General features: G+C 68.8%; 124 protein-coding genes, 3 tRNA genes and 1 pseudogene (2 of these 128 cut by a window edge). 27 read left to right on the top strand and 101 right to left on the bottom strand.

Features of this window, described 5'->3' with window-relative positions; translation table 11 throughout:
• The 5 genes from rpsK to GEV27_RS03650 all read right to left on the bottom strand — a co-directional run.
• Positions 1 to 162, bottom strand: partial view of a 30S ribosomal protein S11 gene (gene rpsK / locus GEV27_RS03670; protein ID WP_108579682.1) — the start only. 234 nt of this gene lie to the left of the window's left edge; 162 of the gene's 396 nt are visible here — the first part of the coding sequence; the start codon lies at positions 160 to 162; its stop codon lies off the left edge, out of view.
• Positions 163 to 168: 6 nt separating this feature from the next.
• Entirely contained in the window at positions 169 to 537 is a 369-nt protein-coding gene (rpsM, locus tag GEV27_RS03665) for a 30S ribosomal protein S13 (protein WP_153654312.1), read from the bottom strand.
• A 173-nt stretch (positions 538 to 710) separates the two neighbouring features.
• Positions 711 to 824, bottom strand: a complete 114-nt coding sequence (gene rpmJ / locus GEV27_RS03660) for a 50S ribosomal protein L36 (RefSeq protein ID WP_008361054.1) — start codon at positions 822 to 824, stop codon at positions 711 to 713.
• 39 nt (positions 825 to 863) lie between these two features.
• Positions 864 to 1,085 (bottom strand): translation initiation factor IF-1, encoded by a 222-nt coding sequence (gene infA / locus GEV27_RS03655; RefSeq protein ID WP_007078610.1) that lies wholly within the window; start codon positions 1,083 to 1,085, stop codon positions 864 to 866.
• Between the two features lie 168 nt (positions 1,086 to 1,253).
• Complete coding sequence (locus GEV27_RS03650; RefSeq protein WP_153654314.1) at positions 1,254 to 1,721, bottom strand: Lrp/AsnC family transcriptional regulator; 468 nt, start codon at positions 1,719 to 1,721, stop codon at positions 1,254 to 1,256.
• A 156-nt stretch (positions 1,722 to 1,877) separates the two neighbouring features.
• Between GEV27_RS03650 and ddaH the strand changes: the two genes are divergently transcribed.
• Complete coding sequence (ddaH, locus tag GEV27_RS03645) at positions 1,878 to 2,741, top strand: dimethylargininase (RefSeq protein WP_228764916.1); 864 nt, start codon at positions 1,878 to 1,880, stop codon at positions 2,739 to 2,741.
• 128 nt (positions 2,742 to 2,869) lie between these two features.
• A complete protein-coding gene (locus GEV27_RS03640) occupies positions 2,870 to 4,954 on the top strand; it encodes a CHAP domain-containing protein (protein ID WP_153933476.1) in 2,085 nt (694 codons plus the stop codon).
• Here the strand turns inward: GEV27_RS03640 and GEV27_RS03635 are convergent, their stop codons facing one another.
• From GEV27_RS03635 to GEV27_RS03470, 34 genes are all read right to left on the bottom strand, one after another.
• Positions 4,955 to 5,404: a hypothetical protein gene (locus GEV27_RS03635; RefSeq protein WP_153933475.1), complete on the bottom strand. Its 450-nt coding sequence runs from the start codon at positions 5,402 to 5,404 to the stop codon at positions 4,955 to 4,957.
• Between the two features lie 4 nt (positions 5,405 to 5,408).
• Positions 5,409 to 6,224: a type I methionyl aminopeptidase gene (map, locus tag GEV27_RS03630; protein WP_153655112.1), complete on the bottom strand. Its 816-nt coding sequence runs from the start codon at positions 6,222 to 6,224 to the stop codon at positions 5,409 to 5,411.
• A 13-nt stretch (positions 6,225 to 6,237) separates the two neighbouring features.
• Positions 6,238 to 6,801: an adenylate kinase gene (locus GEV27_RS03625; protein ID WP_153654319.1), complete on the bottom strand. Its 564-nt coding sequence runs from the start codon at positions 6,799 to 6,801 to the stop codon at positions 6,238 to 6,240.
• Between the two features lies 1 nt (position 6,802).
• Positions 6,803 to 8,107: a preprotein translocase subunit SecY gene (gene secY, locus GEV27_RS03620; RefSeq protein ID WP_153654321.1), complete on the bottom strand. Its 1,305-nt coding sequence runs from the start codon at positions 8,105 to 8,107 to the stop codon at positions 6,803 to 6,805.
• A gap of 124 nt (positions 8,108 to 8,231) precedes the next feature.
• On the bottom strand, positions 8,232 to 8,675 hold the full coding sequence (gene rplO, locus GEV27_RS03615) for a 50S ribosomal protein L15 (RefSeq protein WP_108579696.1): 444 nt from the start codon (positions 8,673 to 8,675) through the stop codon (positions 8,232 to 8,234).
• A 2-nt stretch (positions 8,676 to 8,677) separates the two neighbouring features.
• A complete protein-coding gene (rpmD, locus tag GEV27_RS03610) occupies positions 8,678 to 8,860 on the bottom strand; it encodes a 50S ribosomal protein L30 (protein ID WP_153654323.1) in 183 nt (60 codons plus the stop codon).
• Positions 8,860 to 9,474, bottom strand: coding sequence for a 30S ribosomal protein S5 (gene rpsE, locus GEV27_RS03605; RefSeq protein WP_153654325.1), 615 nt, complete (start codon positions 9,472 to 9,474; stop codon positions 8,860 to 8,862). The genes rpmD and rpsE overlap by 1 nt, the downstream gene beginning before the upstream one ends.
• 43 nt (positions 9,475 to 9,517) lie before the next feature.
• A complete protein-coding gene (gene rplR / locus GEV27_RS03600; RefSeq protein WP_153654327.1) occupies positions 9,518 to 9,901 on the bottom strand; it encodes a 50S ribosomal protein L18 in 384 nt (127 codons plus the stop codon).
• 3 nt (positions 9,902 to 9,904) lie between these two features.
• Positions 9,905 to 10,447, bottom strand: coding sequence for a 50S ribosomal protein L6 (gene rplF, locus GEV27_RS03595; protein ID WP_153654329.1), 543 nt, complete (start codon positions 10,445 to 10,447; stop codon positions 9,905 to 9,907).
• A gap of 14 nt (positions 10,448 to 10,461) precedes the next feature.
• Entirely contained in the window at positions 10,462 to 10,869 is a 408-nt protein-coding gene (gene rpsH, locus GEV27_RS03590; protein ID WP_108579704.1) for a 30S ribosomal protein S8, read from the bottom strand.
• 78 nt (positions 10,870 to 10,947) lie between these two features.
• Positions 10,948 to 11,133 (bottom strand): type Z 30S ribosomal protein S14, encoded by a 186-nt coding sequence (locus tag GEV27_RS03585; protein WP_056209415.1) that lies wholly within the window; start codon positions 11,131 to 11,133, stop codon positions 10,948 to 10,950.
• Between the two features lies 1 nt (position 11,134).
• The gene (gene rplE / locus GEV27_RS03580; protein ID WP_153654331.1) at positions 11,135 to 11,695 is read right to left on the bottom strand and encodes a 50S ribosomal protein L5; all 561 of its coding nucleotides are present in this window, start codon (positions 11,693 to 11,695) and stop codon (positions 11,135 to 11,137) included.
• 2 nt (positions 11,696 to 11,697) lie between these two features.
• Complete coding sequence (rplX, locus tag GEV27_RS03575) at positions 11,698 to 12,060, bottom strand: 50S ribosomal protein L24 (protein ID WP_153654333.1); 363 nt, start codon at positions 12,058 to 12,060, stop codon at positions 11,698 to 11,700.
• 1 nt (position 12,061) lies between these two features.
• On the bottom strand, positions 12,062 to 12,430 hold the full coding sequence (rplN, locus tag GEV27_RS03570; protein WP_056209423.1) for a 50S ribosomal protein L14: 369 nt from the start codon (positions 12,428 to 12,430) through the stop codon (positions 12,062 to 12,064).
• 10 nt (positions 12,431 to 12,440) lie between these two features.
• Positions 12,441 to 12,728 carry a 30S ribosomal protein S17 gene (rpsQ, locus tag GEV27_RS03565; protein WP_153654335.1) on the bottom strand — a complete coding sequence of 96 codons (288 nt, stop codon included), beginning with the start codon at positions 12,726 to 12,728 and terminating at the stop codon, positions 12,441 to 12,443.
• Entirely contained in the window at positions 12,725 to 12,964 is a 240-nt protein-coding gene (gene rpmC / locus GEV27_RS03560) for a 50S ribosomal protein L29 (RefSeq protein ID WP_153654337.1), read from the bottom strand. Before rpmC ends, rpsQ begins: the two co-directional genes overlap by 4 nt.
• Entirely contained in the window at positions 12,964 to 13,383 is a 420-nt protein-coding gene (rplP, locus tag GEV27_RS03555) for a 50S ribosomal protein L16 (RefSeq protein ID WP_153654339.1), read from the bottom strand. Before rplP ends, rpmC begins: the two co-directional genes overlap by 1 nt.
• Positions 13,383 to 14,213 carry a 30S ribosomal protein S3 gene (gene rpsC / locus GEV27_RS03550; RefSeq protein WP_153654341.1) on the bottom strand — a complete coding sequence of 277 codons (831 nt, stop codon included), beginning with the start codon at positions 14,211 to 14,213 and terminating at the stop codon, positions 13,383 to 13,385. The genes rplP and rpsC overlap by 1 nt, the downstream gene beginning before the upstream one ends.
• A complete protein-coding gene (gene rplV / locus GEV27_RS03545) occupies positions 14,213 to 14,671 on the bottom strand; it encodes a 50S ribosomal protein L22 (protein ID WP_153654343.1) in 459 nt (152 codons plus the stop codon). The genes rpsC and rplV overlap by 1 nt, the downstream gene beginning before the upstream one ends.
• Entirely contained in the window at positions 14,668 to 14,949 is a 282-nt protein-coding gene (gene rpsS / locus GEV27_RS03540; RefSeq protein WP_056209436.1) for a 30S ribosomal protein S19, read from the bottom strand. Before rpsS ends, rplV begins: the two co-directional genes overlap by 4 nt.
• A 17-nt stretch (positions 14,950 to 14,966) precedes the next feature.
• Complete coding sequence (gene rplB / locus GEV27_RS03535) at positions 14,967 to 15,794, bottom strand: 50S ribosomal protein L2 (RefSeq protein ID WP_153654345.1); 828 nt, start codon at positions 15,792 to 15,794, stop codon at positions 14,967 to 14,969.
• A 13-nt stretch (positions 15,795 to 15,807) separates the two neighbouring features.
• Positions 15,808 to 16,113 carry a 50S ribosomal protein L23 gene (rplW, locus tag GEV27_RS03530; protein WP_153654347.1) on the bottom strand — a complete coding sequence of 102 codons (306 nt, stop codon included), beginning with the start codon at positions 16,111 to 16,113 and terminating at the stop codon, positions 15,808 to 15,810.
• Entirely contained in the window at positions 16,110 to 17,105 is a 996-nt protein-coding gene (gene rplD / locus GEV27_RS18200) for a 50S ribosomal protein L4 (RefSeq protein ID WP_153933474.1), read from the bottom strand. Before rplD ends, rplW begins: the two co-directional genes overlap by 4 nt.
• Positions 17,106 to 17,109: 4 nt before the next feature.
• The gene (gene rplC, locus GEV27_RS03520; protein ID WP_153654351.1) at positions 17,110 to 17,766 is read right to left on the bottom strand and encodes a 50S ribosomal protein L3; all 657 of its coding nucleotides are present in this window, start codon (positions 17,764 to 17,766) and stop codon (positions 17,110 to 17,112) included.
• Positions 17,767 to 17,782: 16 nt separating this feature from the next.
• Complete coding sequence (rpsJ, locus tag GEV27_RS03515; RefSeq protein WP_007078637.1) at positions 17,783 to 18,091, bottom strand: 30S ribosomal protein S10; 309 nt, start codon at positions 18,089 to 18,091, stop codon at positions 17,783 to 17,785.
• A 316-nt stretch (positions 18,092 to 18,407) separates the two neighbouring features.
• On the bottom strand, positions 18,408 to 19,322 hold the full coding sequence (locus GEV27_RS03510; protein ID WP_153910064.1) for a cation diffusion facilitator family transporter: 915 nt from the start codon (positions 19,320 to 19,322) through the stop codon (positions 18,408 to 18,410).
• 128 nt (positions 19,323 to 19,450) lie between these two features.
• Entirely contained in the window at positions 19,451 to 20,644 is a 1,194-nt protein-coding gene (gene tuf, locus GEV27_RS03505) for an elongation factor Tu (protein ID WP_153654355.1), read from the bottom strand.
• 91 nt (positions 20,645 to 20,735) lie between these two features.
• The gene (fusA, locus tag GEV27_RS03500) at positions 20,736 to 22,847 is read right to left on the bottom strand and encodes an elongation factor G (RefSeq protein WP_309222009.1); all 2,112 of its coding nucleotides are present in this window, start codon (positions 22,845 to 22,847) and stop codon (positions 20,736 to 20,738) included.
• Positions 22,848 to 22,915: 68 nt separating this feature from the next.
• Positions 22,916 to 23,386: a 30S ribosomal protein S7 gene (rpsG, locus tag GEV27_RS03495; protein ID WP_153654359.1), complete on the bottom strand. Its 471-nt coding sequence runs from the start codon at positions 23,384 to 23,386 to the stop codon at positions 22,916 to 22,918.
• Entirely contained in the window at positions 23,386 to 23,760 is a 375-nt protein-coding gene (rpsL, locus tag GEV27_RS03490; protein ID WP_056606137.1) for a 30S ribosomal protein S12, read from the bottom strand. The genes rpsG and rpsL overlap by 1 nt, the downstream gene beginning before the upstream one ends.
• A gap of 223 nt (positions 23,761 to 23,983) precedes the next feature.
• Positions 23,984 to 24,733, bottom strand: a complete 750-nt coding sequence (locus tag GEV27_RS03485; RefSeq protein ID WP_153933473.1) for a maleylpyruvate isomerase family mycothiol-dependent enzyme — start codon at positions 24,731 to 24,733, stop codon at positions 23,984 to 23,986.
• Between the two features lie 5 nt (positions 24,734 to 24,738).
• The gene (locus GEV27_RS03480; RefSeq protein WP_309222008.1) at positions 24,739 to 27,570 is read right to left on the bottom strand and encodes an FAD-linked oxidase C-terminal domain-containing protein; all 2,832 of its coding nucleotides are present in this window, start codon (positions 27,568 to 27,570) and stop codon (positions 24,739 to 24,741) included.
• Positions 27,567 to 28,856 (bottom strand): hydroxyacid-oxoacid transhydrogenase, encoded by a 1,290-nt coding sequence (locus GEV27_RS03475; RefSeq protein ID WP_153933472.1) that lies wholly within the window; start codon positions 28,854 to 28,856, stop codon positions 27,567 to 27,569. Before GEV27_RS03475 ends, GEV27_RS03480 begins: the two co-directional genes overlap by 4 nt.
• Positions 28,857 to 28,895: 39 nt before the next feature.
• Positions 28,896 to 29,633 carry a GntR family transcriptional regulator gene (locus GEV27_RS03470; protein ID WP_194944114.1) on the bottom strand — a complete coding sequence of 246 codons (738 nt, stop codon included), beginning with the start codon at positions 29,631 to 29,633 and terminating at the stop codon, positions 28,896 to 28,898.
• Between the two features lie 141 nt (positions 29,634 to 29,774).
• Here GEV27_RS03470 and GEV27_RS03465 point away from each other — a divergent pair, with 141 nt between their 5' ends.
• Complete coding sequence (locus tag GEV27_RS03465) at positions 29,775 to 30,920, top strand: hypothetical protein (protein ID WP_153933471.1); 1,146 nt, start codon at positions 29,775 to 29,777, stop codon at positions 30,918 to 30,920.
• Here GEV27_RS03465 and GEV27_RS03460 read toward each other — a convergent pair.
• Positions 30,899 to 31,360: an NUDIX hydrolase gene (locus GEV27_RS03460; RefSeq protein WP_153910059.1), complete on the bottom strand. Its 462-nt coding sequence runs from the start codon at positions 31,358 to 31,360 to the stop codon at positions 30,899 to 30,901. The two genes, GEV27_RS03465 and GEV27_RS03460, sit on opposite strands and share 22 nt — an antisense overlap.
• 48 nt (positions 31,361 to 31,408) lie before the next feature.
• Between GEV27_RS03460 and GEV27_RS03455 the strand changes: the two genes are divergently transcribed.
• Together GEV27_RS03455 and GEV27_RS03450 are read left to right on the top strand one after the other, a co-directional pair.
• Positions 31,409 to 32,512: an acyltransferase family protein gene (locus tag GEV27_RS03455; protein ID WP_153654371.1), complete on the top strand. Its 1,104-nt coding sequence runs from the start codon at positions 31,409 to 31,411 to the stop codon at positions 32,510 to 32,512.
• Positions 32,509 to 33,282 (top strand): cutinase family protein, encoded by a 774-nt coding sequence (locus GEV27_RS03450; protein ID WP_153654373.1) that lies wholly within the window; start codon positions 32,509 to 32,511, stop codon positions 33,280 to 33,282. Before GEV27_RS03455 ends, GEV27_RS03450 begins: the two co-directional genes overlap by 4 nt.
• A gap of 60 nt (positions 33,283 to 33,342) precedes the next feature.
• On the opposite strand, the gene GEV27_RS03445 is transcribed toward GEV27_RS03450, so the two are convergent.
• The 20 genes from GEV27_RS03445 to GEV27_RS03350 all read right to left on the bottom strand — a co-directional run bounded on the left by GEV27_RS03445 (position 33,343) and on the right by GEV27_RS03350 (position 56,401).
• A complete protein-coding gene (locus tag GEV27_RS03445) occupies positions 33,343 to 37,164 on the bottom strand; it encodes a DNA-directed RNA polymerase subunit beta' (RefSeq protein WP_153654375.1) in 3,822 nt (1,273 codons plus the stop codon).
• 71 nt (positions 37,165 to 37,235) lie between these two features.
• Complete coding sequence (rpoB, locus tag GEV27_RS03440; protein ID WP_153654376.1) at positions 37,236 to 40,697, bottom strand: DNA-directed RNA polymerase subunit beta; 3,462 nt, start codon at positions 40,695 to 40,697, stop codon at positions 37,236 to 37,238.
• Between the two features lie 196 nt (positions 40,698 to 40,893).
• Positions 40,894 to 41,721 carry a hypothetical protein gene (locus GEV27_RS03435; RefSeq protein ID WP_153933469.1) on the bottom strand — a complete coding sequence of 276 codons (828 nt, stop codon included), beginning with the start codon at positions 41,719 to 41,721 and terminating at the stop codon, positions 40,894 to 40,896.
• Positions 41,718 to 42,281: a hypothetical protein gene (locus GEV27_RS03430; protein ID WP_153910054.1), complete on the bottom strand. Its 564-nt coding sequence runs from the start codon at positions 42,279 to 42,281 to the stop codon at positions 41,718 to 41,720. Before GEV27_RS03430 ends, GEV27_RS03435 begins: the two co-directional genes overlap by 4 nt.
• Complete coding sequence (locus tag GEV27_RS03425; protein WP_153910053.1) at positions 42,278 to 43,495, bottom strand: MCE family protein; 1,218 nt, start codon at positions 43,493 to 43,495, stop codon at positions 42,278 to 42,280. Before GEV27_RS03425 ends, GEV27_RS03430 begins: the two co-directional genes overlap by 4 nt.
• Complete coding sequence (locus GEV27_RS03420; RefSeq protein ID WP_153933468.1) at positions 43,492 to 44,904, bottom strand: MCE family protein; 1,413 nt, start codon at positions 44,902 to 44,904, stop codon at positions 43,492 to 43,494. The genes GEV27_RS03425 and GEV27_RS03420 overlap by 4 nt, the downstream gene beginning before the upstream one ends.
• Positions 44,901 to 46,076, bottom strand: coding sequence for an MCE family protein (locus tag GEV27_RS03415; protein ID WP_153933467.1), 1,176 nt, complete (start codon positions 46,074 to 46,076; stop codon positions 44,901 to 44,903). The genes GEV27_RS03420 and GEV27_RS03415 overlap by 4 nt, the downstream gene beginning before the upstream one ends.
• Positions 46,073 to 47,071: an MCE family protein gene (locus GEV27_RS03410; RefSeq protein ID WP_153654387.1), complete on the bottom strand. Its 999-nt coding sequence runs from the start codon at positions 47,069 to 47,071 to the stop codon at positions 46,073 to 46,075. Before GEV27_RS03410 ends, GEV27_RS03415 begins: the two co-directional genes overlap by 4 nt.
• Positions 47,068 to 48,165 (bottom strand): MCE family protein, encoded by a 1,098-nt coding sequence (locus GEV27_RS03405; protein WP_243838777.1) that lies wholly within the window; start codon positions 48,163 to 48,165, stop codon positions 47,068 to 47,070. The genes GEV27_RS03410 and GEV27_RS03405 overlap by 4 nt, the downstream gene beginning before the upstream one ends.
• A complete protein-coding gene (locus GEV27_RS03400; RefSeq protein ID WP_153910051.1) occupies positions 48,162 to 49,640 on the bottom strand; it encodes an MCE family protein in 1,479 nt (492 codons plus the stop codon). Before GEV27_RS03400 ends, GEV27_RS03405 begins: the two co-directional genes overlap by 4 nt.
• Positions 49,641 to 49,643: 3 nt before the next feature.
• On the bottom strand, positions 49,644 to 50,489 hold the full coding sequence (locus tag GEV27_RS03395; RefSeq protein WP_153654391.1) for an ABC transporter permease: 846 nt from the start codon (positions 50,487 to 50,489) through the stop codon (positions 49,644 to 49,646).
• 2 nt (positions 50,490 to 50,491) lie between these two features.
• On the bottom strand, positions 50,492 to 51,199 hold the full coding sequence (locus GEV27_RS03390) for an ABC transporter permease (protein ID WP_153655114.1): 708 nt from the start codon (positions 51,197 to 51,199) through the stop codon (positions 50,492 to 50,494).
• Between the two features lie 65 nt (positions 51,200 to 51,264).
• Entirely contained in the window at positions 51,265 to 52,227 is a 963-nt protein-coding gene (locus GEV27_RS03385) for an ABC transporter ATP-binding protein (RefSeq protein WP_153654393.1), read from the bottom strand.
• A gap of 295 nt (positions 52,228 to 52,522) precedes the next feature.
• Positions 52,523 to 52,909, bottom strand: a complete 387-nt coding sequence (gene rplL, locus GEV27_RS03380) for a 50S ribosomal protein L7/L12 (RefSeq protein ID WP_153654395.1) — start codon at positions 52,907 to 52,909, stop codon at positions 52,523 to 52,525.
• A 55-nt stretch (positions 52,910 to 52,964) separates the two neighbouring features.
• Entirely contained in the window at positions 52,965 to 53,627 is a 663-nt protein-coding gene (gene rplJ, locus GEV27_RS03375; RefSeq protein ID WP_153654396.1) for a 50S ribosomal protein L10, read from the bottom strand.
• A 301-nt stretch (positions 53,628 to 53,928) separates the two neighbouring features.
• On the bottom strand, positions 53,929 to 54,642 hold the full coding sequence (rplA, locus tag GEV27_RS03370; protein WP_153654398.1) for a 50S ribosomal protein L1: 714 nt from the start codon (positions 54,640 to 54,642) through the stop codon (positions 53,929 to 53,931).
• A gap of 89 nt (positions 54,643 to 54,731) precedes the next feature.
• Positions 54,732 to 55,160 carry a 50S ribosomal protein L11 gene (gene rplK / locus GEV27_RS03365; RefSeq protein WP_153654400.1) on the bottom strand — a complete coding sequence of 143 codons (429 nt, stop codon included), beginning with the start codon at positions 55,158 to 55,160 and terminating at the stop codon, positions 54,732 to 54,734.
• A gap of 62 nt (positions 55,161 to 55,222) precedes the next feature.
• Positions 55,223 to 56,035, bottom strand: a complete 813-nt coding sequence (gene nusG / locus GEV27_RS03360; protein ID WP_243838779.1) for a transcription termination/antitermination protein NusG — start codon at positions 56,033 to 56,035, stop codon at positions 55,223 to 55,225.
• A 21-nt stretch (positions 56,036 to 56,056) separates the two neighbouring features.
• Complete coding sequence (gene secE, locus GEV27_RS03355) at positions 56,057 to 56,278, bottom strand: preprotein translocase subunit SecE (RefSeq protein ID WP_173490728.1); 222 nt, start codon at positions 56,276 to 56,278, stop codon at positions 56,057 to 56,059.
• A gap of 50 nt (positions 56,279 to 56,328) precedes the next feature.
• Positions 56,329 to 56,401 (bottom strand) — tRNA-Trp (locus GEV27_RS03350).
• A 146-nt stretch (positions 56,402 to 56,547) separates the two neighbouring features.
• Here GEV27_RS03350 and GEV27_RS03345 point away from each other — a divergent pair.
• The 3 genes from GEV27_RS03345 to GEV27_RS03335 are packed head-to-tail and all read left to right on the top strand — an operon-like array spanning position 56,548 to position 58,466.
• Positions 56,548 to 57,597, top strand: a complete 1,050-nt coding sequence (locus GEV27_RS03345) for an adenosine deaminase (RefSeq protein ID WP_309222007.1) — start codon at positions 56,548 to 56,550, stop codon at positions 57,595 to 57,597.
• Positions 57,594 to 57,902 (top strand): DUF4190 domain-containing protein, encoded by a 309-nt coding sequence (locus GEV27_RS03340; protein ID WP_153910048.1) that lies wholly within the window; start codon positions 57,594 to 57,596, stop codon positions 57,900 to 57,902. The genes GEV27_RS03345 and GEV27_RS03340 overlap by 4 nt, the downstream gene beginning before the upstream one ends.
• Positions 57,903 to 57,929: 27 nt before the next feature.
• Positions 57,930 to 58,466 carry a DUF4190 domain-containing protein gene (locus GEV27_RS03335; protein ID WP_153933466.1) on the top strand — a complete coding sequence of 179 codons (537 nt, stop codon included), beginning with the start codon at positions 57,930 to 57,932 and terminating at the stop codon, positions 58,464 to 58,466.
• A gap of 3 nt (positions 58,467 to 58,469) precedes the next feature.
• On the opposite strand, the pseudogene GEV27_RS03330 reads toward GEV27_RS03335, so the two are convergent.
• The 4 genes and pseudogenes from GEV27_RS03330 to GEV27_RS03315 form a co-directional block, all read right to left on the bottom strand.
• Positions 58,470 to 59,513: pseudogene (locus GEV27_RS03330) on the bottom strand (UDP-N-acetylmuramate dehydrogenase); the annotation flags it as partial.
• An 83-nt stretch (positions 59,514 to 59,596) separates the two neighbouring features.
• Positions 59,597 to 59,767: a 50S ribosomal protein L33 gene (gene rpmG / locus GEV27_RS17640; protein WP_108579795.1), complete on the bottom strand. Its 171-nt coding sequence runs from the start codon at positions 59,765 to 59,767 to the stop codon at positions 59,597 to 59,599.
• Between the two features lie 52 nt (positions 59,768 to 59,819).
• Positions 59,820 to 59,893 (bottom strand) — tRNA-Met (locus tag GEV27_RS03320).
• Between the two features lie 54 nt (positions 59,894 to 59,947).
• Positions 59,948 to 60,020 (bottom strand) — tRNA-Thr (locus GEV27_RS03315).
• 73 nt (positions 60,021 to 60,093) lie between these two features.
• Here GEV27_RS03315 and GEV27_RS03310 point away from each other — a divergent pair.
• A complete protein-coding gene (locus tag GEV27_RS03310; protein WP_153933465.1) occupies positions 60,094 to 60,621 on the top strand; it encodes a hypothetical protein in 528 nt (175 codons plus the stop codon).
• 64 nt (positions 60,622 to 60,685) lie between these two features.
• On the opposite strand, the gene GEV27_RS03305 is transcribed toward GEV27_RS03310, so the two are convergent.
• From GEV27_RS03305 to GEV27_RS03295, 3 genes are all read right to left on the bottom strand, one after another.
• Complete coding sequence (locus tag GEV27_RS03305) at positions 60,686 to 61,711, bottom strand: quinone-dependent dihydroorotate dehydrogenase (protein WP_309222006.1); 1,026 nt, start codon at positions 61,709 to 61,711, stop codon at positions 60,686 to 60,688.
• A gap of 20 nt (positions 61,712 to 61,731) precedes the next feature.
• Positions 61,732 to 62,292 (bottom strand): SAM-dependent methyltransferase, encoded by a 561-nt coding sequence (locus GEV27_RS03300; RefSeq protein ID WP_208430738.1) that lies wholly within the window; start codon positions 62,290 to 62,292, stop codon positions 61,732 to 61,734.
• An 85-nt stretch (positions 62,293 to 62,377) separates the two neighbouring features.
• Entirely contained in the window at positions 62,378 to 62,788 is a 411-nt protein-coding gene (locus GEV27_RS03295; protein ID WP_194839885.1) for a cyclic nucleotide-binding domain-containing protein, read from the bottom strand.
• Between the two features lie 88 nt (positions 62,789 to 62,876).
• On the opposite strand from GEV27_RS03295, the gene GEV27_RS03290 reads away from it, so the two are divergent.
• From GEV27_RS03290 to GEV27_RS03265, 6 genes are all read left to right on the top strand, one after another.
• Complete coding sequence (locus GEV27_RS03290) at positions 62,877 to 64,469, top strand: adenylate/guanylate cyclase domain-containing protein (protein ID WP_309222005.1); 1,593 nt, start codon at positions 62,877 to 62,879, stop codon at positions 64,467 to 64,469.
• A gap of 65 nt (positions 64,470 to 64,534) precedes the next feature.
• On the top strand, positions 64,535 to 65,335 hold the full coding sequence (locus GEV27_RS03285) for an SGNH/GDSL hydrolase family protein (RefSeq protein ID WP_153654418.1): 801 nt from the start codon (positions 64,535 to 64,537) through the stop codon (positions 65,333 to 65,335).
• A gap of 80 nt (positions 65,336 to 65,415) precedes the next feature.
• Positions 65,416 to 65,592 (top strand): hypothetical protein, encoded by a 177-nt coding sequence (locus tag GEV27_RS03280; protein ID WP_153654420.1) that lies wholly within the window; start codon positions 65,416 to 65,418, stop codon positions 65,590 to 65,592.
• A gap of 31 nt (positions 65,593 to 65,623) precedes the next feature.
• On the top strand, positions 65,624 to 66,553 hold the full coding sequence (locus GEV27_RS03275) for a hypothetical protein (RefSeq protein WP_153933464.1): 930 nt from the start codon (positions 65,624 to 65,626) through the stop codon (positions 66,551 to 66,553).
• A gap of 73 nt (positions 66,554 to 66,626) precedes the next feature.
• Positions 66,627 to 66,776, top strand: coding sequence for a hypothetical protein (locus GEV27_RS03270; RefSeq protein WP_153654424.1), 150 nt, complete (start codon positions 66,627 to 66,629; stop codon positions 66,774 to 66,776).
• Entirely contained in the window at positions 66,773 to 67,000 is a 228-nt protein-coding gene (locus tag GEV27_RS03265) for a hypothetical protein (RefSeq protein WP_153654426.1), read from the top strand. The genes GEV27_RS03270 and GEV27_RS03265 overlap by 4 nt, the downstream gene beginning before the upstream one ends.
• Here the strand turns inward: GEV27_RS03265 and GEV27_RS03260 are convergent.
• Positions 66,934 to 67,191 (bottom strand): Rho termination factor, encoded by a 258-nt coding sequence (locus GEV27_RS03260; RefSeq protein WP_228764915.1) that lies wholly within the window; start codon positions 67,189 to 67,191, stop codon positions 66,934 to 66,936. The genes GEV27_RS03265 and GEV27_RS03260 overlap by 67 nt on opposite strands.
• An 86-nt stretch (positions 67,192 to 67,277) precedes the next feature.
• Between GEV27_RS03260 and GEV27_RS03255 the strand changes: the two genes are divergently transcribed.
• The 3 genes from GEV27_RS03255 to GEV27_RS03250 all read left to right on the top strand — a co-directional run bounded on the left by GEV27_RS03255 (position 67,278) and on the right by GEV27_RS03250 (position 70,641).
• The gene (locus GEV27_RS03255; protein ID WP_153654429.1) at positions 67,278 to 68,147 is read left to right on the top strand and encodes an SDR family oxidoreductase; all 870 of its coding nucleotides are present in this window, start codon (positions 67,278 to 67,280) and stop codon (positions 68,145 to 68,147) included.
• Positions 68,148 to 68,150: 3 nt separating this feature from the next.
• Positions 68,151 to 68,282: a hypothetical protein gene (locus GEV27_RS18010; RefSeq protein ID WP_255489025.1), complete on the top strand. Its 132-nt coding sequence runs from the start codon at positions 68,151 to 68,153 to the stop codon at positions 68,280 to 68,282.
• A 70-nt stretch (positions 68,283 to 68,352) separates the two neighbouring features.
• The gene (locus tag GEV27_RS03250; protein ID WP_153654432.1) at positions 68,353 to 70,641 is read left to right on the top strand and encodes a catalase; all 2,289 of its coding nucleotides are present in this window, start codon (positions 68,353 to 68,355) and stop codon (positions 70,639 to 70,641) included.
• A 54-nt stretch (positions 70,642 to 70,695) separates the two neighbouring features.
• Here GEV27_RS03250 and GEV27_RS03245 read toward each other — a convergent pair whose 3' ends face one another.
• From GEV27_RS03245 to GEV27_RS03235, 3 genes are all read right to left on the bottom strand, one after another.
• Entirely contained in the window at positions 70,696 to 71,013 is a 318-nt protein-coding gene (locus GEV27_RS03245) for a hypothetical protein (RefSeq protein ID WP_153933463.1), read from the bottom strand.
• A gap of 146 nt (positions 71,014 to 71,159) precedes the next feature.
• Positions 71,160 to 71,405, bottom strand: a complete 246-nt coding sequence (locus tag GEV27_RS03240; RefSeq protein ID WP_153933462.1) for a hypothetical protein — start codon at positions 71,403 to 71,405, stop codon at positions 71,160 to 71,162.
• 395 nt (positions 71,406 to 71,800) lie between these two features.
• Positions 71,801 to 72,742, bottom strand: coding sequence for a DMT family transporter (locus tag GEV27_RS03235; RefSeq protein ID WP_153933461.1), 942 nt, complete (start codon positions 72,740 to 72,742; stop codon positions 71,801 to 71,803).
• Between the two features lie 72 nt (positions 72,743 to 72,814).
• Between GEV27_RS03235 and GEV27_RS03230 the strand changes: the two genes are divergently transcribed.
• Entirely contained in the window at positions 72,815 to 73,720 is a 906-nt protein-coding gene (locus GEV27_RS03230; RefSeq protein WP_153933460.1) for a LysR substrate-binding domain-containing protein, read from the top strand.
• A gap of 6 nt (positions 73,721 to 73,726) precedes the next feature.
• Here GEV27_RS03230 and GEV27_RS03225 read toward each other — a convergent pair whose 3' ends face one another.
• Positions 73,727 to 74,332, bottom strand: a complete 606-nt coding sequence (locus GEV27_RS03225) for a class I SAM-dependent methyltransferase (protein ID WP_309222004.1) — start codon at positions 74,330 to 74,332, stop codon at positions 73,727 to 73,729.
• Positions 74,333 to 74,369: 37 nt separating this feature from the next.
• On the opposite strand from GEV27_RS03225, the gene GEV27_RS03220 reads away from it, so the two are divergent.
• Complete coding sequence (locus GEV27_RS03220) at positions 74,370 to 74,807, top strand: VOC family protein (protein WP_153933459.1); 438 nt, start codon at positions 74,370 to 74,372, stop codon at positions 74,805 to 74,807.
• Between the two features lie 6 nt (positions 74,808 to 74,813).
• Here GEV27_RS03220 and GEV27_RS03215 read toward each other — a convergent pair whose 3' ends face one another.
• Positions 74,814 to 76,229 (bottom strand): DUF4389 domain-containing protein, encoded by a 1,416-nt coding sequence (locus GEV27_RS03215; RefSeq protein ID WP_153933458.1) that lies wholly within the window; start codon positions 76,227 to 76,229, stop codon positions 74,814 to 74,816.
• A gap of 225 nt (positions 76,230 to 76,454) precedes the next feature.
• Between GEV27_RS03215 and GEV27_RS03210 the strand changes: the two genes are divergently transcribed.
• Both GEV27_RS03210 and GEV27_RS03205 read left to right on the top strand, forming a co-directional pair.
• Positions 76,455 to 77,639, top strand: a complete 1,185-nt coding sequence (locus GEV27_RS03210) for an HNH endonuclease signature motif containing protein (RefSeq protein WP_153933457.1) — start codon at positions 76,455 to 76,457, stop codon at positions 77,637 to 77,639.
• Positions 77,640 to 77,803: 164 nt separating this feature from the next.
• Positions 77,804 to 78,352 carry a hypothetical protein gene (locus GEV27_RS03205; RefSeq protein WP_153910032.1) on the top strand — a complete coding sequence of 183 codons (549 nt, stop codon included), beginning with the start codon at positions 77,804 to 77,806 and terminating at the stop codon, positions 78,350 to 78,352.
• Positions 78,353 to 78,358: 6 nt separating this feature from the next.
• On the opposite strand, the gene GEV27_RS03200 is transcribed toward GEV27_RS03205, so the two are convergent.
• The 12 genes from GEV27_RS03200 to GEV27_RS03145 form a co-directional block, all read right to left on the bottom strand.
• Positions 78,359 to 79,951, bottom strand: coding sequence for an NAD(P)/FAD-dependent oxidoreductase (locus tag GEV27_RS03200; protein WP_153933456.1), 1,593 nt, complete (start codon positions 79,949 to 79,951; stop codon positions 78,359 to 78,361).
• The gene (locus GEV27_RS03195; RefSeq protein ID WP_153654446.1) at positions 79,948 to 80,895 is read right to left on the bottom strand and encodes an SDR family oxidoreductase; all 948 of its coding nucleotides are present in this window, start codon (positions 80,893 to 80,895) and stop codon (positions 79,948 to 79,950) included. The genes GEV27_RS03200 and GEV27_RS03195 overlap by 4 nt, the downstream gene beginning before the upstream one ends.
• On the bottom strand, positions 80,892 to 82,073 hold the full coding sequence (locus GEV27_RS03190; protein WP_153933455.1) for a zinc-dependent alcohol dehydrogenase: 1,182 nt from the start codon (positions 82,071 to 82,073) through the stop codon (positions 80,892 to 80,894). Before GEV27_RS03190 ends, GEV27_RS03195 begins: the two co-directional genes overlap by 4 nt.
• A 13-nt stretch (positions 82,074 to 82,086) precedes the next feature.
• Positions 82,087 to 82,527, bottom strand: coding sequence for an SRPBCC domain-containing protein (locus GEV27_RS03185; protein WP_153654448.1), 441 nt, complete (start codon positions 82,525 to 82,527; stop codon positions 82,087 to 82,089).
• Between the two features lie 36 nt (positions 82,528 to 82,563).
• On the bottom strand, positions 82,564 to 83,436 hold the full coding sequence (locus tag GEV27_RS03180; protein WP_153654449.1) for an NAD(P)H-hydrate dehydratase: 873 nt from the start codon (positions 83,434 to 83,436) through the stop codon (positions 82,564 to 82,566).
• Positions 83,426 to 84,151, bottom strand: a complete 726-nt coding sequence (locus GEV27_RS03175) for a histidine phosphatase family protein (protein ID WP_153933454.1) — start codon at positions 84,149 to 84,151, stop codon at positions 83,426 to 83,428. Before GEV27_RS03175 ends, GEV27_RS03180 begins: the two co-directional genes overlap by 11 nt.
• Before the next feature lie 93 nt (positions 84,152 to 84,244).
• Positions 84,245 to 84,775, bottom strand: coding sequence for a DUF3618 domain-containing protein (locus GEV27_RS03170; RefSeq protein ID WP_309222003.1), 531 nt, complete (start codon positions 84,773 to 84,775; stop codon positions 84,245 to 84,247).
• The gene (locus GEV27_RS03165) at positions 84,772 to 85,176 is read right to left on the bottom strand and encodes a phage holin family protein (RefSeq protein ID WP_208430735.1); all 405 of its coding nucleotides are present in this window, start codon (positions 85,174 to 85,176) and stop codon (positions 84,772 to 84,774) included. Before GEV27_RS03165 ends, GEV27_RS03170 begins: the two co-directional genes overlap by 4 nt.
• Positions 85,173 to 85,880: a hypothetical protein gene (locus GEV27_RS03160; protein ID WP_153654452.1), complete on the bottom strand. Its 708-nt coding sequence runs from the start codon at positions 85,878 to 85,880 to the stop codon at positions 85,173 to 85,175. The genes GEV27_RS03165 and GEV27_RS03160 overlap by 4 nt, the downstream gene beginning before the upstream one ends.
• Before the next feature lie 28 nt (positions 85,881 to 85,908).
• Positions 85,909 to 86,103 carry a hypothetical protein gene (locus GEV27_RS03155; protein ID WP_153654453.1) on the bottom strand — a complete coding sequence of 65 codons (195 nt, stop codon included), beginning with the start codon at positions 86,101 to 86,103 and terminating at the stop codon, positions 85,909 to 85,911.
• Positions 86,100 to 86,963 carry a manganese catalase family protein gene (locus GEV27_RS03150; RefSeq protein WP_153933452.1) on the bottom strand — a complete coding sequence of 288 codons (864 nt, stop codon included), beginning with the start codon at positions 86,961 to 86,963 and terminating at the stop codon, positions 86,100 to 86,102. Before GEV27_RS03150 ends, GEV27_RS03155 begins: the two co-directional genes overlap by 4 nt.
• Before the next feature lie 212 nt (positions 86,964 to 87,175).
• Positions 87,176 to 87,955, bottom strand: a complete 780-nt coding sequence (locus GEV27_RS03145; protein WP_153654455.1) for a sigma-70 family RNA polymerase sigma factor — start codon at positions 87,953 to 87,955, stop codon at positions 87,176 to 87,178.
• Positions 87,956 to 88,279: 324 nt separating this feature from the next.
• Here GEV27_RS03145 and GEV27_RS03140 point away from each other — a divergent pair, with 324 nt between their 5' ends.
• A complete protein-coding gene (locus GEV27_RS03140) occupies positions 88,280 to 88,492 on the top strand; it encodes a hypothetical protein (protein ID WP_153910026.1) in 213 nt (70 codons plus the stop codon).
• A gap of 57 nt (positions 88,493 to 88,549) precedes the next feature.
• Entirely contained in the window at positions 88,550 to 89,233 is a 684-nt protein-coding gene (locus GEV27_RS03135) for a GAF and ANTAR domain-containing protein (RefSeq protein ID WP_153654457.1), read from the top strand.
• Between the two features lie 9 nt (positions 89,234 to 89,242).
• Here GEV27_RS03135 and GEV27_RS03130 read toward each other — a convergent pair whose 3' ends face one another.
• From GEV27_RS03130 to GEV27_RS03115, 4 genes are read right to left on the bottom strand one after another with little or no spacing between them, the layout of a single operon-like run.
• On the bottom strand, positions 89,243 to 89,746 hold the full coding sequence (locus GEV27_RS03130; RefSeq protein ID WP_153933451.1) for a DoxX family protein: 504 nt from the start codon (positions 89,744 to 89,746) through the stop codon (positions 89,243 to 89,245).
• The gene (locus GEV27_RS03125) at positions 89,743 to 90,600 is read right to left on the bottom strand and encodes a dioxygenase (protein WP_153910023.1); all 858 of its coding nucleotides are present in this window, start codon (positions 90,598 to 90,600) and stop codon (positions 89,743 to 89,745) included. The genes GEV27_RS03130 and GEV27_RS03125 overlap by 4 nt, the downstream gene beginning before the upstream one ends.
• Positions 90,587 to 91,402: a citryl-CoA lyase gene (locus GEV27_RS03120; protein ID WP_153910022.1), complete on the bottom strand. Its 816-nt coding sequence runs from the start codon at positions 91,400 to 91,402 to the stop codon at positions 90,587 to 90,589. The genes GEV27_RS03125 and GEV27_RS03120 overlap by 14 nt, the downstream gene beginning before the upstream one ends.
• Positions 91,399 to 92,550: a CaiB/BaiF CoA-transferase family protein gene (locus tag GEV27_RS03115; RefSeq protein WP_153933450.1), complete on the bottom strand. Its 1,152-nt coding sequence runs from the start codon at positions 92,548 to 92,550 to the stop codon at positions 91,399 to 91,401. Before GEV27_RS03115 ends, GEV27_RS03120 begins: the two co-directional genes overlap by 4 nt.
• Before the next feature lie 170 nt (positions 92,551 to 92,720).
• Here GEV27_RS03115 and GEV27_RS03110 point away from each other — a divergent pair, with 170 nt between their 5' ends.
• Complete coding sequence (locus GEV27_RS03110; protein WP_153933449.1) at positions 92,721 to 94,202, top strand: amidohydrolase family protein; 1,482 nt, start codon at positions 92,721 to 92,723, stop codon at positions 94,200 to 94,202.
• Between the two features lie 39 nt (positions 94,203 to 94,241).
• Positions 94,242 to 95,042 (top strand): IclR family transcriptional regulator C-terminal domain-containing protein, encoded by an 801-nt coding sequence (locus GEV27_RS03105; protein WP_309222002.1) that lies wholly within the window; start codon positions 94,242 to 94,244, stop codon positions 95,040 to 95,042.
• Positions 95,043 to 95,045: 3 nt separating this feature from the next.
• Here the strand turns inward: GEV27_RS03105 and GEV27_RS03100 are convergent, their stop codons facing one another.
• The 5 genes from GEV27_RS03100 to GEV27_RS03080 all read right to left on the bottom strand — a co-directional run bounded on the left by GEV27_RS03100 (position 95,046) and on the right by GEV27_RS03080 (position 98,904).
• A complete protein-coding gene (locus GEV27_RS03100) occupies positions 95,046 to 95,789 on the bottom strand; it encodes an MBL fold metallo-hydrolase (protein ID WP_153910019.1) in 744 nt (247 codons plus the stop codon).
• Positions 95,786 to 96,373, bottom strand: coding sequence for a hypothetical protein (locus tag GEV27_RS03095; protein WP_153933448.1), 588 nt, complete (start codon positions 96,371 to 96,373; stop codon positions 95,786 to 95,788). Before GEV27_RS03095 ends, GEV27_RS03100 begins: the two co-directional genes overlap by 4 nt.
• 11 nt (positions 96,374 to 96,384) lie before the next feature.
• Complete coding sequence (locus GEV27_RS03090; protein WP_153933946.1) at positions 96,385 to 97,518, bottom strand: zinc-dependent alcohol dehydrogenase; 1,134 nt, start codon at positions 97,516 to 97,518, stop codon at positions 96,385 to 96,387.
• 97 nt (positions 97,519 to 97,615) lie between these two features.
• A complete protein-coding gene (locus GEV27_RS03085; protein ID WP_194944112.1) occupies positions 97,616 to 98,311 on the bottom strand; it encodes a hemolysin III family protein in 696 nt (231 codons plus the stop codon).
• A 77-nt stretch (positions 98,312 to 98,388) separates the two neighbouring features.
• Positions 98,389 to 98,904 (bottom strand): hypothetical protein, encoded by a 516-nt coding sequence (locus GEV27_RS03080; RefSeq protein WP_153910017.1) that lies wholly within the window; start codon positions 98,902 to 98,904, stop codon positions 98,389 to 98,391.
• A 127-nt stretch (positions 98,905 to 99,031) separates the two neighbouring features.
• Between GEV27_RS03080 and GEV27_RS03075 the strand changes: the two genes are divergently transcribed.
• Positions 99,032 to 100,363 (top strand): alpha-hydroxy-acid oxidizing protein, encoded by a 1,332-nt coding sequence (locus GEV27_RS03075; protein WP_153910016.1) that lies wholly within the window; start codon positions 99,032 to 99,034, stop codon positions 100,361 to 100,363.
• Between the two features lie 6 nt (positions 100,364 to 100,369).
• Here GEV27_RS03075 and mnhG read toward each other — a convergent pair whose 3' ends face one another.
• The 7 genes in view from mnhG to GEV27_RS03040 are tightly spaced (at most 36 nt apart) and all read right to left on the bottom strand, a layout consistent with a single transcriptional unit that may run on beyond the window.
• Positions 100,370 to 100,735 (bottom strand): monovalent cation/H(+) antiporter subunit G, encoded by a 366-nt coding sequence (gene mnhG / locus GEV27_RS03070; RefSeq protein WP_153654469.1) that lies wholly within the window; start codon positions 100,733 to 100,735, stop codon positions 100,370 to 100,372.
• Positions 100,732 to 101,010, bottom strand: coding sequence for a monovalent cation/H+ antiporter complex subunit F (locus GEV27_RS03065; protein ID WP_153933447.1), 279 nt, complete (start codon positions 101,008 to 101,010; stop codon positions 100,732 to 100,734). The genes mnhG and GEV27_RS03065 overlap by 4 nt, the downstream gene beginning before the upstream one ends.
• Positions 101,007 to 101,594, bottom strand: coding sequence for a Na+/H+ antiporter subunit E (locus tag GEV27_RS03060; protein ID WP_153654471.1), 588 nt, complete (start codon positions 101,592 to 101,594; stop codon positions 101,007 to 101,009). Before GEV27_RS03060 ends, GEV27_RS03065 begins: the two co-directional genes overlap by 4 nt.
• The gene (locus GEV27_RS03055) at positions 101,591 to 103,285 is read right to left on the bottom strand and encodes a Na+/H+ antiporter subunit D (RefSeq protein WP_153933446.1); all 1,695 of its coding nucleotides are present in this window, start codon (positions 103,283 to 103,285) and stop codon (positions 101,591 to 101,593) included. The genes GEV27_RS03060 and GEV27_RS03055 overlap by 4 nt, the downstream gene beginning before the upstream one ends.
• Positions 103,282 to 103,716, bottom strand: coding sequence for a Na(+)/H(+) antiporter subunit C (locus tag GEV27_RS03050; RefSeq protein WP_153654473.1), 435 nt, complete (start codon positions 103,714 to 103,716; stop codon positions 103,282 to 103,284). Before GEV27_RS03050 ends, GEV27_RS03055 begins: the two co-directional genes overlap by 4 nt.
• Positions 103,713 to 106,589 carry a Na+/H+ antiporter subunit A gene (locus tag GEV27_RS03045; RefSeq protein ID WP_153910015.1) on the bottom strand — a complete coding sequence of 959 codons (2,877 nt, stop codon included), beginning with the start codon at positions 106,587 to 106,589 and terminating at the stop codon, positions 103,713 to 103,715. The genes GEV27_RS03050 and GEV27_RS03045 overlap by 4 nt, the downstream gene beginning before the upstream one ends.
• A gap of 36 nt (positions 106,590 to 106,625) precedes the next feature.
• Positions 106,626 to 109,658, bottom strand: partial view of a SpoIIE family protein phosphatase gene (locus GEV27_RS03040; protein ID WP_153933445.1) — the 3' portion only. The gene runs 132 nt beyond the window's last position; 3,033 of the gene's 3,165 nt are visible here — the last part of the coding sequence; its start codon lies off the right edge, out of view — the gene reads right to left on this strand; the stop codon is at positions 106,626 to 106,628.

Genomic DNA, 109,658 nt, shown 5'->3' with positions numbered 1-109,658 from the left:
GAATCCGACGGTTCCGCCGGAGGCCCAGGCAATCACGGCACCCGTGGGGTCCGTGATGGTGACGTGGGTGTTGTTGAACGTGCTCTTGATGTGGGCTTCGCCCTGAGCGACGTTCTTCTTCTCCTTGCGGCGAACCTTCTTGCCAGCGGTCTTAGGAGGCATGCGCTATCACTTCTTCTTTCCGGCGACGGTGCGCTTGGGGCCCTTGCGGGTACGCGCGTTGGTCTTGGTGCGCTGGCCGCGAACGGGCAGGTGCGCACGGTGGCGGCGGCCCTGGTAGCTGCCGATCTCCATCTTGCGGCGAATGTCTGCCGTGACGTTGCGGCGAAGATCGCCCTCGGTCTGGTAGTTCGCCTCGATGTGATCGCGCAGAGCGACGAGGTCGTCGTCGTTGAGCTCGTGGACGCGCTTGTCCGGGCTGATGCCGGTTGCTGCGAGGGTCTCGGCGGCGCGGGTGCGGCCGATCCCGAATACATATGTGAGTGCGATCTCGATGCGCTTCTCGCGCGGGAGATCGACTCCTACGAGGCGTGCCATGTAGGCATTTCCTTCCATTCGGCGAGGTGTGGTCACCTGATGCGTCCCGACTGCCTCCCAGATCTTGGATCTGGAGCCGGGCCCCGGCCTACGCTTCCGGGGGTGACCCGCCACGAGTGCTGCTGTGGAGGGAGCGATCAGATGTTTCGATACTGCTGTGTGAAGAAGAGTGCTTAGCCCTGACGCTGCTTGTGGCGGGGGTTCTCGCAGATCACCATGACGCGGCCGTGGCGACGAATCACCTTGCACTTGTCACAGATCTTCTTCACGCTCGGGTTGACCTTCATCGAGATTCTCTCTTTGGGATCTGAACGTGGGTGATGTGTTTACTTGTAGCGGTAGACGATGCGACCGCGGGAGAGGTCGTACGGCGAGAGCTCGACCACGACCCGGTCCTCGGGGAGGATGCGGATGTAGTGCTGACGCATCTTGCCGCTGATGTGCGCGAGAACCTTGTGACCGTTGGCCAGCTCAACACGGAACATCGCGTTGGGCAGTGCCTCGACTACGGCACCTTCCATCTCGATGACGCCTTCTTTTTTCGCCATAACCTCTTCTTTGGTTGCTTGTCCGTCGCATCGGCCCGGGCACACCCTCGACTGCCGCCGGGGCGGCACCATGAACATAGGTTCAGGACATGGAAAGGGGGACCTGGAAAGGCCGACTCTCGATTCTACGCCTACGGGGGCGGCAGACTCAAATCGCGGTCGTCCCGCTCACCGCGGCGGGCCGAACTCGCTCTGCCCCGGACCGTAGCGCTCGATGAGGCGGGAGAGCACGATCGCCGTCTCGGTGTGGTCGACATTGGCGGTCTCGACCCGTACCCGCTCCAGCGCCCGCTCGAGATCGCGGACGTCCTTGGCCACGATGTGCAAGATCGCGTCCGCTGGGCCCGACACCGTCGCAGCGGAGTGGACCTCCGGGACCCGGCTGAAGGCGGCGCGCAGCTCGTCGGGCGAGATCGTGCCGTTGCAGTGCACCTCGACGTACGCCTCGGTGCTCCAGCCGACCTGGTGCGGATCGAGCACGGCGGTGAACCCGCTGATCACGCCGTCGTCGACCAAGCGGTCCATGCGCCGCTTGACCGCGGGCGCCGAGAGCCCGATCCGCTCCCCGATCGCGGCATAGCTGGCGCGGCCGTCCTCGAGCAGACATCCGATGAGCTGACGGTCCAGATCGTCCATGTGCCCAGTCTTGCAAGAATCCGTCGCCGATTCGAGGTCTGCGCAAGAAATCGTCGCTGCGATGGCGGTTTCGGATTCGTTCATGCGCGCTCGCGCTCCCTAGCATGAGTGCATCGCGCAGAGCCGCTGCCTGACCACACCCCCGGAGGCCTCCTCTTGACCGTTCTCGACACCCGCCCGGGCACCGCGCAGATCGCGATCCGCGAGGCTCGCACCCGCCACTACCTGATGTGCGCGCCCGAGCACTTCGAGGTCTCCTACGCGATCAACCCCTGGATGGACCTGGACAATCCCGTCGACGCCGATCGTGCCCGCGTGCAGTGGGAGATCCTGCGCAACACGTATCTGAGCCTGGGTCACCGGGTCGACCTGATCGACGCCCTGCCGGGTCAGCCGGACATGGTGTTCGCGGCCAACGGCGGTCTCGTCGTGGGCGGCCGGGCCTACGGAGCGAAGTTCCGCTTCCCCGAGCGCGCCGCCGAGGGCGGGGCCTACGCGGCCTGGCTGACCGGTCACGGGCTCCGGGTGACCGAGCCGGCGCACGTCAACGAGGGCGAGGGCGACTTCCTGGCGCTCGGCACGATGATCCTGGCCGGGACGGGCTTTCGGACCTCGCTGCCGGCCCACATCGAGGCGGCCGAGGCCGTGGACCGTCCCGTGGTGTCCCTCGAGCTGGTCGACCCCCGCTTCTACCACCTCGACGTCGCGGTCGCGGTGCTCGACGACGGCAACGGCGAGGCGCCGGCCGACATCGCCTACTACCCGGGCGCGTTCAGCGCCCACAGCCAGCGCACGCTGCGCGAGCTGTTCCCTGACGCGATCGTGTGCTCCGAGGCCGACGCGAGGGTGCTCGGCCTCAACGCCGTCAGCGACGGCCACCACGTCGTCCTGCCCGCCGAGGCCACCGAGCTCGCCACGAGCCTGCGCGGTCGCGGCTACTCGCCGGTGCCCGTCGACCTGGGCGAGTTCATCAAGTCCGGAGGCAGCGTCAAGTGCTGCACGATGGAGCTGCACAGATAGCGACCACGCCGGGCTGAATCGGACATCGAGGACCTCATCCAGTCCCACAAACCCCATCCGTCACGTAGAGTGTCGGCGTGTCGCGCATCCGAGTAGCAGTCGCCGTGCTATTTTTCGCCGCCTTTCTGGTGCCGGTTCACTCCGCCCAGGCGGCCTACACGGTGCTGTGCACGGGCTACTCCTCCTGCACGACCAAGGGCTACCCGCACGGTGGCTACGAGTCCCACAAGGGGACGAGCTACTGGAACATGTACACCGGAACGAACTGCACCAACTACGTCGCGTACCGCCTGGTGACGACCAACAAGATGCCCAACAAACGGCCCAAGTCCGGTGTGGGCAACGCCCGCGACTGGGGCACGACGATGTCCTCGATCACCGACAGCAAGCCGGTCGTCGGATCCGTGGCCTGGTGGGGCAAGACGGGCAACCACGTCGCGTACGTCGAGAAGGTCGTGTCCTCGACCGAGATCTACGTGTCCGAATCCAACTGGAGCGGCTCCTTCGACTGGCGACGCATCACCAAGTCCGGCAGCGGGTGGCCCGACGGCTTCATCCACTTCGCCGACCCGGTGACCACCGCCCCCCCGATCGTCAACGAGTCCAAGCCCGCGATCCTCAGCGAGCCCCAGGTGGGAGAGACGCTGAAGGCGTCGGGCGGGGTGTGGAGCCCCAAGGGCAACACGTACGCCTACCAGTGGCTCGCCGACGGCAAGGCCATCAGCGGGGCGACCGCCAAGACGTTCACCCCCTCGTACTCCCAGCTCGCCAAGGACCTGACCGTCTCGGTCACCGCGACCCGGCCGGGCTACACGACCGCGAAGGCCGTCTCGCCGGCGCGCGACGTGGTCCCCGGCACGTTCACCAGCAACTCGGCCCCCGTCGTCACCGGCGTCCCCCGCGTCGACTCCGAGCTCGTCGCTTCGACCGGGGGCTGGTCGCCGGCTGCCTCCGCCTACACCTATCAATGGCTCGCCGACGACACCGCGATCGCCGGGGCGACGTCCTCGACGTTCGTCCCCGGCCCCGCACAGGCCGGTCGCGCGATCACCGTCCGGGTCCGGGCCGCGAAGGGCGGCTACACGGCCGCGACCTCGACGTCCGCGCCCACCGTTGCGGTCGGCCCCGGCAGCCTCGCGTCGACGTCGCGGCCCTCGGTGTCGGGCACTCCCCAGGTCGGGTCCCGCCTCACCGCGTCCCCCGGCGCCTGGTCCCGGCCCTCGCTCACGTACGCCTATCAGTGGCTCGTGGACGGCGCGGAGGTCGCAGGGGCCACGGCCTCGTCCTTCGCCCCCCGGGCGTCCGATATCGGCAGGACCGTCTCGGTGCGGGTCACCGCGGGTCGCGCGGGCTACACCAGCGCCTCGGCCGTCGGCGCCGCGACGACCGCCGTGGTCCGCGGCGTCCTGACCGTCCGCACCCGCCCGTCGGTCTCGGGCACACCGCGGGTGGGCGCCACGCTGACCGCGGCTCCGGGCAGCTGGTCCTCCCCCGCCACCGCGTCGTTCCGGTGGTACGCGGGCGACCAGGCCGTCGCGGGGGCGACCGGGCGGACGTTCACCCCGACCCACCGCGAGCGCGGCCAGAAGATCCGGGTCCGGGTCACCGGCACGCAGGACGGCTTCACGAGCGTGGCCTCCTCCTCGCCCAGCGCCGGCGTCGTGGCGACCGGCCGCATCACGGTGTCCGCGGCTCCGAGGATCGCCGGCACGGCTCGCCTCGGCACCGTGCTGACGGTCCAGCCGGGCTCCCACGCCCCCGCCAACGCCTCGGCGCGCTACCAGTGGCTGCGCGACGGCAAGGTGCTGAGCGGTGCCACCGGACGTTCCCGGCGCGTGACGACCAACGATCTCGGCCACCGCCTCTCGGCGAAGGTGACCTTCAAGGCCACGGGCTACGCCGCCACGACCGTCACGACAGGACGAAGCGCCAAGGCGAAGGCGACGTCGACCCTCAAGGCCACCCCCGCGACGACGAAGCGCGGCCAGGTCACGTTCAGCGTGCGGGTCACCGCGACCGGCGTCTCCGCCCCTGGCGGCACCGTCACGGTGCACTACGGCTCGTCCCGGACCCGCACCGTGAAGGTCACCAAGGGCAAGGCCACGATCACGCTCACCGGCCAGGCCGCGGGAACGCAGCCCTACCGGTTCACCTACAGCGGCGTGTCAACGGTCGCCGGCTCCACGTACACACGCAGCGTGACGATCAGCTGATCAGGCCGCCGAGTCGAAGACCACGCGCCAGCGCGAACCGACCCGCTCGACGTCGTAGGACTCGTCGGGGGTGTCGTTGCCCCATGTGATCGTGACCGTCGAGCTGCTGCCGTTGACCCGGCCCGCGGTGTAGACGACCTCGTCGAGGTCGATCCCCTCATCGGCGAAGGTGTCCTTCGCGGCGTGGACCACCTCGCAGTCGACCGCCGAGGGCGTCACGACGATCCGGCGCATGGCCCGGCAGTCGCCCTCGTCGAGGGCCCGCATCATGGTCTCGACGGCGCGAGCAGGCCCGGGGGCCGTCGACGGCTTCCCCCCGCTCGGCGAGGTGGTCGTCGAGGTGGCCGGCGCGCTCGGTCGCGAGGCAGTGCCCTCTCCCGGCCCCGACGACCCGCCGGACCCGCACGCAGACACCAGCACGAGGGCTGCGACTGCGAGGAGGCGTCTCATGACCTCAGTCTCCCCCATACGGGACGCCGAGCTCGGCGAGCCGCGTCTTGCCGCCGTCCAGCGCGGTGAGCACCCAAGCGCCGTTGTCGGTGAGGGTGAACGTGTGCTCGTAGTGAGCCGCCCACGAGCCGTCGGTCGTCACCGCGGTCCAGTCGTCGTCCAGGATCCGGGTGCTCGAGGTGCCCAGCGTGACCATCGGCTCGACGGCCAGGGCGAGCCCCTTGACGAGCTTCGCCCCGCGCCGCGGCTTGCCGTAGTTGTGGACGTCGGGCGGCTGGTGCATCTGCGAGCCGATCCCGTGGCCCGTGAAGCCCTCGACGATGCCGTAGTCCCCCGCGCCGACGATCGTCGTCTCGATCGCGTGGCTGATGTCGGAGACCCGGCCGCCGAGCCGCGCCGCCGCGATGCCCCGCCACATCGACTCCTCGGTGACCCGCATGAGCGCGAGGACCTCGTCGGGCACGTCGCCGATCGCGACGGTCGTGGCGGCGTCGCCGTGCCAGCCGTCCACGACAGCACCGCAGTCGATCGAGATGATGTCGCCGTCGCGCAGCACCCGCGAGCCGGGGATGCCGTGAACGACCTCGTCGTTGACGGACGTGCAGATCACGCCGGTGAAGCCGTGGTAGCCCAGGAAGTTCGAGCTCGCGCCACGAGAGCGGATGTGCTCGTGCGCGATCGCATCGAGCTCACGGGTCGTGACGCCGGCGACCGCGGACTCCCGCAGCACCTCGAGCGTCTCGGCCACGACGAGCCCCGCCGCCCGCATCGTCTCGATCTGGGCGGGGGTCTTGATCTCGATGCCGCGCTCGAACATCAGCGGAAGCGCGCCCCTACGACGGGAGCGCGTCGGCGATGCGGCGGGACACCTCGTCCACCTCACCCACGCCGTCGACCTGGATGAGGAGTCCGCGCTTGCCGTAGACCTCGAGCAGCGGGGCGGTCTCGGCCGTGTAGACCTCCTGGCGGTGGCGGATGACGTCCTCGGTGTCATCGGCACGGCCGCTGGTCTCGGCACGCTTGAGCAGGCGCTGGATCAGCTCCTCGGGGTCCACCACGAGCTCGATGACGCCGTCGAGCGACGTGCCCAGCTCGTCAAGGATCTCATCGAGCTTGGCGACCTGGTTCACCGTGCGCGGGTAGCCGTCGAGGATGAAGCCGTCGCGGGCGTCCTCCTGCGCAAGACGGTCCTTGACCATCGCATTGGTGACCTCGTCCGGGACGTACTCGCCGGCGTCGGAGTAGCGCTGCGCGGTGCGGCCCAGCTCGGTCTGCTCCTGGATGTTGGCCCGGAAGATGTCGCCCGTGGAGATGTGCGCACCACCGATGCGCTCGGCCAGACTCACGGCCTGGGTTCCCTTGCCCGCGCCCGGCGGGCCCATGATGAGGAGGCGCATTTTACTTGAGGAACCCTTCGTAGTTGCGCTGCTGGAGCTGGCTCTCGATCTGCTTGACCGTGTCCAGCCCCACACCGACGATGATCAGGAGGGTCGTACCGCCGAATGGGAAGTTCTGGCTGGCACCGATCGCCGCGATGGCGATCATCGGGATCAGGGCGATGAGCCCGAGGTACAGCGCACCCGGGGCCGTGATGCGGCTCAGCACGTACGCGAGGTACTCCTGCGTCGGCCGGCCGGCGCGGATGCCGGGGATGAAGCCGCCGTACTTGCGCATGTTGTCGGCGACCTCTTCGGGGTTGAACGTGATCGACACGTAGAAGTACGTGAAGAACACGATCAGCAGGAAGAAGGTGGCCATGTAGAGCGGGTGGTCACCGCGCACGAAGTTGTCGTTGATCCACGTCGCCCACGAGGCACCGGAGTTGAACTGGGCCATGAGCGCCGGGAGGTACATCAGGGACGAGGCGAAGATGACCGGGATGATGCCGGCCTGGTTGACCTTGAGCGGGATGTACGTCGAGGAGCCGCCGAACATCCGGCGTCCGACCATCCGCTTGGCGTACTGCACCGGGATGCGGCGCTGCGCCTGCTCGATGAAGATCACGCCCGCCACGATCAGCAGGCCGATCAGGACCACGAGGGTGAACGTCGTCCAGCCCTTGGTCTCCTTGATCTGCCACATCGCGCCGGGGAAGGTCGCGACGACCTGCGTGAAGATGAGGATCGACATGCCGTTGCCGACGCCGCGGTCGGTGATGAGCTCACCGAGCCACATGATGACCGCGGTGCCCGCGACCATCGTCAGCACGATCAGCAGGAACGACCAGATGCTGTCGGGGTTGTAGAGCAGCGGCCCGGTCTCGGACCCGCCGAACAGGTTGCCGCTGCGGGCCAGCGCCACGATGCCCGTGGCCTGCAGGATCGCCAGGCCCAGCGTCAGGTAGCGCGTGTACTGGGTGATCTTGGTCTGCCCGGACTGGCCCTCCTTCTTGAGGGCCTCCAGCCGTGGGATGACCACGACGAGCAGCTGCAGGATGATGCTCGCGGTGATGTACGGCATGATGCCGAGCGCGAACACCGTGAGCTGCAGCAGCGCACCACCGGAGAAGACGTTGATGAGGGCGAAGAGGCTGCTGTTGTCGCCTGACGAGGCGGCCTCCACGGAGTCCTGCACGTTGCCCACGTTGATGCCGGGAGCCGGCATCGTGGAGCCGAGACGGAACAGGACGATGACGAACAGGACGAAGAGGATCTTCTTCCGCAGGTCTGGCGTTCGAAACGCGTGGACGAAGGCGCTGAGCACCGCGGTCCTCCTCGTGCACTGAGAGTGATCGATGTGAACGGACAAAAGCGGGCTCGCGCCCGCGTGCTGACTCTAACAGCCAGCAAAACAGCCGGGGCAGGGCTCTCGCCCTGCCCCGGACGCGTCAGCCAAGAATGGTGACGCTGCCGCCTGCTGCTTCGATCTTGGTCTTGGCCGAGGCGGAGAACTTGTCCGCCGTGACCTGGACCTTGACGTTGATGTCGCCCTGACCGAGGACCTTGACGGGACGTCCCTTGCGGACCGCTCCGTTGGCGACCAGCGACGCGACGTCGATGTCACCACCCTCGGGGTAGAGCTCCTGGATGCGATCCAGGTTGACGACCTGGTACTCCTCGCGGAACGGGTTCTTGAACCCCTTCAGCTTCGGCAGGCGCATGTGGATGGGAACCTGTCCACCCTCGAAGCCGACGGGAACCTGGTAGCGGGCTGCGGTGCCCTTGGTTCCACGACCGGCGGTCTTGCCCTTCGAGCCCTCACCACGACCCACACGGGTCTTGGCGGTCTTGGCCCCGGGGGCCGGGCGCAGGTGATGAAGCTTGAGCGCCATGATCAGTCCACCTCCTTGACGTCGACGAGGTGCGGGATGGACGTCGCCATGCCGCGGATCTCGGGACGATCCTCAACGACAACCACGTCGCCGATCCTCTTCAGACCGAGCGAGCGCAGGGTGTCGCGCTGGTTCTGCTTGCGTCCGATGCCGGACTTGGTCTGGGTCACCTGGAGCTTGGCCATCAGGCACCCACCCCGGCGTCAGCCTTGGCCTTGGCCTCGGCGATGCCTTCCTTGCCGGCCCGCAGGAGCGCCGCCGGAGCGACCTCCTCGACCGTCAGGCCGCGGCGCTGGGCCACCTGCTCAGGCGACTCGAGCATGCGAAGGGCTGCGACCGTCGCGTGCACGATGTTGATCGCGTTCGACGAGCCGAGCGACTTCGACAGGACGTCGTGGACGCCGGCCGCCTCGAGCACTGCACGCACCGGGCCACCGGCGATGACGCCGGTACCGGGCGATGCGGGACGAAGGAAGACGACGCCAGCCGCCTTCTCGCCCTGCACCGGGTGCGGGATGGTGCCCTGGATGCGCGGGACGCGGAAGAAGGACTTCTTGGCCTCTTCGACGCCCTTCGCGATCGCGGTGGGAACTTCCTTGGCCTTGCCGTAGCCGATGCCGACCTGGCCGTCGCCGTCGCCGACGATCACGAGGGCGGTGAAGCTGAAGCGACGACCACCCTTGACGACCTTGGCGACACGGTTGATCGTGACGACCTTCTCGATGTACTGCGACTTCTCGGCGCCGCGATCATTACGACCGCGTCCGCCTCCGCCTCCGCGGCGCTGCTGCCCGCTCATGCGGCACTCCTCACGTTTGAGAGAAATTCAGTGTTGTTGGTCATCAGAACTCCAGCCCACCCTCGCGGGCGCCGTCGGCCAGTGCTGCGACGCGACCGGCGTACTTGTTGCCGGCGCGGTCGAAGACGACCGTCTCGACGCCTGCAGCCTTGGCACGGTCCGCGACGAGCTCGCCGACGCGCTTGGCCTTGGCCGTCTTGTCGTCGCTCGACGAACGCAGGTCGGCCTCCATCGTCGACGCGGACGCGAGGGTGTGTCCCTCGAGGTCGTCGACGATCTGGGCAACCATGTGCTTGCTGGAGCGGGTGATGACCAGACGCGGACGCTCGGCCGATCCCTGGATCTTCTTGCGACCACGGATCTGGCGGCGCAGGCGCGACGCGGTACGACCCTTGGTGCTCTTGTTGTGCCTGATCGAGATAGCCATGAGCTACTTACCAGCCTTTCCGACCTTGCGGCGGACGTGCTCGCCGGCATAGCGCACACCCTTGCCCTTGTAGGGCTCGGGCTTGCGGATCTTGCGGATGTTCGCTGCGACCTCACCGACGGCCTGCTTGTCGATGCCGTGGACGGCGAACTTGGTGGGCGACTCGACCGAGAACGTGATGCCCTCGGGAGCCTTGACGGGCACCGGGTGGCTGAAGCCGAGCGCGAACTCGAGGTCAGTCGGACCCTTGGCCGCAACGCGGTAACCGACGCCGACGATCTCGAGCTTCTTCTCGTAGCCCTCGGTGACACCGATGACCATGTTGCTGATCAGGGTGCGCGAGAGGCCGTGGAGCGCCTTGCTGCGTCGCTCGTCGTTCGGACGCTCGATCGCGAGCGTGCCGTCCTCGTCCTTGCGGACCGTGATCGGCTCGGCGACGGTGTGCGTGAGCTCGCCCTTGGGACCCTTGACGCGGACGTCCTGGCCCTCGATGGTGACCTCGACGCCCGAGGGAACCGTGACGGGAATCTTGCCAATGCGTGACATGTGTCAGACCCCTCTCACCAGACGTAGGCGAGGACTTCTCCGCCTACGCCCTTCTGGTTGGCCTGGCGGTCCGTGAGCAGACCCTGGCTGGTCGAGATGATCGCGACACCGAGGCCGCCGAGGACCTTGGGCAGACCGGTCGACTTCGCGTAGACGCGAAGACCCGGCTTGCTGATGCGACGGATGCCGGCGATCGAGCGCTCGCGGTGCGGACCGTACTTGAGGGTGATGGTCAGCGTCTTGCCGACCTCGCCCTCCTTGGGCTCGGCGACGTCGATGGACGTGATGTAGCCCTCCTGCTTCAGGATCTCGGCGACGCCGGCCTTCAGCTTGGAGTAGGGCATCGACACGCTGTCGTGGTACGCCTGATTGCCGTTGCGGACACGCGTGAGCATGTCTGCGATCGGATCGGTCATTGTCATGAGTGTGTGTTTTCCATTCCTGCCGTGGTTTCCCTCCGCGGTGCGCAGGGACCTTCGACTGTCAAAAGAGGTGGGTGGTTACCAGGAGCTCTTGGTGATGCCCGGGAGCTCACCGCGGTGTGCCATCTCGCGAAGGCAGATGCGGCAGAGGCCGAACTTCTTGTACACCGAGCGCGGGCGACCGCAACGCTGGCAGCGGGTGTAGCCGCGGACTGCGAACTTCGGCTTGCGAGCGGCCTTGACCTTGAGTCCAGTCTTCGCCATGTCAGTTCTCCTTGTAGGGGAAGCCGAGCAGCTTGAGCAGCGCGCGCCCCTCCTCGTCGTTGGTCGCCGTCGTGACGACCGTGATGTCCATGCCGCGCGAGCGGTCGATCTTGTCCTGGTCGATCTCGTGGAACATGACCTGCTCGGTCAGACCGAACGTGTAGTTGCCACGGCCGTCGAACTGCTTGGGGCTCAGACCACGGAAGTCGCGGATGCGGGGCAGCGCGAGCGTCAGGAGACGATCGAGGAACTCCCACATGCGGTCGCCACGCAGCGTGACGTGCGTGCCGATCGGCATGCCCTCACGCAGCTTGAACTGCGCGATGGACTTGCGGGCCTTGGTGACCTGCGGCTTCTGACCCGTGATGGCCGTGAGGTCGCGAATCGCGCCCTCGATCAGCTTGCCGTCGCGGGCAGCCTCGCCGACGCCCATGTTGACGACGATCTTGGTGAGGCCGGGAACCTGCATGACGTTGTCGTAGTCGAACTGCTCGCGCAGGGCCGGAAGGATCTCCTCGCGGTAGCGCGTCTTGAGACGGGGGGCCGTCTGTGTCTCGCTCATTCTCAGATCTCCTTTCCGGTCTTCTTGGCGATGCGGACGCTGCGCTGTGCGCCGTACGTGGATCCGTCGGGACGCGTCTTGGTGACGTCGTCGCGACGGTAGCCGACACGAGTCGGCTCCTTGTCGGCGAGCAGCATGACGTTCGAGATGTGGATGGGGGCTTCGCTGGTGATGATGCCACCGGATCCTGCGCCACCGGCCTGGGTCGGCTTGGTGTGACGCTTGATGCGGTTGACGCCTTCGACGACGACACGGTCGTGCTCGGCGATCACTTCGATGACCGCGCCCGTGACGCCCTTGTCCTTGCCAGCGATGACCTTGACCTGGTCACCCTTGCGAATGCTGACGTTGCCTTTGCGGGCCATGTCAGAGCACCTCCGGTGCGAGAGAGATGATGCGCATGAACTTCTTGTCGCGAAGCTCACGGCCGACGGGGCCGAAGATGCGCGTTCCACGCGGATCTCCGTCCGCCTTGAGGATGACGGCTGCGTTCTCGTCGAACTTGATGTACGAGCCATCGGGACGACGGCGCTCCTTGACGGTGCGCACGACGACAGCCTTGACGACGTCACCCTTCTTGACGTTTCCGCCGGGGATCGCGTCCTTGACAGTGGCGACGATCGTGTCGCCGATGCCTGCATAACGCCGGCCAGATCCGCCGAGGACACGGATGCAGAGGATTTCCTTTGCACCGGTGTTGTCGGCGACCTTGAGTCGAGACTCCTGCTGAATCATCTGTCGTCTCCTACTTGGCCTTCTCGAGGATCTCGACGATGCGCCAACGCTTGGTCGCCGAGAGCGGACGGGTCTCCATGATGAGGACCCGGTCGCCGACGCCGGCAGCGTTGGACTCGTCGTGAGCCTTGAGCTTGATGTTGCGACGCAGGACCTTGCCGTAGAGCGCGTGCTTGACGCGGTCCTCGACATCGACCACGACGGTCTTGTCCATCTTGTCGCTGACGACAAGACCCTCGCGGGTCTTGCGAGCGGTGCGTTCGGTCACTGCCTCGTCCTTCTGATTCTTGTCGGTCATGCCTGCGACACCTCGTCGGAGGAGGTCTCGACGATGCCGAGCTCGCGCTCGCGCATCACGGTGTAGATCCGGGCGATGTCCTTGCGCACGGCCCGAAGTCGGGCGGTGTTGTCGAGCTGTCCGGTCGCGTTCTGGAAGCGCAGGTTGAACAGCTCTTCCTTGGCCTCGGCCAGCTTCTCGGCCAGGTCCTCGACGCTCACGGCGCGGAGCTCCGCGGCGGTGGTCACGGCTGCCATCACAGCTCACCTGTCTCTCGGGTGATGAAACGGGCCTTCATGGGAAGCTTGTGGATCGCGCGGCGCATGGCCTCGCGAGCCGTCTTCTCGTCGACACCGGACAGCTCGAACATGACGCGTCCGGGCTTGACGTTGGCGACCCACCACTCGGGCGATCCCTTGCCGGAACCCATGCGGGTCTCGGCGGGCTTCTTGGTCAGCGGGCGATCGGGGTAGATGTTGATCCACACCTTGCCGCCACGCTTGATGTGACGCGTCATGGCGATACGAGCGGACTCGATCTGACGGTTCGTCACGTAGGCGGCGGTCACGCACTGGATGCCGTAGTCGCCGAACGCCAGCTCGGTGCCGCCCTTGGCGGCGCCGCGACGGTCGGGGTGGTGCTGCTTGCGGTACTTGACCCTACGGGGCATCAACATCAGGAACCCTCCCCTGCAGGAGTAGCGGCGACGGCCTCGGCCGGCGCCTGGGTCGAAGCGGCAGCGTCGGTCGCCGGAGCGGCCTCGTCGCGGGCGGGACGCTCGGGACGACGCGCGCCACCAGCGGCTCCGCCACGGGCGGGACGACGGTTGCTGCCGGGGGCGGCGGCACGCTTGGCAGCCTCTGCCTCGCGCTCGGCGCGGGTACCCGCGACCTCGCCCTTGTAGATCCAGACCTTCACGCCGATGCGGCCGAAGGTCGTCTTGGCCTCGTAGAAGCCGTAGTCGACGTCAGCACGGAGCGTGTGCAGGGGCACGCGGCCCTCGCGGTAGAACTCCGAGCGCGACATCTCGGCGCCACCGAGGCGGCCCGAGCACTGGATACGGATGCCCTTGGCGCCCGAGCGCATGGTCGACTGCATCGCCTTGCGCATCGCGCGACGGAACTGCACGCGGCCCGAGAGCTGCTCGGCGACGCCCTGGGCGACCAGCTGCGCGTCCATCTCGGGGTTCTTGACCTCGAGGATGTTCAGCTGCACCTGCTTGCCCGTGAGCTTCTCGAGGTCGCCGCGGATGCGGTCGGCCTCGGCGCCACGGCGGCCGATGACGATGCCGGGGCGAGCGGTGTGGATGTCGACGCGGACGCGGTCACGCGTGCGCTCGATCTCGACACGGCTGATGCCGGCGCGGTCCATGCCCTTGGTGAGCATCCGACGGATCTGCACGTCTTCTCCGACGTAGCTCTTGTAGAGCTTGTCGGCGTACCAACGGCTCTTGTGATCCGTCGAGATGCCCAGTCGGAACCCGTGCGGGTTGATCTTCTGTCCCACTATCGGTTCCCGCCCTTCTTCTTGGAGTTTTTGGTGGCCGCGGCGAGGCGCTTGCCCTCGACGAAGTCGGCCGGCTGGACGACCACGGTCAGGTGGCTGCTGCGCTTGAGGATGCGGTTGGCCGCACCCTTGGCGCGGGGACGCCAGCGCTTCATCGTCGGGCCCTCGTCGACGAGGACCGTGGTGATGATCAGCGAGGAGCGGTCGAGCCCCTCGGTGGTCGCGGCGTTCGCAGCGGCGCTCTCGACGAGCTTGTAGAACACCTCGGCGACGGCCTGCGGCGCGAACTGCAGGGTGGCCAGGGCGTTGTCCACGGACTCGCCGCGGATCAGGTCGCCGATGCGGCGCGACTTCTGCGCAGTGACGCGCACGAAGCGAGCCACGGCGAACGCACCGGGCTCGTCGCCCAGGAGCCGCTCGCGCCGTGCGCTCACGCTGTCACGGGTAGCTGCACTCATCGCCTCTTCGCCTTCCGGTCATCCTTCTCGTGTCCGCGGAACGTGCGGGTCGGGGCGAACTCGCCCAGCTTGTGACCCACCATCGAGTCCGTGATGAACACGGGCACGTGCTTGCGGCCGTCGTGCACGGCGATCGTGTGTCCGATGAAGGACGGCAGGATCATCGAGCGGCGCGACCAGGTCTTGATCACGGTGTGGGTGTCGGCGGCGTTCTGCGCGTCGACCTTCTTCTCGAGGTGCCCGTCGACGAACGGGCCCTTCTTCAAACTACGTGGCATCTGTAAACCAATCCTTCTCAGCGGCCGGACTTGCGGCGGCGGACGATCTGGGAGTCGCTGGCCTTGCGCTTGCGCGTACGGCCTTCCGGCTTGCCCCACGGGGAGACCGGGTGACGTCCACCGGACGTCTTGCCCTCACCACCGCCGTGCGGGTGGTCGACCGGGTTCATGGCGACACCACGGACGGTCGGGCGCTTGCCCTTCCAGCGGTTGCGGCCTGCCTTGCCCCAGTTGATGTTGGACTGCTCGGCGTTGCCGACCTCGCCGATCGTGGCGCGGCAGCGGACGTCGACGTAGCGCATCTCGCCCGAGGGCAGACGCAGCTGAGCCTTGTTGCCCTCCTTGGCGACGAGCTGCACGCGCACACCGGCCGAACGGCCCATCTTGGCGCCGCCACCGGGGCGCAGCTCCACGGCGTGGATCTGCGTGCCGACCGGGATGTTGCGCAGCGGCAGGTTGTTGCCGACCTTGATGTCCGCAGCAGCGCCGGACTCGATGGCCTGGCCCTGGGCGATGCCGTCAGGCGCGATGATGTAGCGCTTCTCGCCGTCCGCGTAGTGCAGGAGCGCGATGCGCGCCGTGCGGTTGGGGTCGTACTCGATGTGAGCGACCTTCGCGGGGACGCCGTCCTTGTCGTAGCGACGGAAGTCGATGATGCGGTAGGCACGCTTGTGTCCACCGCCCTGGTGACGCGTCGTGATCCGGCCCTGGTTGTTGCGGCCACCCTTCTTGGGCAGCGGCTCCACCAGGGACTTCTCCGGCGTCGTGCGGGTGATCTCGGCGAAGTCGGCGACGCTCGAGCCACGACGGCCCGGCGTTGTCGGCTTGTACTTGCGAATAGCCATTAGTCCTCAGTCCTCAGTTGCTCGGGCTCGAGAAGATGTCGATGCTCTGGCCGGCGGCGACACTGACGATTGCGCGCTTCGTGTCCTTGCGCTTGCCGAGCCCCGAGCGCGTACGACGCGTCTTGCCCTTGCGGTTGAGCGTGTTGACCGCGGTGACCTTGACGCCGAAGATCTTCTCGACGGCGATCTTGATCTCCGTCTTGTTGGCATCGGGGTGCACCACGAACGTGTACTTGTTGTCGTCGAGCAGGCCGTAGCTCTTCTCGCTGACGACCGGCGCGATCAGAACGTCGCGGTGGTCCTTGTGGATCGTGCTCACTTGTCGTCTCCTGCCTTGGTGAAGCCGGCAGCCTCAGCCGTCTCGGCCGAGTCGAACCAGACCTCGGCCTCGACGTCGTCGTAGCCCGCGTCATCGGCCGTGTGGAAGTGACCCTCGGCGCCCTTGACCTCGTGGCCCTTGGGAGCGTTGCCGCTCTTCAGGGGGGCCTTCGAGCCCGGGCCGTAGGGCTGGGTCGCCGTGGCGTTGGCCGGGACGGTGCTGCCCTCGGCCGCGTCAGCAGCCGGGGCCTCGTCGGCGGGTGCCGCAGCAGCCTTCTTGGCCGGCGCCTTCTTGGCGGTCGCCTTCTTGGGCGCCGGGGCGGCGTCCTTGCTGGAGACCTCGGTGGCCAGCTCGCTGAGGGCGATGGTGTCGCTGCCCTCGGCCGAGCGGGCCGCCACGAACGCGTCGAACGCGCTCTGCGTGAAGACCAGGTCATCGGCCTTCAGCACGTCGTACGTGTTGAGCTGGTCGAAGGTCAGGATGACCGTGTTGTCGACGTTGCGCAGGCTGAGCGCCGTGAGCGTGTCGTCACGGTCGACGACGATCAGCACGCGGGGGCGAGGCGTGAGGCCGCGCAGCGTGGCGATCGCAGTCTTCGTGGAGGGCGCGTCGCCGCCCACGATGCTCTCGACGACGTGCAGACGACCCGTGCGGGCCCGGTCCGACAGGGCGCCACGCAGAGCGGCAGCCTTCATCTTCTTGGGCGTGCGCTGGTCGTACGAACGCGGCGTCGGGCCGTGGACCGTTCCACCACCGTTGTACTGGGGTGCACGGATCGAGCCCTGACGAGCACGGCCGGTGCCCTTCTGGCGGTAGGGCTTCTTGCCACCGCCGGACACCTCCCCGCGCGTCTTGGTGCTGTGCGTGCCCTGGCGTGCCGCAGCGAGCTGCGCGACGACGACCTGGTGGATCAGCGGGATGTTGGTCTGGACGTCGAAGATGTCGACGGGCAGCTGGGCATCAATGCTGCCCTTGGGAAGATCGAGTGCCATGACGTCAGGCTCCCTTCACTGCAGAGCGGATGACGACGAGAGCACCCTTGGGGCCGGGAACGGCGCCCTTGATGAGGATGACGCCCTTGTCGATGTCGACCGCGTGGACCTTGAGGTTCTGGGTGGTGACCTGCTCGGCACCCATGTGGCCGGCCATGCGCAGACCCTTGAAGACGCGACCCGGGGTGGCGCAGCCACCGATCGAGCCGGGCTTGCGGTGGTTGCGGTGCGCGCCGTGCGAGGCGCCCACGCCGGAGAAGCCGTGACGCTTCATGACGCCGGCGAAGCCCTTGCCCTTGCTGGTCGCGGTGACGTCGACGACGTCCCCGGCGGCGAAGATCTCCGGGGAGATCTCCTGGCCCAGCGTGAAGTCGGCGATGGCCTCGGTGCGGATCTCGACCACGTGGCGACGGGGCGTGACGCCGGCCTTCGCGAAGTGACCGGAGACCGGCTTGTTGACCTTGCGGCCGTCGATCTCGCCGAAGCCGACCTGGACGGCGGAGTAGCCGTCGGTCTCACGCGTGCGGATCTGCGTGACGACGTTGGTGTCGGCCGCGATGACGGTGACGGGAACGATCTTGTTGTCGGCATCCCAGACCTGGGTCATGCCGAGCTTGCGGCCGAGGAGGCCGCGCGTGGTGGCTGTGCTGGTGTCGCTCATTGGTCGCTGACTCCCCTCAGAGCTTGATCTCGATGTCGACGCCGGCAGGCAGGTCGAGGCGCATGAGCGAGTCGACTGTCTTCGGCGTCGGGTCAATGATGTCGATGAGGCGCTTGTGGGTGCGCATCTCGAAGTGCTCGCGGCTGTCCTTGTACTTGTGCGGCGAACGGATCACGCAGAAAACGTTCTTCTCGGTGGGCAACGGCACCGGTCCTGCGACCTTGGCGCCCGTGCGCGTCACCGTGTCGACGATCTTGCGTGCCGACGTGTCAATGACCTCGTGGTCGTAGGCCTTGAGCCGGATACGGATTTTTTGTCCCGCCATGCTCTCGCTTGTCCTTTACGTTCGTTCGCTTCGCAGTCTCGCCCCCGGTTGGGGGAAGAAAGGCTCCTCCCTCCCGCCGACCCCCGAGGTCGGGCGTGTCGCGGCCACTCGGGCACAGACGTCACACACTTGTCGAGTTAGGTGGTTGGACCCGCCGCAGCGGGACGAGCTCGATCTCAGTTTCGGCACTGACCTCATGTGTTCGGCGTGAGATGCCGGACGTCAGCGCCCCAGCGATCGAGCCGGAGCAACCGAACTATTCTGACAGACCCGTGCAGGGAAAGACAAATCGAGGCCTGCCCGCGACGCGGTGTGCTCAGTGATGGACGTGCCGCTCGGAGTCCTGATGCCCCGCGGGCTCGATCTGGAAGGTCGAGTGCTCGACGTCGAAGTGGCTCGCGAGACACCCCCGCAGGCGGTCGAGGACCGCGTGCGCCTCGTCCATCCCGGTGATGCCCTCGTCGACCACGACGTGGGCGCTCATCACCGGCATCCCCGAGGTGATCGTCCACACGTGCAGGTCATGGACGTCCTTGACGCCCTCGGTGCCGACGATGTGCTCGCGCAGCTCGACCAGGTCCACACCCTCGGGCGTCGACTCCAGCAGCACCTCGACGACATCCTTCAGCAGGGAGATCGCGCGGGGCAGGATCATCGCGGCGATCACGAGGGACGCGATCGCGTCGGCGGCGTACCAGTCGGTGAGCAGGATCACGCTCGCCGACGCCAGCACCGCGACCGAGCCGAGCGCATCGCCCACGACCTCGAGGTACGCGCCGCGGACGTTGAGATTGCTCTCCGAGCCGCTGCGCAGCAGGAGCAGACCGACGACATTGGCCGCGAGGCCCAGGCCGCCGGCCAGGAGGATCAGCCCGCCGTCGAGCTCGGGGGCGTCACCGAAGCGGCGCACCGCGCTCACCGCGACCCACACCGACAGCCCGACCAGGATCAGTCCGTTGAGGCCGGCCGCCAGGATCTCGGTGCGTTGGTAGCCGAACGACCGGCGCGAGCCCGGCCCTCCCCCGCGCTGCGCGACAGTGATCGCGGCCAGCGCCATGACGATGCCGAACGAGTCGCCCAGCACGTGGCCCGCGTCCGCGAGCAGCGCCAGGCTGCCGGTCATCAGCGCGACGACGGCCTCGACGACCAGCACGAGCAGCGACAGGCCGAGGACGGCCGCGAGGCGTCCCCGGTGCTGCACGCCCGTGCCGTGCGCGTGATCGTGTCCCATGCTCCAAGGCTAGGCGGTGCTGGGGCGAACCACGACCCCGTGTCCCGCAGCGAGCACGTGCACCGACGCGAAGGGCCCCGCCCAGCCGAAGCTGGACGGGGCCCTTGCAGAGAGCAGGTGGTGCTAGCTCACTTGTTGATCTTCGTGACGCGACCTGCGCCGACCGTGCGGCCACCCTCGCGGATGGCGAAGCGCAGGCCCTCTTCCATGGCGATCGGCTGGATCAGCTGAACGCTCATCTCGGTGTTGTCGCCGGGCATGACCATCTCGGTGCCCTCGGGCAGCGTGACGACGCCGGTGACGTCCGTGGTGCGGAAGTAGAACTGCGGACGGTAGTTGTTGAAGAACGGCGTGTGACGGCCGCCCTCCTCCTTCGACAGGATGTAGACCTGGCCCTCGAACTCCGTGTGGGGAGTCGTGGAACCGGGCGCGATGATGACCATGCCGCGCTCGACGTCTTCGCGCTTGGTGCCGCGAAGCAGCAGTCCGACGTTCTCGCCGGCCTGACCCTCGTCGAGCAGCTTGCGGAACATCTCGATGCCGGTGACCGTGGTGGTCTGCTTCGTGTCGCGGATGCCGACGATGTCGACGGTCTCGTTGACCTTGATGACACCGCGCTCGATACGACCGGTGATGACGGTTCCACGACCGGTGATCGTGAAGACGTCCTCGACGGGCATCAGGAACGGCTTGTCCGTCTCACGCGGGGGCATCGGGATGTAGTCGTCGACAGCCTGCATGAGCTCGAGGATCGACTCGCCCCACTTGGCATCGCCCTGGAGCGCCGGGTGAGCGGCGACCTGGACGACGGGGACGTTGTCACCGTCGAACTCCTGATCGCTCAGGAGCTCACGGACCTCGAGCTCGACGAGCTCCAGGATCTCTTCGTCATCGACCATGTCGCACTTGTTGAGCGCGACAACCATCGCGGGCACGCCGACCTGGCGAGCGAGCAGCACGTGCTCGCGCGTCTGGGGCATGGGGCCGTCGGTGGCGGCGACCACGAGGATCGCGCCATCCATCTGAGCCGCACCCGTGATCATGTTCTTGACATAGTCCGCGTGACCCGGGCAGTCGACGTGCGCGTAGTGGCGGTTCTCGGTCTGGTACTCGACGTGCGAGATGGAGATCGTGATTCCGCGCTGCTTCTCTTCCGGCGCCTTGTCGATCTGGTCGAAGGCCGAGGCCTCGTTCAGGTCGGGGTACTTGTCGTGCAGCACCTTGGTGATCGCCGCGGTAAGAGTCGTCTTACCGTGGTCGATGTGACCGATGGTGCCGATGTTCATGTGCGGCTTGGTCCGCTCGAACTTCGCCTTAGCCACGTGGGGCTCCTTCTTCGAATTGGTTGCTGTTGAACGCCGTCGGATACTCGCGGCACGAGTCCCTCAGGCCATCTTATGAGATGGACCGCTGTTACTCGCCGCGGGCCTTTTTGATGATCTCTTCCGCGACGTTCTTGGGAACCTCCGCGTAGGAGTCGAACTGCATCGAGTATGACGCACGGCCCGAGGTCTTGGACCTCAGGTCGCCGACGTACCCGAACATCTCGGACAGGGGAACGATCGCCTTGATGATCTTGACGCCGCCCATGCCCTCCTCCATGGCCTGGACTTGGCCACGGCGAGAGTTGAGGTCGCCGATCACGTCGCCCATGTAGTCCTCGGGCGTGGTGACCTCGACCGCGAACACGGGCTCGAGGATCACCGGATCGGCCTTGCGAGCTGCTTCCTTGAACGCCATGGAACCGGCGAGCTTGAAGGCGAGCTCCGAGGAGTCGACGTCGTGGTAGGCGCCGTCCTCCAGGGTGACCTTGACGTCGACCATCTGGTAGCCGGCGAGGACACCGAACTGCATGGCGTCCTGCGCACCCTGGTCGACGGAGGGAATGTACTCACGGGGAACGCGTCCACCCGTGACAGCGTTGTCGAACTCGTAGCCACCCTCGCCACCGGCGATCGGGCCCGTGGGCTCGATCGAGATGATGACCTTGGCGAACTGGCCGGAGCCACCCGTCTGCTTCTTGTGGGTGTAGCTGACGTTCTCGACCTTGCGCTTGATGGTCTCGCGGTACGCGACCTGCGGCTTGCCGACGTTGGCCTCGACGTTGAACTCGCGCTTCATGCGGTCCACGAGGATGTCGAGGTGCAGCTCGCCCATGCCGGCGATGATGGTCTGACCCGTCTCCTCGTCGGTGTGGACCTGGAACGTCGGGTCCTCCTCGGCGAGGCGCTGGATGGCCGTGCCGAGCTTCTCCTGGTCGCTCTTGGTCTTGGGCTCGATCGCGACCTGGATGACCGGCGCGGGGAACGTCATGGACTCCAGGACGATCTGCTTCTGCGGGTCGGCCAGGGTCTCGCCGGTCGTGGTGTCCTTCAGACCCATGACGGCGACGATCTGACCGGCGCCGACCGACGCGATCTCGGCGCGCTTGTTGGCGTGCATCTGGTAGATCTTGCCGATGCGCTCCTTGCGGCCCTTGGTCACGTTGATGACCGTGGAGCCGGACTCGAGGCGGCCGGAGTAGACGCGCAGGTAGGTCAGCTTGCCCAGGTGCGGGTCGGACGCGATCTTGAACGCCAGGGCCGCGAAGGGCTCGCTCTCCTTGGGCTCGCGGGTGTCGGTGACCGTCTCGTCACGCGGGTCGGTGCCGGTGACGGCGCCGACGTCCAGCGGGTTGGGCAGGAAGTCGATGACCGCGTCGAGCAGGGGCTGGATGCCCTTGTTCTTGAACGCGGTGCCGCACAGCACCGGGTTGAGCTTGGCGGCCAGCGTCGCGCGACGGATGGCCGGCTTCAGCAGCTCGGGGGTGATCTCGGCGCCGTCGAGGTAGGCCTCGGCGAACTCGTCGTCGTTGTCGGCCAGGGTCTCGATCATGTCGTTGCGCGCAGCGGCGGCGACGTCGGCCAGGTCGGCCGGGATCTCCTCGACCGTGTAGTCCTCACCCATCTGGGTCTCACCGCGCCACACCAGGGCGCGGTTGCCGACCAGGTCGACGACTCCGATGAAGTCGCTCTCGGCGCCGATCGGGACCTGCAGGACCAGGGCCGTCGCGCCGAGGCGCTCACGGATCGTCTTGACGCAGAAGTCGAAGCTGGCGCCGGTGCGGTCGAGCTTGTTGACGAAGCACATGCGCGGGACGCCGTACTTGTCGGCCTGGCGCCAGACCGTCTCGGACTGCGGCTCCACGCCGGCGACACCGTCGAACACGGCGACCGCACCGTCGAGGACGCGCAGGTTGCGCTCGACCTCGACGGTGAAGTCGACGTGCCCGGGGGTGTCGATGATGTTGATCTGGTTGTCTTTCCACCAGCAGGTCGTCGCGGCAGACGTGATCGTGATGCCGCGCTCCTGCTCCTGCTCCATCCAGTCCATCGTGGCGCCGCCGTCGTGGACCTCACCGATCTTGTACGTGATACCGGTGTAGAAGAGGATGCGTTCGGTCGTCGTGGTCTTGCCGGCATCGATGTGCGCCATGATGCCGATGTTGCGGACCCTGCTGAGGTCGGTGGTGATGTCGGTTGCCACGAGTGTGATCGCTTCCTTTGATGCGGGACCCCCGCCGGATCACGGCGAGGAGTGGTGGTGGTGCTTGGTTACCAGCGGTAGTGAGCGAACGCCTTGTTGGCTTCAGCCATCTTGTGCGTGTCCTCACGCTTCTTGACCGCGCCGCCGAGGCCGTTGCTGGCGTCGAGCAGCTCGTTCTGGAGGCGCTCGGCCATGGTCTTCTCACGACGGGCGCCGGCGTAGCTCACGAGCCAGCGCAGGGCCAGCGTGTTCTGGCGAACGGCGCGGACCTCGATCGGGACCTGGTAGGTCGCGCCACCGACGCGGCGGCTCTTGACCTCGATCGCGGGCTTGACGTTGTCGAGCGCGCGCTTGAGCGTGATGACCGGGTCGGTGCCCGACTTCTCACGCGTGCCCTCGAGGGCGGCGTAGACGATGCGCTGGGCGACCTGCTTCTTGCCGTCGACCAGGACCTTGTTGATGAGTGAAGTGACGAGCTGGCTTCCGTAGACCGGATCAGTCTCGACGACGCGCTTCGGGGCGGGACCCTTACGAGGCATTACTTCTTCTCCTTCTTGGCGCCGTACAGGCTGCGAGCCTGCTTGCGGCCCTTGACTGCCTGCGTGTCGAGTGCGCCGCGGATGATCTTGTAACGGACACCGGGCAGATCCTTGACTCGACCGCCACGCACGAGCACGATCGAGTGCTCCTGCAGGTTGTGGCCCTCGCCGGGAATGTATGCAGTGACCTCGGTACCACTGGAGAGCTTCACACGAGCGACCTTGCGAAGCGCCGAGTTCGGCTTCTTCGGGGTGGTCGTGTAGACGCGGGTGCAGACACCGCGACGCTGAGGTGAACCCTTGAGCGCGGGGGTCGTCGTCTTGACGACCTTGCGCTGGCGGCCCTTGCGGACCAGCTGGTTGATCGTGGGCACTACAAACTTCCTTCTTCTGGCTGGCGCGAGCCATGAGTCGTGATGCGCTCACCGCCCCAAACCTCTGGCGGGATGTGCGCAACGGCCTGAGGAGTTCAGGCACGGCTCCTAATACTACCGGTCCCCGCGGCACAGTCCAAATCATCGTCGACCACCGTCTGCGGGGCGGATCACCCGCGCGGCGCAGGCGTGGCGCGTGCACGGCACGGCTGTCCGTCGGGAGTCAGGGTGTCGTGCGGCCTGTCAGCAGCGCGAGCCCGTCGTCTCCCTGGAACTGCAGGGATTCCGGGGGCACACGGTGCCACAGCGCGAGGTACAGATCGGACGCCGAGCCGGTCACGACGGCGTCGGCCTCGGCGGTCGGCGGCAGCTGCACCGGCGGGCCGGACTCCCCCTCGCCGGGCGCGATGATCCAGGAACGATCGAGGTCCGCGGCGACGAACCTGATGCGCGAGCGGACGTCCGGCCGACGTCCGCCGGCGGTCAGACGGGGGAAGAAGATCCTGAGCACCTCGTCGATGCCGTCGGCTGCGATCTGCGCCGGGACCGCCCACTGCCCGGCCCCGTGGCCGAGGGCCTGCTGGAGGTCGACCACGTGGACGGTCGTCTCGTGCAGCTGGCGGCGCGGCCAGAAGGCCGCGGTCTCGTCGATGCGGGAGAAGTTGGGGACGATCTCGTCGGGGCTGACCGCCCGCAGCACGGCGAGGAGGGCCTCGGCGGTGCCGGCGTACCAGGAGGCGATCGGCCCGGCGATCAACGGCGTGGGCTCGGGCACCCGCTGACCGCCGATCACGATGGCGGCAGCCCAGCGGTGGATCGCCCCGAGGTGCACGGCCAGGTCGCGCACGGTCCATCCCTCACAGGCCGGGACCGCCTCGTCGCCGGTGGCCTCACCGACGAGATCGGCGAATCGGGACGTCGCAGCGCCCAGCTCGCCGAAGACGTCGATCTGCCCGCCGGGGCGCTGCGTCATCTCACTCAGCCGTTCTCGGCCGGGTCGAGGAGCTGGGCCAGGTGGACGGCCTGCACCGCAGCGAGGTCGTCGATCTGGGTGCGGCACGAGAAGCCGTCCGCGACGACGACCGCCCCCGCGGGGGCGTTCCGGATCGCCGGCATGAGCTGCTGCTCGGCGACGGCCGCCGACACCTCGTAGTGCCCCTTCTCGACCCCGAAGTTGCCGGCCAGCCCGCAGCACCCCGAGAGCCGGTCGATCGTCGCGCCGGTCGCGGTCATGATCGCGAGATCGGCCTCGAAGCCGAGCACTGACGCCTGGTGGCAGTGCGGCTGCACGACCAGGGTCGTCCCCGTGAGGTCCGGAGGCGTCCACCCCTCGGTGCGCTGCAGCAGCTCCGACAGCGTGAACACGCCCGCGGCGACGTCGACCGCACGCGGGTCGTCGACGAGCTCGACGGCGTCCGAGCGCAGGACCGCGAGGCACGACGGCTCCAGGCCGACCACGGGCACCCCGGCCGTGACGTAGGGGTGCAGCTGGTCGATCGCCCGTTCGATCATCGTCCGGGCGGTGTCGAGCTGCCCCGTCGTGATCCAGGTCAGCCCGCAGCACTGGGGTCGGCTCAGCACCTCGACGTCGTAACCGGCGCCGTCCAGCACGCGCAGCGCGGCCTGTCCCCCGTCGGTCGAGAAGTACTCCGTGAACGAGTCCGCCCAGATGACGACCTTCGACCGGTCGCCCCGCAGCTGCGGCCGGGCTGCGCGGGAGAACCGCCGCGTCGCGAACGCGGGCAGGCTGCGGCGCTGGTCGACCCCGGCCACCCAGCGGGCGACCGACCGCAGCCCCGGGGTGCGGAGCCCGAGATTGGCCAGCCACGCGACAGGGGACGTGACCCGCGCCCAGAACGGGAGCCGGCCGAGGACGTAGTGGCTGCGAGGCCTCACCCGGCCCTTGTACGACTGGTGCAGGACCTCGGACTTGTAGGAGGCCATGTCGGTGCCGGTCGGGCAGTCGTTGAGGCAGCCCTTGCAGGCCAGGCAGAGGTCGAGGGCCTCGTGCACCTCCGGGGCACGGAAGCCCCCCGTGACGAGCCGGCCGTCGATCATCTCCTGCAGGACGCGGGCCCGCCCCCTCGTCGAGTCCTTCTCCTCGCGGGTGGCCTGGAACGACGGGCACATGACCCCGTTGGAGCCCTGGTTGTCCGCGATGCACTTGCCCACGCCGGTGCAGCGGTGGACGGCCTTGCCGAGATCGCCGTCGTCGTGGAGCAGCCGCAGGCCGAGACGCCGCGACAGCTGCTCGCGCCCGGGTGAGCGGATCGACTCAGGACCTCGCAGGTCGGCGTCCACGGGAGCGGGTCGCACGAGCACCCCGGGGTTGAGCAGGTCGTCGGGGTCCAGGACTCCCTTGACCTGCTCGAAGAGCGAGATCGCGTCGGCGGAGTACATGAGCGGCAGCAGCTCGGATCGGGCCCGGCCGTCACCGTGCTCCCCCGACAGCGAGCCGCCGAGGCTCGCCACCTGGGTCGCGGCGTCGGTCAGGAAGCGCCGGAACACCTGGTGCCCGCCCTCGGCGTCGAGGGGGAAGTCGATGCGGATGTGCACGCAGCCGTCGCCGAAGTGGCCGTAGGGCACCCCGTCGAGGTCGTTCTCGCGCAGCAGGGCGTCGAGCTCGCGCAGGTAGCGCCCGAGCTTCTCCGGCGGGACTGCCGCGTCCTCCCAGCCCGACAGGGCCTTGCCCGGCAGGGTGCGGGTCGCCAGGCCGGCGCCCTCCTCGCGGATGCGCCACAGCACGGCCTGCTCGCCGGCGTCCGTCACGACACGGTGGTCGAGGGCCGACGCGGCGCGGGCGGCTCTTGCGACGGTGTCGGCGATCTCGGCCGGGATCTCGCCGGAGATCTCCACGAAGAGCCAGCCCCGTCCGCGGGGCAGGTCGGGGACGCTCCCCCGATGGGTGCGGTAGACGTCCACGATCCGCGAGTCGAGGCCCTCGCACGCGGTCGGCCCGAACGGCAGCAGCGCCGGGACGTCGTCGGCGGCCTCGGCCATCGAGGCGTAGCCGAGCACCAGAACCTGACGGTACGACGGGTCCTGGACCAGCCGCACCGTGGTGGACGTCATCGTGGCCAGCGTCCCCTCGGTGCCGGCCATGAACGTCGCGACGTCGAAGCCGTTCTCGGGCAGCAGGTGCTCGAGGCTGTAGCCCGAGACCTGGCGTCCGAAGCGGCCGAGCTCGGTGCGGACGGTGGACAGGTTCGCCCCGACGAGGGACCGCAGATCGTCCAGCGTGGACGACGGCGTGCTCGCCCCCGGCCCGAGGACGAGCTCCTCGCCCCGCATCGTCACGACGTCCATGCCGATGACGTTGTCGGCGGTGCGGCCGTACGCGAGCGCGCGCGAGCCGCACGCGTTGTTGCCGATCATGCCGCCGACCGTGCAGCGGGTGTGCGTCGACGGGTCCGGGCCGAACCGCAGGCCGAGCGGCGTCGCGGCCTTCTGCAGCACCGCGTGGACGGTGCCCGGCTCGACCCGCGCGGTGCGGGCGTCGACGTCGATGTCCAGGACCCGGTTGAGGTGGCGGGTGAAGTCGATGACGACGCCGGGCCCGACCGCGTTGCCGGCGATCGACGTGCCGGCCCCGCGCGACGTCAGCGGCACCCCGGTCGTGCGGCACGCGGCGACGGTCGCCAGCACCTCCTCGGTGCTTCGTGGGCGAACCACGACCTGCGGGACGACGCGATAGAGCGAGGCGTCGGTGCTGTAGAGCGCCCGGGTGAGGGTGGAGTCGTCGACCTCCGCGACGCCGAGGCGCCGCAGCTCGGCGACGACGTCGGTCGTCCTCGTGTCCGTGATCGTCACCAGATCTCCAGCGACTGCTCGAGGATCGAGGCGACCGCGTCCTCGGTGACCTCCAGGGGGGCCGTGGCGAGCAGGCGCTGCTGCTTCATCGTCCCCTCGACGAGCGAGGGGACGTCTCCCTCGTCGAAGCCGACCGCGCCGATGCCCGACGGGATGCCCACGTCGCGCATGATCGAGGCCAGCACCTGCGGCAGGAACTCCGCCGGGTCGTCCGGACGCTCGGCGGTGGGATCGAGCAGCTCGGCGGCACGGATGTGACGCTCGGGCGCCGCCTGGAACGTGTGCCGGAACGCGGCGGGCGCGGTCAGCGAGACGGCCATGCCGTGCGGGACCATCGCGTGGTCCGCGTCGTAGCCCTCGGGCCGGAACTCGCGGACCTGCCCCGCGATGGGATACGCATTGGCGTGCGGGATGTGGACGCCCGCATTGCCGAAGCCGAGGCCCGCGAAGGTCGCGGCCATCGCGACCTCGGTGCGTGCGGCGAGGTCGTCTCCGCGGTGCACCGCGGTGCGGAACGATCCGGCCATGAGGCTCAGCGCCTTCTCGGACCACATGTCCGCGATGGGGTTGGACCCGCAGTAGGGGACGCGCTCGTGGGCCTGCTTGTGCTCGTACGACGTGAACGGACGAGCGGTGTAGCTCTCGAGCGCGTGGCACAGGATGTCCAGTCCCGACGCCGCCGTGACGCCGGCCGGCTGCGTGAGGGTGAGCTCGGGGTCCACGACCGCGAACGCGGGACGGAGCCGGGCGTGCGAGATGCCGGTCTTGACGTGCTGGCTCACGACGTCCAGCACGCAGATCGTCGTGCTCTCGCTCCCGGTGCCGGTCGTGGTCGGCACCGCGATGAGCGGCAGCAGCGGATTTTTCGGCGCGCGGGCGCGACCGACCGGCGCGTTGACGTAGTCCATCAGCTCGCCGTCGTTGGTCGTCAGGAGGTTGACCGCCTTGGCGGTGTCGATCGCACTTCCCCCGCCGACCGCGACGATCGCGTCGAACGGGCCCTCGGCACGACCGAACGCGATGGCCTCCTCGAGGCTCGCGTCGGTGGGCTCGACGCGGGAGCGGTCGAACACGATCGCCTCGATCGAGGCGGCCCGCAACGACTCGGCGATCTCGCCCGGGGTGCCGGTCGCGGCGACACCGGGGTCCGTCACGACGAGCACGCGTCGCGCCTCGAGCTGGGTCAGGTCGTGGGCCAGCTCGTGCCGGGCGCCGATGCCGAACTTGAGACCGGGCGCCCCGTAGGTGAAGACCGTCTCGGGATGGCTCGGCTGGAATCCTGACATGTCCGCTCCTCGGGGCTGGCGTGGCGCCACACTAGCATGCTACTTCGCCGGGGAGGGCCCGGAAGCGGACCGGCCGGGGAGGTACAGATGATCCCGCAGCCCCCGCGCCCAGTCCAGGTCCACGACGTCCTCCCCCGGCGTCGCGACCTGCTCCATGAGCAGCGAGGCGGTGTGCACGAGGTGCTCCTCCATGTGCGCGGCGGCCGCGGCGGGGTCGCGGGTCGAGATGGCCGCGACGATCGGCGCGTGCTCCTGCGCGACGTCGGCCATGTCACGCGACCGGCTGATGGTCGACGCGCCCCGGGCCTGGATCGAGTCGCGCAGGGTCGCAACCTCGGCCTGCAGGCGGGCGTTGCCCGTCGCGGCGCCGATCGCGTGGTGGAGCAGCCGGTCGTGGGCGGTGAACCCGGCCTCGTCGTCGTGGGCGACGCACGCGCGCATCGCCGACAGCTCCGCCTCGATCGTCGCCACCGTCTCGGCGTCCGCGTGGGCAGCAGCGTAGGCGGCCGCCGGGACCTCGATCATGAGGCGCAGCTCGAAGACCTCCCGGACGTCCGCGACCGAGACCCCGCGGATGCGGACCCCGCGGTTGCGCTCGATCGTCACCAGCCCGATGTCGGCGAGCCGCAGCACCGCCTCCCTGACCGGGGTCCGCGAGACCTCCAGCAGATCGGCGAGGCGGTAGATCGAGTGCAACGAGCCGGCGGGGAACTCCCCCGCGACGATCGACTCGCGCAACGAGGCGAAGACCCGCTCGGTCGTGGAGACGCGCGCCATGGTGCCTCGCTCCCCTCGTGATCGTCCGCCTTGTGGCGAAACGATATCGTGAGGCACTGGGCGCACCCGCCGCGTCGACCGACGCAGCCGGCGGCCCATCTGACCTGAGTCCCATCAGTGGACGACGACAAGGGGAACTCGATGAAGTCTCGTGCCGGCCGGATGGCGCTCGCGGTCGTCATGCTCACAGCCGTGGCCGCCTGCACCAGCGATCCCTCGACGGAGGAGGACCCGGCCCCGACGGTGACGCCTCAGCCCACCAAGGAGACCGAGGCCACCGATTTGTCCGAGCACGAGTCCGGGCCCGAGAACCCCATCGCGTACGGACTGTTCGTGCCCCAGGGCGCGGCGCAGCTCGGGCCGCTGTTCCGCTACCGCAGCCCACGGCTGATCTCGGCCTACCGTCCCGAGCTCGACGCCGCGCAGGCGCAGAAGGACGCCGAGGCTGCCGAGCGCATCGCCGAGGACGAGGCCAAGGGCACCCCCTCCCCCACGCCGACCCCGACTCCCACGACCCGGCCGAGCCCCGACTCGTTCAAGCTCCTCGAGGAGCCGCCGCGTCCCGACACGACGATCTCGTTGATGCGCATCGACGGCGACCCCGACGTGGTCGTGCGGCGGATGCTCGCCCAGATGTCGGCCGCGGTCCCCGACGCGGACGTCCAGCTGGACGACCTGTCGGCGTACTGCACGTCCAAGGACCGCCGGATCACGGGCTGCCGGGCCGTCGTGCGCGGCCTCACGGAGGGCAACCGTGACATCAAGGTGACGATGGGCGTCGATCCGGGCCGGCTGTCGACCCGCACGGCACCTCCGGCAGCGCTGACCCACCCCGTCATGCAGGTGACGGTCGAGTACGTCGGCGATCCGCGCGCGGGCCAGCTGGCGAGCGACACCGGATCCCTCAAGGACATCCCCGAGGTCAGTGCGGACGGCGACAAGTCCGGCCTGATCTGGCCCAAGATGGACGAGGACGCACCGTTGACCACCAAGCTCGTCCACGGCTGGACCGCCCCCTCGGACGCGACCCTCCTGCTGAGCAGCTTCACCCCGGAGTTCGCTGCGGTGACGACGCCGCGCGCCACGAATGCCGACCGGATCGCCGAGCAGTACGTGCTGAGCCACAGCCCCGACGGCAGGCTCACCAAGGACGTCACCGAGGACCTCAACTCGGTCAGCACGATGTACGCGGTGCGCACCAAGAACGGATCGATCGCCCGCGCTGTCTACATCTTGTCGGCCCGCGGCAACTACACCGCGCTGTTCTACACGCCGCGCGAGAAGTGATCTGCGCGCGCCAGCGCGTGCTCGACCATCGACAGGACCGGCTGCACGACTGAGCCGACCTGGTCGATCGGGATCCAGGTCGCGATGTCGGTCGTGCCGCCCACCTCGACGACGTGCGGCTCGACCGAGGTGTCCACCTCGACCGCGTAGAGCAGGTGAACGCCGTGGTAGTCCTCGTACTGGTCACCTCTCCCCAGCGCCACGACGTGCGTGTCGTGGACGTCGACGAGGTGTGAGGACAGCGCGACCAGGCCGGTCTCCTCGTACAGCTCGCGCACGACCGCGTCGTGCGGTGACTCGCCGTGGTCGACTCCCCCGCCGGGCAGCGTCCACGCCCCCGCCGGGTAGCCGCGCGCCGAGATGCGGGTGAGCAGGATGCGGTCGTCGTGGAGCACCACTGCGTACGCGCCCAGCCGCTGCGTGCGGGACGGGTCTGGCACGGGTCCTCCCCAAGTCGTCTTGGTCACAGGCTATTAGAGTCGTGAGGGATGAGTGCCCTCGACCCGTTGCCCGTGGCGACCGCTCCGCCCAAGGAGCGCGTGGCCTACCTGGACAATGCCCGCTACTGGGTCATGCTGCTCGTGGTCATCGGCCACTCGCTCACCGAGTACGTCGTGATGGACTCCGCGAAGGCGCTCTACACGTGGATCTACCTGTTCCACATGCCCTTCTTCATCCTCATCTCGGGCTACACCGCGCGGCACTACATCGGCGACTTCCGCCAGATCCGTCGCATCGTCAGCACGCTCATCGTCCCGTACCTGCTGGTCGAGACGAGCCTGCAGCTCATCACCCGGCACTACGACAACGAGCCCAAGACGCTCATGATCTTGTCCCCGCAGTGGCTCGGCTGGTTCCTCGCCGCGCTCTTCCTGTGGCGCATCACCACGCCGATCTGGCGGGCCCTGAAGTATCCGATCACGACCTCCATCGTCATCTCGCTGCTCGCCGGCCTGATCGAGATCCCCAACGTCCTGGCGCTTCCCAAGGTCCTGGCGCTGCTGCCGTTCTGGGTCATCGGCCTGCACATGAACCGCGAGCTGTTCCTGCGCCTCGGCGACTGGCGCATCCGGATCGTCTCGGCCATCACCCTCGCGCTGGCATTCGTGTTCTGCGAGCTCTACTCGGCCGACTGGACGACGCAGTGGCTGCTCTGGAAGGACCGCTACGACGAGCCCCCGCTCGACGCGACCGCGTGGGAGGGCATGATGACCCGCGGCGAGCTGCTGCTGGTCGGTGCGGTGCTGACCTTCGCGACCCTCTCGCTCATCCCGCGCTCCCGGTCGTTCACGACCGTGCTCGGTGGGCGCACGTTCTACTGCTACCTCCTGCACGGCTACATCATCATCCTGCTCGACCGTGAGCTCGACCTCTGGAGCACCTTCGAGGAGTACGGCGCCACGGCGGTCGCGGTGTTCGCCCTGGCAGCGATCGTGGTGGCGAATCTGCTCATGACCAAGCCGGTCGCGACCGTCTTCCGCCCGCTGTTCGAACCCAAGCTCACGTGGCTGTTCCGGGAGGCCGAGCCGCCCTCGGTGCGCGTGCCGGCCGACACGGTCGCTCCCGACCAGGCCCCGGTCCGCGCGCCGTGACCCGGCGGCTGCCCCAGCTCGCCGCCACCGCCGTTGCCACCCTCCTGCTGGGGTCGTGCGGCACGGGTCCGACCGCGGGGTCCGGGACGTCCGGCGACCGGCCGCTGCTGGTCGACGAGACGTGCGCCGATCTGGTCGTCGTGGGAGCTCGTGGCTCGACCCAGGACCCCGATCGCAATCTCGGCGTCGGCACCGAGGTCCGGGTGACGGTCGAGGAGCTCGCGAAGCTCCTGCACCGGCGCTCCGACACCACGGTCCGGGTCGATCCGATCCGTTACGACTCGTCGCAGACCGCGACGCTGGCGGCGTACCAGCGCCAGGTGGCCGAGGGATCGCAGCTGATGACCCGTCGGCTGGAGAAGCTCGAGCGAAGGTGCCCGGACAGTCGGTTCGCTCTCGTCGGCTTCAGCGAGGGCGCCCAGGTCGTCCATGCGACTGCGGCCGACATGCCCGCTGCCGTGGCGGAACGGGTGAGTCTGGTCGCGATGATGGCGGACCCGCGCCAGAACCCGACCGATGCGATCACCCGCTACGGATACGCCTCCGAGCCGGTCACCGGCAGCGGACGGCTCGGGTCCGGGTCGCCGATCGATCCGGACCTGCGCCGAGCGGCGATCTCCCTGTGCGTCGAGGGCGACGAGATCTGCAACGACGAAGGAGCACCCGGCGGCCCGCCGTCGGCGACGCACCGGACGTTCTACGAGAAGTCGTCCACCGCGAAGGTGACCGCGAAGCAGCTCGACCGCGTGCTGCGACGCAACGGCGTCTGACCCGCGCACGCACGACGAAGCCCCCGGCCGATGGCCGGGGGCTTCGTGGCAGGTGCGTGCCTACTTGGAGTCGTACGACGTGAAGTCGAAGTCGTCCAGCTTGACCGAATCGGCGTCAGCCGAGCCGAAGCCGTAGTCGTAGTCGCCGTAGCCGGTGACGGCGTAGGCGGCCTGACGGGCCTCCTCGGTGGGCTCGACCCGGATGTTGCGGTAGCGGTCGAGACCGGTACCCGCCGGGATGAGCTTGCCGATGATGATGTTCTCCTTCAGGCCACGCAGCGAGTCCGACTTGCCGTGGATCGCTGCGTCGGTCAGGACGCGGGTCGTCTCCTGGAAGGAGGCGGCCGACAGCCACGACTCGACGGCCAGCGAGGCCTTCGTGATGCCCATGAGGACCGGACGGCCCGAGGCGGGGGTGCCGCCCTCGGCGACGACGCGGCGGTTCTCCTCCTCGAAGTGCGCACGATCGACCAGGTCGCCGGGGATGAGCTGGGCGTCGCCCTGCTCGATGACGGTGACCCGACGCAGCATCTGGCGCACGATGATCTCGATGTGCTTGTCGTGGATCGCCACACCCTGCGACCGGTAGACCTCCTGCACCTGGTCGACCAGGTGCTCCTGCGCGCGGCGGACACCCAGGATGCGCAGGACTTCCTGCGGATCGGGCGTGCCGTGCGTCAGCATCTGTCCGACCTCCACGTGGTCGCCGTCCTGGATCAGGAGGCGCGCACGCTTGGTGACGGGGTACTCGAGCACGTCCGAGCCGTCATCCGGCGTCACGACGAGCTTGCGGGTCTTGTCCGAGTCGTCGATGACGACGCGGCCGGCCGACTCCGTGATGGGAGCCTTGCCCTTGGGCTGGCGAGCCTCGAAGAGCTCGACGACGCGGGGCAGACCGTGCGTGATGTCGTCACCGGCCACACCGCCGGTGTGGAACGTACGCATGGTCAGCTGCGTGCCGGGCTCACCGATCGACTGGGCCGCGATGGTGCCGACGGCCTCGCCGATGTCCACGAGCTTGCCGGTCGCCAGCGAGCGACCGTAGCACTTGGCGCACGTGCCGGCCTTCGCCTCGCACGTCAGGACCGTACGGACCTTGATCTCCTCGACACCGGCCGCGATGAGCTCCGCGATCTCGACGTCTCCGAGCTCGCCGCCGGCGGCCACGAGGACCTTGCCGTCGGCATCGGTGACATCGGTCGCCGCGGTGCGCGAGTAGGCAGCCGTCTCGACGTTCTCGGCGGCGACCAGACGGCCGTCGTCGAGCTTGGTCGCGATGGTCTGCTTGAGACCACGCTCGGTGCCGCAGTCCTCCTCGCGGATGATGACGTCCTGGCTGACGTCGACGAGGCGACGGGTCAGGTAGCCCGAGTCGGCGGTACGAAGCGCCGTGTCGGCCAGTCCCTTACGAGCACCGTGGGTCGCGATGAAGTACTCGACGACCGACAGGCCCTCACGGAAGTTGGCCTTGATCGGACGAGGAATGATCTCGCCCTTCGGGTTGGCCACGAGGCCACGCATACCGGCGATCTGACGAACCTGCATCATGTTGCCGCGCGCGCCCGAGTGGACCATCATCCAGATCGGGTTGTCCTCGTCGAAGCCCTTCTCCATCTCCGCCGAGACCTCGGCGGTCGCCTGGGTCCAGATCTCGATGAGCTCCTGACGACGCTCGTCCTCGGTGATCAGACCACGGTCGAACTGGGTCTGGACCTTGGCGGCCTGCGTCTCGTACGTCGCGAGGATCTCCTGCTTGCGCGGAGGCGTCACGACGTCCTCGATCGACACGGTCACGCCGGAGCGGGTGCCCCAGTGGAAGCCGGTGTCCTTGAGGTTGTCCAGGGCGTTGGCCACGTCGACCTTGGAGTAGCGCTCGGCGAGATCGTTGACGATCACACCCAGCTCCTTCTTGCCGACCTGGATGTTGACGTACGGGTAGTCGTCCGGCAGCGCCTGGTTGAAGATCGCGCGACCGAGCGTCGTGTCGATGATCGTGCCGTCGATGCGGATCTTGACGTGGCTCTGCAGCGAGATCTCGTGGCGCTCGAACGCCATGAGTGCCTCGGAGACCGAGCTGAACGCGCGACCCTCACCGATGTGCCCCGAACGCTCGAGCGTCAGGAAGTACAGGCCGATGATCATGTCCTGGGTGGGCATGGTCACGGGACGGCCGTCGGACGGCTTGAGGATGTTGTTGGTCGACAGCATCAGGACGCGGGCCTCGGCCTGCGCCTCCGCGCTCAGCGGCAGGTGCACGGCCATCTGGTCACCGTCGAAGTCGGCGTTGAACGCCGAGCAGACGAGCGGGTGGATCTGGATGGCCTTGCCCTCGATGAGCTGCGGCTCGAACGCCTGGATGCCCAGACGGTGCAGCGTGGGCGCGCGGTTGAGCAGCACGGGGTGCTCGGTGATGACCTCTTCGAGGACGTCCCACACGACCGGACGAGCGCGCTCGACCATGCGCTTGGCGCTCTTGATGTTCTGCGCGTGGTTGAGATCGACCAGACGCTTCATCACGAACGGCTTGAACAGCTCGAGAGCCATCTGCTTGGGCAGACCGCATTGGTGGAGCTTGAGCTGCGGGCCGACCACGATGACCGAACGGCCCGAGTAGTCCACGCGCTTGCCGAGCAGGTTCTGACGGAAGCGACCCTGCTTGCCCTTGAGCATGTCGGAGATCGACTTCAGCGGACGGTTGCCCGGTCCGGTGACGGGGCGACCACGGCGGCCGTTGTCGAACAGCGAGTCCACGGCCTCCTGCAGCATGCGCTTCTCGTTGTTGACGATGATCTCCGGAGCACCCAGGTCGAGCAGACGCTTGAGCCGGTTGTTGCGGTTGATCACGCGGCGGTAGAGATCGTTCAGGTCGCTGGTCGCGAAGCGGCCACCGTCCAGCTGCACCATCGGGCGCAGCTCCGGCGGGATCACCGGGACGGCGTCGAGGACCATGCCGGCCGGCGCGTTGTTGCTGCCGAGGAACGCCGAGACGACCTTGAGGCGCTTGAGCGCACGGGTCTTCTTCTGTCCCTTGCCGGTCGCGATGATCTCGCGCAGCGACTCGGCCTCGGCCTCGAGGTCGAAGTCCTGCAGGCGCTTCTGGATCGCCATGGCGCCCATGTAGCCCTCGAAGTACTTGCCGAAGCGGTACGTCATCTCGCGGTAGAGCAGCTCATCGCCCTCGAGGTCCTGGACCTTGAGGCTCTTGAAGCGGCTCCACACCTCGTCGAGGCGGTCGATCTCGCGCTGGGCGCGGTCACGACGCTGCTTCGCCTCACGCTCGGCCGAGTCCTTGACCTTGCGCTTGGCGTCGGCCTTGGCACCCTCGGCCTCGAGGGCCGCGAGGTCCTCCTCGAGCTTCTGCATGCGCTCGTTGACCTCGTTGTCACGACGGCTCTCGAGCTGCTTGCGCTCGAGGTCGATCTTGGCCTCGAGGCTCGACAGGTCCTGGTGACGCGCGTCCTCGTCGACCTTGGTGATCATGTACGCCGCGAAGTAGATGACCTTCTCGAGGTCCTTCGGGGCGAGGTCGAGCAGGTAGCCGAGCCGGCTCGGGACACCCTTGAAGTACCAGATGTGCGTGACCGGGGCGGCGAGCTCGATGTGGCCCATGCGCTCACGGCGCACCTTGGAGCGGGTCACCTCGACGCCGCAGCGCTCGCAGATGATGCCCTTGAAGCGCACGCGCTTGTACTTGCCGCAGTAGCACTCCCAGTCCCGGGTGGGACCGAAGATCTTCTCGCAGAAGAGTCCGTCACGCTCGGGCTTGAGCGTGCGGTAGTTGATCGTCTCGGGCTTCTTGACCTCGCCGAACGACCATCCGCGGATGTCGTCGGCGGTCGCGAGACCGATCCGGATTTGATCGAAGAAGTTCACGTCAAGCACGTTGTCTTCTTTCCCTTACTTTCTTGAAATCATGGATGAGGGGATCTGAGCTGCCGCCGCGCGGCAGGGGCTCAGACCTCCTCGACCGAGGAGGGCTCGCGGCGGGACAGATCGATGCCGAGCTCTTCGGCGGCGCGGAAGAGATCCTCTTCCGCATCGCGCATCTCGACAGCAGTTCCGTCGCTCGAGAGCACCTCGACGTTGAGACACAGCGACTGCATCTCCTTGACGAGAACCTTGAAGGACTCCGGGATGCCCGGCTCCGGGACGTTCTCGCCCTTGACGATGGCTTCGTAGACCTTGACGCGTCCGAGGATGTCGTCGGACTTGATGGTCAGGAGCTCCTGCAGCGCGTACGCCGCTCCGTAGGCCTCGAGGGCCCACACCTCCATCTCACCGAAACGCTGTCCACCGAACTGCGCCTTACCACCCAGCGGCTGCTGCGTGATCATCGAGTACGGACCCGTGGAACGTGCGTGGATCTTGTCGTCGACGAGGTGGTGCAGCTTCAGCAGGTACATGTAGCCGACCGAGACCGGGTCGGGGAAGGGCTCGCCGGTGCGACCGTCGAACAGCTTCGCCTTGCCGTCGCGCTTGACCATGCGCTCGCCGTCGCGGTTGGGCAGGGTCGAGGCCAGGAGTCCCTGGATCTCGTCCTCGCGGGCACCGTCGAAGACGGGGGTCGCGACGTTGCTGTCCTTCGGCGCACGATCGGCACCGATGGCACGCAGACGGTCGGCCCACTCGTCCTTCATGTCCGAGATGTCCCAGCCGGTCTTGGCGACCCAGCCGAGGTGCGTCTCGAGCACCTGTCCGACGTTCATGCGTCCGGGGACACCGAGCGGGTTGAGCACGATGTCGACGGGCGTGCCGTCCTCGAGGAAGGGCATGTCCTCGACCGGGTTGATCTTGGAGATGACGCCCTTGTTGCCGTGACGGCCGGCGAGCTTGTCACCGTTGGAGATCTTGCGCTTCTGGGCCACGTAGACGCGGACCAGCTGGTTGACGCCCGGGGAGAGCTCGTCGCCCTCCGCGGAGTCGAACACCCGCACACCGATGACGGTTCCGGACTCACCGTGCGGCACCTTCAGCGACGTGTCGCGCACCTCGCGCGCCTTCTCGCCGAAGATCGCACGGAGCAGGCGCTCCTCGGGGGTCAGCTCGGTCTCGCCCTTGGGCGTGACCTTGCCGACGAGCACGTCACCGTTGCCGACCTCGGCACCGATGCGGATGATGCCGCGCTCGTCGAGATCGGCCAGCATCTCCTCGGAGACGTTGGGGATGTCCCGCGTGATCTCCTCGGGGCCCAGCTTGGTGTCGCGGGCGTCCACCTCGTGCTCCTCGATGTGGATCGAGGTGAGGAGGTCGTCCTGGACGACACGCTGGCTGAGGATGATCGCGTCCTCGTAGTTGTGACCCTGCCAGGGCATGAAGGCGACGAGCAGGTTGGTGCCCAGCGCCATCTCGCCCTCGTCGGTGCAGGGACCGTCGGCCAGCGGCGTGCCGACCTCGACACGCTGACCGTGCTTGACCAGCGGGCGCTGGTTGGTGCACGTGCCCTGGTTCGACCGACGGAACTTGGCCAGACGGTAGGTGAAGTACGAGCCGTCGTCCTGCATGATCTCGATCGCGTCCGCGGAGACCTCGTTGACGACACCGGCGACCTTGGCCACCGTGACGTCACCGGCGTCGACCGCGGCACGGAACTCCATGCCGGTGCCGACGAGCGGGGCGTCGTTGCGGATCAGCGGGACGGCCTGACGCTGCATGTTCGCACCCATGAGGGCGCGGTTCGCATCGTCGTGCTCGAGGAACGGGATCAGAGCCGTCGCGACCGACACCATCTGGCGGGGCGAGACGTCCATGTAGTCCACGTCGGCGGCGGGGCGCAGCTCGGCCTCGCCACCCTTCTGGCGGACCAGCACCATGTCATCGACGAACGTGCCGTCCTCGGTGAGGGGCGAGTTCGCCTGGGCGATGATGAAGCGGTCCTCGTCGGTCGCCGTGAGGTACTCCACGTCGTCCGTCGCGCGGCCGTCGATGACCTTGCGGTAAGGCGTCTCGACGAAGCCGAACGAGTTGATCCGACCGTACGACGCGAGCGAGCCGATCAGGCCGATGTTCGGGCCCTCGGGGGTCTCGATCGGGCACATGCGGCCGTAGTGCGACGGGTGGACGTCACGGACCTCGTAGCCGGCGCGCTCACGTGACAGACCACCCGGTCCGAGGGCCGACAGACGACGCTTGTGCGTCAGGCCCGCGAGCGGGTTGTTCTGGTCCATGAACTGCGAGAGCTGCGAGGTTCCGAAGAACTCCTTCAGCGCCGCGACGACCGGGCGGATGTTGATCAGGGTCTGCGGCGTGATGGCCTCGACGTCCTGGGTCGTCATGCGCTCGCGGACGACACGCTCCATGCGGGCCAGGCCCGTGCGGAGCTGGTTCTGGATCAGCTCGCCGACCGTGCGCATGCGACGGTTGCCGAAGTGGTCGATGTCGTCGGCCTCGACGATGGTCGTGCCCGCCGCGGTGGCCAGCTCGGTCTCACCGGCGTGCAGGGCGACGATGTACTTGATCGTCGAGACGATGTCGTCGATCGTCAGCGTCTGCTGGTCGAAGGCTTCCTCGACGCCGAGCTTCTTGTTGATCTTGTAGCGACCGACCTTGGCCGTGTCGTAGCGCTTGGCGTTGAAGTAGTAGTTGTCCAGCAACGTCTGCGCGGCCTCGCGGCTCGGCGGTTCGCCCGGACGCAGCTTGCGGTAGATGTCCAGCAGCGCGTCGTCCTGGCCGGTGGTGTTGTCCTTCTCCAGCGTCAGGCGGATCGACTCGTACTGGCCGAACTCCTCGAGGATCTGCGCCTCGGACCAGCCGAGCGCCTTGAGCAGCACGGTGACGCTCTGCTTGCGCTTGCGGTCCAGACGCACGCCGACCATGTCGCGCTTGTCGATCTCGAACTCGAGCCAGGCGCCACGCGAGGGGATGACCTTCGCGGTGTAGATGTCCTTGTCGGACGTCTTGTCGGGCGTGCGCTCGAAGTAGACGCCCGGCGAGCGGACGAGCTGGGAGACGACGACACGCTCGGTGCCGTTGATGATGAAGGTGCCCTTGTCCGTCATGAGCGGGAAGTCACCCATGAAGACGGTCTGGCTCTTGATCTCGCCGGTCTCGTTGTTCATGAACTCGGCGGTGACGAACAGCGGCGCGGCGTACGTGACGTCGCGGTCCTTGCAGTCGTCGACGGAGTACTTCGGCGGCTCGAACCGGTGATCCCGGAACGACAGGCTCATCGTCTCGGAGAAGTCCTCGATCGGGGAGATCTCCTCAAAGATCTCCTCCAGGCCGGACTTCGTGGAAATATCGGTCCTGCCGGCGGCGAGAGCAGCGTCAACTGACTCGCGCCACTTCTCATCGCCGATCAGCCAGGCGAAGGCGTCGGTCTGCAGAGCAAGAAGCTCAGGAACCTCGAGAGGTTCGGAGATTTTGGCGAAGGAGATGCGGCGGGGCTGAACAGATGCAGTGTTGCGCGAGGCGGCCAAGAGGGGTCCTTCCAAGGGCTCGCAGGCGGGTGGCTCGGAGATGTTCCGCGCGCACGCCAAACGACCCCGGTCAAGGGGCGCCTTTCCATCACGGTCAGGAGATGGGCAGGGCAAGGCGAGCGCGAAAGTTCAGTGTAACGCGCAAGCCACGCCGAGGCAAGGCCGGGCCTTGACAATCGGCTCCCGGTCAGGGAGGCTATTTGCCTTTTTCGTCAGTCTGGGGATTTTCCCCCGGCAATGACGGCGAATTTGACAACGTGACGATATCGCCCACCAGCCATCCGTCGGATCCCTTGACCATCGAGACCTTGATGCGGTTGGGGAACACGGTCGTCTCGTCCGATCCGCCGACGAGACGGACCATGTCGACGAAGATCAGCACGTCGGCCTTGGTGGTCGAGCACTCCTCGCCGCAGTCGATCGGGGCCGCACTGCGCGTGACGGCCTTGACCTGCACCTTGTTCTGCGGCGCGATCTCGTCGAGGACCGGACCGATCTCGCCGAACTTCTTGGCGAACGTCGGAGTCATGAGCGCCTGGCTGTCACTGACGTACTGGTCGAGCTGGTCGAACCGGTAGGAGAAGATCGACTCCGCCGCGGTGGCGGCCGCCGAGGTCGCCTCGCCCTGGGCCTTCTCGACGCCGCTGCCGTCGTCCCGGAAGTCAGAGAACCCGCGGACCGCGAGCAGCACGCCGAGCACCAGCACCGCGGCGGTGGCCAGCACCGCGGGCACCAGCCAGCGCAGATCGGCGCGGCTCGGGCCCGACCGTTCACGTCCGTCGGCGGTCGCGGACGCGGGCTGGGAGGCGGGCTGGGAGGCGGGCACAGTCTTCTTGACAGGTGCCGTCTTCTTGACCGGCGCCGACGTGGTGGCGACTGCGGTCCTCTTCGGCGGTGCCGACTTCTTCAGCGGTGCCTTCTTGGCGGACGTCCGCCGGGGCGCGGGCTGCTTCGGGGTCAGTGCCGCCGGGGCGCTCTCGCCCGCGATCCGCCGGCGCCGCACGGGACCTGTCGGCTCGCTCATCGGCCCCCGCTCCCCGGGGTCGGCGACGCGTCAGGAGCGGCACCCGCCTGCGACTCGACGGTGCCGACGCTCTCGAACCGCGACACGAGCCACTCTCCCTTGGTCTTGCTGAACGCGATCTTCCAGCGGAACTCGCGCGGCGCGGTCACGGCCGCCTTGTCGCTGGAGATCGCGGCGTCGAACGCGACGATGACGTCGGCGGAGTCGTCGTCGATGCTCTCCACGCCGATGCCGATGATCTTGGCGTCACCGCTCTTGAGCGTGACCTTGTTGTTCTCGAGCACCTGCTCGGTGGCCTTCGAGTTCTCGAGGAACTCGCGGTAGTAGGCAGGGGTCAGCAGGGTCTTGATGCGCGCCCGGTAGTCCTCGGGCTCGTCGAAGTCGAAGGTGTTCATCGCGACGGCGAAGTCGCTCGCCCGTGACGTGACCTTCTCGCGGTCGCCGGACTCGTCGCTGCCGAAGCTCGGCAGGACGACACCCACGACGGCCAGCAGCACGCCCAAGGAGGCGAGTGCTGCCAGGACGCGGATCGTTCGACGGCGGCCGGACCACGCGGTCACTGGGCCGGATCGAGCAGAAGCCACTTCCACGAGTCCTTTCCGTCTGCCGCGAGCGCCGACCCGGCTGCGGCGGACCGCTTCAGCACCGTCTTGGACGCCTGCCGCGCGATCTTGTTGTCCTTGACCTTACAGTCCACGTCGGTGTCGAACTGCGCATCGCTGATCGTCGCCTCGGGGCGCCGCTCGCGGTAGCCCGAACCCCCGCCCTGCTGGGCGAACGTGCAGGTGGCCGTGGTGTCGGTCAGCACGAGACCGAAGGCTGCATTCCACTCCCCCGTCTCCTTGCCGTTCTCGCGGGCCGGCTTGAGGGCCGTGAACGTCCCCTCCAGGAGGTACGGATAGAGGACGAACACCGCCTGCACCCCGCTCACGTTCTCCTTGAGCGGCTTGCCGGCCGTCACGAGGTCACGCACCGCGCTGCTCAGGTCGGTCGAGTTCTCGTCGACGACCTTGCGCAGGGTCTTGGCGCTCGCGCTGCCCTTGTCGAGCAGGCGGCGCAGGTCCGGGTCGGCCTCGACGAGGGTGTCCGACAGCAGGGCGAGATTGCTCGAGAACGTCGCGAGCTCGCCGCGCTTGTCGATCTGCGTCTGCAGGACCGTGTCGGAGTCACGGATGAGCTTGCGGGTCACGTCGAAGTTGTCGTCGGCGGTCCGGATGAACTCCGAGGACGTGTCGAGGATCGTCGCGAGGTCGTCGCCGGTGCCCTCGAACGCCTGACCCAGCTCGTCGACGACCGTGCGCAGGCTGTCGGTGTTGACCGAGGTGACGAGGTCGTTGACGTCGACCAGCAGGGTCGTGGTGTCGATCGGGATGCGGGTGTCGCGCTCGGGGATGCTGCTGCCCTTGGCGAGATAGGGGCCCTTGTTGGTGCGGGGCTGCAGGTCGACGTACTGCTCGCCGATCGCGGACTTGTTGGCGACGACCGCCATCACGTCCCGCGGGATGCTCGGCGCACTGTTCTCGATGTCGAGCGTCGCCTGGACCCCGCCCTTGTTGAACTGGAGCCGGTCGACCTCGCCGACCGTGATGCCGCGATAGGTCACCTGCGCCCCCGCGAAGATGCCTCCGGAGTCGGCGAACTGCACCGTGACGGGGAAGCTGCGATCGACCACCATCCGGTCGAGCTGGGCATAGCGCCCGCCGACGAACGCCCCGCCGATCACCGTCACGATCGCGAAGATGACGAGCTGGATCTTGGTCAGCCTGGTGATCATGGGGCCACCGCCGTCTGCAGGAGGAGTCGCTCGACGTCGGAGGACGCGGTGTCGGCCACCGGCGCCCGGCACGATCCGAACAGCCCGCACAGCAGGCCCTTGGACGTCGGCTTGGTGGGCTTGGGTGTGGCGGGAGCGGGTGTGGACGGGCTGCCGGAGCCCTTGCCCGAACCGCCCGAGCCCGTGCCGGGACCCGTGTCCGAGTCCTTGTCGCCGGAGCCCTTGCCGCCGGTGAGCAGGCCCGACAACAGGTCGGCCAGGTCCCCCGTGCCCAGCGGATCCTCCGAAGCCGGGGTGTCGCTCGGCTCCGTGGCGTCCGCGGGAGCCTTGGGTGCGTCGGTCAGCTCGCCGAGATCGAGCCCCAGCAGGTTGGTGAGCTGATCGGCGTTGAGATCCAGGCTCAGCGAGAGGTTGGCGAAGTCACCGAAGCACGCCCCCTCCTTGACCGTCGGCGAGTCCTGGCAGCGCCCGGTCGCCGCGGCGACCGAGTTGCCGACGAAGCCGTCGGTGAACGGATAGGTCAGCAGTGCACGGGTGCCCGAGGCGAGATCGTCGCCCGCCTTCGCGAGGTTCTCCAGCGTGGGAGCCAGCGCCTTCAGATCGGCCACGGTGTCGTCCTTCGAGCGCGCGATGACGTCTGTCGCGACGTTGCTCAGCTTGTCGAGCGACTGCAGCAGGCCGACCAGGTCGTCACGCTGCTGGTTGACGACCTTGAGCGCGGCGGGCAGCTCGTCGAGCGCGCCCGTGATCGCTGACCTCTGCTTCTGGGTCGCCCTCGCGAGGCGGTCGACCTTCTCCAGGGAGGTCAGCAGCGCCTCCTTGTTCTCGTCGAGCTGCGTGATGAACGACGACGTGGACGAGATGAGCTCGCGCACCTCGGGCTCATTGCCCCCGAGCGCGTTGTTGAGCTCCTTGATGATCGTGTTGGTCTTCTCCAGGCCTCCGCCGTTGAAGAGCAGGGACGCGGCGCCCAGCACCTCCTCGATCTCCGGATTGCGGCCGGCCCGGTCCAGGGGGATCGTGTCGCCGTTGCCGAGCGAGCCGAACCCGCCGGTGGGCGGGGGCGCGAGCGAGACGAACTTCTCGCCGAGCAGGCTGGTCTGGCGGATCGTGGCGACCGCGTTGTCGGGGAGCTTGGCGTCGCGGTTGACCTTGACCGTCACGACCGCGGTCCACCCCTGCAAGGTGACGTCGGTGACCTTGCCGACCGCGATGTCGTCGACCCGCACCGCGCTCTGGGGCACCAGGTCCAGGACGTCGCGGAACTGGATCTTGACCGTGTAGGGCTCGCTGCCCAGATCGGCACCGCCGGGCAGGGGCAGCTTGTAGGGGGAGAATCCGCAGCCGCTGAGCAGCAGCGCCGAGACCGCCGCGAGGATCGGCAGGCGCAGGTGACGTCGGCGGCTCATCGCTTGCCTCCCAGGACGCCGGCGAGGGAGTCGTAGACCGGGTCGTCGAAGGTCGCGGCCGGCGCCGGTGCGACGCTCGTCCGGGGCAGGGTCGTGTCCGGCTTCAACCTGTCCAGGACGTCGGTCAGCCCCGTGCACAGACCCTTGTCGTCGATGGTCTCCCCCAGCAGGTTGCACACCAGGCTCGCGGGGTTGTCGAGGGCGCTGAAGACGATCTCGGGGAGGTCGGCGCGGGTGTCGAGCGTGCCGGAGGTGCCGTTGTAGGCGAGGGCCACGTTGCTCAGCGCGGTCGGAGCGTTCACCGTGATCTCCTCGAGGTCGTCCTTGTGCCTGGCGAGCAGCTTGGCGAGGGAGGCGATGTTGTCGACGTTGCCCCGCAGCGCCGAGCGGTTCTCCTTGACCAGGGAGTTGACGTCGACCAAGGCCTTGCTCAGCGCCTCGAGCGTCGCGGCGAGATCGTCGCGTTCACCGGCCAGGACCTCCGAGACGCGGGCGGTGCTGTCGTTGAACGAGCGGACCGCGGAGTCGTTGGTCTTCAGCAGGCTGACGAACTCCTCGACCTCGCGCAGGCTGCCGAACAGCTCGTCCTTGTTGTTGGACAGGGTCGAGCTGAGCTTGCCGAAGTTCCTGATCGTCTCGTTGACCTGCGCACCCTGGCCCTCGAACTGCTCGGCCGTGCTGTCCAGCAGCGTGCTGAGCGAGCCCTCCTTGTTGGCGCCCTTGGGGCCGAGCGCGACCGAGAGGTCGTCGAGCGACTTGTAGATCGCATCGAGCTCGATCGGCACCGCGGTGCGGTCCACCGGCAGGAAGGCCTTGTCGCGCAGCGCCGCCCCGCCTGTGTACGCGGGTGTGAGCTGGACGAAGCGGTCGCCCACGATGGACGGCGACACGACGACGGCCTTGACGTCGGCGGGCAGCTTCTGCTTGCCGTCGTACGCGATCTTGACGCGCACGACGTCCCCGCGCGGGGTCAGGCTCTCGACCTCGCCGACCGGGACACCGAGGATCTTGACGTCGGAGCCCTTGTAGAGGGAGTTGGTCTGCTGGAAGTCCACGGTCAGGTAGCGCTTGCCGTCGCCCTTGTTGAGGAAGAGCAGCAGCGCAGCGACCAGCAGCAGCACGACCGCGCCGACCAGCAGCCTGGAGAGTCCCGCGAGACGTTGGGCGATCATCGCTTCTGCCTCCTCAGCACCTCGGAGAGCTGTTCACCCAGGCCGGCGGCCGAGGTCAGGCCGCCCAGGTAGGTGTCGAACCACGGCCCGGTGCCGAGCGCGTTGGCGAACACCCGGGTGAAGGCCGGGTAGACCCGCAGCGCCTCGTCCAGGCTCGCCTCGTTCTTGCGCAGCATCGTGGTCACGACGTCGAGCTGCTCCAGCGCGGGTCGCAGATCCGCCCGGGTGTCCTTGACCAGTCCCCGCAGCTGCGTCGAGATCGACTGCGTCGAGACGAGGAGGCGGTGGATCGAGTCGCGTCGTTCGCTGATCGCCGTGAAGAGGGTGTCGGAGTCCTCGAACAGCGTCACGAGCTCCTCGTTGCGCGAGTTGAGGACTCCGGAGACCTTCTTGAGGTTGATCAGGAGCGTGTTGATCTGGTCGTCGCGGGCGGCCAGGTTGCGGGACAGGTCCGACACGCCCCGGATCGCGCCGCGGAACTCCTCGGGCGTCTGGGTCGAGATCTCCGAGAGGGTGTCCAGCGCCTTGGACAGCTCGGTCACGTCGAGGGCGTCGGTCGTCCGGCTGAGGTCCGAGAACGCCTCCACGACGTCGTACGGCGGGGTCGTCCGGGCGATCGGGATCGTCGAGCCCTTCTCGAGCTGGCCCTCCCCGTCGGGGGTGAGGGCGAGGAACTCGGCCCCCAGCAACGTACGGACCCGGATGTCCGCGCCGGTGTCCCGGCCGAACTCGGTGCCCTTGTCGATCGTGAACGTCACGCGCACCTTGGCTCCGTCGAGCTCGATCGAGCGGACCTTGCCCACCGAGACGCCGGCCACCCGGACCTCGTCGCCACCCTTGAGGCCGCCGATCTCGGCGAACTCCGCGTGGTACGTGTCGCCGCCGCCGATGATCGGCAGCCGGTCGGCGCGGAAGGCGCCCAGCATCATGAGGGCGAGCAGGGCGATGCCGATGACGCCGATGATCACGGGATTGCGCTCGCGGAAAGGCTTCACTTGTCATACCCCGGCTGGTTGCAGCGCGATCCGCCGACCTTGAGTCCCTGGGAACCCGTCAGGTCGAGGGGCGTCTCGGGCAGCACGGTCACTCCCCCGAGCTTGACCTCGGGGATCGTGATGCTGCCGTTGATCTCGCACAGGTAGAAGTTGAACTCGCTGCCGGTCGAGGCCGCCGTGCCGATCTTGCTGAGCTTGATCGGCAGGATCTGGATCGACCGCGACACGGTCGTGAGGTTCTTCTTGGACGACAGGTTGCCGGTCAACGCCCGCAGCTGCTTGATGTCCTCGGTGAGCGCCGGTCGGCCCTGCACGAGCAGGTCGGAGGTCTCGTCGGTCAGGTCTGAGATCGAGTCGACCGAGTCGAGGATCGCGTTGCGGTCGTCCTTCAGACCGGTCACGAACTGCTGCAAGGTGTCGATCGTCTCGGTCAGCTGCTCGTCGCGGCTGCCGATCGTGTCCAGGACGTCGCTCAGGTTGACGATCACGTCACCGATCAGCTTGTCCCGGTCGGCGAGCGTGCCGGTCAGCGACGAGGTGCGCGCGAGCAGGTTCTCGACGTTGCCGCTCTCGCCCTGCAGCGTCTGGACGATCTCGTACGCGAACTTGTTGGTGTCGGCGGGCGACAAGGCCTGGAACACCGGCTTGAAGCCGTTGAGCAGGACGTTGAGGTCCAACGCCTCCTTCGTGCGCTCCATCGGGATCGTGCTGCCCGCCTTGAGGATCGTCTTGGCACCTTCGGGCCCCTGGGTCAGGGCGATGTAGCGCTGCCCCACGAGGTTGCGGAACTTGATGGTCGCGTTCGTGTTGCCCGTCAGGGGCACGTCGGAGTCGACGCCGAACGTCACGAGGGCCTTGTCCCGCTCGACGATCTCGACCTTCTTGACCACGCCGACCGCGACTCCTGCGATGCGGACGTCGTCACCCTTCGCCATGCCTGTCACGTCGGCGAAGACCGCCTTGTACTCCTTGCGGTCGCCGAACGATCCGTTGCTCAGCGTCAGGGCCAGGATCAGCGTCGAGATGCCGGTGAAGGCGAAGAAGAAGCCGAGCTTGACGGCCGCCCCCATGGACTCCTTGTCGATCTGCTTCACTTCGGGCTCACCTTCGTCCCGCGGAGCAGGGGGCCCACCAGCAGCGAGCCGATGTCGGGCACCTCGGAGGCCTTCGTGCCGGTCATCGAGCCGATCAGCACGTCCAGCTGCGCCCGCTCCCCCGCCGAGTCGGTCGCGCCGATGCTGGGCTGCACGAGGTTCTGCAGGTCGAGGCTGGACGCCGCGGGGCGGTTCCTGGCGAAGTCACCGTCCGCGCCCGTGGAGCCGAACTTGGAGTGGGCCCGCTTGACGCCCACGAGCCGGTAGACGTCCGCCGGGATCTTGAACGGGTTCTTCTGCGAGGACAACGCCTCCTGCTGCGCGCGTCCCTTGTTGATCTCGTTGAGGTCGATGCACGAGGGGGAGGCGGCGTTGCGGCCGTTGATGCCGCGGGCGCTGGTCGCACCGGGCTCCTTGCGGGCTGCGTCGAAGACCTCCTTGGAGGCCGCCAGGTTCTCGTTGTCCGGGTCGTCCGGATCGGCGTTGTTGTACGCGTAGGCGTTGGGCTGCTTGATCAGCTCGACGTCGATGTGCAGCATGCCGTCGCGGTAGGCACTGTCCAGACGCGGGATCAAGGTGTCCATCGACTTCAGGAAGCAGGGGAACGTCACGGAGTAGTCGGCGACGACCTCCAGCACCGGACGGCTGTCGCCCGCGAGCTCGACGAGGTCCTCGCCGCTCTCGGTCGTGAACGCGGTCAGGGTGTCGGACAGGTCGGTGCCCTCGTCGAAGAACGCCGCGAGCTGGGCCTTCTTGGCCACGACCGTGTTGCCCGTGACCACGGTGTTGCGCAGCAGGCGGCCGATGTCGGGCATCGCGTCGGCGTAGCCGTCGGCAACCGTCCCGAGCTTGGTCACGTCGGTGATGAGCTGCGGCACCTCGGGATCGATCTTTCGCAGATAGCTGTTGAGAGTCACCAGCGTCTCGCCGAGCTGGGTGCCGCGACCCTCGAGGGCCGACGACACCGCACTCAGCGTGTAGGACAGGTTGGCCGGGTCGACCGCCTCGAGCAACGGGTAGAGGTCGTTGAGCAGCGTCTCGACCTCGATCGGCACGTCGGCCTTGGTGATCGTGTCGCCGGCCTGCAGCGACGGGCCGCCGGTCCCGACGCCCGCCGGCGGGATCAGGGCGACGTACTTCTCACCGAACAGCGTCTTGGGGACGAGCTGCGCGGTGACGTCCTTGGGCACGTCCTTGATCAGCTTCGGGTTCATGCCGAGCTCGAGCTCGACGCCGTCGCCGTCGGTCCTGACGCTGCGCACCTCGCCGACGATCATGCCGCGCAGCTTGATGTCCGCGTTCTGCGGCAGGTTGACGCCCGCCGTGTCGGCCTTGAGGGTCACGGTGTCGTAGTCGACGAACGCCTTGGTGAAGAACGCGTACGTGATCCACAAGAAGAACAGCACGATCGCGAGGAAGGCCGTGCCCAGCACCTTCAGGGAGGTGGGCCGCTCGAGGACGGGAGTGCGTGCCATGCCTCAGCCCGCCAGTCTCACGGTGACGTTCGTGCCCCAGATCGCCATGGAGGCGAGCAGGTCGACGACGTTGACCGCGACGATCGAGGTACGGATGGCCAGGCCCACGGCCACGCCGACGCCTGCGGGTCCGCCGGTCGCGTAGTAGCCGTAGTAGCAGTGGATGAGAATCACGACGACGGCGAAGATCAGGACCTTCACGAACGACCAGAGCACGTCTTGCGGTGGCAAGAAGGTGTTGAAGTAGTGGTCGTACGTGCCCGGACTCTGCCCGTTGATCCACGTCACCGTCAGTCGTGTCGCGAAGTAGGACGCCAGCAGGCCCACGATGTACAGCGGCACGACCGCGATGAGTCCCGCGATGACGCGGGTCGTCACGAGGAACGGCAGCGACGGGATCGCCATCGTCTCGAGGGCATCGACCTCCTCGCTGATGCGCATCGCGCCGAGCTGGGCAGTGAAGCCGCAGCCGACCGTTGCGGCCAGCGCGATGCCCGCGACGATCGGCGCGATCTCGCGGGTGTTGAAGTAGGCGGAGATGAAGCCGGTCAGGGCTGCGGTGCCCAGCTGGTCGAGCGCCGCATAGCCCTGGATGCCGACCGACGTGCCCGTGAAGAAGCACATCGCCGCGATGACGCCGACCGTGCCGCCGATGACCGCGAGCGAGCCCGAGCCCAGCGTGACCTCGGCCAGGAGCCGGACGATCTCCTTGCGGTAGTTGGCGATCGTGCGCGGGATCGAGCGGAACACGCGCAGGTAGAAGAGCATCTGGCGGCCGAGGCTGTCCAGGAAGTCGCCCAGCTTGCCGGGCACGCTCGTGATCGTCGACAGAGCTGTCTTGTCGGACATCGTCACATCCCCTTCGGCGGGACGATCTGGATGTAGACCGCCGTGAGGACGAAGTTCACGATGAACAGCAGCGTGAACGTGATGACGACTGCCTCGTTGACCGCGTCACCGACGCCCTTGGGGCCGCCCTTGGCGTTCATCCCCTTGTAGGACGCGACGATCGCGGCGAGGAAGCCGAAGACCAGGGCCTTGATCATGCCCTGGTAGAGATCGGGCAGCTGGGCGAGCGCAGAGAACGACGACACGTACGCGCCGGGCGTCCCGTCCTGCAGCACGACGTTGAAGACATAACCGCCTGCGACGCCGACCACGGTCACCAGGCCGTTGAGGAAGACCGCGACCAGCATGCAGGCCAGCACGCGCGGGACGACCAGGCGCTGGATCGGGTCGATGCCCAGCACCATCATGGCGTCGAGCTCCTCACGGATGCGTCGCGCGCCGAAGTCCGCGGCGATCGCGGACCCCGCGGCCCCCGCGATGAGCAGCGCCGTGGCGATGGGCCCGGCCTGCTGGACGACTGCGAGCACCGCGGCCGAGCCGGTGAACGACTGGGCGCCGAACTGCTTGATCAGGCCGCCGGTCTGCAGCGCGATGACCGCACCGAACGGGATCGCGACGAATGCGGTCGGGACGATCGTGACCTTGACGATGAACCAGGCCTGGACCAGGAACTCCTTGAGCTGGAACGGGCGCCGGAACAGCGCCACCATCACGTCCAGCGCGAAGGCGAACAGGTTGCCGGCGACCCGTGCGGGGCCGGTCAGGACCGCAGTGCTCACGCGGCACCACCGGCAGGGACCTGCTCGGCGCTCGGCTCGAAGGACCCGGCGGGCGGGACGACTCCGTTGTCACGGCACCAGGCACCGGGCTCGCGCTGACCGCGGCGCGGACGGCCGTCGGAGGTCTCCAGCTGCATCGGCACCGGCGGGAGCGGCGGCATCGCGATGCCCTGCTCCGCGGCCAGCTCGTCGGCGTCCTTCTCCTCCGACATGCCGATCGGTCCGACCGTCTGCGCGTTGAGGAACTGCGCGACGACCGGCTCCTCGGACGTCAGCAGCATCTCGCGCGGGCCGAACATCGCGAGGTGCTTGTGGTAGAGCAGGCCGATGTTGTCGGGCACCTTGCGAGCGGTGTTGATGTCGTGGGTGACGATCAGGAACGTCGCGTCGATCTGGGCGTTCAGGTCGATGAAGAGCTGGTTGATGTAGGACGTGCGCACGGGATCGAGGCCCGAGTCGGGCTCGTCGATCAGCAGGATCTCCGGATCCAGCACGAGGGCGCGGGCCAGGCCGGCGCGCTTGCGCATGCCGCCCGAGATCTCGCCGGGGAGCTTGCGCTCCGCGCCGACGAGGCCTGTGAGCTCCATCTTGTCCATCACGATCGTGCGGATCTCGGACTCGGACTTGCGGGTGTGCTCACGCAGCGGGAACGCGACGTTGTCGTACAGATCCATCGAGCCGAACATCGCACCGTCCTGGAACAGCACGCCGAAGAGCTTGCGGATCTCGTAGAGCTCCTTCTCCTTGCAGTTCGCGATGTCCACACCCTCGATGAAGATGTGTCCGGAGTTGGGCTTGAGCAGGCCGATGAGCGTCTTGAGGAAGACCGACTTGCCGGTGCCGGACGGGCCGAGCATCACGGAGATCTCGCCGGCGGGCAAGGTCAGCGTGACGTCGTTCCAGATCGTCTGGCTACCGAACTTCTTCGTCAGACCCTCGACGACGACTTCAACGCCCACGGACGGCCCCTCCTTGCTCACCGTGGCCCACCGGCTGCTGCCGGCAGAGCTCCCACATCCTCGGTGCGTGTGACCGCAGACACAGGTGCAACGAGGATCCGCGTCGAAAGTTACGGATCACGTCCAACTGTGACTCGGAGTTAACACCCGAGGACTGGCCGAACATACCCCATGTAACTTCGAGTGACAAACGTGACCCAGGCCACGGTGAGACAGGGCCGATCGACCCCGGGCATGCCAAAGGCGCCCCACCCCGAAGGGAGGAGCGCCTCTGGAAAGAGCAGCTAGCCGTGTGTCACTTGACGGTGACGCTGGCGCCGGCGGCCTCGAGGGCCTCCTTCGCCTTGTCGGCAGCTTCCTTGTTGGCCTTCTCGAGGACGGGCTTCGGAGCACCCTCGACGAGGTCCTTGGCCTCCTTGAGTCCGAGGCCGGTGATCGTACGAACTTCCTTGATGACCTGGATCTTCTTCTCTCCAGCGCCCTCGAGGATGACGTCGAACTCGTCCTGCTCGGCGGCGTCGTCGGCAGCAGCGCCACCGGCGGCGGGAGCCGCAGCCACGGCGACCGGGGCGGCCGCGGTGACGTCGAACGTGTCCTCGAACTCCTTCACGAACTCGGAGAGCTCGATGAGGGTCATTTCCTTGAATGCATCCAGCAGATCAGCGGTGCTGAGCTTCGCCATGGGGGCGTCCTTCCGTTATTGAGACCCCGAGGGGGTCCCGATGTGAATCGGGCTTTCAGCCCTCGGTCGTCTCGGCGTCGGTAGACGCTTCGACAGGAGCGGCGTCGGCGGGTGCCTCGGCCGGAGTTTCAGTAGCCTCGTCGGCCGCGGGGGCCTCCTCGGCGACAGCGACGGGCTCGGGGCCCGCAGCCAGGATCGACGGATCGCTCTCGGCCTTCGCCTGCAGGGCACCCAGAACACGGGCGGCCTGCGACAGCGGGGCGGCGAACAGCGATGCGGCGCCCGACAGGCTGGCCTTCATGCCACCTGCGAGCTTGGCGAGGAGGACCTCGCGCGACTCGAGGTCGGCCAGCTTGTTGATCTCCTCAGCGGAGAGGATCTTCCCGTCGAGGAAGCCTCCCTTGATGATGAGGGGCGTGTTCGTCTTCGCGAAGTCACGCAGACTCTTCGCTGCCAGCACCGGATCGCCCTTGATGAAGGCGATCGCGGTCGGACCGGTGAGCAGCTCGGTGTCGAGCTCCACGCCGGCGTCCTTGGCGGCGATCTTGGTCAGCGTGTTCTTGGCGACGGCATAGTTCACGTCTTCACCGAGCGAGCGCCGCAGTTCCTGCAGCTGCTTCACGGTGAGACCGCGGTACTCGGTGAGGACAGCGCCGCTCGACTGACGGAAGTTGTCCGCCAGCTCCGCAACAGCGGCTGTCTTTTCCGCGTTTGCCATGGGTCTCCTTCCAGCACATGGGTCATACCTAGACTGCGATCCCATGTGCGTACACGGGCCCGACACGAAAAAACGTCCCGGGCACAGGGCCACGGGACGCATCTTGCTGCATCTGGATCGTGAACCTGCGCGGGCCGCCCTCTCGGGCGCTTCGGGCAGCTCATGAGAACTACCTGCCAGCGGTCTTCGGCACTTCCAGAATAGGGCACCGGGGCGGCGGAACCAAATCGCCCCCGAACGGCACCGGCCCCCTGGCGACGCTGTGGGCGTCGGCAGGGGGCCGGGCAGGTGGTACGAAGGCTCAGGCCTCGTCGACCGCGTAGTTCTTCGTGCGGCTCGGATCGACCGGGATGCCCGGACCGTTGGTCGTCGAGACCGTGATCTTGCGGACGTAGCGGCCCTTCGAGCTGGCCGGCTTTATGCGCAGGATCTCGTCGAGCGCTGCACCGTAGTTGTCGGCGAGCTGCTCGGCGGAGAACGACGCCTTGCCGATCACGAAGTGCAGGTTGGCGTGACGATCGACGCGGAACTCGATCTTGCCGCCCTTGATGTCACCGACGGCCTTGGCCACGTCGGGCGTGACCGTGCCCGTCTTGGGGTTCGGCATGAGGTTGCGGGGGCCGAGCACGCGACCCAGGCGACCGACCTTGCCCATCATGTCCGGCGTCGCGACGACGGCGTCGAAGTCGAGCCATCCCCCGTTGACCTTGTCGACCAGCTCGTCGGCGCCGACGTAGTCAGCACCGGCCTCGCGGGCAGCCTCGGCGTTGGCGCCGGTGGCGAAGACCAGGACCCGTGCGGTCTTGCCCGTGCCGTGCGGGAGGTTGACGGTGCCGCGCACCATCTGGTCGGCCTTGCGGGGGTCGACACCGAGGCGGATCGAGACGTCCACCGTCGAGTCGTAGTTCTTGCTGCCCGACTCCTTGGCCAGGGTGGTGGCCTGGAGCGGGGTGTAGAGGTTGTCCTTGTCGATCTTCTCGGCGACCTCGCGGTACGCCTTGCTGTGCTGTGCCATCTCTGGTGTTCCTTCGTGTGTGTGAACCAGTCGTGGTCTGTACGGGCCCAGCTGGCCCTGCCACTAGTGGTGCGGTGTGCTGGAGGAGATCAGTCCGTCGTGACGCCCATCGAGCGCGCAGTGCCCTCGACGATCTTCATGGCGGCGTCGATGTCGGTCGCGTTGAGGTCCGGCAGCTTGGTCGTGGCGATCTCGCGGATCTGGTCCTTCGTGATCTTGCCGACCTTGTCCGTGTGCGGGACGGCCGAACCCTTCTGCAGACCGGCAGCCTTCTTGATCAGCTCAGCCGCGGGCGGGGTCTTGGTGACGAAGCTGAACGTGCGGTCTTCGTAGATGGTGATCTCGACCGGGATGACGTTGCCACGCATGGCTTCTGTGGCCGAGTTGTAGGCCTTGCAGAACTCCATGATGTTGACGCCGTGGGGGCCGAGCGCGGTACCGACGGGCGGTGCCGGGTTGGCCATACCGGCCTGCAGCTGCACCTTGACGATGGCTGCGACTTTCTTCTTGGGAGGCATTTCTCGGGTCCTTGACTGATGGTTGGTGCGTGTACGTGAACCGGTGGGCTCAGGTGCTTCGCTCAGACCTTCTGGATCTGGGTGAAGCTGAGCTCGACCGGCGTTTCGCGGCCGAAGATCTCCACGAGGGCCTTGACCCTCTGTGCATCGATGTTGATCTCGGTGATGGTCGCGTGCAGCGTGGCGAACGGTCCATCGACGACCATGACGGAGTCGCCGACCTCGAAGTCGGAGAACTCGACCTTGGCGGCCTTCGCCTGCTGCTGATCGGAGACGTCTGCCGCAGTTGCGACTTCGGCCTCCACTGCCGGGGCGAGCATGCTCTCGACCTCGGCAAGACTGAGGGGGACGGGCTGGTGGGAGTTGCCCACGAATCCCGTGACCGACGGGGTGTGGCGCACGACGCCCCACGACTCGTCGGTGAGGTCCATGCGGACCAGGACGTAACCGGGAAGGACGGTGCGCTTGACGAGCTTGCGCTGACCGTTCTTGATCTCGGCGACCTCCTCGGTCGGCACGACGACCTCGTAGATGTAGTCCTCGGCGTTGAGCGAGGTCACCCGGTTCTCGAGGTTCGACTTCACACGCTTCTCCATGCCGGAGTAGGTGTGAACCACGTACCAGTCACCGATCTGGTTGTGCAGACGGTCCTTGAACTCCTGAAGCGCGTCGACGACGGGCTCCTCGGCGTCCTCGGTCTCGCCGTCCTCGGCGCCGACAGAGTCCTCGGCGTCGGTGGCGGCGTCGACGTCGGCCTCGTCAGCCGCGGTGTCGACCTCGTCGGTCGTCTCCTCGGCGTCGGGCGCGTCGACATCGGCCGCGGCGGACTGCTCGTCCGCGTCGACGTCGATGTTCTCTTCGTAACCTTGAGTCACAGTGATCCTTTGGAGAATTGCTTAAGCGAAGATGGCGAAGGCTGCCTTGCCGAACCCGTAGTCGAGTCCGGCGACGATCGCCATCATGACGAGCACGAACACCAGCACGACCCAGAAGTAGTTGACGACCTGGGGGCGCGTCGGCCAGACCACCTTGCGGAGCTCGGCGATCACCTGGCGGTAGAACGTGATCGGCGAGGTGCGCTTGCCGGACGTGCCGGCCAGCTCGTGACGATCGCTCACGTGGTGCTCCTTGGTCAGTGTTCGTTTCGGTGCAGCGTGGTCATGTTGCGCAGGGCACGAGGGACTTGAACCCCCAACCTTCGGTTTTGGAGACCGATGCTCTACCAGTTGAGCTAGTGCCCTTCGGTCAAATTCGCCGAACCGCGAGCCGAACGAGGGCATGACGATTCAGAGTGAAAATTCACCGGTGGGTCAAGTGTACGTGGTGGGGTGTGCCGCCGTCGAACCGAGGCACGCAGGCCCGCCCGTCGGCTGGCAGGATGGATGACGTGTCCGACCCGGTTGAAGGCTTCCGTCCGGTCGCCGCCCTGCCCAAGGCCCATCTGCACCTGCACTTCACCGGCTCGATGCGGCACGGGACGCTGCTCGAGCTGGCCGAGCGCGACGGCATCCGTCTGCCCGCGTCGCTGACCGAGGAGTGGCCGCCTGAGCTGAGCACGGCCGACGAGAAGGGCTGGTTCCGGTTCCAGCGGTTGTACGACGTCGCCCGGTCGGTGCTGCGGACCGAGGACGACGTGCGGCGTCTCGTGCTGGAGGCTGCGCTCGACGACGCCGCCGACGGCTCGGTGTGGACCGAGATCCAGGTGGACCCGTCCGGCTACGCCTCCCGGTTCCACAACATGACCGAGTTCACCGACCTGGTGATCGACGCGGTGCGGGACGCCTCGGATCGCGCAGGCATCGGGATGGGCGTCGTGATCGCCGCGAACCGGACCCGGCACCCCCTCGACGCCCGTGCGCTGGCGCGCCTGGCCGCGCAGTACGCAGGCCGGGGCGTGATCGGCTTCGGCCTGTCCAACGACGAGCGGCGCGGCGACACACGCGAGTTCGGCCCGGCGTTCGCGATCGCCGAGCGCGCCGGTCTCGCGCTCGTCCCCCACGGAGGCGAGCTGCGCGGCCCCGCCCACGTCACCCAGTGCCTGGACCACCTGCACCCCTCCCGCCTGGGCCACGGCGTCCGCTGTGCGGAGGACCCGGCCGTCCTGGACCGGGTCGCCGAGAGCGGCGTGGCGCTCGAGGTGTGCCCGACGTCCAACGTCTCGCTCGGGGTCTACGCGACCTACGAGGAGGTGCCCGTCCGGATCCTGACCGAGGCCGGGGTCGACGTCGCCCTCGGCGCGGACGATCCGCTCCTGTTCGGCTCACGCCTGGCCGCCCAGTACACGATCCTGCGGGCCGCCCAGGACTTCTCGGACGTCGAGCTGGCCGAGCTCGGCCGGATGTCGATCCGGCGCTCGTACGCACCTGCCGAGCTGGTCCAGCGCTCGCTCGCCGGGGTCGACACGTGGCTCGAGACTCCCCCGGACGACGGTCGATGAGCACCCTCCGGCCTCCCGCTGAGAGTGCGCCCGGCGCCACGGCGTCGCTCGTCCTCGGCACCTGCGCGGTCGCGGGTGTCGTGCTGGTCGTCCCCCTGCTGCTCGGCCCCCTGGCCTGGTACCTCGGCGCGTCCGCCCAGCGCGAGGTCGAGCGGGACCCCACCCGGTGGTCGGGCGCGGGCGCCGCGCGTGCCGGCATGATCCTCGGGATCGTCGCGTGCGGGCTCATGGTGGCGACGCTGCTGCTGCTCGTCCTGGCCCTCACCGGGCTCACGATCGTCCAGGGCTACGAGTCGGGCTACTGAGCACCGGGCTGTGGGACGCTTGGGCACATGAGCGAGGACGAGCCCAGACAGCCGCAGCAGGATCCACCGCACCAGCCCAACTGGGGATCGGCCTATCCGCCGCCCGGGCAGCAGCCCACGCCCCCGCCGGGCTACGGCTATCCCCCGCCGGGCCAGGCGCCCCCGCCGGGCTACGGCTACCCCCAGCCGGGCTACGGCTACGGCCCGACCGCGCCCAAGCACCCCAACGCGACGACCGCCATGGTCCTTGGCATCGTCGGCGTCGCGGGCGGGCTGATGTGCTGGCTGCCGCTGCTCGCCTCGCCGTTCGCGTGGTTCTTCGGACGCAAGGCGATGCGGGAGATCGACGAGAGCCACGGACAGCTCCAGGGCCGCAGCGAGGCCAAGGCCGGATTCGTGCTGGGCATCATCGGCTCGGTGCTGCTCGCGCTGGCGATCGCGTTCGTCCTCCTGATCATCGTCCTGTCGCTGACGATCGACGACTTCTGGGACGACTCCGACAGCGGCACCTACAACACGATGGTGCGCTCGGCGTTCGCGACGCTCGGCACCCTCAGGGCCTGACGCCTACAGCGAGCAGCCGATCATCACCGGCTCGTTGACCAGCCGGATGCCGAAGGCCTGCTCGACCCCGTCCCGGACCTCCCGGGCGAGGTCGAGCAGCTCGGCCGTGCTGCCACCGCCCCGGTTGGTCAGAGCGAGGGTGTGCTTGGTCGACAGGGACACGTGCTGGTTGCCGTGGCCCTTGGCGAAGCCCGCGTGGTCGATCAGCCACGCGGCGCTCGTCTTGACCGTCCCGTCCGGCTGCTCGAAGCGCGGCGCGCCGGACGGAAGGGCGGCGGCCTGCTCGGGCGTCAGCAGCGGGTTGGTGAAGAACGAGCCCGCGCTCCACGTGTCGTGGTCGTCCGGGTCGAGCACCATGCCCTTGCCGCGACGCAGGCCGAGCACCGCGTCGCGGACGTCGGCCGCGGGGGCCCGGCCGCCGACCTCGACGCCGAGCGTGCGGGCGAGCTCGCCGTACGCGACGGGGGCGCCCAGGTCTCCCAGGGCGAGCTGGAACGTGACGCTCAGGACGACGTGGCGCTGGGGCTCGGCCTTGAACCGGCTGTGCCGGTAGGCGAAGCCGCAGTCGGCCGCCGCGAACGTGCGGACGCGGCGATCGTAGCGGTCGTAGGCGCGCACCGACGCGATGGTCTGGGCGACCTCCTGACCGTACGCACCGACGTTCTGGATCGGTGTCGCGCCGGTCGAGCCGGGGATGCCGGACAGCGCCTCGACACCGACCCAGCCCTCCTGGACCGCGCGGGCCACGAGATCGTCCCAGGGCTCCCCCGCCGCGACCGTGACCATCGCGCCGCTGCACGCATCGGCGTCCACCGTGACGCCGCGGGTCAGCACCCGCACGACGGTGCCGTCGAATCCCTCGTCGGCGACGACGAGGTTGCTCCCGCCCGCCACGAGCAGCAGGGGGTCGGCGGCCTCGTCCGCGACCCGGACGGCGTCGACGAGGTGGTCCTCGGTGGTCGCGTCGATCACGGCCCGCGCGGGGCCGCCGAGACGAAGCGTCGTCAGCTCGGCCAGGTCCATGGCCGCGACGCTAGCAGCGCGGGGCGAGGCCGCTGCGGGACGGTCGGGGAACGACGAAGGCCCCCACGAGCCGAAGCAGTGGGAGCCGTCGTACGAAGGACCTGAGGTCAGCGCGTCTCGCGGTGCGTCTGGTGCGTCTTGCAGCGCGGGCAGAACTTCTTGAGGTCGAGACGATCGGGATCGTTGCGACGGTTCTTCTTCGTGATGTAGTTGCGTTCCTTGCACTCGGTGCAGGCCAAGGTGATCTTGGGACGAACGTCTGAGCTCTTGCTGGCCACGGGGTGCCTCTTCTGATCGATGATGCTGGGGTCTTGCCTGTGCAGTTTGCGGTAGCTGGGGCGGGACTCGAACCCGCGACCCCACGATTATGAGTCGTGTGCTCTAACCACCTGAGCTACCCAGCCGCGACGGGCACGAGTTGCCTCGTGCCCGACGGACTCTTCATGTTGCGAGTCCTGAGCCCCTTTACGGAATCGAACCGTAGACCTTTTCCTTACCATGGAAACGCTCTGCCGACTGAGCTAAAGGGGCAAGCCGACAAGCAAAGATACCCGGTCGCACCCCCAGACACGAAATCGGGGGTACCTGGTGCAGGATGATCGCCATGACAGCCCGCCATCCCAACGGTTTTCGATTCAGCGACGAGTTCATCAACCGGTGGACCAGGCTGCTCGTCATCGCGCTGTTCGTCATCACGGGAGCCGGAATCGCCCTCGGGGTCGCGAGCGATGCGGACGGCGCTCCGGGCTGGTTGGGCGCGGCTGCCGCGGTGGTGCTGGTGCTCGGCATCGCCGGACCGATCATCGCCTCCGCGGTGCTCGGGGGCGAGGCGATCCGCCGGGGCGGGGGTGTCATCGGGGCGCTGTTCGCCGTCGGCCTGCTCGCCGGGGCGAGCGGAGCGGCTCTCGAGATCCCGTGGCTCATGTGGGGCGGCGGCATCGTGCTCGCGCTCGGCATCGTGGGCTTCTGGGTCATCGGCTGGATCGCGAAGGTGCCGATGTACATCGGCCTGCCCGGCGCCCACGGCAAGGTGGTCCAGCGCGAGGACGACCGACCCGAGGACCTGTTCGGTGGGGACGATCCCCGCTTGCGGGTCAAGCGCCCGCGGCGAGGGGGCACCGACGCGCGCTGAGGCAGCCGCCTCACCGCCCTGCGTCGACAGCCTGGTGGATCCGCTCGTCGAAGGCCGCGACCGATCAGACGACTGCCGCGGCCAGCCGGGAGGGCCAGCGGGGGCCCTCGTAGATGAATCCCGTGTAGCCCTGCACCAGGTCGGCGCCCGCGGCGATCCGTGCACGTACGTCGTCCGGCGTCGTGACCCCGCCGACGCTGATGAGCGCCAGCCGGTCCCCCACGCGCGCTCGCAGCCGGACGAGGACCTCGGTGGACCGCTCGGCCAGGACCGGCCCCGAGAGACCTCCGGCGCCCGCGGCCTCGATCGTCGCGCGGTCCGTGCGCAGCGACTCGGGGCGGGCGATCGTCGTGTTGGTGGCGCTGATCCCGTCGAGGCCCAGCTCGACCGCGAGGTCCGCGACCGCGTCGACGTCCGCGTCGGCGAGATCGGGCGCGATCTTGACCAGCAACGGCACCCGTCCGGACGGGTTGCGGTCCGCGACGTCCTTGACGGCCGCGAGCAGCGGGCGCAGCTCGTCGACGGCCTGGAGGTCGCGCAGCCCCGGCGTGTTGGGCGAGGAGACGTTGACCACGAGATAGCTCGCGTACGGGGTCAGCAGCCGTGCGCTCTCGACGTAGTCCGCCACGGCGTCCTCGGGCGGGGTCACCTTGGTCTTGCCGATGTTGACACCGATCACGGCGTCGCGGCCGGCCTTCGTGCGGCGCAGGCGGTGCAGCCGCGAGGCCACCTCCGCGGCGCCCTCGTTGTTGAAGCCCATCCGGTTGATGATCGCGCGGTCCTCGACGAGGCGGAACAGCCGCGGACGGGGGTTGCCGGGCTGCGCCCGTGCGGTGACCGTGCCGATCTCGACGTGGCCGAAGCCGAGTGCGAGCAGCCCCGGGACGGCACGGGCGTTCTTGTCGAAGCCGGCCGCCAGCCCGAAGGCGTTGGGGAACTCCAGGCCCATCACGGTCCGCGGAGCGTACGTCTGCGGCAGCGCAAGACGGGTCGCGAACCGGCCGGCGCGGATCGCCGCGAAGCCACGCTCGTGGGCCTTCTCAGGATCCATGGAACGGAAGACGGCGTCGAAGAAGGCGCGATAGACCACGTCGCCAGCGTATCGGCCCCTCACCCTCGGGCCAGCACGTCCAGCCTGAAGTCCTCCTCGATGTGCTCGACGACCCTGACCAGGCCGTCGCACTCGACGATCTCGCGGTGCGCCTCGTCGCCCGTGCACGTCGCGGCCTCGAAGGGGTGTCGCCAGTGCACCAGGACGAGGTGCCCGTCCGGTGCCAACGTGTCCATGACGTGCGCGAGCACCTGCACGCGGCCGCTCGCCGAGAGGTAGTAGAGCAGCTCGGACAGCACCACCAGGTCGAGCGGGCCGGTCGGCCACTCGTCCGGCACGGACTGCCGCTCGAACTGCACGTGGGATCCGGGCACCCGCGTCCTGGCGCGGTCCAACGGGGCCGACACCGGATCGGTCGCGAGGAGGGTGTCGCACCGCCCCGCGAGCATCTCGGTCAGCGTGCCGATCGAGCAGCCCGGCTCGAAGCCGTGGCCGTACCGCTCCCTCGGGAGGCTCGCGACGGTCAGTGCGTGCTTGCGCCGCTCGTACTCGCGCTCCGCCAGCTGCCACGGATCGCTCGACTCCGCGTACAGGCCCTCGAAATAGTCTGCCGAGGTCACGCGGCCACCCCCTTGCGGCTACGTCGAACTGCCGGCTCTGCGCGGCCGGCACACCCACACCATGCCATCTCCGGGCACGGCGTGCCTAGTCGCTGCCGAGCCGCTCCTGGGCCATGGTCCGCATGGTGTCGGCGAAATCGGCGTCGTGCTCGATGAGCTCCTGCAGCGCGTCCTCACCCAGGCGCACCGCCGAGATCTGCGACGAGGCGACGACCGAGGCGTTGCGCAGGCGGTGGTTGACGAGGGCGATCTCGCCGAAGACCGCGCCGGGCCCGAGGGTCGCCAGGGTCTGACCGCCCTTGCGGATCTCGACCGTGCCGTCGAGCACGATGTACGCGGAGTCGGCCGGCGTCGACTCCATGATGATCGACCAGCCTGACGGGATGTTGACCTGCGTCCCGACCGTCGCGATGCGGGTGATCGCGTCGCTGTCGAAGTCGGTCACCCGGGTGAGGCGGTCCACGACCTCGGGGTCGGCCTTGGGCTTGCGGAGCATGGGAGTTCCTTTCGTCGCGGCGCGGCGCGCCGTGAGATGTCGGATGCTTTGCCACACGGTAACCGCCGTCACGGCTACCTTGTGTGGCGTGAGCGAGCGTTGGAGCATCGACCGGCTGCTCGGTCCGCCGGACCAACCCGCAGGCCGGCTGCGCGTCCGGGTCCAGCTCCTCCTCACGACACTGCTGATCCTGACCAACGTCATCGGCGCCGCGATCGTCTTCGGCCTGACCTTCCTCATCACCCCCGGGGGCGGGCCGGACGCGTCCTATCTCGCCGCGCTGGCCATCGCGGTCCCGGTCTACGTCGCGACCGCCGTCGTGGTCGGGGCCACCCTCATCACGGTGGGCGCGCTGCGGGCGCTGCGCTGGGTCCGCGAGGACGACGTCCCGACCCCGCAGGAACGCCGCACGGCCCTGCGCATGCCGTGGCGCATGACGCTGATCCAGCTCGGCCTGTGGTTCTGCGCCAGCGTCGTGTTCACGGTCATCGCCCTCGTGATGCAGCCCGAGGCTGCGCTCAGCGCGCTGTTCGCGGTGGGCATCGCCGGCGTCGTCGTCAGCGCGATCGCCTACCTGATCACGGAGTTCGTCCTGCGGCCCGTCGCGGCCCGCGCCCTCGCCGGGCGGGCCGCCCACGACGAGCTCGGCGTGGGAGTGGAACGCAAGATGGTCGTCTTCTGGTGCCTCGGCACCGCCTCCCCCGTGCTGGGGCTGGTCGTCGCGTCGGTCATCGCCCTCACCCGTGACGACATCGACATCGACCGCCTCGCGTACGTCATCCTCGGCCTGGCCGCCGTCGTCCTCGTCTTCGGCCTCCTGGTCACGGTGCTCAACGCGCGCTCGATCGTCGCACCCATCGAGTCGGTGCAGGCCGCCCTCTCGCGGGTCGGCGACGGCGACCTGGACGTCGAGATCCGCGTCGACGACGGCACCGAGCTCGGCCTGCTGCAGTCCGGCTTCAACGAGATGGTGCACGGCCTGCGCGAGCGCGAGCAGATCCGTGACCTGTTCGGCCGGCACGTGGGGCACGCGGTCGCCCGCGCCGCGACGACCGGACGTGTCGAGCTCGGCGGCGAGACCCGGATCGTGTCCGTCCTGATGATCGACCTGGTCGGCTCCACGTCGTACGCGACGAATCGTCCGCCGGCCGAGGTCGTGGACATGCTCAACCGGTTCTTCGCGATCATCGTTGAGGAGGTCGACCGGCGCGACGGCCTCGTCAACAAGTTCATGGGCGATGCGGTGCTCGCGATCTTCGGGGCTCCTGCGGACCTGCCCGACCACGCGACCGCCGCACTCGAGGCCGCGCGGGTCATCGCGGGCCGCATCGCGCGCGAGATGCCCGAGATCGGCGCGGGCATCGGGGTCTCCACGGGTCAGGTCGTCGCCGGCAACGTGGGTGCCCGGTCCCGTTTCGAGTACACCGTGATCGGCGATGCGGTGAACTCGGCCGCGCGGCTCGAGGAGCTCGCCAAGGACGTGGACGGCGGCGTCCTGGCGGCTGCGGCGAGCCGGGAGGCAGCGGGCCCGGCCGAGCAGGAGCACTGGACCGAGCACGACCGCATCGTGCTGCGGGGCCGGGCCGAGCCGACGTCGACCGTACGACTCGCGGACCCGGTCACCGCGGCCGATTCCCCCTACGCCGCCAAGCAGCAACGAGCATCCGAGCCGGTCGAGTGACGCACTGTCAGAACCCGCCAACCGATTCCTGAAAGCGCCCACACCCAGGCCCTCTTCGTGAGAGGGTGACACCAATTCAGAATCGTGAACTGCGCGCAACTGCTCGAGAGCTTGGCTGCCGACCACGACACCCTCTGGCCTCTCCGAGAAGAAGTGAGCATGAAGAGATTCCTCGTGGTCTTCGCGATCGTTACGTGCCTATTGGCCGCCCCCCCCAAGCAAGTTCCGCGGCGAAGTCACGAGGCGATCTCGTCGTAATTGGAGACTCGATCTCAGACGCGGCGTTCTTCAAGACACTGGGCGGGAAGCCCGATCAGATGTGGTGGGCAAAGCTCGGCCGTAAGACGCGAACCACTCCCCGCGTGTACGCCGAACGCGGGTCGGGATACACCCGGCCCGGCAAGTGCGTCACCACAACAATTGGCCAACGCATCGGCCGCAAAGCCATGGCCACGCGGATGAACAAGGCCAAGATCGTGGTCATCGCCGCAGGCGTGAACGACTACCGCAAGTGCGTTTTCCGGGCCGATGGCACCTACTATCTCGCCCCGACATCTGGCGAGGAAGTCGAGGAGGCGATCTCCGCGGCCTTCGATGAGCTTGACGCTGCGGTCACCTACGAAGCGAAGGTGATCATCACGGCTCCGTACGGGTCCCGCCCCGAGCTCAAGCAGTACCGGGAACGTCTTGTCAGATCACTCCGGGCGCACTCCGAAGAGCACGGCTTCCAGTATGTTGACACCGCGCACGGCACCCTCTGGGGCAAGTCCAAGTCCAGGGACCGCATCCATCCCACCGCGAAAGGCATGCAGCGCCTCTATCGCGACATCTACATGAAAAGCAACCTCCGCAAAAGGTTCCGGTAGCGCCAGGACCGCACGGCCATTCGGGTAACCTATGAAGTCGTTGACAAGGTCAACTGCGAGGTTGCGCCGAGGAGCACCACATGAGCAAGTACCAGATCCGCGACGCCCAGGGCGAGGTCCTCGCCGAGGACACCTTCGACACCTTCGACGACGCCAACGTGTGGGCGACCGAGCAGGACGCCGAGCCCGGCTGGACGATGTTCCAGCAGATGGGCGGCGACTGGGTGCCGGCCCGCCACGACCCGCTGCCCGACTAGCAGCGGTCCGGTCGGTGGGACGATGCTCGCCATGACCGATGACTCGAGGTCGTGGGAGATCGCCCGGCGGCTGTACGCCCTGCCGCGCGCGGACTTCATCCCTGCACGCAACGCCGAGGCCCGCGAGCTGAAGGGCTCGGACGGCGACCTCGCCCGCGCGGTCGCCACGTGGGGCAAGCCCACCGCCGCCGCCGACCTGGTCAACCGGCTGGTCCGGGCCCGGGCCGACCTGGTCGACGAGGTCGGCGAGCTCGGCCGGCGCCTGCGATCGGCCCAGCGCCGCTCCGAGGCCGCCGAGCTCCGGGGCCTCGACCGGGAGCGGCGCGCACTCGTCGGCCGTGCGGTCGACGCTGCACGAGCCGTCGCCGAGGACGGTGATGGCCACGCCACCGACGCCACACTTCGCGATGTCGAGCAGACGGTCTGGGCGGCCGTCGTGGACGCCGGCGCCTTCGCCGCGTTCCGGGCCGGCGTCCTCGTGCGCCCGATGGCGCCCGGCGGCTTCGGCGAGGTCGACGTCTCCGCGTCCTCGGCGCTGCCCGTCGAGGCGGACGAGAGCGCAGAGGACACCGCGCCGGTGCCGCCGCGGGCCCGCCCCGCCGCCGCGCAGAAGACAGAACCGCCCCGGCCGCCTTCCCCCACCCCCGAGCAGCTGGCGGCCCGCCGCAAGGCGCGCGAGGACCTCGACGCCGCGGCCCAGGACCTGGCGGCCGCGCAGCAGGCGTCCGAGGAGGCGGCCCGTCTCGCCGAGGAGTCCGAGCACCGCGCCGAGGACCTGCAGCGCGAGCGCGACGAGCTGCGCGAGCGGCTCGCCGATCTCGAGCGCGAGGCGCGCGAGAGCGTCCGCCTCGCGAAGGAGCAACAGGCCGCGCTGCGCACGGCCGAGCGCGAGCGTCGTACCGCGGTCGCCCGGCACGAGCGGGCACAGCGCCGTCTCGAGCAGGCCGAGGACGTCCGCTGATTCGAGTCGACACCGGGTTTGACCGCCGGGTCAGCGGGGTACTCGCGCCGCCATGATGACGATGTTGGGCGCCATGACGACCACACCGGTCCTGATCACCGCGGAGATCGCCTCCGGCCTCGGGGCCGCCATGTCCACGACCCTGGGCCGCCCGGGTCGCGAGCGCCGCTCCTGGCTGCGGCCCGCGCACCACGTCCTGCCGGCGACTGGACGCACCGCATGAGCGACGAGACGCCTTCCCCCATCCAGCCGAGCGTCGAAGAGGTCGACGCCGAGGTCCGCGCCAAGCTGACCGGCCAGAGCGTGTCCGACATCGCCCAGCAGGCCGAGAGCGCGTACGCGACGATCAACGTACGGCTGACGGGCGAGCAGCTCGCGGACTACGCCGACGCGGTCAGCAACGGCGCGGCCTTCGACATCACGCAGGCGGTCGAGCGCTCGTCCTGAGCTTGGGGGACCGTCCAGTCCTCGTACGACCCCGACTCGCCGCCCTTGCGGGCCACGGAGGACTTCGAGCGTCCCTTCTGCGCGGCGGCGTTGGAGATCCGGGCCGCCTTCTCCTTGGACGCGCCCTGATCGCGGAGCTCCTCGTACATCTCGGGCTTCTTGAGGCTCGGGGCCTTGTCGTCCTTCGGCATCGCACTCTCCTCGTCGTGTCGTGGCCGCTGTCGTGGTGTCGGGCATACCCGGTTTCAAGCTGGGGCACTCAGGGCACCTGAACGACATGACTTCTGACAACGGATCCACCCAGTTCCCCGAGCAGCAGCAGACCCCTCCCGGCCGGACCGACGCGATGGACCCGCTCCCCGACCACGGCGAGGAGAGCTACCGCGGCACCGGACGACTGAACGGCCGCCGCGCCCTCATCACCGGCGGCGACTCAGGCATCGGCCGTGCGGTCGCGATCGCGTACGCCCGTGAGGGTGCCGACGTCGCGTTCACCTACCTCGCCGAGGAGCAGGACGACGCCGACCAGACCAAGGCCCTCGTCGAGGCCGAGGGTCGTACGTGCCTCGCGATGATCGCCGACCTGCGTGAGCGCGAGACGTGCGACCGGGTGATCGAGGAGACCGTCGCGGGCCTCGGCGGCCTCGACATCCTGGTCAACAACGCGGGCTACCAGATGGCGCGCGAGTCGAGCCTCGCGGAGATGACCGACGAGAACATCGAGCGCACCTATCGGACCAACCTGTTCCCGGTCCTGTGGCTCGCCCGTGCCGCCGAGCCGCACCTGGCCGCGGGATCCTCGATCATCAACAACTCCTCGATCCAGGCCTTCGACCCGTCGGTGACGCTGCTGGACTACGCGTCCTCCAAGGCCGCGATCAACAACCTGACGGTCAACCTCGCGGCCCAGCTCGGCCCCAAGGGCGTACGCGTCAACGCCGTCGCGCCCGGTCCGATCTGGACGCCGCTGCAGCCTGCGACGCAGTCCCCCGAGAAGGTCGCCCACCTCGGTGAGGAGACACCTCTCGGCCGTGCGGGGCAGCCCGCCGAGGTCGCCCCGGCCTTCGTGTTCCTCGCCTCGGAGTCCGATGCGAGCTACGTCTCGGGCACCGTGCTCGGCGTGACCGGCGGCAAGGCGGTGTTCTGAGTGATGAGCACCTCACCCGACCGCCCCCTCGCCACCCCGCGTCCCGGCGATCCGGACCACCAGCCCAACGATCCGGAGGTCGAGGGCAACCCGGTGACCCATCCGAACCCGGCGGAAGCGCCGCCGAGCGACTGAGTCGGGTTTGCGCGGCTCCCTTGTCGGGTACCTCGTCACTCAACGCACGTACGCACGACAAGGGAGCAGCATGAGCGAGAACGACAGCAAGGGCCTGGCAGGCAAGGCACGGGACCTCGCGGGAGAGGTGGCGCACGAGGTCAAGGCGGCCATGGCGCCGAAGGACCTCATCCCCGGCACCCCGGGCAGCGGCACTCCCAGCCTCGAGGAGCCCACCGAGCCCCGCGAGCCGCTGCCGCCCAAGCCCGCGCAGCACGGCCCCATCCCCCACTCGCCGACCGGCGCCCCGTCCAAGGACGGCGAGCTCGCGGCCGCCCAGCAGGGCGCGCACCTGACGACGGCGACCGGCGTGCCGTTGCGCGACACCGACCACTCGCTCAAGGCCGGACCCCGCGGCCCGGTCCTGCTGCAGGACCACCACCTGCGCGAGAAGATCATGCACTTCGACCACGAGCGCATCCCCGAGCGCGTGGTCCACGCCCGTGGCGCGGCAGCGCACGGCGTCTTCCGCTCCAACGGCGCTGCGTCCGAGCTGACCAAGGCCGCCTTCCTCGCGGAGGGCGCGACGACGCCGGTGTTCACCCGCTTCTCGACCGTCCTCGGCTCCCGGGGATCGGCCGACACGGTGCGTGACACCCGCGGCTTCGCCGTGAAGTTCTACACGACCGAGGGCAACTTCGACCTCGTCGGCAACAACATCCCGGTGTTCTTCATCCAGGACGCGATCAAGTTCCCCGACGTCATCCACGCCGGCAAGCCGCACCCGGACGTCGAGATCCCGCAGGCGCAGAGCGCCCACGACACCTTCTGGGACTTCGTCTCGCTGCACACCGAGGCCCAGCACCACGCGATGTGGAACATGTCCGACCGCGGCATCCCGCGCTCGTACCGGATGATGGAAGGCTTCGGCGTCCACACGTTCCGGCTCGTCAACGGCGAGGGCGCGACCACGCTGGTCAAGTTCCACTGGAAGCCGCGTCTCGGCGTCCACTCCCTGACGTGGGAGGAGGCCCAGATCGCTGCGGGCGTCGACCCGGACTTCCACCGCCGTGACCTCGCCGACGCGATCGAGGCCGGTGCGCACCCCGAGTGGGACCTCGGCGTGCAGGTGTTCCCCGACACCCCCGAGCAGATGTTCGCGGGCATCGACCTGCTCGACTCCACAAAGATCATCCCCGAGGAGCTGGCTCCGGTGCAGGTCATCGGCACCATGACGCTCAACGCCAACCCGGGCAACTACTTCGCCGAGACCGAGCAGGTGGCGTTCCACGCGGGTCACTTCGTGCCCGGCATCGACGCGACCGACGACCCGCTGTTCCAGGGGCGCCTGTTCTCCTACCTCGACACGCAGCTGACCCGTCTCGGCGGGCCGAACTTCAACCAGATCCCGATCAACCGGCCCCACGCGCCGGTCAACGACATGCTGCGTGACGGCTTCCACCAGGACGCGGTCCACACGGGGATCGCGCCCTACAAGCCGAACTCGCTCGACGGCGGCTGCCCGTTCCTCGCCGGCGAGGACATGAGCGGCTTCATCGACGTGCCCCAGCCGGTCGAGGCCTCGGTCAAGGTGCGGGAGAACCCCGCGACGTTCGACGACCACTACAGCCAGACGCGGCTGTTCTACCGGAGCCTCACCGCGGTGGAGCAGGCGCACGTCGCGCAGGCGTACACGTTCGAGCTCGGCAAGTGCTACGAGCAGGCGATCAAGGAGCGTCAGCTGCAGGCGCTGGCCAACATCGACGCCGAGCTGTGCGCGACGGTGGCTGCCGGTCTGGGCCTGCCCGCGCCGGAGCCGACCATCGCCCTGACCGACGAGACGCCCAGCCCGGCGCTGTCCCAGATCGGCGGCACCTGGCCGATCGACGGACGGCTCGTCGGCATCGTCGTCCCCGACGGCCTGCAGGACCTGAGCGACGTCCGCACCGCGCGTGACGCCATCTTCGCGGCCGGCATGGTGCCGCTCGTGGTGGCGTCCAAGGGCGGCATGCTGACCGACGGGTCCGGTGACCCGATCCCGGTGCAGCGGACCTTCCTCACCGTCCGCTCGATCGAGCTCGACACGATCCTGCTGGCCGGCGCTCCCCTCCCCGGCCTGGACGCGAACCCGGCCGTCGACGCCAAGGGCGCTGCACCGAGCGTCGGCATCCTGGACCCGCGCGTCGCGCTCATGGTCCAGGAGGCGTACCGGCACGGCAAGGCGCTCGGTGGCTGGGGTGACGCCGCCGAGGTTCTCGAGGCCAGCGGCCTGCCCGCAGCGCCGGCCGGCGTCTACATCGGTGATGACGCGGCTGACGTCGTGGCCAACGTGATCACGCTGCTCGGCGCCCACCGCGTCTGGGAGCGCTTCCCGGCCTGAGTGGATCGAACCCCGCTGGGCCTGACGTTTCTGCGTCAGGCCCAGCGGGGTTTGTCATTCCCCGCGCTGGTGCGGAGGTGGGGAGCGAAGGACGGGGCCCGGTGAGCCCGGCAGGTTGAACTCGCCACCCGCGCGCCAGCGCCTGATGCCGCGCCACACGCGCAGTCCGCCGAAGATCATGAGCCACGTCGGCAGAACGTACGAAAACAGATTGGCGCCGACAGAGAGGCTCCCGAACGCGTTGAGAGCCCCCAGGACCACAAATCCCAGCCCGAACCATGCGCTATTGGTGAAGACGCGCTCCTCCCGGCGCTCGCGCGCCCCCTCGGCGTCGTACACCCAGCGCTGCCACCACGTCCGCTTGCGAGTCACGACTGCCCCGTCCCCTCGTGCGTCGTGCGACCGGCCGTCGAGCGCGAAACCCGCGACCCGACGCCTCCGAAGACTATTTCGGATCGACGAGTCCGGCAGGCGATCGCAGGGACGACGCGCTACTGACGGCGTCGGTGCCGTCCGCACTACCCCTCGTCGCGCCCCCGACGCGTCACACGTTCGCGTCTCCACACTCCGTGCCGTACGCGCTGGAGGACGAGCAGCCCGACACCCATCACGGTCAACCAGCCCACGGCAACTGCCACCACCGCGAACGCTTCCTGCCAGAACGGCATGTTCCACGTGCCGAGAGCCCCCAGGACAAAGAAGAAGGAGGCGCTGAGCAGCAGGTGCTCGACCAACCGGCCCATCGACAGCCGCTCTTTCCCCATGGACGCCCCCCGATCGTGTGAGTAGAGGCTGGCGCACGGCTCTTGGCGGCGCAACATTTCGCCCAGATCGCAGCGGCGCCGGGTGGTCCGCGGCGCGACGTGTCGCGGCTGGTTGCCACGATGAGGGAAACCGGTTGCTGGAGCTGCCGCAAACCCTCATGTTCCGTCGCGTAGCCGACTGAAGATGAGGGGTAACGGTAGCTGAAGTTGCCTCAAGCCCTCATCGTGGATGTCCTGCGTTCCACTGACTCATGAGGCAATCCCGCCTATGGCAGCCGGAGCCGCCCTACGTCATATCCCCGCGAATGCCATCAGGGGCGCCCATCGCCGCTGCGTGTGAAGTGTGTGCTGTACCGACTTGTTCGTCGTCACAACGCCACAGTGTGAGGACCGTTCTAGGCCGAGGTCACAACTCCCGGGCACCTGGCGTCGGGCGTCTGGCCACGGAGTCGGTGCTTCTGCTCGACGGACCGGCCCCAGGCGGTGCCGGCGAGGATCAGGCCGATGCCGCAATAGCCGGCTTGGGTCAGGTTGTCGTTGGCCACTGTGATGCCGATGATGGCGGCCCAGATGGGCTCGGTGCCAAGTAGCAGGCTGACCCTGGACGGCGAGGTGAGCCGCACTGCCCAGATCTGAACGAAGAAGGCGAAGACCGTGCACACCAGCACCAGATAGAGGAAAAGCGTGACTCGTACGAAGTCGAGCTGCGCGGCGTACTGCGGGATCGAGTCCCCGTGGACCACCGACGCCGCGGAGAAGATCACCGCACACGTGGCCAGTTGCACAGCCGTGAGGTGAAGGGTGTCCATCGGCCGGTCGGCCGCGAGCTTGGGCATCCCCGTGACGTGGACAGCTCGGACGACTGCCGCCCCAAGGATCAGCAGGTCGCCGAGGTTCGGGGGGCGGAGTGCACCGTTTCCGGCGAGAAGTGCGACCCCGATGACGGCGGTCGTGGCGGCAAGGAGGAACGTGCGCGGCAACCGCCGGCCGGAGACAAAGGAGTCGAGGATCGGAGTGAACACGATCGTCAGGCTGATGATCAGTCCGGCGTTCGTGGCCGAGGTGTGAGCGATCCCAAAGGTCTCAAAGGCAAACACGCTGGCCAGCAGCGCTCCGAGGAAGACACCTGCACGCAGCTCGGCTGCGGTCACCCGGCGGCGCCGAATCGCCACGATCGTCCCCATGACGGTGGCGGCGAGGAGCATCCGCAGGGCCAGAAGCGCCATCACCGAACTCGGGGTCACCAGTTCCTTGGCTACGAGATACGTCGATCCCCACGAGGCGGCAACCAGGAAGAGGAGCAGGTCGACGCGGAAACGAGAGACAGTTAGGTGCACCAGATCATCGTCTTGCCCAGCGACGGATTAGACCAGACAGCGATTCTGTGACCGATGGTTTAGTTTGGGCTAATGGAATTGGGCCAACTTCGAGCTTTGAGAGAGTTGGGTGACCGAGGCAGCATCGCCGCCGTGGCAGCCGCCATGCGCGTCAGCCCGTCATCAATCTCGCAACAGATCAGTGCGCTGCAACGACGCTCGCCCGCCCCGCTGACGTACAGGGACGGCCGGCGGACAGCACTGACCGACGCCGGACGTGCCCTCGCGGCGGCGGCGATCGACGTAGAGGTGGCGCTCGAGCGCGCCGATCAGGCCGTGGCACGGTTTCACGACGACCGCTCCGGCACCGTTTCGGTGGCAGCCTTCCACAGCGCCGGTCTAGCGCTGTTCGCGCCGCTGATCACGGCGCTGCACGGTCCCAACAAGCCGAACGTCAGGCTGAGCGACTTCGACGTGGCTCAGGATGACTTTCCCTCGCTCACGGCCGATCACGACCTGGTCCTCGCGCATCGACTTGTCGGCTCCCCGGCGTGGCCGACATCGGTGCGTGCAGAACCACTCCTGTTCGAACCCTTGGACATCGTCGTGCGTCGCGACCACCGCCTGGCAGCGATGTCCGCGATCGAGCCAGCGGATCTCGGCGATGAGACATGGGTCGCCGTGCACGAGGGGTTCCCACTGGAACAGGCCATCACCGTGATCGCGGGCGTCGGCGGCAACGAGGCACGCATCATGCACCGGATCAACGAGTTCCTCGTGGCCGCCGCGGTGGTGTCCGCCAGCGGCTGCATCGCGCTCATGCCTCGGTACACCAGCGACCTCGGCAGCCATCCAGACCTGGTGCTCCGGCCGTTGTCCAATCCTGGCCTCGGCCGACACATCGATTGCCTCGCCCGAGCAGAGACGCTCGAACGCGCCACGGTGAAGGCAGTCCTGGCGGAACTGAAGACCATCGCGACAGGTCTGACCGAGCGCTGAGATGCCTCAGCGATCCAAGGTGGCGACGATATGCCCCTGCCGTCGGACTCCGTGATCCTGGCGCGCTGCCACGTGCTTCACGACGAAGCCGTGGCGCACAAGCAGCTCACTGAGCGCAGCGGCAGACCAGTAGTAGGCCGTTGTCACAGCGTGATCAAACGGCTCGACGACGTCGCCGTCGAAGAAGCCGAGCAACAGGGATCCCCGAGGCTCCAGGACCCGGGCGAACTCGGCCAACGTCTCCGGGACGTTCTCCGGGGCGGCATGGATGATCGAGAACCACGCGAGCACTCCGCCGAGGGACGCCGTCGCAATGGGCAACGCAGCAAGATCCGCGACGAAGAGGCTGACGTGCGGGAACCGCTCGCGAGCCGATGACACGAAGCGTTCCGACGCATCGGCGCCTATGACGTCCCGCTGTCCGTGGGCCGAGAGCAGGTCCGTCCAGTGCCCAGGCCCGCACCCGGCGTCCAGGATGCGCCCGGCCGTGGCGTCACGCCAGGCTTCTATCGTCTGTCGATCCTGCGGCGCCATCTGTTCGAGTGAGCCCAGCTTCGCGATGTATTCGTTCGCGCGCGCGTCGTACGCAGCAGCGACATCAGCTCTGAGCACCTACGGATCCTACGCGCGCGTGAGTAAGGTGCCGCGTATGCCCATCCGGCTGGAGAACGTCGGCATTGCCGTCCGCGATCTCGAGGCGGCGATCGCCTTCTTCACGGACCTGGGGCTCACCGTCCTGGGCCGTGACACCGTCAATGGAGACTGGGCTGACACTGCCGTCGGTCTCGACGGCAACCATGCCAGGATCGCCCTGCTTCAGACGCCGGACGGCGAAGGCCGGCTCGAGCTCTTCGAGTACATCCATCCCGACGCGATCGAGACCGAGCCCACCCAACCCAACGAGATAGGCATGCACCGCGTCGCCTTCTCGGTCGATGACATCGACGCAGCCCTCGAGATCGCTGCGCGCCACGGCTGCCATCCGCTGCGGGGCGTGGCTACCTACCGGGACATCTACAAGCTCTCCTACGTCCGCGGCCCCAGCGGCATCCTCGTCATGCTCGCGGAGGATCTCACCAAGACGTGAACTCGGTCAGGTGCGCCTTCTCCGCGCGAGGAGCACGAGGGGTATCGCGATGAGGATGACCCCGATGATGAAGCAGACCGCTGCCGCTGCGAAGAGCGAGACGCCGATCACTGCAATGATCGGGAACTTCGCGCCGATCGACGCGTCCACCGCGACGGCCGGCCTGGTGTCGGCGTTCATCACCACGAAGGTCCAGTCACCGCCGGAGGGTTTCCACGTCAGGTCGAGCCGCCCCGACCCGCTGGCGGTGGCGTCCCAGAAGTCCTGCGACTGCGGCGGAGCCGGGAGGACGGTTCCGGTTCGGTGGCGGAAGACCGGCTTGCCGTCGTGCAGGTCGACGAAGGTGTCGTACGGGACGTCGGCAAGGTAGCGCCGGACCTCGTCGGTGGGCCCCACCCCGACGAAGAGGTCACGGCCCGTGAGCGAGCGCACCTCGAGCTTCGTCTCACCCAGGATGTTGTCCGGGAGGACGCTCTCGGGCCCGTCGCCCAGGTCGAGGTTCTCGGAGGTGATCGCGGCAGCCGAGCTCGTGAGCACCTTGGTGTCGCTCATCAAGAACTCGTCGTCGTCCTCGAGGCTCACATCGAGGACGGCCAGCGCGGCGCCGCCTGCGAAGAGGGCCAGGCTCGTGGCGAGGGCGACTGACCCGGCGACTGCTGAGAGCACCTTGGGGAGGGTCCAGTCCTTCGTCCTCCCCCCGTCATGCTCCCCCTCGGCCGTTACGGCAGCTGACGCCGCATCCACGTGCTCGGGCTCGGGCTCGGGCTCAGTGCCGCCCTGGTCGAGCGCGAACGGGGGGTAGCGGTCGGTCATGAGCAGGACGTAGGCGGCGAGCCGGTAGACCCACCTGTGCAGGCCCATGACGAAGTCGAAGATTCCCGCGGGATAGTGACGACGGAAGAGCAGGACCACGGCTGCCACCAGGACCAGCACCCCGATGAGCCCCACCTGGGGAGTCCACGGAAGGTCGCTGTCGGTGGAGTAGGTCCCGACGCCGACGAAGAGCCCAACCACCAGGTAGTGCGGGATCGCGAGCAACCACCACTTGACCAGGACGAGGCCGCGGGAGAGGCGCTCGGGTCGCGGCAGCACCAGACGCGCGGGATAGCTGGGGTCGTCACGCAGCGAGAACGGTGGGTAGCGGTCGGTCCCCAACGCCCCGTACCCGTAGAAGCTCACGCGCCAGGACCAACGGAGCACCCCGACGTTGAAGTCGAAGAGCGCACGCGGGTATCTCCCCGTCACCAGGATCGCGAAGAAGGCCAGGACGGTGAACACGCCGACTGTCAGCCACAGGAAGAACAGCACGATGTAGTGCGGGATGAGCAGGAGCCACTTGACCAGCCAGAGCGCCCGACTCGCCTGGTCCAGGTTTCCCTCGAGACGCAAGGGATGGATGACGGTGGCTGAGTCCGCGGCCATGGTTCCTCGATTGCCTAGATGGGCATGGGGGTTTCCTAGGAGAAGCCTCCGCACCCGGTGGCGGAGTCACCAGAGGCCTCCGGCCACGTGTCCCGGGAGGCTAAAGTCCCGGCCGCAACGGATGACAAATCGGAGGTGGGGCCGCAGGATCTCTGGGTCCACACCGTGTTGAAAGACCCTGCAGTCGCAGGAAGGAGTGTCAGTGGGCACCCCTAGGTTTGAGGTATGGCCACCAGCACAGCACCGACGACAGAGGACCTGTCCGACGTCGTGCGCTGGCAGGCCCGAGCCGAGGCGTACGCGATCGGCCGGATGGTCGACTATCGCGACGCGGAGATGGCCCGCACTGCACTGATCGAGTCGTCGCTGCGGCGCAAGATCGAGCGATCCGCGATCGCGCTGACAATCGGCGAGGCCACCGGGATGTCCGAGGCGCAGATCCACCTACGGCTGTCGATCGCCGACCGGGTGCGCGAGAAAACTCCGCAGGTGTGGGCTGCGTTTGTCGACGGGTTGATCGACTTCTCCCGGGTCCGTGACATCAGCGCGACCATCGAGAAGCTGCATCGCGATGAGTCCATCGCCCGACTTGAGAGGCGGGTCATCGGCTACGCCACCTCCCACACCGGCACCGAGCTGCGGCAATGGTTGCGGCGCTTCGTGCTACGCGTCGAGGCTGACTTGGCCACCGAACGAGCCGACACCGAGCGCGCCGACCGGCACGTGTCCGTGGCTCACGGGGACGACTCGATGGCGTGGCTCAACGCATACCTGCCCTCCCATCAGGCAGCCGCCATCGAAGCCCGCCTTCGCAAAGAAGCACGCAAACCGGCCGACCCCGACGACGACCGCACCGTGACCCAGCGCGAAGCCGACCTGCTGGCTGCTTGGTGCACGGACTCCGAGGCCGTCACATCAGCGGTTGACGCGAACATTGCGGTCACCGTCGCGGCCGACGTCCTCGCAGGTGCGACACCGGGGTTCGCGGAGTCCACCGACGGCTGCTGGGCCGTCCCCGCCCCTTGGCTCGCGGAGGTGATCGCGAGCGGGAGCACCTTCTGGCATCGCATCGTCGTCGACCCGGTCACCGACGACGTCCTGGCCCACGAATATGTGGGCAGGTTCGCCCCCGACACCCTCGCTCTCGCTCTGCAGTTCCTCCACGGTGTGTGCCAAGCGCCCGGCTGCAGGGTGCCGTCGGAGCGGTGCGATCTCGACCACCGAATACCCCACCCGGCCGGTCCGACGACCGGAGACAACATGGGACCGCTGTGCCGAAGACACCACAACCTCAAGGGCCACGGCCTGCTCCACTGGTCGACCAGCCCACCGCAACCGCCACCCGAGCCGCTCGTCATCGAGCTCTACCCACCGACGCCCTCCATCGAGATGGAGTACGTCGCGGCCTGACCCGAGCCGGACCGCGGATACACGGACCCACCAGTCCGTACCAGGATCCGTGGGGCCCGCTGTGCACACATCCGCCCGCTGTGACCATGTGCGTGTGCGAAAGTCAGACCGTGACAGGCACCAAGCAACTGCAACACCTCGGCGTCGTCGTCAGGAGCGGGCACATGGTTGAGCAGAACGAGCGTCCCCGACCGCGGCGCCAGCGAGGCAGGCGCATCAAGCGCGCAGCAGACGCCGAGACGGACGGCCAGCACTCCGGCCTGCCCCGCACCGAGCTCGAGACGGCGAGCCGGCTCACGAACTTTCTGCACGGCGACGACCGCGACAACAGCCCCGCGGTCCCGACGGGTTGGTCGGTGGTCAACCTCCTGCCCGCCCGATCCGTCCTCACCAACGGGAACCTCCACGTACGACGACGTGGTCGGCTCTTCGCGACGATCCCTGCGCACACCATCAGCTCCTTCGCGCAGATCCCATGGGTGCCGGGCCCGGTCAACGAGTTTCCCGCGGTCGAGATATGGGTCGTGGGCCACGACGGGAGGCCGCTCGCCGTGGTCCCGTGGGACACCCGGCTCGAGCGGCAGGTCATGGAGGCGGGACTGTCCGTCCGACGCTTCGCCCACAGCGTCGACCGGGACGTCATCGCACACGTCTGGGCCGAACGCCCCACCCGCGCGGTGGCCGTTCACGTCGACCCTGCTGCTCGAGCCTGACCCACGTCAGCGCAGCAGTCCGCCTGTCGCCCGCCGGACGCGCGAGTGCGCCAGCGCGGCACGGGCAGCGTTCATCCCCGGCCCGCCGTGCACGCCTCCGCCCGGGTGCGCTGAGGCCGAGCCGAGATACAGCCCGCGGATGGGGGTCTCTGCGCGGCCGAGGCCCGGCACCGGGCGGAAGACCAGCTCCTGGTGGAGCTGCGAGGTCCCGCCGTTGATGGCACCACCGATCAGGTTGGCGTCCGCGTGCTCCAGCTCGTGCGGACCCATGACCCGTCGGCTGAGGATCTTGCTGCCGAAGCCCGGCGCGAGTCGCTCGATGCGCGCCTGCATGCGGTCGGCGAAGCGCTCGCAGTCGTCTCGGTCCCACGTGCCCCGGATGCCTTCGTCGCCGCCATCGGCGAGGGTGTCCTGCGGGACGTGGGTGTACGCCCACAGCGACTCGGTGCCGGCGGGTGAGCGCGACGGGTCCGTCGTGGTCATCTGCCCCGCGAGCATGAACGGGTTCGCCGGGATGACACGTGCGGACACCTGGCCGAGCGCCTCGGTCATCTGCTCGACGGAGTCCGCGACGTGGAACGTGCCGGGGTCGTGGGGCGGGCGGGACGCCCATGGGACCGGTCCGTCCAGCGCCCAGTCGACCTTGACCGTCCCGGGGTCGAGCTCGAACGAGCGCATCGACTTCATGGTCCGCGCCGGGAGGTCCTCGTCGATGACGAGCCCGCCGTAGAGGTGAGGTGCCACGACGTCGGCGACGACTGCGCGGCGGGCGACGTACCGCTCGCCGGCGGCGAAGACGGCAGTGGCGCGCCGGTCGGTCACCTGGATCCTGGTCGCCTCGGCCGAGAGCACGATCTCGCCGCCCAACGACTCGAAGCGTCGCGCCAGGGCGTGGGCGAGCCCGCCCGCGCCGCCCTCGGGGGCCGGGAACCCGACGGTCTGCCCGAGCATCGACATCAGGACGCCCATGAGGCCAGAGCCGGGGGCGTTCAACGGGATGTCGGCGTGGCCGGCGTTGCCCGCGATGATCAGGCGGGGGCCGACGCCACCGAAGCGCGCTCGACCGAGATCGCTCGCGGGAGTCAGCATCGTCTTGACGAAGTCGAGGCCACCCACGCTGCGGAGCCGGGCCAGCGCACCGACGCCGTGACGCACGGGCGGGAACGGCGACAGCAGGGCCTTGACCATCTGGTCGCCGATGCGGTCCCACTGCCCGCACAGCTCGAGCCAGGCATCGCCGTCCCCGGGATGGGCCTGCTCGAAGAGGTCCGCGGTCACCGTCCGGTCGCGGTGCAGCATCGCCCAGCTGCCGTCGGGCAGCGGGTGACCCAGCACGGCCGGGGAGTGCCGCCAGCGCAGACCGTGGTCCTCCAGGTCGAACGAGCGGATCGTCGGGGAGGCGTGGGCCAGCGGATAGAACGCGCTGAAGGTGTCGTGGACGAAGTCGGGGTGGACGTCGCGCGAGCTCTTGACCGCGCCGCCGACCTCCGCCTGCGCCTCCAGGACGACGACCGACCAGCCCTGGTCGATCAGGTGGTTGGCTGCGACCAGCCCGTTGGGGCCGGCCCCGATGACGACCGCGTCGTAGCTTGTGCTCATGCGGCCCTCCCGGTGACCGATCTGGCCAGGGCGACCGCGTTGCGGGCGATCCCGGCGATGGGGTTGCCGAGCGACCCGGTGAGGCCGTTGCCCGCCTCGCGGGACTGCAGGACGTTGCCCTCTGTCGGGGCCACCGGCGACGTGCGGTCGGTGGCCGCCAGCCGGAACAGCGGGCCGACCATCAGGTCGTAGAGCGCCGGCATCCCGGAAAAGCCCAGCTGCATCACCCTGTTGGACAGATTGACCTGGGTCCGGGCGCGCGGGTGGTCCAGCTGTCGCAGGGCGACCCGGGCGACCTTCTCGGGCGAGGACACCGGCGGGGGCGGTCGGCCGAGGAATCCGTCGTACGCCGCCGCCTGCTGGTAGATCGGAGTGTCGACGCCGCCCGGGGAGACGTACGCGATGTGGACGTCGCGCAGGTCACGGTTCTCCAGCTGCAGCTGGCGGGCCAGCGCCCGGACCCCCCACTTGCTGAGGACGTAGGGGCTCATCGAGGGGACGCCGATGTGCCCGATCACCGAGCCAAGCACCACCAACGTCCCGGCCTCCTGCCGACGCAGCACCGGCAGCACGTGGCGGGCGACGTTGATCGAGCCGGTCAGGTTGGTGCGCACCACCCCGTCGAAGACATCCGCGGGCACCTCCTCGGTGCGGCCGTACGCGACCACCCCGGCGCAGTGGATGACCGCGTCGAGGACCGGGTGGGCCTGCTGCACCTGCTCGATGCAGGCGGCGACGGCGACGTCGTCCCCCACGTCGGTCGGCACCACCATGGCCGATGCGGCCCCGCGCGACCGGCACTCGGCCGCGACCTCCTCGAGGGAACCGGCCCCCCGGGCGACGAGCACCAGGTGGTCGCCTGCGTCCGCAGCCCGCAGGGCCGTGGCGCGGCCGCAGCCGCTCGAGGCCCCGGTGACGAGGATGACGCGCGGACCGGTCGTCATGGCTTGAGCACGACCTTGATGCAGCCGTCCTGCTTCTTCTGGAACATCTCGTACGCGCCGGCCGCCTCGGCCAGCGGCAGGCGGTGCGTCGCCAGCGACTCGGTGCCGAGCACGTCGGCGTCCTTCTGCAGGACCTTGACGATGTCGTCGGTCCACCGCTTCACGTGGCACTGGCCCAGCCGCATCGTGATGCCGCGGTCGAACATCTCCATCATCGGCATCGGGTCGATCTCGCCGCCGTAGACGCCGCTGACCGAGACCGTGCCGCCGCGACGCACGGACTTGATGGCTGCCGTCAAGGCTGCCACCCGGTCGATCGCGAGCCGGTCGATCACCGGCTTGGCGACCGCCGAGGGAAGCATCCCTGCGGCGGCGATCGCCTTCTCCGCCACCGGGTTGCCGTGCGCCTCCATGCCGACGGCGTCGACGGTCCCGTCGGCCCCGCGGCCGTCTGTCAGGTCCAGGACTGCGGACGGGACATCGTCGACAGCGTCGAGGTCGATGACGTCGAAACCCCACTGACGGGCCAGCTCCAGTCGCTCGGGCACCCGGTCGATCCCGATGACCCGCACGCCGGCGTCCTTCGCGATGCGGGCGGTCATCTGCCCGATCGGCCCAAGGCCGAACACGGCGAGAGTCTGCCCCTCGGCGACGTCCGCGAACGCGAAGGCCTGCCAAGCGGTCGGCAGGACGTCCGAGACATACAGGTAGCGCTCGTCCGACACCTCGTCGGGCACCTTGATCGGCCCGAACTGGGCCTGCGGCACCCGCAGGTACTCGGCCTGGCCGCCGGGGACCGCGCCGTACAGATCGGTGTATCCGAACAGCGACGCACCCTTGCCGTACTGCGTGTTCTGCGTCGTCTCGCACTGGGCGAACAGTCCGCGGGAGCACATCCAGCAGTGGCCGCACGAGATGTTGAACGGCACCACCACGCGATCACCGACCTGGAGGTCACCGGCCTCGGGGCCGACCTCCTCCACGATGCCCATCGTCTCGTGTCCAAGCACGTCGCCAGGGTGGAGATACGGTCCGAGCACCTTGTACAGATGCAGGTCCGAGCCGCAGATCGCCGTCGACGTCACTTTGATGATCGCGTCGTTCGGCTGCTCGATGCGCGGATCCGGGACGTCCTCGACGGAGACGTTCTCGGTGCCCTGCCAGGTCAGTGCCTTCATGCCGTGCTCCTTGTCAGGACGCGGGGCGGTTCTCCGCGATGTAGGCGAGGCGGCGGAGCGTCTCGGTGTTGCGCCACTTGAGCGTGAGGCCCTTGATCGGCTCGGGGACGAGGACTCCGGGTCCGGCCACGGCCTGCTCCCGGATCTCGACCTCGGTGTGGGCACCGGAGGGCTTGAGCTCGATGACGACCTCCGCCTCGCCGATCGGCCAGCCGCGTGCCCGCAGCCGGATCATCCGCTGGGGGTCGACCTCCAGCACCTCGCTGTTGTCGTCGATCAGCGCGGGCCAGACGCCCACCGAGTGGTGGATCAGGCTGCCGACGGCGGGCCAGCTCTCGTCCACGTCACGCACGCGCGAGGCACCCACCACCCACAGCGGGTACGTCCAGCCGTCGGCCAGCACGTTCCAGACGTTCTCGGGCGAGGTGTTGATGATGCGAGTGTTGACGCTCATGGGTGGGGACTTACCCCTCGACGCGCGGCGTAACCTCTACCCCTCGAGCTCAGCCAGGATCGGAGCGATGCCGTCGACGATCTCGCGGGCGAGATAGCCCGTGCGACCGTGCTGGACGGACAGCCGCTGGCCGGCGGCGGCGTGCACGTAGACGCCCCAGCTCGCCGCCTGCGCCGGCTCCGCACCACGGGCGAGCAGACCGGTGATCACGCCTGCGGCCGCGTCGCCGCTGCCGGAGGTGCCAAGACCCGAGTCCGCGGTCTCCTCGCGCCACACCGAGCCGCTCGGGTCCGCGACGTGCCCGAACAGGGAGACCACGCAGTCGTACGTGCGGGCGATCTCGATGGACTCCTCGTCGAGGTCGTCGTTCAGGTCGCGGTCGAGCAGGCGCGCTCCCTCGCCGGTGTTCGGGGTGAGCACCGGGTGGACCTTGCGCCCCTGCAGCAGAGAGCGGCGCTGCGACAGGGCTCCCAGGGCGTACGCGTCGACGACCAGACGGGTGTCGGGCTCGATCACGTCCATCACCGCCTCGAGCAGGGCGCCGGTCTCGTCGATGTCGACCAGGCCCGGGCCGATCAGGACCACGTCGGCGCCGCGGACCAGGCCCTCGAGCTCCTCGTCCATCTGACCGCGCACGGCCCCGCGCTCGGTCTCGGGGAGGCCGACGACCAGCGCCTCGGGCACCGCGATGCTGAGGGCCGCCGCGGTGCTCTCGGTCGTCGCGAGCTGCAGCTTGCCGGCCCCGGCCCGCAGCGCGGCGATGCCGGCCAGGAGCACGGCGCCGGGGGTCGAGCGGGAGCCGCCCAGCACGAGCACCGTGCCGCGGGAGGACTTGTCGCCCTCGGGACGGGGCAGCGGCCAGGACCGCAGCCGTCCGGGGGTGAGGGTCACTGCTTGGTCATCGCTCATCGGCCGGATCCTCCTTGGTGGGTTCGGCTGCACTGTCGTCCTGCACGTGCGACACGTCGTTGAAGGTCTCGCGGCGCCAGGCGCCACGGCCGCCGGTCCAGCTGCTGAGGGACGCATTGCCGATCGGCGACTTGGCCGCCTCCTCGATCAGCTCGGGCTCCTCGAGGTCTTCCAGGACGTAGCGGACGAGGGTCACCACGACGTCGTGCGCGAACAGCAGGACCCGGCCTCCGGGGTGGTCCTGCTCGATCTCGCGGAGGACGGCCCGAAGCCTCAGGGCCACGTCCGCCCAGGACTCGCCGCCGGGCGGACGGTAGTAGAACTTGCCGTGCCGGGTGCGGCGCTCGGACTCGGCCGGGAAGGAGGCACGGATCCCCTGCGCGGTGTGCAGGTCCAGCACGCCGAGGTCGCGGTCGCGCAGCCGCTCGTCGACCCGACGAGGGACGCCGAGCCCCTCCATCGCGATCTCCGCGGTCTGCCGCGCGCGCAGGAACGGCGAGGTGATCACCAGATCGGGCCGCTCATCGGTCGGCAGGTCATGCATTCGCCGGGCGAGGCTCTCGGCCTGACGCCGGCCGAGATCGGACAACGGCACGTCGGCCTCGCGCTCCGCGACGTCGATCAGGTCGAGACCGTCACGCGCCGCCGATGTGGCTGCCACGTTCGCGGTGCTCTCGCCATGCCGCACCACACCGATCCACAGTTCGTCCCCCATGCGTCCACACCCTCGTCGTCGTTGGTGCTCCGCACGTACCCGCGTCGGCGACTTCCATGCCTGTCGGTCGCCGACGCGGGTGGGCGGTGGTGACTACGAGACGTCGTTGCGGACGCCCTCGGCGGCCGACTGTCCCTCGTCCTTGACGTGCTGGGCGGACTGGGTGGCCGTGTCCTTCACCTCGGAGGCGGCCTCGGCGGCCTTCCCCTTCATGTCGTCGCCGACCTCCTGGGCCACCGACTTCGCGTGGTCGACCAGGGGCTGGCCCTGCTCCTTCGCGGTGTCGACGGCCTGGTTGGCGAGCTTGGCCTCGGCGTTGCTGGCGGGCAGCAGCGACGAGACGAGCCACCCGGCACCGAACGCGATGAGTCCGGCGGCGAGGGGGTTGCCCTCGGTCCGGCGCGAGACGGAGCCGGCCGTGTCCGACAGGCTGTCGACCGCGGACCCCGAGGCGTCCGACGCCGAGCCGGCCACCCCCATCACGCTGTCCTTGGCACCGGTGATCCGGCCCTTGACGCTGTCGACGCGACGGCCCACGACCCGACTCGGGCTGACCCGGTCGGCGAGGGCGTCGAAGTTGCGCGACAGATCCTCACGCGTGCTCTCGATGTCTTGCTCGATCACTTCTGGTTCTTTGCCCATTGGACATCCTCCTTGAGGGTTTCTTGAGTCCGGTCGAGTGCCGGGTTGACGGTCTTCATCTGTGCGCGACCCATCACGGCGAGGACCGCCGCGCCGATGGCCCACACGGCGAACACGATGAGGGCGGCCCACTGCAGGTCCATGCCCTCGCCGAGCAGGAACATCACGCACAGCGACAAGAAGAGCAGCGCGAAGTAGCCCGCCACGGCCGCTCCGCCGAGCAGCCCGGCCCCCTTGCCGGCCTTGGCGACCTCGGCCTTGGCCTCGGTCTTGGCCAGGTCGAGCTCGGAACGGACCATGTTGCTGAGGTCCGAGGCGATCTCGCCGACGATGTCACCGATCGACCGCTGGTCCTCGGCGGTCGGCGGCGTCTGCTCCGTCACTGTCGGCCCCCGGTGTTCTGACCGCCCGGCGCGAAGTCCGAGCTGGTGATGGGGTCGCCGGTCGGCGGCGCGTACGTCGGGGCGGGCGTCGGCGTCGCCGCAGGCGTCGCTGTCGGTGCCGACCCGGAGTCCGGCGTGGCCTTCGCGCCGCGGGTCAGACGCCCTGCGAGGACGCCGACCACGGCGGAGCCGGCGAGGAAGGCAGCCGGACGGCGACGGGCGAATCCACGCACGTCCTCCACCAGGTCCATCGGCTGGCGACCTTCCAGGTGTGCGCTGAGCTGGTGGGTCTTGTCGGCAAGCTGCTGCGCGATGCCGGTGACGGTGCCGTTGGCATCCGAGCCGGTGACCATGCTGTCGAGCTCGTCGGCCAGCTCGCCGAGCTTGGTCGCGAGACCCTTCAGCTGGGTCTTGGACTGCTCGTCGACCTGGCTCTTGAGGTCCGCCAGCAGGTCGGCGGCCTTGTCCTTGGCCTCCGAGGCGACCTTGGTCGCCTCTTCCATCGCCGTGTCCGCGACGCTCGAGGCGTGCTCGGACGCGCTGCCGAGAGCCTCCTGCGCGGTCTCCTTGGCCGACGACCCGGATCCGGTCGTGGACGTGAGACCCGTGTCGTGGGCGAGCTCGTCACCGATCGGCGACGAGGACTCCGGCAGATCTGTGCTGGTTGCGAGAGGGTTGGTCTCTCCGTACGAGGGTGTGGTCATGCGTCCTCCGTGTTGATGTGGTGGTGCCTCACCCGTGGGCCACGGGTGAGCGGAGCCGGGCTTCGTACGTCGTCAGTCGCGCGAGCGAGCAACGAGCGCGGTAGACGCCGCATCCTGCGAGCGCGATCGCCATGACGATCCCCACGCCGCCGGCTGCGAGCAGCAGCGACACGAGGAGCGTCGTGACGAGAACGCTGAAGAAGCCGTCGCCCACCCGGCTCATTTCAGGGCGTCCTTGGCCTTGTCGATCAGGCCTCTGGTCTCCATGAGCGGGTTGGTGCCGTACAGGCGGGGATCGCCCGGCGCCAAGTCGGTGTGCTCGCCGTGTGCCTGGATCAGCGCGCTCTGGAAGTCGCCGCGGCCGTCGGGGGCCGGGCCGCTGGCCCAGCGTCCCTCGGTGGCGGCCTCGCCGTCCGAGGCCTGGATGAACACGCGGGAGAACTCGTCGAACTCCTCCTCCAGCGGGAACGCCTCGGGGACGGGCAGCCCGTCGAGGCCGTCGGCCTTGAGCTCCTCGATCGCCGACAGCCACTGCATCTGGTGCATGTGGTCGCGCGTCGTGAGGAAGCGGATGAGGTCCTTCATGCCCGGGTCGTCGGTCATGTGGAACAGGCGAGCGACCTGGAGCCGGCCCTGCATCTCGGCCGTGACGTTGAGGTGGAAGTCGGCCATGAGGTTGCCGCTCGCCGTGACGTACGCGCCTGACCACGGGATGCCGTTGCTGTCGTGCGGGTAGGCGCCGCCGCCGTTGACGATGGTGTGCTGCGGGTTCTGGTGACCGAACTCGGCCGCCTGCGTCGAGCCCGTGGTGTCATCGGCGGCCATCGGGGGCGCCTTGTCGAGCAGCTGGTCGATCGCGGTGACGATCATCTCGACGTGGCTGAGCTCCTCGGTGCCGATCGCCATCAGCATGTCCTTGTACTTGCCGGGCAGACGGGTGTTCCAGCCTTGGTAGAGGTATTGCATCGCGACGGTCATCTCGCCCCACTTGCCGCCCAGCACCTCCTGGAACTTCCGGGCGAACGCGGGGTCCGGCGCCTCAGGGCGCGCAGCGAACTGGGGTGCCTTCTGGTGCGTGAACATCTACGACTCCTCGGGTCTCGGGCGCTGTGTGCTCCCGGTAGAGACCACCTACCCGACCCCACGCGACCTGAGACATCTTTTTCTCTGCAATTCCAAGCAGTAGTTGCCACTTTCGGCAGGGGGCAACCCGGTCGGGCCTAGGCCCGACCGGGGTGTGGGAGGAGATCGTCTCGGCCGCCCTCAGCGACTCCTCGTGGCAGTCGTCGTCACCGTCATCCGGCCTTCGCCGTCTGCTCGACGTCCATGTCGTCGATCGCGAGCCGCAGGCGCGTCAGGACGCGGCGCAGCTCGCGCGAGACCTGGACCTGGGTCTTGCCCAGCCGGTCGGCGATCTGGCGCTGCGTCAGGTCCTCGAAGAATCGCAGCCGGAGCAGCTCTCGCTCCTGCAGGCTCAGATCGGCGCACGCCCCGGCCGTGGCCAGGCGCTCCTCGGCGAGGACGAAACCGCCGTCCTCGACCGCGACGTCGAGTCCGCCCGCGGTGTCATGGCCCGGCACCGGCGCGTCGAGCGAGGTCGGTGTGAAGCAGCTGCGGGCCGCCGCGGCCTCCTGCACCTCGGCGGGCGAGACACCGAGGTGCTCGGCAAGAGTCGCGACGGACGCGGCCCCGTCCATGTGCTGGAGGTGAATCGTTGCCGCCGACAGGCGCGCCTGCAGCTCCTGGACCGAGCGGGTCGGGCGGATCGTCCAGCACGAGTCCCGGAAGTACTTCTTGATCTCGCCGAGCACCGTGACCGAGGCGTAGCCCAGGAACGATCCACGGCCGGGCTCGTACCTGCGTATCGCCCCGAGGACCGCAGCGTCGGCCACGGCTCGGAGGTCGTCGAGCTCCGCGCCGCGGTTGGCGTAGCGGTGGGCGATGCCCCACGCGAGCGGCCGGCAGCGGGTGATGACCTCACCCTCGAGCAGCTCTCGCCTGGCGTGGTCCGACGCCACCTGGGCGTCGACCACGAGGGAGCAGAGGTCAGCGTCGTCGTGGATGGTCTGGATCATGGCGCGTCCTGGAGAGTTCGCAGGTACCGGCTCATGTCTAACCGTGGACGGCTGGTTGCTCCGTCAGGGGGGTGCGTACCCCTACCCGGCACAGTTCAACCGGGTGTGATCGAACCGACTTCGGACCCTGTCCCCGCGGGGACGCCTTGGGTAGGACGGAAGACGTCCCCCACCCGCCGACCCGAGGAGGCACCCATGAAGTCGTTGAGCGTCCAGTCGCGCCGCATCGAGCACCTCCCCCTCTTCACCCGTGGGGAGGATCCGTCGACGTCCCGGGCATGAGCGCCCGCCACCACTCCCGCCTCCCGGCTGATCGGGGCCCCGATGTTCCTCATGCTCTACACGCTCATCGCCCTGGCGCTCAGCGCCCTCGTGACCACTGCGCTCGTCATCCTGATCGGTGACCTCATGGAGCGGCGGCGCGACCCACGCCGCGGACTCCCGACCTACCGGCGGATCCGACGCGACACCCACACGGCGCTCGACCTGTGCCGTCGGGCGCTTCGCCGCGACGGGGCCGGCACCCCCGACGACTGACCCTCGATTCAAGGTGGCGAACCCGGGTACGGGGGGCGAGATCAGTGAGGAGACCACATGGACGTCGCACGCATGCTGGCCGACATGGCCCTCGAGCTGGAGCAGGACGGCAACCCCACCACGATGCTCGACCGTGTCAGCCACTACGCCCGGCTGGCCGTCGGTGCCGAGGATGCCGGGATCATGCGCGTGCGGAGTCGGAAACTGGTCGAGACCCCCTCCGCGACGTCCTCCCGGGTCGACCAGGCCCACCAGCTGCAGGCGGCCTTCGACCAGGGCCCCTGCCTCGATGCGATCAAGGGACGCGCGACCTATCGCTCCGATGACGTGGCAAGCGATCTGCGGTGGCCCCAGTGGGGGCCGGCCAGTGCCGAGCTCGGGATCCGGTCGACCGTCGGCGTCCGGCTCGCCACCCGCGAGCGCGGCTTCGGATCGCTCAACGTGTACGCGGACCGGCCGAGTGCGTTCACCCCGGCGGACGAGCAGATCATCGAGCTGCTCGCGGCCCACGCGACGGCCGCCTATTCCGCGGCCGATCGTGCCGAGGGCCTGTCCAGCGCCCTCGACTCGCGCACCACGATCGGGCAGGCCCAGGGCATCTTGATGCAGAAGTTCGACATCGGCTCCGATGCCGCCTTCGACTTCCTCAAACGGATCTCCCAGCACGAGAACAAGCGCCTGCACGCGGTGGCCGAGGCCATCGTCGTCCAGACCGATTCGAACGCCCGCCCCACCGACTGACCGGATGGGTCACCCGGCCCGCATGCCTGCCGACCTGCGGACCAGCACCGGGACCGCCGCCAGCACCCCGATCGCGATCGCAGCCCACGGGACCCACCGGTCGTACGTCCACCCGAGCGCGTGGTCCAGCGAGAGGTCGCCGGGTCCGGTCAGCACCAGGACCGCCGCGACGCACGCGTACACGAGCGCGACCTCGTAGCCGCCGAGGTGCGCCCACAGGCCCTTCGAGAAGTTCGCGGCCGCCGCGACGATCATGGTGCCGATCGCCACCGCCCCGCCCAGCGGGGTGAGCAGCCCGAGCGCGAGAAGGGTGGCGGCCACGGTCTCGGACACGCCGGCCATCAGCACCATCGGACGTCCCGGGCGGAAGCCGAGCGTCTCGAACAGCGTGCCGGTCCCGGCCACGCCCATCCCGCGGAACCATCCCAGCAGCTTCTGGGCGGCGTGGCCGAGGAGCAGCAGCGCGATCAGCAGCCTCAGGACGAGCAGTCCGAGGTCGAGCGTCTCGGTCATGACCGTTGCAGCACGAAGTCGAACTCCGCCGTGACGAACGGACGGTCGAAGGAGGTGCCGTCGGGGGCCGTGCCGCCCGCGTGCGTCGTGAACGGGGTGATCAGCGCCTCTTTCGTGCCGAACACGACGTCGGAGTCGATGTAGCGGGTGCCCTCCTCGAAGATGTGCGTCACGAGCCGCTCGTAGCCGTCCTCCTCGAGCAGGAAGTGGATGTGCGCGGGCCGGTAGTGCGCGATCTGTGTCCGCGAGATCAGGTCACCGACCGGGCCGTCCATCGGGATCGAGTAGCCGAGCGGGACGATGCTCCGCACGCAGTAGGTCCCGTCGTCACGGGTCGCGAACTTGGCCCTCAGGCGGGCCTCGTCGAGATCGGCGATCTGGGACTCGTACAGGCCGTCGGCGTCCGCCTGCCACACGTCGAGCACAGCACCGGCGATCGGTGAGCCGTCGACGGACCTGACCGTGCCGGTCACGAAGAACGGCACCCCCTCGATCCCGTCCGACATGTCGTGGCCGTACGGGACCGTCGGCGAGCCGTCGATGTGGAACGGCCCGAGCACCGTGGCCGGTGTCGCCGCATCGTCGAAGCGGTGGTTCATCTGCACCACGAGCATGCTGAGGCCCAGGACGTCGGAGGCCAGGATGAGCTCCTCGCGCTTCTCGTCGCTGATCTGGCCCGCCCGGGTCAGCCACTGCATCGCGGCCATCCACTCGTCCTCGGTGAGCCTCACCTCGCGCGCGAAGTCGTGCAGGTGCTGGACCAGTCCCGTCATCAGCTCGGCCAACCGCGGAGACTCGGCCGTGCCCCAGCGCTGCGTGGCCAGGTCGGTGATGTTGTCCTCAGTCGCGAACATCGGATTCTCCGTTCTCGGGTTCGACAAAGACGGCGTTGTTCTCGATCAGCAGGTAGGCGTCCATCGCCATGGGGCGCCGGCGCTCCTCTGCGATCTGGCCCAGCAGGCCGGCCGTGCGCGCCAGCAGGGCGAAGCCCCGCAGCAGCTCGACCGGCAGGTCGAGGTCCGCCAGCGCCGCCCCCACGACACCCGCGCCGTTCAGCACGAGGCGCCGGCCGAGGATCTCGGGGTGCACCCGACCGATCGCGAGGAACAGCCGCAGGTGAGGACCGTAGGTCCCCTCCTCCTGAGCGATCCGCACCAGCGCAGGGGTCCGGGGGTCCTCGTCCTTGTGCACCGGGTGCCCCAGGCCGGGGATGATGGCCTTGCGGGCCCGTTCGCGGGTGACGACGTCCCGCGCCACGGCGTCCCACTCCTCGTCGGTGCCCGGATGCGTCTCGAGCGCGTGGATCTCGCGGTCGAGGAACTGACCACAGTCCTCGGTGACGCCGAGGAAGCGCGATCCCCCGCCCAGCAGGCCCGCTGCGAGAGCGCCCTGCAGGGAGTCCGGCGCGCTCAGGTAGGTCATGCGGGCCGCGATCGCCGTCGGGGTGAAGCCGTGGTCGGCGAGGGCGAGCAGACAGGCGTCGAACACGCGGACCTGGCCCGGCGTGGGGCGCTGCTGGGTCACGAGCCAGAACGCCATCTCGCTGAACCCGACCTGTCCCATCAGCTCGGTGCCGAGATCGTGTCCCAGCAGCGAGATCGTGGACGTGGTCGACATACCCAGCGAGGTGGGGAAGGACGGCACGGAGTCGGTCATCGGGGTCCCCTCGCCCAGGCGCGGATGTCGTCGCCGTGCTGGTCCAGGTCGGGCGGCGCCAGGTCGTAGCGCGCTGCGTCGCGGGAGAACGTGATCGGGTTGCGGATGCTGGGCACGGAGCCCTCGCCCACCTCGACCACCGGGTCGAGCCCCAGCGACCGGGCGAACTCGACGCCCTCGGCGATCGTGTTGATCGGTCCGGCCGCGACTCCCGCCTGCACGAGCGCCTCGAACCACTCAGCCTTGGTCCGCTCCCCGAGCCGGGCCTCCAGCAGGGGCCGGAGCTCGTCCCGGTTGGCGGTCCGGTCCTGGTTGGTCGCGAACCGCGGGTCGTCCGCGAGCTCGGGCGCCCCGAGGGCCGCACACAGCTTGACGAACTGTCCGTCGTTGCCCGCGATGATCACGATGTCGCCGTCTGACGCCGGCAGCGGCTCGTACGGGAACAGGCTCGGGTGGGCGTTGCCCATGCGGTGCGGCACGGTGTCCCCCGCGGCGTACGCGCCGGTCTGGTTGACCAGCCCGCTCATCGCCGACGAGAGCAGGTTGACCTCGATGTGCTGCCCGTGCCCGGTGGACTGTCGCGCGTGCAGAGCGGACAGGATGCCGATCAACGCGTGCATCCCGGTCATCACGTCGAACACCGAGATGCCCGCCCGGTACGGGGGCCCGTCGGGCGAGCCGGTGAGGCTCATGAGCCCCGAGATCGCCTGCACCATCAGGTCGTAGCCCGGGATGTGCGCGCCGTCGCCCGCACCGAACCCGCTGATCGAGGCGTAGACCAGCTCGGGGTTGCCGGCCGCGACCGTCTCGTAGTCCAGACCGAAGCGTGCGAGCCCGCCCGGTTTGAAGTTCTCGACCATGATGTCCGCCCGTGCGGCGATCTCCCGCGCGACGTGGAGGTCCTCCTCCTGGCGCAGGTCGAGAGCGATCGAGCGCTTGTTGCGGTTGATGCTCAGGTAGTAGGTGGACTCGTCCCCCCGGGTCGGCGGCATCCAGGTCCGCGTGTCGTCACCGTGCGGGCCCTCGATCTTGATGACGTCCGCCCCGAGATCCGCCAACAGCATCGTGGCGTACGGGCCGGCGAGGATGCGGGAGAAGTCGGCCACGACGAGGCCGCTCAAGGGCCCTCCGGACGGACTGGCTGCCATGGGGTTCCCTTCGATAACGGACGAGTGTCCGTTTAATGTGCGCGACAACCCGTCCCTTGTCAAGACGGAATTCTCGCGCCTCACCCCTTGACATGTGATACAGGCCACAGGAAATATGGACAGATCATTCCTGCAACGGACAGGCGTCCGCTGCCGCTCGAGAGGTTGCCATGACCGCTTCCACCACGCCGATCACGCCCGACTCGGTCGGCGACCGCGCCCTCGTCTTTCGCGGTGCCACGATCCTCACGCTCGACGACAGCGGGACGGTGCTGGACGATGCCGACCTCCTGGTGGTCGGCGAGCGCATCGAGGCCGTCGGCCCCCAGCTCGCGGTGCCCGACGGCACGATCGAGATCGATGCGCGCGGCGGCATCGTCATGCCCGGCATGATCGACACGCACCGTCACATGTGGCAGACCGCGATGCGTGGCTACGGCGCGGACTGGACCCTGACGCAGTACTTCGTCTGGTACTACCTCGAGCACGGCAAGATCTTCCGCCCCGAGGACGTCTACGCCGGCAACATCCTGGGCGCGCTCGAGGCCCTCGACGCAGGGGTCACGACCACCGCGGACTGGTCACACGGCCTGATCACCCCCCAGCACGCAGATGCCGCGATCGATGCCCTGGAGGACACCCCGGGCCGCTTCGTGTTCGGTTACGGCAACCTCCACGCCGGACCGTGGGAGTGGGCCACCAGCCCCGAGTTCAAGGACCTGCACGCACGACGGCTGCACGGCAAGGGCGACATGCTCGGCTTCCAGATCGCCTTCGACGTCACCGGCGACAAGGACTTCCCCGAGAAGGCGGCGTTCGAGGTGGCCCGCGAGCTGGGCGCCCCCGTCACGACGCACGCGGGGGTGTGGGGCGCGACCAGCGACGAGGGCATCCACCTGATGCACGACCACGGCTTCATGACGCCCGAGACGGTGTACGTGCACTCCGCGTCGCTGGAGCACGACTCCTACCAGCGGATCGCGGCGACCGGCGGCTCGGTGTCCGTCGCGACCGAGAGCGAGCAGAGCGCCGGGCAGGGATATCCCCCCACCTGGGTGCTGCGCGCGCACGACATCCCGGTGTCGCTGTCGATGGACACGAGCGTGTGGTGGAGCGCCGACCTGTTCAGCGCGATGCGCTCGACCCTGGGCGCCGACCGGTCGCGCATGCACCTCGAGGCGCACGCCCAGGAGGAGACGGTGACGCACAGCCACCTGCGCGCCGAGCACGTCGTGCGCTGGGCGACCCGCGGCGGCAGCCAGGCGCTCGGCCTCGACCACGCGGTCGGCAGCCTGGAGCCCGGCAAGAAGGCCGACGTGGTGCTGATCAAGAACGACCGCTCCCCCGCGATGTTCCCGATCCTCAACCCGTACGGGCACGTGGCGTTCCAGGCGCAGCGTGCCGACGTGCACACGGTGTTGGTCAACGGACGGGTCGTCAAGAGCGAGCACGAGCTCGTGGGGGTCGACCTGGACAAGGCGAGGCGTGCAGTCGACGAGAGCGTGGAGTACCTGCGCTCCACGTTGGGCGAGGACGCCTGGCAGCAGGGCATGAACCCCGACATCCCGGAGTCCACGGTCCTCGACAACCCGTACACCTACACTGATCACCGCGACGCGTCCACGCACGACCGCGTCGGGGACCAGGTGTGACGGCAGCGCCGACGAGGCGAGAGGGGACGACGGGCAGTGGTGACACGAGGCACGGGGCCGGACTTCATCGAGTCGGTCGCTCGCGGCTTCGACGTCGTCAAGGCCTTCACCCCCCAGTGCCCCACCCTCACCCTGTCGGAGGTGGCGGCGCGCACCGAGCTCTCCCGGCCGACGGCACGGCGGATGCTCCTCACGCTGATCGAGCTGGGGTACGTCCGGGAGTCCCAGACCGGCTTCTCCCTGACCCCCCGGGTGCTCGACCTCGGCCTGACGTACATCCAGGCCCACGGGCTGTGGGACCTGGCCCGACCCCATCTCGAGTCGCTCGTGGCGCAGACCCACCAGTCCTCGTCGATCGCGCAGCTCGACGGCTCGGACATCGTCTACGTCGCGCGGGTCGCGGTGCCCAAGATCATCTCGCTCGCCGTCTCGATCGGCACCCGGTTCCCGGCCACCTCGACGTCCCTGGGGCGGATCATGCTGGCCGATCTCAGCCCGGCCGAGCTCGAGGCGGCGTTGTCCCAGCCGAGCCGCTCGGGCATCGAGCCGCGGCACGAGCCGGGCGAGGACGAGCTGCAGGCGATCCTCTCCCAGACCCGGGCCCGCGGCTGGGTGCTGACCGACGAGCACCTCGCCGGGGGCATCCGCTCGATCGCGGCCCCGATCCGCGACGGGAGCGGGACCGTGATCGCGGCGGCCAACGTCACGGTCCATGCGGCAGAGGTCTCGGTCGAGGCCCTGACCGATGACTTCCTGCCGCTGTTGATCCGCACGGCCGGAGACATCAGCGCCGACGTCGCGCGGATCGACCAGATCCCCCGGGTCATCGCACCGCGCTGAACCTCAGGCGATGTCGGCGGCGCGCGCCGCTGCCGACGCCTCGGCCGCTCCGCCCGTCCACGGCACGCCGTGCCCCGTGAGCACGACCCGGGCGCCGGAGGCACCGATGCGGGTGAGCGACTCCTTCGCGGTGGCGGCGTCGTGCGTCCCGCCGCGACCCACGACCCGCGGTCCGGTGCGTCCCGAGTAGGGATCGAGCGTCACCAGGGCGTCCCCCGTGAAGATCACGTCGTGCGACGGCACGTGCAGTGCACAGTGCCCGTCGGTGTGCCCGGGCGTGTGGATCACGGTCGGCCGACCGGGCAGGTCCAGCGTCTGGCCGTCCACGAGCGCGTGGCTCGGCTCGACGCCACGCACCCGCAGCGCGCCGGCCGCGGCCATGCTCGACAGGTGCGGCACCGAGCGGGGGTGGAGGAAGGGATAGACCAGCCGGGGACGCCCCGGGTGGTAGCGGTACGGGTGACGCACGATCCGCTGGTCACCGGGGTGCACCCACACCGGAACGTCGTGCTCCGCGACCGCGCGCGCCAGGATCCCGACGTGGTCGAAGTGTCCGTGGGTCAGCACGAATCCGGCGACATCGTCCCAGCCACGGCCGATCCGGTCCAGGACCTGCGTCGTCTCGTCCCACATCCTCGGCAGGCCGGCGTCCACGATCGTCACCGCACCACCGTCCTCCAGGACGTACAGGTTGGTGCTCGCGACCGCGACCAGGTGCACGCCGGGCACGACGTCCATCGTGATCATGCGGAACCGTCCGGACGCCTTCTCCCCCGGGCCAGGCGGCGCAGCGCCCGGACGGCGACCGTCCCGGTGACGACCCAGGGCCCGGCCACGAGGATCGGGTCGATCCACTGGTGCCACGTGTCGACCCGGTGGCCCGCGCGGCGCGAGGCGAGGCCGTGGTGGGTGAGCTCGGAACGGATCCCGGTCTCGGTCAGCGGATTGTCGGGGCGGGCGGTCAGCAGCGAGCGCAGGTGGCTCTCCACCGCGTCCACCCGGTCCGCGCCCAGCAGCAGGAGCCAGTGCGCCGCGCGCGCCTCGCTGAACCGGGCGTACGAGTAGCGGCGAATGACTCCGGACAGCCCGCGCAGCGGGGCCGAGGTGCCGAACACCGGCGGGAGCATGCCGTGCTCGATCGACCGCTCGCGGAAGCCGTGCGACTCCTGGCGCTCGGGGAACTCCCAGTGGGCACCGGAGTCGAGATCGCGCCGCTCCTGCGGAAAGGCCGGACGGTCGGCGGGATCCAGGTCGACGCCCCACCCGGGGATCTGGGCGCGCAGCTCGTCGCTGGTCCGGGCGAGCGGCGGCTTCTGTGCGGTGTAGGTCATGACGGCACCTCTCAGCTCGGGACGATGACGGGCTTGATGACGTTGTCGAGCTTGGCCGAGAAGATGTGATAGCCCTCGGCGATGTGCTCGAGCGGGATGTGGTGGGTGATGATGTCGCTCGGCTTCAGGTGCCCGTTGCGGATGTGCTCGAACAGGCGGGGCCACTGCCGCTTCGCGGGGCACTGGTTCATGTTGAGCGTCAGGCCCTTGTTGAGCGCGTCACCGAACTTCACGGCGCTGAACATCGGACCGTACGCCCCCATGACCGAGACCGTGCCGCCCTTGCGCACCGAGTCGATCGCCCAGTTGAGGGCGATGGGCGATCCGCCCTGCAGCTTGAGCTTGGCGGACGTCACGTGCTGGAGCAGGTTGCCGTCGGCCTCCGCGCCGACCGCGTCGATCACGACGTCCGCGCCGAGATGGCCGGTCGTCTTCTTCATCTCCACCACGATGTCCTGGTGCTCGGCGAAGTTGAACGTCTCGGCGTGGGCGAACTCGCGGGCCTTCTCGAGCCGGTAGTCCAGGTGGTCGATCACGATGACCCGTCCCGCCCCCATGAACCACGCGGACTTGGCCGCGAACAGGCCGACCGGTCCGGCACCGAACACCACCACGGTGTCGCCCTCCACGATGTCACCGAGCTGGGCGCCGAAGTATCCGGTGGCGAGCGCGTCGGTGCACAGCAGCGCGTCCTCGTCGTCCATCCAGTCCGGGATGCGGGAGGGGCCGACGTCGGCGAACGGCACGCGCACCAGCTCGGCCTGACCGCCGTCGTAGCCGCCGCACGTGTGCGAGTAGCCGTAGATGCCGCCGACCGCGGTCGCGTTGGGGTTGACGTTGTGGCAGTTGGAGTAGAGGCCGCGTGCGCAGAAGTAGCAGGACCCGCAGTAGACGTTGAACGGCACCATCACCCGGTCACCCGGGGACAGGTTCTCGACCGACGGGCCGACCTCCTCCACGATGCCGATGAACTCGTGGCCGAAGGTGTGGCCGACTCGCGTGTCGGGCATCATCCCGTGATAGAGGTGCAGGTCGGATCCGCAGATCGACGCCATCGTCACGCGGACGATCGCGTCGTTGGGGTGCTCGATCCTCGGGTCCTGCTTCTCCTCGACGCGGACCTTGTAGGGCCCCCGGTAGACCATTGCCTTCACGAGTCGCTCCTTCTCCCGGGTCCCGGGGCCTTGGACGTTGCGGTGCCAATACCCCGATGTCCGGTGCGTGAACACCTCGTCGCAGGGATCAGCCCTGCGTGTGCAGCAGCACGCCGACGCCGAGGCAGTGCGCCGCGAATGCCGCGACCGTCAGGCTGTGGAAGACCTCGTGGTAGCCGAAGAACGCGGGCGAGGGGTCCGGCCGCTTCGTGCCGTACACGACCGCACCTGCGGTGTAGAGCAGACCGCCTGCGGTCAGGAGGAAGAGCACCGTCGGCGATGCGGCGTCGACGAAGTCGCCTGCGAAGATGACCGGCGCCCAGCCGAGAAGCAGGTAGAGCGGGGCGTTGGACCAGCGCGGGGCGTCGACCCAGAAGATCTTGAACGCGATGCCGAGCGCTGCGCCACCCCACATCGTGGCCAGGAGGATCGCGGCGCGCTGCTCCGAGAGCAGCATGAGCGCGAACGGCGTGCTGGATCCGGCGATGAGGACGAAGATGTTGGCGTGGTCGATGCGCTTGAGCAGGCGCAGGTGGCGGGGGGACCACGTGCCGGTGTGGTAGACCGCGCTGCAGGTGAACAACAGCAGTGCACTCACCATGTACACCGCGACGCCCAGGCGATCGCGGGTGGTGTCGGCCACGACCAGCATGCCGAGGAGGGCGATGAAGGCAAGAGGTGCCGTCGCCGCGTGGAGCCATCCGCGCAGGCGCGGCTTGATCTCGGCGACGGTGTCGACCAGCTGGTCGTGCATGGTGCTGGGGACATGACGCGTGTGGGACATCGCGGCTTCCTTCGGATGGATGGACGAGGCGGGCCGGCGTCTCCAGGAGAGACGCCGGCCCGCACTAGGGATGTGGCTCAGTTGCCGGAGTGCGTTCCGTCGTTCGTGCGGTGGTCGCCGTCCTGACGGTGCTCGATGTCGCCCTCGGGCTCCATCGCGAGCAGGAACGAGCCGACGGCCCAGACCAGGGCGCCGATCAGACCGACGTACACGCCGATCTCGGTGTCGAAGCCGGCCTTGCGCTCAGCGCCGCCGGGAACCTCGAGCAGGTAGGACAGGGACAGACCGATGGCGGCGATGCCCGCAGCCATCGAGGACAGGGACAGTCCGCGGTGCTGGCGACGGGTCGCACGCTTCGCGGCGTACAGCAGGGCTGCGGCGAAGCCGATGCCCAGGTAGGCCGTGAACGGGATGACGGTGTCGGCCTCGTAGCCGCTGAAGCTCTTGTCATCGGTGTTGATCCAGGCGAGGAACGTCGCGATGACGAAGATGACGACACCCGCGGTCGCGATGTACGCACCCTTGGGGTCCGCGCGGTGCGGATCGTAGGTGTGGGCCCGGTTGGCGTTTGATGTGTTGCCGTGACTACTCATGAGTAGGAGATACCTGCTGGGACGAGCTCTATTCATCTGGCTCTCAGGTTGGGCTGAGAACTGGGTCACACCCCCCCGATGCGTACAGTCGTCCCACCGCCTTGCCCGCTGTCTCGAAGGATGCCTCATGTCGCAGCTGCACGAACCCCGCTCCACGACCGGCGCCCCGCCCGCAGAAGGGGTCGGTCGCTCCCGTCAGAGCGCGATCTACCGCGAGGGCGTGCTGGGCCGCCGGCCTGCGGTGCCGACGGACTTCGCCGAGCTGGAGCGGCGGGCCGCGAAGGCGTCCTCGGCCAAGGCGTGGGCGTACGTCGCGGGCGGCGCCGGCGAGGGCCGCACGATGCGCAACAACCGGGCGGCGTTCGACCGCTGGGCCGTGGTGCCGCGGATGGCCCACGGGCAGGCGACCCGGGACCTGTCCGTCGACCTGTTCGGCACCCGGCTGCCGACGCCGCTGCTGCTGGCCCCGGTCGGGGCCGGTCAGCTCATCGATCCCGACTGCGACCTGCACGTCGCGAGGGCGGCTGCCGCCACCGGCGTGCCGTACGTCTTCACCAACCAGGGCGGCACCCCGATGGAGGAGACCGCCGCGGCGATGGGCGGCGGGCGGCACTGGATGCAGCTCTACTGGAGCACCGACGAGGACCTGGTCGACAGCCTCATCACCCGCGCAGAGGCCAACGGGGCGGAGGCACTGGTCGTCACGTTGGACACGACGCTGCTGGGCTGGCGGCCGCAGGACCTCAACCTGGGGTCCTTGCCGTTCGCGCAGGGCAAGGGCATCGGCCAGTACACGTCCGACCCGCGGTTCCTGCAGATCGTCCGCGAGCGCATCGCGGCCGCCAAGAGCTCGGGGACCAAGCCCGACACGACGATCACGCTCGGGGCCGTCAAGTCGCTCATCTCGATGACTCGGCAGCACCCCGGGACCTTCTGGTCCAACCTGCGCTCGCCCGAGCCGCGGGCGTCCGTCGAGACGTTCCTGGACATCTACTCCAACCCCGGACTGAGCTGGAGCCACCTCGAGACCCTGCGGGAGCGCACCCGGCTGCCCGTCGTGCTCAAGGGGATCCTGCATCCCGACGACGCCCGTCGGGCGTTCGACCTGGGCGTCGACGCGATCGTGGTCTCCAACCACGGCGGACGTCAGGTGGACAGCTCGATCGCCTCGCTCGACGCGCTCATCGCGGTGCGCGAGGCGATCGGCCCCGAGCCGACGGTCCTGTTCGACAGCGGCATCCGCACCGGGGCTGACGTCTTCATGGCGCTGGCCCATGGGGCGGACGCGTGCCTGCTCGGTCGGCCGTACATGTACGGCGTCGCCCTGGCCGGTCAGGCCGGAGCCGAGGCCGTGATCTCCAACGTCCTCGCCGAGCTCGACCTGACGATGGCCCTCACCGGTGCGACCCAGGCCCGGGACATCTCCCCGGACCTGGTCGTGGCCAACCCGTCGCGCTGAGCCCGGTCACGGCTCGCCGCGGGAGGGCCCCTCGTAGTCGTCGTTCGCGAGGTCGTTGACGACGAGGTCGTCCACCCGCAGCTGGCCGGCACGGTAGGACGCGCGGGCGACCATGTGGTTGGCGACGGGTGTCGTGAGCATCTGGAACAGCCCGATCAGCACGAGCAGGCCGATCGTGCCGGGGTCCCGCAGCCGCAGCCCCAGGCCGAGCAGCATGAGGAGCAGGCCGAGCACCTGCGGCTTGGTCGCGGCGTGCATGCGGCTGAGCAGATCGGGCAGCTTCAGGACGCCGACCGCGGCGATGAGACCCAGCAGCGCGCCCAGCAGGAAGCACACCGCGGCAGCGGCGTCCGCGACGTCGGTCCAGCTCACGAGGGGTCCTCCTCGATGTCGTCACTGCCTTGGGTGAACCGGGCGATGCTGACCGAGCCCACGAACCCGAGGAGGGTCAGCACCAGCAGGAGCGGCAGGGTGAAGGTGTGGCGGCCGTACGCCGCCTCGATCGCGAGGCCGCAGATGCCGAGGGCGACGAAGACGTCCAGGGCCACCGCGCGGTCGAGCACCGTGGGCCCCATGGTCATCCGGGCGACAGCGCACACGGCACCGATGAGCAGCATCGCTGCCGCGATGAGCAGGGCGATCGTCATCGGGCTCCTCCCGGGACGGGCGTGGCGTCGTCGAGATGATCGACGTGATGGCCCAGGGCACGGACGAGCCGGGCCTCCTGGTCGAGGACCCGCTGGCGGAAGTGGTCGGCACCGGCCTCGTCCCCGACGTCGAGGACGTGCAGGAACAAGGTGTGCGTCGAGCGGCGGGCCTCGATCACGATGCTGCCGGGAATCAGGCAGGTCATCTCGGCCACCACGGTGAGGACGAAGTCCGACGGGGTCCGCAGGTTCACCGCGACGACCGCGTTGCGCGGCGGCCGGGAGGGCCGCACCACGACCCACGCCACCTGCACGCTCGACACGATGACGTCGATCGCGAACCGGACGACCAGCCACACCAGCGCCACCGGACGCACGCGCACGTCGAGCCGCAACGGCGGCAGCGGGAACACGAAGCAGGCGATCACCGCGACGACGAAACCGCCGAGGACCGTCAGGACGGAGATGTGACCCCAGAGCACGACCCACACGAGTGTCAGCCAGAGCAGGACGGGCAGCTGCAGCGACCGGTAGCGAGCAGGGCGGACCTGGCCGTTGCGACGGGTCTTCAGCTTGGGGCTCATCGGCTGCCCCCGTCCAGGACGGCCTCGAGGTAGGGGGTGCGCTGCATGAGGTCGGTCGCGGCTCGGTCGGTGTAACCGAACATCGGCCCGGCGACGAGCGTGAAGACCACGCTGAACCCGATCAGCGCAGCGGTGGGCAGCACCATCGAGCGGGGCAGGCGCTCGGGCAGCGCGCCGTCCCGCAGCAGCTGGTAGAGGTCACGGTCCGGCGCGTCCTCGTCGCGCACCTGACGCGCCTCCTCAAGGTCCGAGGTCGCGTACGCCGTGCCGCCGGAGTGGACGTGGCCGCGGTGGCGGACCATCGTGACGGTCGGGTGCAGCGCATCGGCCTCCTCCCCGGGGCTCGGCAGCGCCTGCGCGGTCTCGTGCGCCTGCTCGGGGGTGCGCCAGAACGCGATCGCCCAGGTCTTGGCCACTGCGTACAACGTCAACAGGCTCGTGACGACGCCGCCGATCACGAGGGTCACGGCGAGGGGGGTGCCCACGTCGAGCCCGGCCTGGAGCAGACCGATCTTGCCCAGGAAGCCCGACAACGGCGGGATCCCGGCCAGGTTCATGGCAGGCACGAAGAACAAGATGGCCAGCACCGGGGAGAGCCGGGCGAGACCGCCCAGACGCAGCAGCGAGGTGCTGCCGGCCCGACGCTCGATGAGGCCCACGACCAGGAAGAGGGCGGTCTGGATCGTGATGTGGTGCGCGACGTAGAAGACCGCTCCGGAGACTCCCGCCTCGGTGGCCAGGCCGATGCCGAAGATCATGTAGCCGATGTGGCTGACGAGGGTGAACGAGAGCATGCGCTTGATGTCGGACTGCGCGATCGCGCCCAGGATGCCGATCACCATCGTGATGAGCGCTGCCCACATCAACAGGTTCGTCAGAGGGCTGTCCGGGAACAGCAGCGTCTGGACGCGCAGAATCGCGTAGACGCCGACCTTGGTGAGCAGTCCTGCGAACACGGCCGTCACCGGCGCGGGAGCAGTCGGATAGCTGTCGGGGAGCCACAACGAGAGCGGGAACACTGCCGCCTTGACCGCGAACGTCACGAGCAGCAGCAGCTGCAGGGTGAGGCTGACCGAGTCGGGCAGGTCCTGGATGCGTTGCGCGAGCTGGGCGAAGTTGAGGCTTCCGGTGGCCGCGTACACCGCGGCGATCGAGATCAGGAACAGCGAGGACGACAGCATGTTCACGACGACGTAGATCGTCCCGGCCCGGATGCGCGTCTCGGTGCCGCCCAGGGTCAGCAGCACGTAGCTCGCGAACAACAGCATCTCGAAGCTGACGAAGAGGTTGAACAGGTCGCCGGCGAGGAAGGCGTTGGAGACGCCGGCCACCAGCACCAGGAACGTCGGGTGGTAGATCGAGACCGGCGCCTCCCGCTCGTCGCCGGTCATGCCCTGACCGATCGAGTAGACGAGGACCACGAGCGTGACGACCGCGGAGACCAGGAGCATCAGCGCGGAGAGCCGGTCGGCGACGAGGCTGATGCCCAAGGGCGGCGTCCAGGCGCCGAGCCAGGTGACCTGGGGCCCGTACTGATCGGCCCGGTACAGGAGCACCGCGGCGATCACGACCACGGCGACGAGCACCGCGAAGCTGACCCACCGCTGGGCCTTCGGCCAGCGGGACAGCATCAGCGTCGCGCCGGCTCCGAAGAGCGGCAGGATCACGGGCAGCGGGACCAGGTAGTTCATGCGCCCTCCTCCGTCACTTCGTCGTCGTCCTGGCCGCCGGTGGCCAGGTCGTGGCTGTCCGAGGCCTCGTCAGCAGCCGCGAGACGGCGGATCGAGGCGTCCTCGACGTCGTCCTGGACGTCGTCGTTGGCATTCAGCTGCCAGCTGCGGTAGGCCATCGCGAGCAGGAACGCCGTCGTGGCCAGGGCGATCACGATCGCCGTCAGCACCAACGCCTGGGGCAGCGGGTCCGCCATGTCGGCCACGTCGGTCTTGCCCTCGATCGGGGCGTCGCCCGCGCGTCCCCCGGCGATGAGGAACAGGATGCTCACGCCGTTGCCCATGAGGAGCAGGCCCGCCAGCACCCGGGTCAGGCTCCGCTCGAGGATCAGGTAGACGCCACACCCGATGAGCGCGGACGCCGTCAGGATCAAGCTCACGTTGGTGCTCACAGGCGGACCTCCTGCTCGGCGGCGCGTTCCTCGCGCAGGATCTGACGGTCGATCCGGGCGCCGAGGGCACGCAGCAGGTCGAGCACCAGACCCACCACCACCAGGTAGACCCCGATGTCGAAGAAGGTCGACGTGACGAGGTGCAGCTCACCCAGGACCGGCACCTCGAGGTCGATCAACGCGCTCTGCAGCACGGCACCCCCGAAGGCGAGCGGCGCGAGGCCCGAGGCGGCCGCGATGAACAGGCCCGTGCCCATCAGGACGCCGGCGTCGATCGGTGCGGCCTCGTCCAGCTCGTACCGCCCGCCCGCGAGATAGCGGACCATCAGCGCCAGACCGGTCACCATGCCGGCCGCGAATCCGCCACCGGGCAGGTTGTGACCCGCGAGGAGCAGATAGATCCCGAAGACGATGAGCACGGGGAACAGCAACCGGGCCACCACCTCGAAGATGATCGAGCGGCGGTCCGGCGGCAACGTCCTCGGCCCCGGCAGCCACACGCGCCGCCCCGGAGCGGTCGGGATCTTGTCGACGGACGCGGGGTACGGGATGTCGTACACGCGGCGGATGCCGGACATCCGCGTGTCGAGGAAGATCAGGCTCGCCACACCGGTGGCCGCCGCGACCAGCACGGAGATCTCCCCGAGCGTGTCCCACGCCCTGATGTCGACGAGGATCACGTTGACGATGTTGTGGCCGCCACCGAACTCGACGACCTCGTCCGGATAGCGCTTCGAGATCGGGTCCGCGGTGCGGGAGCCGGTCGTGACGAGCATGACCAGGGCGACCGTGGCGCCGACGGCCGCACCCAGCGCCATGCGCAGGTAGCGACGCGGCGACAGGGGGCGATCGGTGAAGTGCGACGGCAGCCGCCGCAGCACCAGCACGAAGATGACCAGGCTGGTCGTCTCCACGAGGACCTGGGTGAGGGCGAGGTCCGGGGCACCGTGCAGGACGAACAGCATCGCCGTGCCGTAGCCGGTGACGCCCACGAGGATGACCGCCCGCAACCGTCGACGCGACCGTGCCGCGAACAACGCCGCCAGCACGATGATGACGCCCACGACGGCCTGCGCGGGGGTGTCCCAGCGCACCACCTCGATGGGCTCGTCGAGGGCCATGAGCACAGCGGTGCCAGGGAGAAGCAGCACCACCAGGAGGATGATCGCGAGGTACGCCGCGACGGAGCCTCGCTGGGTCAGGCCGGTGGTCTCCACCGCGAGACGGTCGACCGTGCGCATCACGATTCGGTAGCCGTCGTCGGCGGTCCAACGCGGCGACACGGCGGTCTGCAGCCGGCCGAAATCGGCCCGGCGCCAGAAGATCGCGACACCGAGGACGACCGCGACGACCGAGAACGCCAGCGGCAGCTCGAAGCCGTGCCAGAGGGCGAGCTCGGTGTCGTGCGAGCCTTCTGGGAACTGGTGCGTGTACGGCTCGAACGCGTGAGTCAGCGCCGGCCCCGCGAAGCCCAAGGCGATCGTCAGCGCGGCCAGGACCACGGGGGCGAAGAGGAAGCCGCGCGGCGTCGGCGCGAACAGCGTCTCGGGCGCGTCGGCCTTGTGGGCGAACGCACCCCAGAGGAACCGCACCGTGTAGGCCACGGTGAGCACGGTGCCGAGGATCACGCCGACCAGGACGAGGACGGCCGCGAGCGGGGAGAGATCGGCCCGGTCGTGGGAGGCGTCCAGCAGGGAGCCGAAGACGCTCTCCTTGGCGACGAAGCCGAGCAGGGGCGGCAGCCCGGCCATCGATGCCCCTGCGACCAGGGCGGTCACGAACAGGACGGGCGCGGACTTCCCGACGCCCGACAGCAGGCGCAGGTCACGCGTGCCGGCCTGGTGGTCGATGATGCCGACCACGAGGAACAGGGTCGCCTTGAACAACGCGTGGGCGAGCAGCATCGCCACGCCGGCGAGCGCCGCTGCCCTCGTGCCCACGCCGAACACCACGATCAGGAAGCCGAGCTGGCTCACCGTGCCGTAGGCGAGGAGGAGCTTGATGTCGTACTGGCGCAGGGCGCGCCATCCGCCCAGAAGCATCGTGCCGATGCCGAGCACGAGCACCATCTCGTGCCACCCCGCGATGCCGGCGAACGCCGGCGAGAGCAGTGCGACGAGGTAGACGCCGGCCTTCACCATGGACGCGGCGTGCAGATAGGCGCTGACGGGGGTCGGAGCGGCCATCGCGCCCGGCAACCAGAAGTGGAACGGGACCAGAGCCGACTTGCTGAGGGCACCGACCAGGAGCAGGGCGACCGCGACCGCAGCGGCCGTTCCGGTGGGCGGGTCCGCGAGGATCTCGCTGATGCGATGCGTCCCGGCGTCCTGGCCGAGCACGAGCATGCCCACGAGCATGGCCAGGCCGCCCAACGTGGTGACGATGAGCGCCTGCATCGCGGCCTGGCGGCTGGCCCGCTTGGCCGGGTCGCTGCCGATCAACAGGTAGGAGAAGACAGTGGTCAGCTCCCAGAACACGTACAGGACCAGCAGGTCGTCACACAGGACGAGTCCCAGCATCGAACCCGCGAACGCCACGAAGGTGCCCGCGAAGGACGGCAGTGCGGGGTCGTCGTCGGAGAAGTACCAGGCGCAGTAGCCGAGCACCAAGGCCCCGATGCCCGTCACGATCAGCGTCATGAGCCATTGCAGCGCTCCCATGTGGAACGCCAGGTCGACGCCGAGGCTGGGCACCCAGCTGAGCACGGTGGTGGGGCCCTCGCCGTCCCGGACGCTGCCGGTCTGGCTGAGCGCCCAGCCGAAGCTGACCAGTGGGACCACAGCGAGAACGAGGAACGCTCGGCTGCGAAGCACGGAGATGAGCCACGGAGCGATCGCTGCAGCCAGGAAATGTGCGGCGATCAGCGGGATCAACGAATGCTCCTCCAGGTTGGGCCGGGGGTGTCCAGTCTAGTGGTTCGCCTCCAGCCCCCCCTCGGCTGCACCTGAGGCGCCGTCGAGGTCCGCGAAGTGGTGCAGCTCGGCCGTCACGCGCAGGCCCTGCTGGTCATCGACCGTCCAGGCGTCGCACAGCTGGTCGACGATGGCCAGCCCTCGGCCCCGCAGACCCGCGCGCGTCAGCTCGAGCGCCTGCAGCTCGGCGGACTTGCCGCCGTCGCAGACGCTGATGCGGAGCACGTCGTCCGCGATGCACCACGAGACGTCGAGCGTGCCGGCCGAGCTGGGGCGTCCGTGCTCGATGCCGTTGGCGGCGAGCTCGCCCAGCACGAGCTCGGCGTCCAGGACGAAGCCGGGACGGAATCCGAGCCGTTCGAGCTCCTCCACCATCTGGTGGCGTGCGACGCCGGCACTGCTGGGGTCGAACGGCAGGCTCAGGCTCGTGCACGGGTCGTCGCTCGCGTGCCGGTGCGGTGCGGGCACGCGGCAGGTCTCCTCGGTCGGGACGCCCTCGGGCAGCCGGACCGGGCCGGCCTGCTCGGGGCGGGGCCGGTCCTGGGGGTGCAGCCGGACGGCCACAAGTGCGACGTCGTCCTCGGGCTGCTCCGGGAGCATCCGGGCGAGGAGCTCGTCGCACAGCTCCTCCTGCTCCAGACCTGCCGCGACGAGCTCGGCCAGAACGGCCTGGAGCTCGGCCACGCCCTCGTCGAGCCCCTGGCCGCGCCGCTCGACGAGGCCGTCGGTGTAGAGCAGGACCGTGCAGCCTCGAGGGAGCTCGACGACCGCCTCGGTGCGTGACGTCTCGGGCACCAGGCCGAGGAGCAGATCGGCCCGCTCGGGCCAGAGCGCGGTGACCGTCACGTCGGCCGGGCTGGTCGTGGGGTCGTCCTCGCTCGTCTCGGGTGTCTCGGGCGCCTCGGGGTGCACCGCGACGAGCGGCGGCGGGTGCCCCGCGTTGGACCAGCGCAGCCTCGTCACGCCGGCCTGACGCTCCTCGGAGGTCTGCTCGAACCGCGCCACGACCGCTGTCGCCATGGTCTCGATCTGCAGGGTCTGCACCGCTTCGTCGACGCGGCGCAGCACCTCGGCCGGTCCCGCGCCGGTCGTCACGGCCACTCCCCGCAGGAGGCTGCGGAGCTGACCCATGGCGGCGGCCGCCGCGGTGTCGTGCCCCACCACGTCCCCGATCACGATGTTGGTGGCACCGCCGGTCTGCAAGAAGGCGTCGTACCAGTCGCCACCGACCTGCGCGACCTCCGCCGACGGCTCGTAACGGACCGACACGTGCAGGTGGTCGGGCTCGGGCGGGGCCGTCATGAGGCTGCGCTGCAGCCCTTCCGCCAGGTCACGCTGCTCGGCATACAGGCGCACGTTGTCCAGCGCCACCCCGGCGCGGCCGGCGACGTCCACGAGATCGGCGATGTCCTCGGGGCTGAAGCTGCCCTCGTCCTTGAAGACGGCCAGCAGGCCGATCGTGCGCTCGCGGCCCCGCAGCGGCAGCACCAGCACCGAGGAGGGGGCCAGCTGGAGGTAGACGTCGCGGGCCTCTCCGGGGGCAAGGACCGCGGCCACCGCCGCGGTCGCGTCCTGGTCCACCACGACGGCACGGTTGTCGCGGACCGCCCGGGCGAGGAAGGAGTCGTCGCCCAGTGCCGGGAGACGCACCTCGAGATAGCGCTCCACGAGCCGGCGGGCGTCCGGGTCGGCGTGCCAGCCGGCGACGTCGCGGAGCCCCCGCCGCCAGGCCTCCCGGTCGCCGGGGGGTGCCGTGCGGGTCCTGGACTGCGGCGTCGAGTAGTCGACGAGCGTGACGGTGCTCCAGTCGGCCCACGGCCCGACCACGACCTCCGCGAGGTGCGCGAACGCGAGCTCCTGGTCGCGGGTCCCGGTCAGGAAGTCGGTGATGCTCGAGAGCAGCTTGGCTCGTTCGACTGCGCTCTCGGCCCGTTCCTGGGCGCGCCGGCGCTCGGTCACGTCGACGAAGTAGACGGCGAGCCCGTCGGGCGCAGGCCAGCCCCGCACCTCGTACCAGCGGTCGAGCGGCGGCGGGTAGTACGCCTCGAACTCGACCGGCTCGCCGGTCTCGACCGCGCCGCGGTAGCTGGCCTCGAAGTCGCTGCCGACCGCATCGGGGAACAGGTCCCAGATCACGCCGCCGAGGATCGGGGAACCGATGTCACCGAGGAGCCGGTTGGCCTCGGAGTTGAGGAACGTGAAGCGCCAGCTCGGGTCGAGCTGGAAGAACGCCATCGGCATGGCCTCGAGCAGCCGGGCGACCCGCGCCTCGCCCTCCTGGACCGCTGTCGTGTCGTACGCAGCACCCACCAGACGGACGGCCACGCCGTCGGGCCCTGCGAGGGCCCGGCCCCGTGCGGCCACCCAGCGGACGGTGTCGTCCGAGCGCACGATCCGATACTCCGCGACGTACGTGCCGCAGGTCGTGATCGCGGTCGAGAGCGCCTCCGCCACCCGGTCACGGTCGTCCGGGTGGACCAGCTCGTTGAACGACTCGATGTCGCGGCCGAAGGTCGTCTCGTCGATGCCGAACAGGTCCATGAGCTGCTCGTCCCAGCGCAGCTCGCCCGTGGTCAGGCTCCAGTCGAACGCGCCCACACCGGCCGCGTCGACCGCCAGCTGCCACACGAGCCGCTCGTCCTCGTGCTCCTCGGCGAGCACCGCGAGGTGCAGCTCGGTCACCGCCGAGGTCGCGAGCTGTTCGAGCACCTGCAGGTCCTGCTCGGACCAGGTGCGCGTACCCGGGCCGTAGACGCACAGCGCTCCGACGCTCTCGCCCCGCACCACGAGCGGCACACCGAGATAGGAGCCGATCTCGCCGGAACGGACGGCCGACAGGTCACGCACCCGCTCGTCGTTCGCCGCGTCGCCGATCATGAGCGCCGCTCCGGTCCCGGCGGTGAGGGTGCACATCGAGTCGTCCGCCGGGGTCTCGACACCGATCGACTCCAGCGAGGCGCCCACGGCGCCCACGACCGTCTGCACGTGGGAGATCAGCGAGACGTGCGCCGACGGAGCGCCGAGCAGGCG

This window comes from Aeromicrobium sp. S22, assembly GCF_009661045.1.
In the GTDB taxonomy this organism is placed as follows: Bacteria; Actinomycetota; Actinomycetes; order Propionibacteriales; family Nocardioidaceae; genus Aeromicrobium; species Aeromicrobium yanjiei.
The sequence above is the reverse complement of the archived record's forward strand: the minus strand, read 5'-3'. Positions and strand labels throughout refer to the sequence as shown.

Coding starts and splice junctions, on each gene's coding strand:
- rplB (WP_153654345.1), bottom strand. CDS start 15,794: ATGGCTATTCGCAAGTACAAGCCGACAACGCCGGGCCGTCGTGGCTCG.
- rpsH (WP_108579704.1), bottom strand. CDS start 10,869: ATGACAATGACCGATCCGATCGCAGACATGCTCACGCGTGTCCGCAAC.
- GEV27_RS03125 (WP_153910023.1), bottom strand. CDS start 90,600: ATGTTCGCGACTGAGGACAACATCACCGACCTGGCCACGCAGCGCTGG.
- rplV (WP_153654343.1), bottom strand. CDS start 14,671: ATGAGTGCAGCTACCCGTGACAGCGTGAGCGCACGGCGCGAGCGGCTC.
- rpsS (WP_056209436.1), bottom strand. CDS start 14,949: ATGCCACGTAGTTTGAAGAAGGGCCCGTTCGTCGACGGGCACCTCGAG.
- GEV27_RS03135 (WP_153654457.1), top strand. CDS start 88,550: ATGGACGTCGCACGCATGCTGGCCGACATGGCCCTCGAGCTGGAGCAG.
- GEV27_RS03095 (WP_153933448.1), bottom strand. CDS start 96,373: ATGACCTACACCGCACAGAAGCCGCCGCTCGCCCGGACCAGCGACGAG.
- rplF (WP_153654329.1), bottom strand. CDS start 10,447: ATGTCACGCATTGGCAAGATTCCCGTCACGGTTCCCTCGGGCGTCGAG.
- GEV27_RS03195 (WP_153654446.1), bottom strand. CDS start 80,895: ATGACGACCGGTCCGCGCGTCATCCTCGTCACCGGGGCCTCGAGCGGC.
- GEV27_RS03250 (WP_153654432.1), top strand. CDS start 68,353: ATGAGCGAGAACGACAGCAAGGGCCTGGCAGGCAAGGCACGGGACCTC.
- rplX (WP_153654333.1), bottom strand. CDS start 12,060: ATGGCCCGCAAAGGCAACGTCAGCATTCGCAAGGGTGACCAGGTCAAG.
- rplD (WP_153933474.1), bottom strand. CDS start 17,105: ATGGCACTCGATCTTCCCAAGGGCAGCATTGATGCCCAGCTGCCCGTC.
- rpsQ (WP_153654335.1), bottom strand. CDS start 12,728: ATGACCGACAAGAATCAGAAGGACGAGGCAGTGACCGAACGCACCGCT.
- GEV27_RS03120 (WP_153910022.1), bottom strand. CDS start 91,402: ATGACCGACTCCGTGCCGTCCTTCCCCACCTCGCTGGGTATGTCGACC.
- GEV27_RS03255 (WP_153654429.1), top strand. CDS start 67,278: ATGACTTCTGACAACGGATCCACCCAGTTCCCCGAGCAGCAGCAGACC.
- rplA (WP_153654398.1), bottom strand. CDS start 54,642: ATGGCACAGCACAGCAAGGCGTACCGCGAGGTCGCCGAGAAGATCGAC.
- GEV27_RS03280 (WP_153654420.1), top strand. CDS start 65,416: ATGAGCAAGTACCAGATCCGCGACGCCCAGGGCGAGGTCCTCGCCGAG.
- GEV27_RS03075 (WP_153910016.1), top strand. CDS start 99,032: ATGTCGCAGCTGCACGAACCCCGCTCCACGACCGGCGCCCCGCCCGCA.
- GEV27_RS03155 (WP_153654453.1), bottom strand. CDS start 86,103: ATGAGCCGGGTGGGCGACGGCTTCTTCAGCGTTCTCGTCACGACGCTC.
- rplC (WP_153654351.1), bottom strand. CDS start 17,766: ATGAGCGACACCAGCACAGCCACCACGCGCGGCCTCCTCGGCCGCAAG.
- GEV27_RS03160 (WP_153654452.1), bottom strand. CDS start 85,880: ATGACCACACCCTCGTACGGAGAGACCAACCCTCTCGCAACCAGCACA.
- GEV27_RS03175 (WP_153933454.1), bottom strand. CDS start 84,151: ATGGGGGACGAACTGTGGATCGGTGTGGTGCGGCATGGCGAGAGCACC.
- GEV27_RS03230 (WP_153933460.1), top strand. CDS start 72,815: ATGGAATTGGGCCAACTTCGAGCTTTGAGAGAGTTGGGTGACCGAGGC.
- rplJ (WP_153654396.1), bottom strand. CDS start 53,627: ATGGCAAACGCGGAAAAGACAGCCGCTGTTGCGGAGCTGGCGGACAAC.
- GEV27_RS03390 (WP_153655114.1), bottom strand. CDS start 51,199: ATGGTGGCGCTGTTCCGGCGCCCGTTCCAGCTCAAGGAGTTCCTGGTC.
- GEV27_RS03400 (WP_153910051.1), bottom strand. CDS start 49,640: ATGGCACGCACTCCCGTCCTCGAGCGGCCCACCTCCCTGAAGGTGCTG.
- GEV27_RS03470 (WP_194944114.1), bottom strand. CDS start 29,633: ATGGCGCGCGTCTCCACGACCGAGCGGGTCTTCGCCTCGTTGCGCGAG.
- GEV27_RS03100 (WP_153910019.1), bottom strand. CDS start 95,789: ATGATCACGATGGACGTCGTGCCCGGCGTGCACCTGGTCGCGGTCGCG.
- GEV27_RS03065 (WP_153933447.1), bottom strand. CDS start 101,010: ATGACGATCGCCCTGCTCATCGCGGCAGCGATGCTGCTCATCGGTGCC.
- GEV27_RS03115 (WP_153933450.1), bottom strand. CDS start 92,550: ATGGCAGCCAGTCCGTCCGGAGGGCCCTTGAGCGGCCTCGTCGTGGCC.
- GEV27_RS18010 (WP_255489025.1), top strand. CDS start 68,151: ATGAGCACCTCACCCGACCGCCCCCTCGCCACCCCGCGTCCCGGCGAT.
- rpmC (WP_153654337.1), bottom strand. CDS start 12,964: ATGGCAGCCGTGACCACCGCCGCGGAGCTCCGCGCCGTGAGCGTCGAG.
- rplK (WP_153654400.1), bottom strand. CDS start 55,160: ATGCCTCCCAAGAAGAAAGTCGCAGCCATCGTCAAGGTGCAGCTGCAG.
- rpmJ (WP_008361054.1), bottom strand. CDS start 824: ATGAAGGTCAACCCGAGCGTGAAGAAGATCTGTGACAAGTGCAAGGTG.
- rplL (WP_153654395.1), bottom strand. CDS start 52,909: ATGGCGAAGCTCAGCACCGCTGATCTGCTGGATGCATTCAAGGAAATG.
- GEV27_RS03585 (WP_056209415.1), bottom strand. CDS start 11,133: ATGGCGAAGACTGGACTCAAGGTCAAGGCCGCTCGCAAGCCGAAGTTC.
- GEV27_RS03215 (WP_153933458.1), bottom strand. CDS start 76,229: ATGGCCGCGGACTCAGCCACCGTCATCCATCCCTTGCGTCTCGAGGGA.
- GEV27_RS03210 (WP_153933457.1), top strand. CDS start 76,455: ATGGCCACCAGCACAGCACCGACGACAGAGGACCTGTCCGACGTCGTG.
- GEV27_RS03265 (WP_153654426.1), top strand. CDS start 66,773: ATGAGCGACGAGACGCCTTCCCCCATCCAGCCGAGCGTCGAAGAGGTC.
- rpsE (WP_153654325.1), bottom strand. CDS start 9,474: ATGAGCGGGCAGCAGCGCCGCGGAGGCGGAGGCGGACGCGGTCGTAAT.
- GEV27_RS03220 (WP_153933459.1), top strand. CDS start 74,370: ATGCCCATCCGGCTGGAGAACGTCGGCATTGCCGTCCGCGATCTCGAG.
- GEV27_RS03190 (WP_153933455.1), bottom strand. CDS start 82,073: ATGAAGGCACTGACCTGGCAGGGCACCGAGAACGTCTCCGTCGAGGAC.
- GEV27_RS03625 (WP_153654319.1), bottom strand. CDS start 6,801: ATGCGCCTCCTCATCATGGGCCCGCCGGGCGCGGGCAAGGGAACCCAG.
- GEV27_RS03295 (WP_194839885.1), bottom strand. CDS start 62,788: ATGCTCCGCAAGCCCAAGGCCGACCCCGAGGTCGTGGACCGCCTCACC.
- GEV27_RS03465 (WP_153933471.1), top strand. CDS start 29,775: ATGAAGTCTCGTGCCGGCCGGATGGCGCTCGCGGTCGTCATGCTCACA.
- GEV27_RS03425 (WP_153910053.1), bottom strand. CDS start 43,495: ATGATCACCAGGCTGACCAAGATCCAGCTCGTCATCTTCGCGATCGTG.
- GEV27_RS03240 (WP_153933462.1), bottom strand. CDS start 71,405: ATGGGGAAAGAGCGGCTGTCGATGGGCCGGTTGGTCGAGCACCTGCTG.
- GEV27_RS03270 (WP_153654424.1), top strand. CDS start 66,627: ATGACGACCACACCGGTCCTGATCACCGCGGAGATCGCCTCCGGCCTC.
- GEV27_RS03085 (WP_194944112.1), bottom strand. CDS start 98,311: ATGTCCCACACGCGTCATGTCCCCAGCACCATGCACGACCAGCTGGTC.
- GEV27_RS03455 (WP_153654371.1), top strand. CDS start 31,409: ATGAGTGCCCTCGACCCGTTGCCCGTGGCGACCGCTCCGCCCAAGGAG.
- GEV27_RS03060 (WP_153654471.1), bottom strand. CDS start 101,594: ATGAGCCCCAAGCTGAAGACCCGTCGCAACGGCCAGGTCCGCCCTGCT.
- GEV27_RS03110 (WP_153933449.1), top strand. CDS start 92,721: ATGACCGCTTCCACCACGCCGATCACGCCCGACTCGGTCGGCGACCGC.
- GEV27_RS03485 (WP_153933473.1), bottom strand. CDS start 24,733: ATGACGCAGCGCCCCGGCGGGCAGATCGACGTCTTCGGCGAGCTGGGC.
- GEV27_RS03130 (WP_153933451.1), bottom strand. CDS start 89,746: ATGACCGAGACGCTCGACCTCGGACTGCTCGTCCTGAGGCTGCTGATC.
- GEV27_RS03475 (WP_153933472.1), bottom strand. CDS start 28,856: ATGTCAGGATTCCAGCCGAGCCATCCCGAGACGGTCTTCACCTACGGG.
- GEV27_RS03090 (WP_153933946.1), bottom strand. CDS start 97,518: ATGGTCTACCGGGGGCCCTACAAGGTCCGCGTCGAGGAGAAGCAGGAC.
- rpmD (WP_153654323.1), bottom strand. CDS start 8,860: ATGGCCAAGCTCCAGGTGACCCAGACCAAGTCCGGCATCGGACGCAAG.
- GEV27_RS03415 (WP_153933467.1), bottom strand. CDS start 46,076: ATGATCGCCCAACGTCTCGCGGGACTCTCCAGGCTGCTGGTCGGCGCG.
- GEV27_RS03510 (WP_153910064.1), bottom strand. CDS start 19,322: ATGGGACACGATCACGCGCACGGCACGGGCGTGCAGCACCGGGGACGC.
- GEV27_RS03340 (WP_153910048.1), top strand. CDS start 57,594: ATGAGCACCCTCCGGCCTCCCGCTGAGAGTGCGCCCGGCGCCACGGCG.
- rplN (WP_056209423.1), bottom strand. CDS start 12,430: ATGATTCAGCAGGAGTCTCGACTCAAGGTCGCCGACAACACCGGTGCA.
- GEV27_RS03185 (WP_153654448.1), bottom strand. CDS start 82,527: ATGAGCGTCAACACTCGCATCATCAACACCTCGCCCGAGAACGTCTGG.
- rpsJ (WP_007078637.1), bottom strand. CDS start 18,091: ATGGCGGGACAAAAAATCCGTATCCGGCTCAAGGCCTACGACCACGAG.
- GEV27_RS03650 (WP_153654314.1), bottom strand. CDS start 1,721: ATGGACGATCTGGACCGTCAGCTCATCGGATGTCTGCTCGAGGACGGC.
- rpsG (WP_153654359.1), bottom strand. CDS start 23,386: ATGCCTCGTAAGGGTCCCGCCCCGAAGCGCGTCGTCGAGACTGATCCG.
- rplP (WP_153654339.1), bottom strand. CDS start 13,383: ATGTTGATGCCCCGTAGGGTCAAGTACCGCAAGCAGCACCACCCCGAC.
- GEV27_RS03145 (WP_153654455.1), bottom strand. CDS start 87,955: ATGATCCAGACCATCCACGACGACGCTGACCTCTGCTCCCTCGTGGTC.
- GEV27_RS03200 (WP_153933456.1), bottom strand. CDS start 79,951: ATGAGCACAAGCTACGACGCGGTCGTCATCGGGGCCGGCCCCAACGGG.
- rplE (WP_153654331.1), bottom strand. CDS start 11,695: ATGAGCGAGACACAGACGGCCCCCCGTCTCAAGACGCGCTACCGCGAG.
- GEV27_RS03395 (WP_153654391.1), bottom strand. CDS start 50,489: ATGTCCGACAAGACAGCTCTGTCGACGATCACGAGCGTGCCCGGCAAG.
- infA (WP_007078610.1), bottom strand. CDS start 1,085: ATGGCGAAAAAAGAAGGCGTCATCGAGATGGAAGGTGCCGTAGTCGAG.
- rplR (WP_153654327.1), bottom strand. CDS start 9,901: ATGGCTATCTCGATCAGGCACAACAAGAGCACCAAGGGTCGTACCGCG.
- GEV27_RS03335 (WP_153933466.1), top strand. CDS start 57,930: ATGAGCGAGGACGAGCCCAGACAGCCGCAGCAGGATCCACCGCACCAG.
- GEV27_RS03420 (WP_153933468.1), bottom strand. CDS start 44,904: ATGAGCCGCCGACGTCACCTGCGCCTGCCGATCCTCGCGGCGGTCTCG.
- GEV27_RS03055 (WP_153933446.1), bottom strand. CDS start 103,285: ATGAACTACCTGGTCCCGCTGCCCGTGATCCTGCCGCTCTTCGGAGCC.
- GEV27_RS03275 (WP_153933464.1), top strand. CDS start 65,624: ATGACCGATGACTCGAGGTCGTGGGAGATCGCCCGGCGGCTGTACGCC.
- GEV27_RS03140 (WP_153910026.1), top strand. CDS start 88,280: ATGTTCCTCATGCTCTACACGCTCATCGCCCTGGCGCTCAGCGCCCTC.
- GEV27_RS03635 (WP_153933475.1), bottom strand. CDS start 5,404: ATGAGACGCCTCCTCGCAGTCGCAGCCCTCGTGCTGGTGTCTGCGTGC.
- GEV27_RS03310 (WP_153933465.1), top strand. CDS start 60,094: ATGACAGCCCGCCATCCCAACGGTTTTCGATTCAGCGACGAGTTCATC.
- rpsM (WP_153654312.1), bottom strand. CDS start 537: ATGGCACGCCTCGTAGGAGTCGATCTCCCGCGCGAGAAGCGCATCGAG.
- GEV27_RS03435 (WP_153933469.1), bottom strand. CDS start 41,721: ATGAGCGAGCCGACAGGTCCCGTGCGGCGCCGGCGGATCGCGGGCGAG.
- GEV27_RS03260 (WP_228764915.1), bottom strand. CDS start 67,191: ATGCCGAAGGACGACAAGGCCCCGAGCCTCAAGAAGCCCGAGATGTAC.
- GEV27_RS03205 (WP_153910032.1), top strand. CDS start 77,804: ATGGTTGAGCAGAACGAGCGTCCCCGACCGCGGCGCCAGCGAGGCAGG.
- GEV27_RS03080 (WP_153910017.1), bottom strand. CDS start 98,904: ATGAGTAGTCACGGCAACACATCAAACGCCAACCGGGCCCACACCTAC.
- GEV27_RS03150 (WP_153933452.1), bottom strand. CDS start 86,963: ATGTTCACGCACCAGAAGGCACCCCAGTTCGCTGCGCGCCCTGAGGCG.
- rplO (WP_108579696.1), bottom strand. CDS start 8,675: ATGGCGCTCAAGCTTCATCACCTGCGCCCGGCCCCCGGGGCCAAGACC.
- GEV27_RS03180 (WP_153654449.1), bottom strand. CDS start 83,436: ATGAGCGATGACCAAGCAGTGACCCTCACCCCCGGACGGCTGCGGTCC.